This is a genomic window from Colwellia sp. BRX9-1 (assembly GCF_014077195.1).
Lineage (GTDB): Bacteria > Pseudomonadota > Gammaproteobacteria > Enterobacterales > Alteromonadaceae > Colwellia_A.
In genome coordinates, this window is record NZ_JACGVM010000019.1 from 1 (window position 1) to 83,623 (window position 83,623).

69 protein-coding genes, 1 tRNA gene and 1 pseudogene are annotated in these 83,623 nt (G+C 38.4%); 32 read left to right on the forward strand and 39 right to left on the reverse strand.

Features of this window, described 5'->3' with window-relative positions; all coding sequences use genetic code 11:
* Positions 1-25: 25 nt before the first annotated feature.
* Positions 26-116: transfer RNA gene (locus H4J76_RS15555), tRNA-Ser, on the reverse strand.
* A gap of 148 nt (positions 117-264) precedes the next feature.
* Here H4J76_RS15555 and H4J76_RS15560 point away from each other — a divergent pair.
* From H4J76_RS15560 to H4J76_RS15585, 6 genes are all read left to right on the forward strand, one after another.
* The gene (locus tag H4J76_RS15560; protein ID WP_070373647.1) at positions 265-843 is read left to right on the forward strand and encodes a DNA-3-methyladenine glycosylase I; all 579 of its coding nucleotides are present in this window, start codon (positions 265-267) and stop codon (positions 841-843) included.
* Positions 844-1,097: 254 nt separating this feature from the next.
* Positions 1,098-1,763, forward strand: a complete 666-nt coding sequence (locus tag H4J76_RS15565; protein WP_070373648.1) for a Bax inhibitor-1/YccA family protein — start codon at positions 1,098-1,100, stop codon at positions 1,761-1,763.
* 126 nt (positions 1,764-1,889) lie between these two features.
* Positions 1,890-2,264 (forward strand): sulfurtransferase complex subunit TusD, encoded by a 375-nt coding sequence (gene tusD, locus H4J76_RS15570; protein ID WP_182215995.1) that lies wholly within the window; start codon positions 1,890-1,892, stop codon positions 2,262-2,264.
* Between the two features lie 10 nt (positions 2,265-2,274).
* Positions 2,275-2,643 (forward strand): sulfurtransferase complex subunit TusC, encoded by a 369-nt coding sequence (tusC, locus tag H4J76_RS15575; protein ID WP_182215997.1) that lies wholly within the window; start codon positions 2,275-2,277, stop codon positions 2,641-2,643.
* A gap of 5 nt (positions 2,644-2,648) precedes the next feature.
* Positions 2,649-2,945 carry a sulfurtransferase complex subunit TusB gene (gene tusB, locus H4J76_RS15580; protein WP_182171813.1) on the forward strand — a complete coding sequence of 99 codons (297 nt, stop codon included), beginning with the start codon at positions 2,649-2,651 and terminating at the stop codon, positions 2,943-2,945.
* Positions 2,936-3,274, forward strand: a complete 339-nt coding sequence (locus H4J76_RS15585; RefSeq protein ID WP_182216104.1) for a TusE/DsrC/DsvC family sulfur relay protein — start codon at positions 2,936-2,938, stop codon at positions 3,272-3,274. The genes tusB and H4J76_RS15585 overlap by 10 nt, the downstream gene beginning before the upstream one ends.
* A 25-nt stretch (positions 3,275-3,299) precedes the next feature.
* On the opposite strand, the gene H4J76_RS15590 is transcribed toward H4J76_RS15585, so the two are convergent.
* The 3 genes from H4J76_RS15590 to ppsA all read right to left on the reverse strand — a co-directional run bounded on the left by H4J76_RS15590 (position 3,300) and on the right by ppsA (position 9,268).
* Positions 3,300-3,503 carry a hypothetical protein gene (locus H4J76_RS15590; protein WP_070373653.1) on the reverse strand — a complete coding sequence of 68 codons (204 nt, stop codon included), beginning with the start codon at positions 3,501-3,503 and terminating at the stop codon, positions 3,300-3,302.
* 106 nt (positions 3,504-3,609) lie between these two features.
* The gene (locus H4J76_RS15595; RefSeq protein WP_182215998.1) at positions 3,610-6,687 is read right to left on the reverse strand and encodes an FAD-binding and (Fe-S)-binding domain-containing protein; all 3,078 of its coding nucleotides are present in this window, start codon (positions 6,685-6,687) and stop codon (positions 3,610-3,612) included.
* A gap of 202 nt (positions 6,688-6,889) precedes the next feature.
* Positions 6,890-9,268 carry a phosphoenolpyruvate synthase gene (gene ppsA, locus H4J76_RS15600; RefSeq protein ID WP_182216000.1) on the reverse strand — a complete coding sequence of 793 codons (2,379 nt, stop codon included), beginning with the start codon at positions 9,266-9,268 and terminating at the stop codon, positions 6,890-6,892.
* 323 nt (positions 9,269-9,591) lie between these two features.
* Here ppsA and H4J76_RS15605 point away from each other — a divergent pair, with 323 nt between their 5' ends.
* Entirely contained in the window at positions 9,592-10,401 is an 810-nt protein-coding gene (locus tag H4J76_RS15605) for a pyruvate, water dikinase regulatory protein (RefSeq protein ID WP_070373656.1), read from the forward strand.
* Between the two features lie 138 nt (positions 10,402-10,539).
* Complete coding sequence (locus H4J76_RS15610; protein ID WP_182216001.1) at positions 10,540-11,601, forward strand: 3-deoxy-7-phosphoheptulonate synthase; 1,062 nt, start codon at positions 10,540-10,542, stop codon at positions 11,599-11,601.
* 148 nt (positions 11,602-11,749) lie between these two features.
* Here H4J76_RS15610 and clpA read toward each other — a convergent pair whose 3' ends face one another.
* Positions 11,750-13,999, reverse strand: coding sequence for an ATP-dependent Clp protease ATP-binding subunit ClpA (gene clpA / locus H4J76_RS15615; RefSeq protein WP_182216003.1), 2,250 nt, complete (start codon positions 13,997-13,999; stop codon positions 11,750-11,752).
* Positions 14,000-14,027: 28 nt separating this feature from the next.
* On the reverse strand, positions 14,028-14,348 hold the full coding sequence (gene clpS, locus H4J76_RS15620) for an ATP-dependent Clp protease adapter ClpS (RefSeq protein WP_070373659.1): 321 nt from the start codon (positions 14,346-14,348) through the stop codon (positions 14,028-14,030).
* Positions 14,349-14,548: 200 nt separating this feature from the next.
* Between clpS and cspD the strand changes: the two genes are divergently transcribed.
* The gene (gene cspD, locus H4J76_RS15625; RefSeq protein WP_070373660.1) at positions 14,549-14,776 is read left to right on the forward strand and encodes a cold shock domain-containing protein CspD; all 228 of its coding nucleotides are present in this window, start codon (positions 14,549-14,551) and stop codon (positions 14,774-14,776) included.
* An 81-nt stretch (positions 14,777-14,857) separates the two neighbouring features.
* Here cspD and H4J76_RS15630 read toward each other — a convergent pair whose 3' ends face one another.
* A complete protein-coding gene (locus tag H4J76_RS15630) occupies positions 14,858-15,814 on the reverse strand; it encodes a calcium/sodium antiporter (RefSeq protein ID WP_182216004.1) in 957 nt (318 codons plus the stop codon).
* Positions 15,815-15,960: 146 nt separating this feature from the next.
* On the opposite strand from H4J76_RS15630, the gene H4J76_RS15635 reads away from it, so the two are divergent.
* The 9 genes from H4J76_RS15635 to H4J76_RS15675 all read left to right on the forward strand — a co-directional run bounded on the left by H4J76_RS15635 (position 15,961) and on the right by H4J76_RS15675 (position 23,767).
* On the forward strand, positions 15,961-16,485 hold the full coding sequence (locus tag H4J76_RS15635) for a Na+/H+ antiporter subunit E (RefSeq protein WP_182216006.1): 525 nt from the start codon (positions 15,961-15,963) through the stop codon (positions 16,483-16,485).
* Positions 16,485-16,781 (forward strand): monovalent cation/H+ antiporter complex subunit F, encoded by a 297-nt coding sequence (locus H4J76_RS15640; RefSeq protein ID WP_182216008.1) that lies wholly within the window; start codon positions 16,485-16,487, stop codon positions 16,779-16,781. The genes H4J76_RS15635 and H4J76_RS15640 overlap by 1 nt, the downstream gene beginning before the upstream one ends.
* The gene (mnhG, locus tag H4J76_RS15645) at positions 16,771-17,097 is read left to right on the forward strand and encodes a monovalent cation/H(+) antiporter subunit G (RefSeq protein WP_182216009.1); all 327 of its coding nucleotides are present in this window, start codon (positions 16,771-16,773) and stop codon (positions 17,095-17,097) included. The genes H4J76_RS15640 and mnhG overlap by 11 nt, the downstream gene beginning before the upstream one ends.
* Positions 17,094-17,369 carry a DUF4040 domain-containing protein gene (locus tag H4J76_RS15650; protein ID WP_182216011.1) on the forward strand — a complete coding sequence of 92 codons (276 nt, stop codon included), beginning with the start codon at positions 17,094-17,096 and terminating at the stop codon, positions 17,367-17,369. Before mnhG ends, H4J76_RS15650 begins: the two co-directional genes overlap by 4 nt.
* Entirely contained in the window at positions 17,366-18,049 is a 684-nt protein-coding gene (locus tag H4J76_RS15655) for a Na(+)/H(+) antiporter subunit B (protein WP_182216012.1), read from the forward strand. Before H4J76_RS15650 ends, H4J76_RS15655 begins: the two co-directional genes overlap by 4 nt.
* Positions 18,049-18,408, forward strand: coding sequence for an NADH-quinone oxidoreductase subunit K (locus tag H4J76_RS15660; protein ID WP_182216014.1), 360 nt, complete (start codon positions 18,049-18,051; stop codon positions 18,406-18,408). Before H4J76_RS15655 ends, H4J76_RS15660 begins: the two co-directional genes overlap by 1 nt.
* Positions 18,371-19,867: a complex I subunit 5 family protein gene (locus tag H4J76_RS15665; RefSeq protein WP_182216016.1), complete on the forward strand. Its 1,497-nt coding sequence runs from the start codon at positions 18,371-18,373 to the stop codon at positions 19,865-19,867. The genes H4J76_RS15660 and H4J76_RS15665 overlap by 38 nt, the downstream gene beginning before the upstream one ends.
* A gap of 34 nt (positions 19,868-19,901) precedes the next feature.
* Positions 19,902-23,255 (forward strand): complex I subunit 5 family protein, encoded by a 3,354-nt coding sequence (locus H4J76_RS20040; RefSeq protein WP_182216017.1) that lies wholly within the window; start codon positions 19,902-19,904, stop codon positions 23,253-23,255.
* A 131-nt stretch (positions 23,256-23,386) separates the two neighbouring features.
* Positions 23,387-23,767, forward strand: a complete 381-nt coding sequence (locus H4J76_RS15675; RefSeq protein ID WP_182216019.1) for an STAS/SEC14 domain-containing protein — start codon at positions 23,387-23,389, stop codon at positions 23,765-23,767.
* A gap of 498 nt (positions 23,768-24,265) precedes the next feature.
* Here the strand turns inward: H4J76_RS15675 and H4J76_RS15680 are convergent, their stop codons facing one another.
* Both H4J76_RS15680 and H4J76_RS15685 read right to left on the reverse strand, forming a co-directional pair.
* Positions 24,266-24,541 carry a hypothetical protein gene (locus H4J76_RS15680; protein ID WP_182216021.1) on the reverse strand — a complete coding sequence of 92 codons (276 nt, stop codon included), beginning with the start codon at positions 24,539-24,541 and terminating at the stop codon, positions 24,266-24,268.
* 69 nt (positions 24,542-24,610) lie between these two features.
* A complete protein-coding gene (locus tag H4J76_RS15685; protein ID WP_182216022.1) occupies positions 24,611-25,837 on the reverse strand; it encodes an RNA-guided endonuclease TnpB family protein in 1,227 nt (408 codons plus the stop codon).
* 37 nt (positions 25,838-25,874) lie between these two features.
* Here H4J76_RS15685 and tnpA point away from each other — a divergent pair, with 37 nt between their 5' ends.
* Positions 25,875-26,270: an IS200/IS605 family transposase gene (tnpA, locus tag H4J76_RS15690; RefSeq protein WP_182216024.1), complete on the forward strand. Its 396-nt coding sequence runs from the start codon at positions 25,875-25,877 to the stop codon at positions 26,268-26,270.
* 1 nt (position 26,271) lies between these two features.
* On the opposite strand, the gene H4J76_RS15695 is transcribed toward tnpA, so the two are convergent.
* Positions 26,272-27,162, reverse strand: coding sequence for a TonB-dependent siderophore receptor (locus tag H4J76_RS15695; RefSeq protein WP_182230917.1), 891 nt, complete (start codon positions 27,160-27,162; stop codon positions 26,272-26,274).
* 362 nt (positions 27,163-27,524) lie between these two features.
* Between H4J76_RS15695 and H4J76_RS15700 the strand changes: the two genes are divergently transcribed.
* Positions 27,525-27,833: a hypothetical protein gene (locus tag H4J76_RS15700; protein WP_182217222.1), complete on the forward strand. Its 309-nt coding sequence runs from the start codon at positions 27,525-27,527 to the stop codon at positions 27,831-27,833.
* Positions 27,834-28,154: 321 nt separating this feature from the next.
* Positions 28,155-30,221: a S8 family serine peptidase gene (locus H4J76_RS15705; RefSeq protein ID WP_182217220.1), complete on the forward strand. Its 2,067-nt coding sequence runs from the start codon at positions 28,155-28,157 to the stop codon at positions 30,219-30,221.
* A gap of 432 nt (positions 30,222-30,653) precedes the next feature.
* Here the strand turns inward: H4J76_RS15705 and H4J76_RS15710 are convergent, their stop codons facing one another.
* The 3 genes from H4J76_RS15710 to H4J76_RS15720 form a co-directional block, all read right to left on the reverse strand.
* Complete coding sequence (locus tag H4J76_RS15710; RefSeq protein WP_182217218.1) at positions 30,654-31,211, reverse strand: PEP-CTERM sorting domain-containing protein; 558 nt, start codon at positions 31,209-31,211, stop codon at positions 30,654-30,656.
* A gap of 66 nt (positions 31,212-31,277) precedes the next feature.
* Positions 31,278-35,765: an ExeM/NucH family extracellular endonuclease gene (locus H4J76_RS15715; protein ID WP_182230918.1), complete on the reverse strand. Its 4,488-nt coding sequence runs from the start codon at positions 35,763-35,765 to the stop codon at positions 31,278-31,280.
* 769 nt (positions 35,766-36,534) lie between these two features.
* Positions 36,535-40,059 (reverse strand): M36 family metallopeptidase, encoded by a 3,525-nt coding sequence (locus H4J76_RS15720; protein WP_182217214.1) that lies wholly within the window; start codon positions 40,057-40,059, stop codon positions 36,535-36,537.
* Between the two features lie 368 nt (positions 40,060-40,427).
* On the opposite strand from H4J76_RS15720, the gene H4J76_RS15725 reads away from it, so the two are divergent.
* Positions 40,428-41,363, forward strand: a complete 936-nt coding sequence (locus tag H4J76_RS15725; protein ID WP_182217212.1) for a hypothetical protein — start codon at positions 40,428-40,430, stop codon at positions 41,361-41,363.
* Between the two features lie 63 nt (positions 41,364-41,426).
* Positions 41,427-42,344 carry a surface lipoprotein assembly modifier gene (locus tag H4J76_RS15730; protein WP_182217210.1) on the forward strand — a complete coding sequence of 306 codons (918 nt, stop codon included), beginning with the start codon at positions 41,427-41,429 and terminating at the stop codon, positions 42,342-42,344.
* Here the strand turns inward: H4J76_RS15730 and H4J76_RS15735 are convergent.
* A complete protein-coding gene (locus H4J76_RS15735) occupies positions 42,341-43,681 on the reverse strand; it encodes a S8 family serine peptidase (protein WP_182217208.1) in 1,341 nt (446 codons plus the stop codon). The genes H4J76_RS15730 and H4J76_RS15735 overlap by 4 nt on opposite strands.
* Before the next feature lie 119 nt (positions 43,682-43,800).
* Between H4J76_RS15735 and H4J76_RS15740 the strand changes: the two genes are divergently transcribed.
* The 4 genes from H4J76_RS15740 to H4J76_RS15755 all read left to right on the forward strand — a co-directional run bounded on the left by H4J76_RS15740 (position 43,801) and on the right by H4J76_RS15755 (position 46,349).
* Positions 43,801-44,292 (forward strand): RNA polymerase sigma factor, encoded by a 492-nt coding sequence (locus H4J76_RS15740; RefSeq protein ID WP_182217207.1) that lies wholly within the window; start codon positions 43,801-43,803, stop codon positions 44,290-44,292.
* Positions 44,289-45,038, forward strand: coding sequence for a hypothetical protein (locus tag H4J76_RS15745; protein WP_182217205.1), 750 nt, complete (start codon positions 44,289-44,291; stop codon positions 45,036-45,038). The genes H4J76_RS15740 and H4J76_RS15745 overlap by 4 nt, the downstream gene beginning before the upstream one ends.
* 12 nt (positions 45,039-45,050) lie before the next feature.
* A complete protein-coding gene (locus H4J76_RS15750) occupies positions 45,051-45,569 on the forward strand; it encodes a CC0125/CC1285 family lipoprotein (protein ID WP_070373679.1) in 519 nt (172 codons plus the stop codon).
* Positions 45,570-45,878: 309 nt separating this feature from the next.
* The gene (locus H4J76_RS15755; RefSeq protein WP_182217204.1) at positions 45,879-46,349 is read left to right on the forward strand and encodes an FKBP-type peptidyl-prolyl cis-trans isomerase; all 471 of its coding nucleotides are present in this window, start codon (positions 45,879-45,881) and stop codon (positions 46,347-46,349) included.
* A gap of 122 nt (positions 46,350-46,471) precedes the next feature.
* Here the strand turns inward: H4J76_RS15755 and H4J76_RS15760 are convergent, their stop codons facing one another.
* The 8 genes from H4J76_RS15760 to H4J76_RS15795 all read right to left on the reverse strand — a co-directional run bounded on the left by H4J76_RS15760 (position 46,472) and on the right by H4J76_RS15795 (position 60,046).
* Entirely contained in the window at positions 46,472-47,134 is a 663-nt protein-coding gene (locus tag H4J76_RS15760) for a YoaK family protein (RefSeq protein WP_182217202.1), read from the reverse strand.
* Positions 47,135-47,738: 604 nt separating this feature from the next.
* Complete coding sequence (locus H4J76_RS15765; protein ID WP_197517634.1) at positions 47,739-48,428, reverse strand: glycerophosphodiester phosphodiesterase family protein; 690 nt, start codon at positions 48,426-48,428, stop codon at positions 47,739-47,741.
* A 116-nt stretch (positions 48,429-48,544) separates the two neighbouring features.
* Positions 48,545-50,518 carry a tetratricopeptide repeat-containing sulfotransferase family protein gene (locus H4J76_RS15770; protein ID WP_182217201.1) on the reverse strand — a complete coding sequence of 658 codons (1,974 nt, stop codon included), beginning with the start codon at positions 50,516-50,518 and terminating at the stop codon, positions 48,545-48,547.
* Positions 50,519-50,643: 125 nt separating this feature from the next.
* A complete protein-coding gene (locus H4J76_RS15775; protein WP_070373683.1) occupies positions 50,644-53,043 on the reverse strand; it encodes a TonB-dependent receptor in 2,400 nt (799 codons plus the stop codon).
* A 367-nt stretch (positions 53,044-53,410) separates the two neighbouring features.
* The gene (locus tag H4J76_RS15780; protein ID WP_070373684.1) at positions 53,411-54,757 is read right to left on the reverse strand and encodes an MFS transporter; all 1,347 of its coding nucleotides are present in this window, start codon (positions 54,755-54,757) and stop codon (positions 53,411-53,413) included.
* Positions 54,758-55,853: 1,096 nt separating this feature from the next.
* Positions 55,854-58,226 (reverse strand): heavy metal translocating P-type ATPase, encoded by a 2,373-nt coding sequence (locus tag H4J76_RS15785; protein WP_182217197.1) that lies wholly within the window; start codon positions 58,224-58,226, stop codon positions 55,854-55,856.
* A complete protein-coding gene (gene nhaA / locus H4J76_RS15790) occupies positions 58,223-59,548 on the reverse strand; it encodes a Na+/H+ antiporter NhaA (protein WP_259364778.1) in 1,326 nt (441 codons plus the stop codon). The genes H4J76_RS15785 and nhaA overlap by 4 nt, the downstream gene beginning before the upstream one ends.
* A 102-nt stretch (positions 59,549-59,650) precedes the next feature.
* Positions 59,651-60,046, reverse strand: coding sequence for a DUF302 domain-containing protein (locus tag H4J76_RS15795; RefSeq protein ID WP_182217195.1), 396 nt, complete (start codon positions 60,044-60,046; stop codon positions 59,651-59,653).
* Positions 60,047-60,413: 367 nt separating this feature from the next.
* Here H4J76_RS15795 and H4J76_RS20310 point away from each other — a divergent pair, with 367 nt between their 5' ends.
* Entirely contained in the window at positions 60,414-60,563 is a 150-nt protein-coding gene (locus H4J76_RS20310; protein WP_182217194.1) for a redoxin domain-containing protein, read from the forward strand.
* A gap of 351 nt (positions 60,564-60,914) precedes the next feature.
* On the opposite strand, the gene H4J76_RS15805 is transcribed toward H4J76_RS20310, so the two are convergent.
* The 3 genes from H4J76_RS15805 to H4J76_RS15815 all read right to left on the reverse strand — a co-directional run bounded on the left by H4J76_RS15805 (position 60,915) and on the right by H4J76_RS15815 (position 64,407).
* Complete coding sequence (locus H4J76_RS15805) at positions 60,915-63,464, reverse strand: RND family transporter (protein WP_182217192.1); 2,550 nt, start codon at positions 63,462-63,464, stop codon at positions 60,915-60,917.
* Positions 63,448-64,056 (reverse strand): phospholipid-binding protein MlaC, encoded by a 609-nt coding sequence (locus H4J76_RS15810; RefSeq protein ID WP_182217190.1) that lies wholly within the window; start codon positions 64,054-64,056, stop codon positions 63,448-63,450. Before H4J76_RS15810 ends, H4J76_RS15805 begins: the two co-directional genes overlap by 17 nt.
* A gap of 63 nt (positions 64,057-64,119) precedes the next feature.
* Complete coding sequence (locus H4J76_RS15815; RefSeq protein ID WP_182217188.1) at positions 64,120-64,407, reverse strand: coiled coil domain-containing protein; 288 nt, start codon at positions 64,405-64,407, stop codon at positions 64,120-64,122.
* A gap of 420 nt (positions 64,408-64,827) precedes the next feature.
* On the opposite strand from H4J76_RS15815, the gene H4J76_RS15820 reads away from it, so the two are divergent.
* Positions 64,828-64,986: a hypothetical protein gene (locus H4J76_RS15820; RefSeq protein WP_182217186.1), complete on the forward strand. Its 159-nt coding sequence runs from the start codon at positions 64,828-64,830 to the stop codon at positions 64,984-64,986.
* Positions 64,987-65,136: 150 nt separating this feature from the next.
* On the opposite strand, the gene H4J76_RS15825 is transcribed toward H4J76_RS15820, so the two are convergent.
* The 9 genes from H4J76_RS15825 to H4J76_RS15865 form a co-directional block, all read right to left on the reverse strand.
* The gene (locus tag H4J76_RS15825) at positions 65,137-66,102 is read right to left on the reverse strand and encodes a PstS family phosphate ABC transporter substrate-binding protein (protein WP_182217185.1); all 966 of its coding nucleotides are present in this window, start codon (positions 66,100-66,102) and stop codon (positions 65,137-65,139) included.
* 153 nt (positions 66,103-66,255) lie between these two features.
* On the reverse strand, positions 66,256-66,711 hold the full coding sequence (locus H4J76_RS15830; protein WP_182217183.1) for a hypothetical protein: 456 nt from the start codon (positions 66,709-66,711) through the stop codon (positions 66,256-66,258).
* Between the two features lie 201 nt (positions 66,712-66,912).
* Entirely contained in the window at positions 66,913-67,113 is a 201-nt protein-coding gene (locus tag H4J76_RS15835) for a hypothetical protein (RefSeq protein ID WP_259364777.1), read from the reverse strand.
* Between the two features lie 27 nt (positions 67,114-67,140).
* The gene (locus H4J76_RS20315) at positions 67,141-67,311 is read right to left on the reverse strand and encodes a thiamine pyrophosphate-binding protein (RefSeq protein WP_220466039.1); all 171 of its coding nucleotides are present in this window, start codon (positions 67,309-67,311) and stop codon (positions 67,141-67,143) included.
* A gap of 213 nt (positions 67,312-67,524) precedes the next feature.
* On the reverse strand, positions 67,525-68,742 hold the full coding sequence (locus tag H4J76_RS15845) for an APC family permease (protein ID WP_182217181.1): 1,218 nt from the start codon (positions 68,740-68,742) through the stop codon (positions 67,525-67,527).
* The gene (locus H4J76_RS15850) at positions 68,743-69,801 is read right to left on the reverse strand and encodes a sodium:calcium antiporter (protein WP_182217179.1); all 1,059 of its coding nucleotides are present in this window, start codon (positions 69,799-69,801) and stop codon (positions 68,743-68,745) included.
* Between the two features lie 177 nt (positions 69,802-69,978).
* On the reverse strand, positions 69,979-71,676 hold the full coding sequence (locus tag H4J76_RS15855; protein ID WP_259364776.1) for an FAD-dependent oxidoreductase: 1,698 nt from the start codon (positions 71,674-71,676) through the stop codon (positions 69,979-69,981).
* Positions 71,677-71,733: 57 nt separating this feature from the next.
* On the reverse strand, positions 71,734-72,558 hold the full coding sequence (locus tag H4J76_RS15860; protein WP_182217176.1) for a PRC-barrel domain-containing protein: 825 nt from the start codon (positions 72,556-72,558) through the stop codon (positions 71,734-71,736).
* Between the two features lie 313 nt (positions 72,559-72,871).
* A complete protein-coding gene (locus tag H4J76_RS15865; protein ID WP_182217174.1) occupies positions 72,872-73,102 on the reverse strand; it encodes a ferritin in 231 nt (76 codons plus the stop codon).
* Positions 73,103-73,391: 289 nt separating this feature from the next.
* On the opposite strand from H4J76_RS15865, the pseudogene H4J76_RS15870 reads away from it, so the two are divergent.
* Positions 73,392-73,595: pseudogene (locus H4J76_RS15870) on the forward strand (IS3 family transposase); the annotation flags it as partial.
* Between the two features lie 1,042 nt (positions 73,596-74,637).
* Here the strand turns inward: H4J76_RS15870 and ptuB are convergent.
* The 4 genes from ptuB to H4J76_RS15890 all read right to left on the reverse strand — a co-directional run bounded on the left by ptuB (position 74,638) and on the right by H4J76_RS15890 (position 79,447).
* Positions 74,638-75,303: a retron Ec78 anti-phage system effector HNH endonuclease PtuB gene (ptuB, locus tag H4J76_RS15875; RefSeq protein ID WP_182217172.1), complete on the reverse strand. Its 666-nt coding sequence runs from the start codon at positions 75,301-75,303 to the stop codon at positions 74,638-74,640.
* Positions 75,303-77,015, reverse strand: coding sequence for a retron Ec78 anti-phage system effector ATPase PtuA (gene ptuA, locus H4J76_RS15880; RefSeq protein ID WP_182230919.1), 1,713 nt, complete (start codon positions 77,013-77,015; stop codon positions 75,303-75,305). The genes ptuB and ptuA overlap by 1 nt, the downstream gene beginning before the upstream one ends.
* Complete coding sequence (locus H4J76_RS15885; RefSeq protein ID WP_182230920.1) at positions 77,008-77,940, reverse strand: retron St85 family RNA-directed DNA polymerase; 933 nt, start codon at positions 77,938-77,940, stop codon at positions 77,008-77,010. Before H4J76_RS15885 ends, ptuA begins: the two co-directional genes overlap by 8 nt.
* A 355-nt stretch (positions 77,941-78,295) precedes the next feature.
* A complete protein-coding gene (locus H4J76_RS15890) occupies positions 78,296-79,447 on the reverse strand; it encodes a DUF6035 family protein (RefSeq protein WP_182218669.1) in 1,152 nt (383 codons plus the stop codon).
* A gap of 117 nt (positions 79,448-79,564) precedes the next feature.
* Here H4J76_RS15890 and H4J76_RS15895 point away from each other — a divergent pair, with 117 nt between their 5' ends.
* Positions 79,565-80,401 carry a YafY family protein gene (locus H4J76_RS15895; protein ID WP_182218670.1) on the forward strand — a complete coding sequence of 279 codons (837 nt, stop codon included), beginning with the start codon at positions 79,565-79,567 and terminating at the stop codon, positions 80,399-80,401.
* A 175-nt stretch (positions 80,402-80,576) separates the two neighbouring features.
* Here H4J76_RS15895 and H4J76_RS15900 read toward each other — a convergent pair whose 3' ends face one another.
* Positions 80,577-82,271: a hypothetical protein gene (locus tag H4J76_RS15900; protein ID WP_182218672.1), complete on the reverse strand. Its 1,695-nt coding sequence runs from the start codon at positions 82,269-82,271 to the stop codon at positions 80,577-80,579.
* Positions 82,272-82,372: 101 nt separating this feature from the next.
* Here H4J76_RS15900 and H4J76_RS15905 point away from each other — a divergent pair, with 101 nt between their 5' ends.
* Complete coding sequence (locus tag H4J76_RS15905) at positions 82,373-83,503, forward strand: site-specific integrase (RefSeq protein ID WP_182218674.1); 1,131 nt, start codon at positions 82,373-82,375, stop codon at positions 83,501-83,503.
* The last annotated feature ends 120 nt before the right edge of the window (positions 83,504-83,623 follow it).

The following is an 83,623-nucleotide window of genomic DNA, read 5'->3' on the forward strand; positions in this document are numbered from 1 at the left end:
TTTCGATTAGCGGTTTTTCTTTGTTTGGCGGTGAGATAGAGATTTGAACTCTAGAAGGGCTATAAACCCTTGCTGGTTTTCAAGACCAGTGCTTTCGACCACTCAGCCATCTCACCTGAATGTCTCAAAACAATTGCTTGCTTGAAGACGAGGCGAATATTAAAGTGTAGAAAAAGACTTGTAAAGCATTTATTTAACAAAAATGTTTGTTTGCTAAAAAAAACAACAAATCGCTAGCTATTTAAACAATCTTCAAGGGTGTGTATGGGTAATAACAATTTTTCTGTAAACAAGTGCCGCTGTTCTTGGCTTGATACCTCAAAACCTGATTATGTAAAATACCACGATGAAGAATGGGGAGTGCCGGTTCATGACGATAAAGTGATGTTTGAATCCCTTGTTTTAGAATCAGCACAAGCTGGCTTAAGTTGGTACACTATTCTTAAGAAACGTGAAGGTTACCGTACGTTATTTTTAGACTTTGATGTAAATAAAGTTGCAAGGTTTACTAACGACGATGTAGAACGTTTAATGCAAGATGCCTCAATAGTACGCAACAGGCTAAAAATAGTAGCGGCTATTAATAATGCACAACGATTTATTGAAATACAGCAAGAGTACGGAAGTTTTTGTCAGTTCATCTGGTCTTATGTTGATAATAAAACCCAAGTTAACAGTATAAATGATACAGAGAAATCAGTTGCTACGTCGCCTATTAGTGATAGATTAGCCAAAGACATGAAGAAGATTGGCTTTAAATTTCTAGGCTCAACAACCTTATATTCACATTTACAAGCAACCGGATTGATAAATGACCACTCAAATAGCTGTTTTAGAAAATAAGTGAGTAATACCTTGGAAAAATAACAATCACCAACAAGCCACCAATGCTAGTTAATGCGGCTAAATTTTTTAGTTACAAATATTCACAAATTATTAGTAAATATCAACAAATTTAAGCAACTAAATAATAGTATTTTAAAAAACGCCATGTCATAATATGTCAAGATGTCATAAAGAAAGTTTAAGAGTACTCTTGAATTTGACTTAAATGGCCTTATCTAAAAAGTATAACTAAAGTTATCAGAGGAAGTTTTATGCAATCAAATATTGGTTTACAAGCGAGTAAAAGCTCAGCTATAGAAATTAACAAGGTACTTAAAAATACCTATATGTTGTTATCAATGACATTAGCTTTTAGTGCCGTTACTGCCGCTATTTCTATGTCGTTGAACTTGCCACACGGCGCAGCTCTTATAATGACATTAGTCGCTTTTGGCTTAATGTTTGTTGTAAACAAAAAAGCTGATTCAGCGAGTGGTATTTTTTGGATTTTTGCATTCACTGGTTTAATGGGAGCCTCTCTAGGCCCTATGCTTAACCATTACGCTGCAATGCCTGCAGGTCCTGGAATGATAATGCAAGCCTTAGGTGGTACTGCATTAATATTTTTCGCCTTATCGGGTTATGCATTAACTAGCAAAAAAGACTTCTCGTTTATGGGTGGTTTTTTGATGGTCGGTTTAATTGTGGTAATAGTTGCAAGTATTGCAAATATTTTCTTTCAAATACCGGCTCTTTCATTAGCAGTTAGCGCAGCTATTATCATGATTATGTCTGGTTTAATCTTGTTTGATACTAGTCGTATAATTAATGGTGGTGAAACCAACTACATTCGAGCAACTATTTCTTTATACTTGAATATTTACAACATCTTCGTGCATTTATTACACCTTTTAGGTGTAATGGGCGGCGATGATTAATATCGTAAGATAATAGAATGTAAGTGAGTTATTGCTTATAATATAAAACCTCGTTGATCTTACGGTCACCGAGGTTTTTTTATATTCATTTATAATCACTATTTACTTGTGTATGTAGGACATTTTGTGAAAAAACTCGCCTTTGTTATTACCACCCCGCCCAACAGTAACTTAACGGCTACTGCTATTAATATGGTTACCGCTGCGTTAAAGAGTGATATTAACGTTGTTGGCGTATTTTTTTATCAAGACGGTGTTTTAAATGGTAGCCAGCATCTTGCACTCCCTAATGACGAATACCAAGCCCATCGACAATGGCAACAATTACATCACGACTATGATATTCCTTTACACTTATGTGCTACTGCAGCAGAAAAACGTGGACTAAGTGATGATATTAATGATGGTCAAGCCGTTACTATTCATCAGGCATTTACCTTATCGGGCCTAGGTGAGTTAGTAGAATTGAATGTCAACGCTGATCGTCTAATTCAACTGTAAGGTATTTATCATGTCTGAAGCCAAAAAATCACTTGCTATCGTTAATGCCAGCGCACCCTTTTCAGCAGCAAATGCTAAAGATTCTCTTGATGTTGCCCTTATTTTTGGCTCTTATGAACAAGCCATTAGTTTGTATTTTCAAGGCGATGGCGTTTATCAATTAATACCCAAACAACAACCTGAATTTATCCAACAAAAAGACTTTTTAAAAACGTTAGCGGCATTAGAGTTTTATGATATTGAAAACATTTATGTTTGCCAACATTCACTGACTCAACGTGGCTTGGCTAACGATTTTTCTATTGAAAACGTAGCAGTACTTGACCGTGCAGAGTTCTCGATATCATTACACCAACATCAATCAATATTAAGGTTTTAACCCACATGAGTATGCTTCACTTAGTGCGCACATCCGCTTTTCAAACAAGCGACTTTGAACAATGTCTTGACGTAATACAAGCAAATGACACTATCGTGCTACTTGATGATGGTTGCTACAACCTTAGTCATGATTTATGGCAACAAGCCTTAAGTAAAATAGCGCTGCCCGCGCTTTATATTGTTGAAGCGCACGCACAAGCAAGAGCTATAACGATTGATAAAGAAAAAATAAACACTTTATCACTCGATGCATTAATGACATTGATTTGTGCAACAGAAAAATCGGTAACTTGGCAGTGAGTTTATTTTTTAATGAGCAAGAAATAGCCACCGACAAGCAAGGTTATTTAATTAACTTTAAAGACTGGCATACAGATTTAGCGCAGATAATTGCTGATAAAGACCAATTGGTATTAACGGAGCAACACTTTGAAGTTATACGCTTCGTTAGAGAGTTCTACCTGACTTACAATACGTCTCCGGCAATAAGAGCGTTAACAAAAGCGATGAAAGCAGAATTTGGTGAAGAAAAATCAAGTAGTCGGTACTTATATCGATTATTCAAAGAAGGGCCAGCAAAACAAGCAACAAAGTATGCTGGTTTACCAAAACCAGCACGCTGTATTTAAACGTTTTACTCTCCGACTATCAATATTAAACTTTAATATTGATAGTGAAACCACTGCTACCTGATGTTGGTAATGCCACGGAGTCAACACTGCCAGCCGAGGCGATAAGCTTTAGCGCCATTTCACCTTCAAGCTCTTGCTGACCTTTAGATAAGGCTGCGGTTTTTAATGCATAACCTGTAGTTATATCTGTTTGCACACTTTCAATATTATTCAATGATAACGACATAAAGCCTCTCACGTTTTAGCTATGCACATAGCAAGTTAGAACAAGTACAACATTTGTCACAAACTATATCGACTCTCTTTATCATAACTTTAGTCAATGATAACATTTAATCAAAAGCTGATAATAACGCTTCCACAGGATGACGAGTCTGCATGTTTCCTAAACGCTTTGTTTGGCTTCTACAGGAGTAGCCAGTCACTAAGACTTGTTTAGCCTCTAATTTAGCTAACTTATCTTGCCAACTCATTTCAAATAACATTTTTGAGTTTTCAAAATTTACTTGCTCATGTCCGTAAGTACCAGCCATACCACAACAGCCCACAGAGACGTTTTCAAGTGTCAAACCAAATAACTTGAATATCTCACGCCATTGCCCTTCACTACCGGCTAATGCCGTTTTCTCAGTACAATGCGCAAATAATTTATAAGGCGCTACTGGTTTATCACCCGTTAGTGATGAAAGTGCTGTTTTAGTATTCTGATGTTCTATAACCGTTAATAACCATTCATGGGCTAACAGCACGTGAAAATCGCCACGCTTATCACCGAGCGTTTGTTTATATTCGTCGCGATAGCAAAGCGTTAATGAAGCATCTAAACCGACCATAGGTATATTTAACTGATGAAGTTCATTTAAAAATTCAGCGGTATTTTTAGCTGTCTTTGCAAATTTAGCTAAAAATCCTTTTACGTGCTGCGGTTTACCATTAGGTTTAAACGGTAATAATATTGGGGTAAAACCTAACTTTTCAATTAATGCCATCATAGCTTCAACGACGTTAGCATCATAAAAAGAAGTAAACGGGTCTTGAACGATCAGCACATGACTCGCTTGTTGCTCTTTATTGAGCCCTTGTAAATAAGCAAGATCAAAGGATTGATAATTTTTTTCTCTGACTTGCTTTGCTAAGGTAGGTACAGAAAGTATCGGTGTATCAATATAACCAATCGTTGCTCGTGAAAATTTGTCGTACCATTTATGGGATAATACCGAATTAATTAATTTCGGAGATTTGGCCATTAATGGCGTTAATGTTTCTACATTAGCGACTAAGTGATCTTTTAACGGACGGAAGTATCTTGAATGATATAAGTTAACAAAGCGCGCTCTAAAATCTGGAACATCTACTTTTACAGGGCATTGACTCGCACAAGCTTTACAGGCTAAACAGCCTTGCATCGCTTCCATCACTTCGTGAGAAAAATCTTCTTTTTGATGTGCTGAAAAACGATTTTTTATCTTATCTAATAAACGTTTTACAGACCAATGCTGAATGTTTTCTTCTAAACTAAGAATGTCGACACCCTTAGCTTCTAAAAGACGTAACCACTCACGCATCAAGCCTGCTCTACCTTTCGGTGAATGTCTTCGGTCACGCGTTACCTTGCTTGAAGGACACATTGGGCTGTCTACATCATAATTGAAACACAAGCCATTGCCATTACAGTCGAGCGCTGAACTAAATGAATCTTTTACCGTTATAGGTATTTGCCGGTCATAGAAACCCCGTTTAGTGTCATCAACCGAGACTAGTTTTTCACTCGATTCAAGTGGCGTACAAATTTTACCTGGATTCATTTTATTATGCGGGTCGAAAGCACTTTTAATTTTTCTTAGTTCAGTAAATAAATGCTCACCGAAAAATTTTGGACTGTATTCGCTGCGATAACCTTTGCCATGTTCACCCCACATTAAACCACCATATTTAGCGGTTAACGTTACCACTTTATCAGAGATTTCGCGGAGCAACTTTTCTTGTTCAGGATCGCACATATCGAGTGCTGGACGAACATGTAAAACACCCGCATCAACATGACCAAACATGCCGTAGTGCAAACCATAACTATCGAGTAATGCGCGAAACTCAACAATGTAATCCGCTAAATTTTCGGGTGGCACGGCAGTATCTTCGGCAAAAGCTAATGGTTTTTGACTACCTGCTGTGTTGCCTAACAAGCCAACGGCTTTTTTTCGCATACCATAAAGTTTATTGATACTGCTTAAATCAGTGGTCACTTGATAACCAATAACACCGGTATTATTGCTAATGTCGCTATCTAAACGTGCTGTTAATTGTGCGACCTGATCGGCTAACGCTTCAATACTGGTGCCGTTGTACTCAACAATATTAATACCGTCCATGACTTTACTGTCAACATCGGTGATTAGATCACGCACCGAATGCCAGACAATATCTTGTTTGGCTAAATTTAAGACTTTTGAATCGATGGTTTCAACTGAAGTCGATTTAGCTTCAACGAGTGCCGGTGAATGGCGCAGCGCAGAATCAAAACTGTCATATTTAATTACAATCAGTGTTTTAGCTTTTAAAATTGGCGTTAAGTTGAGTTTTGCCTCACAAACAAAGGCTAACGAACCTTCTGAACCGGTGATCAAACGAGAAATATCAACTTGGCTTAAATCATCATTAAAAACATTTTCTAGATCATAACCCGTTAAAAAACGATTTAAACGCGGAAATTTTTCTAAAATCAAGGCTCGGTTGTCACGACATGAGGCCAGTACTTGTTTAACAATATGGCCGTAACTGCTATTTTGTTGCGCGAGTTCTTCCGCTTCCTCAATGGACATCGGAGATGTTGACAGAAAGTCACCGTTGGCTAAAACCGATTCTAGGGCTAAAACATGATTAGAGGTTTTGCCATAGACCAGAGAGCCTTGTCCGGAAGCATCAGTATTAATCATGCCACCAATGGTTGCACGACTACTGGTTGATAAATCTGGAGAAAAGAAAAAACCGTGTGGACGTAAATAATCATTTAATTGATCTTTGATGACGCCCGCTTCAACACGTATCCAGTTTTCTTCAATATTAATTTCTAAAATACGGTTCATATATTTTGACAAGTCAACGACAATGCCTGGCGTTAAGCTTTGTCCATTGGTGCCAGTTCCACCGCCACGCGCACTAAACTTAATACTTTGATACTTTGGCGTTGAAGACAATTGACTGATCAATTGTACGTCTTGCTTACTTCGAGGATGTAAAACCAATTGTGGTAATTGTTGATAAATGCTGTTGTCGGTAGCAACCGCTAGCCGAGCACTATATTGGCAATTAATTTCACCGCTATATTGACTGTTACCAAGCTCCTGAGAAAACTTTTGATACAGTGGAGCGATAAGTTCTTGGTGTTCTAATGAAGGTAAGCTCTGAGACATAGACGAAAAACATATTAACGATTTAAGGTTAAGCTAAGTATATCACGTCAGTTTTGAATTATGACTCAAGTTTTGTTGAAGAGTGCAAAAAGGCTAAGAACTTTTTAACTAAACTTATAGTAAAAAGAACCTAGCCTTTGTTTATTATATTGCCAGTGAGGCTATGACCTCACATTATTCACCGATAAACCACACTATACGATTATTTATTCTTGTGGTTTTCAGCAATATACAACCAAGTCGCTAATACCGTATCTGGATTAAGCGAAACACTGTCGATACCTTCTTCAACCAACCATGCGGCAAAATCAGGGTGATCTGACGGGCCTTGGCCACAAATACCCACATATTTACCACGCGCTTTACAAGCTTTAATCGCCATCGACAATAAGGCTTTAATCGCAGGATTACGTTCATCAAATAAATGAGCGATTAAACCAGAGTCACGGTCTAAACCTAGTGTTAATTGCGTTAAATCGTTTGAACCGATAGAAAATCCGTCAAAATGATCTAGGAATTGATCAGCTAACAAACAGTTCGACGGTAATTCACACATCATAATAACGCGCAAACCATTTTCACCACGTTTCAGACCATTCTCAGCGAGTATTTCAATAACTTGCTCGGCTTCTTCTACCGTACGAACAAATGGGATCATGACTTCAACGTTGGTAAAATCCATGTCGTTTCGCACGCGTTTAATCGCTTCACACTCAAGTGCAAAACATTCACGGAAATCTTTAGAGATATAACGTGCTGCACCGCGATAGCCAATCATTGGATTTTCTTCTTCCGGTTCAAACACGTCGCCGCCAACTAAGTTAGCATATTCGTTTGATTTGAAATCAGACATTCTAACGATTACTTTCTCAGGCGAATAAGCTGACGCTAAGGTTGCAATACCTTCAGTTAGCTTAGCAATATAAAATTCAACTGGGCTAGCATAACCAACGATAATGTCGTTAATTTCATCTTTTAAATCGTCAGATTGCTCGTCAAAATTTAACAACGCTTTTGGATGAATACCAATCATCTTATTAATAATGAATTCTAAACGCGCTAAACCAATACCCGCATGAGGTAAACGAGCAAAACCAAAGGCTCTGTCTGGGTTACCAACATTCATCATTATTTTTAATGGAACTTCTGGCATCGAATCAACTTGTGAAGTTGTTACAGTAAAATCAAGTTTACCTTTGTAGATAAAACCGGTATCACCTTCAGCACAAGAAACGGTAATATCATCACCATTAGCAATACGTTTTGTCGCATCACCACAACCAACAACCGCAGGAATACCCATTTCACGAGCAATAATTGCAGCATGACAAGTTCTACCACCACGATTAGTAACAATCGCAGAAGCACGCTTCATAATAGGCTCCCAATCAGGGTCGGTCATATCGGTGACTAAAACATCACCGGGCTTAATTTTATCCATTTCAGCCAGTGAAGCTAAAACCTTTGCTTCACCACTACCAATTTTGTGACCTATTGAGCGACCTTCACAAATAACATCAGCGGTTGTTTGTAATTGAAACTGTTCCATGACATTAGCGCTTTCACGGCTTCGAACTGTTTCAGGGCGCGCCTGAACGATGTAAAGCTTACCGTCTAAGCCATCTTTAGCCCATTCAATATCCATTGGACGTTGATAATGCTTTTCAATAATAACGGCTTGTTTGGCAAGTTCTTGAACTTCATCATCGGTTAATGAAAATTGATTAGACAACTTTTCTTCAATATCAACAATTTCAACTTGTTTGCCATGACTTTGATCTGTGGTGTAAATCATTTTTATGGCTTTACTACCGATATTACGACGAACAACCGACGGTCTACCTTTAGCAAGTGTAGGTTTATGAACATAAAATTCATCAGGGTTAACTGCGCCCTGCACCACCATTTCACCTAAACCGTAACTTGAGGTAATAAAGACTACGTCTTCAAAACCAGACTCAGTATCAATAGAGAACATCACACCGCTTGAAGCAATATCACTACGTACCATACGCTGAATGCCAGCAGATAAAGCAACACCACGATGGTCATAACCTTGATGAACACGGTAAGAAATAGCACGGTCGTTAAATAAAGAAGCGTAAACATGTTTGATCGCTATCATCACAGCGTCAAAACCACGTACGTTTAAGAAAGTTTCTTGTTGTCCCGCAAAAGAAGCATCGGGCATATCTTCTGCCGTTGCTGAAGAACGAACAGCAAATGAAGCATCGTCAGCAAAACCATCGGCTAAGGTGGTGTAGGCTTTTGCTATATCTTGCTGCATTTCAGGTAGAAATGGTGTTTCTATGATCCAATTACGGATTGTTTCACCTGATTTTGATAATGCGGCTAGGTCATCAACATCTAAATTATCAAGTAACTGATATATTTTGTCGTTGATGCCACTTTGTTCTAAGAATTCATTAAATGCATAGGAAGTCGTAGCAAAACCACCTGGGACTTGCACGCCTACGTTTGAAAGGTTTGAGATCATTTCACCAAGTGATGCATTTTTTCCGCCAACGCGGTCAACATCATTCATTCCTAAAACTTCATACCAAAGTACATTTTCTTGCACGACATCTTCTCCAAAAAAAAAGAAACAAAAATAAATAGATTTATGAGTTATATCAGTATATTTATAGCTTAAGACATTTTACACTGCGAACTTTATAAACTGAAATGTTATTTGAAACATTTCAGTATAAGTTACAGTTATACCCATTTGATTAATTGAATGGCCTAGTTTTCATCAGAAAAATGGGTAAATGTCCTGCATAAAATTTATTAAGTCATTAACCTACTTATTAATTTTATCTGGCAGTAGTCATTTATTTTAACTATAAAAAAACTCAGCTAATTTTATTGGTTGAGTATTAAAAATAATAAAGAGGTTTTTAAATGCGCGCTGCTTTTTATATTTCTGATGGCACAGCCATTACATCAGAGGTTTTTGGTCATGCTTTGCTTTCACTTTTTCCTATGGAATTTGATCACGACACTATTTCATTTGTTGAAACTGTTGAAAAAGCAGAAGCGGCAAAAATAAAAATTAATAAGGCCGCTAAACGTACCGGTATGCCACCGTTAGTTTTTCATACCTTTGTTAATAACGACATTAGAAAAATTATTGATAGTTGTGATGGCGTTATTTATAACTTCCTAGAGCATTTTGTCGCGCCACTTGAGAAAGAACTGCAACTAGACGCTAAGCCTACCGCTCATCGCACGCACAGTATTCACGAAAATAGTTATGATTATCGTATTGATGCGGTTAATTATTCACTGGCCAATGATGATGGTTCAAATGTTACCAATTATGAGCATGCCGACGTTATTCTCGTGGGTGTATCGCGCTCGGGTAAAACACCAACCTCGTTATACCTCGCACTACAATATGGTATCAAAGCAGCGAACTATCCTTTTACTGATGATGATATGGACGACCTGACTTTACCTGACTTTTTAAAACCTCATAAAAAGAAACTGTTTGGCTTAACTATCGACGCACAACGCTTAATTGATATTCGCGGTGAAAGATTAGCGAACAGTAAATATTCATCAGCACGACAGTGTCGAATGGAAGTTAGAGAAGTGGAAAAACTGTATAAAAAAGAAAAAATTCCCTTCCTTAACAGCACAAAGTTTTCAGTAGAAGAAATATCAGCAAAAATCCTCAATGAAACAGGGTTACAACGCTATAAATATTAACTTAGTTCAAATTAATCTTTGAAAATACAGAAAGCATTTCACATAAGCCGCTAATTTGGTTATGTTAGCGCGATAAATTATATTGCGCTGGCTTTTTTATTGCGCATTAACGCCTTCAAATAAAAAAATTAGATTACCATGACTATTAAAACGGATGAATTTAGAACCACGCTAATTGAAAACCTTGTTTCTCCTGAAGAATTAGCACAGCAAATCCCACTAGATGATGAAACAGCGAGTTTTATCATCCAAAGCAGAAAAGACATTGAAGCGATTATCACCGGTGACGACGACCGTTTACTGGTCATTATTGGCCCGTGTTCAATTCACGACACCACTGCTGCTGTTGATTACGCAGAGAAACTTAAAGTATTACATGATAAGTACCGAGATGATTTATTGATTGTCATGCGTGTTTATTTTGAAAAGCCTCGTACAACGGTTGGCTGGAAAGGTTTGATCAGTGACCCTGATTTAGATAAATCTTTTCATGTAGCCAAAGGCTTAAACCTGGCTCGATCGTTATTAATGGATATTAATAAGCTCGGTTTACCTGCAGGTACTGAATTTTTAGATATGGTGACCGGCCAATATATTTCAGATTTAATAAGCTGGGGAGCTATTGGTGCTAGAACAACTGAAAGCCAAGTTCACCGAGAATTAGCTTCAGCACTTTCATGTCCGGTAGGTTTTAAAAATGGCACTGACGGTAATGTACAGATCGCTGTTGACGCCATCAACGCCTCAAGTGTGCCTCATGTTTTATACTCACCCAATAAAAGTGGTCAAATGTGTATTTATCAAACGCATGGTAACCCATTTGCTCATGTTATTTTACGTGGCGGTAAAGAGCCGAACTATCACGCAGAAAACATTAGTAAGACCGGTGAAGTATTGGCTAAAGCTGGCTTAGAAAATCGTATTATGATCGATTGTAGCCATGGTAATAGTTTTAAAGACCATAGCAAACAAATTGACGTTGCTCGCTCTTTAAGAGCTCAAATGGAGCAAGGCGACAAGGCTATATTTGGTGTAATGGTTGAAAGCTTCTTAGTTGAGGGTAACCAAAAAGTGGTTGATGTTAACAAACTCACCTACGGACAAAGTATCACTGATGCCTGTATTAACTTAGACACCAGTGTCAGTTTGTTAGATGAGTTATCGGCGGCTGTTCAAGCTAAACGTTCAACTCAACGTTAAATTTATCTATAAGGTATATTTCAACGCTTAAATAAAAAAAGCCGCTGAGGATAACTCCCCTGCGGCTTTTTTATATTCAGCAAAATTTATCTAAATGAAACGAAACCAAACACCGTGACGTAAAGTGTTTGGTTAGCTCCGTTTGCTGCTAATGCTCAACCAATTCTTTCTTTTGAATATAACTGAGTACTAATTTATCTTTTTTGACACCAACTTTCGCCACGCCACCGTGTGTTAGATCACCAAACAATAATTCATTAGCTAATGGTTTCTTTAAGTGCTCTTGTATTAGACGTGACATAGGTCGAGCGCCCATCGATTTATCATAACCGTTAACAGCCAACCATTTTCTAGCGTCTTTCGTTAATTCTAATGAAACGCCTTTTTGATCAAGTAGTGCCTGTAGTTCAACAATAAATTTATCAACCACTTGTTGAATAACAACTTCATCTAAATGGTTGAACCAGACAATATTGTCTAAACGATTTCTAAATTCAGGTGAGAAGGTTTTATTAATTTCACCCATTGCATCAATTGACTGATCTTGTTGTTTAAAACCAATAGATTGGCGAGTTATTTCATGAGCTCCCGCATTGGTTGTTAACACTAAAACAATATTTCTAAAATCAGCTTTACGACCGTTATTATCGGTTAATGTTCCGTGGTCCATGACCTGCAATAAAATGTTATAAACATCTTCATGCGCTTTTTCAATTTCATCTAACAAAACCACAGAATGAGGATGCTTGATTACTGCATCCGTTAATAAACCGCCTTGCTCATAACCAACATAACCTGGAGGAGCACCTATTAAGCGGCTTACCGCATGTTTCTCCATGTACTCTGACATGTCGTAGCGTAATAGTTCGACACCTAAAGATTTAGCTAATTGTTGTGTTACTTCTGTTTTACCCACCCCAGTTGGCCCAGCAAATAAGAACGAACCAACAGGTTTGTGTTCATTACCTAAACCAGCACGAGATAAGCGAATTACTGACGTCAGTTCATCAATAGCGTGGTCTTGTCCAAAAACAACCATTTTCAAGTTACGGTCTAATGTCTTAAGGCTGTCTTTTTCTGATGATGAAACTGACTTTTCAGGGATCCTCGCCATTTTGGCAACAATAGATTCTATATCACTGTCGTTAATTACTTTTTTACGCTTCGAAGCAGCAACTAATTGTTGTTTTGCACCCGCTTCATCAATAACATCAATGGCTTTATCGGGAAGAAAACGCTCATTGATATATTTAGCCGACAATTGTGCAGCTGCACGCAAGGCTTTATTGGTATAACGAATACCGTGATGTGATTCGTATTTTTCTTTTAAACCATGCAATATTTTAGTGGTGTCATCAACACTTGGCTCAACAACATCTATTTTTTGAAAACGGCGCGCTAATGCACGATCTTTTTCAAAAACACTTTGGTATTCTTGGTAGGTCGTTGAACCCATGCAACGAAGTTTTCCTGATGATAATAATGGTTTTATTAAATTAGAAGCATCCATCATGCCACCGGAAGCAGCACCAGCACCAATTATCGTATGAATTTCATCGATAAATAGAATGGCATTGCCCTCTTCTTCCAACTCTTTTAATAAGCCTTTAAAACGTTTTTCAAAATCACCACGGTATTTGGTGCCCGCTAATAAAGCGCCCATATCAAGCGAGTAAATAGTGGTTTCAGCTAAGAATTCAGGTACATCGTCAGAAATAACTAAATTGGCAAGTCCTTCGGCAATAGCCGTTTTACCCACCCCTGCTTCACCAACAAATAAAGGGTTATTCTTACGGCGACGACTTAGCACCTGTAAAGTTCGTTCTAATTCGCTATCGCGACCAATTAGCGGGTCAATATTCCCTTTTCTCGCTTCTTCGTTAAGATTGGTAGCAAAGTTTTCAATAGTACGGGGTTCTTCAACGTGAGCTTCTTCGGTAGATTGCGGAGAATCCGTATGTTCTATTTTAGAAATTCCATGAGAAATGAAATTTACAATGTCTAAACGACTAATGTCTGATTTTTTCAGAAAGTAAGCCGCTTGAGATTCTTGTTCACTGAAAATAGCAACCAGGACATTGGAACCGTTAACTTCACTTTTTCCAGAAGATTGCACATGAAAAACAGCTCGTTGTAATACACGCTGAAAACCTAACGTTGGTTGAGTTTCACGTTCAATTTCCCCTTCTGGGATCACTGGCGTTGTTTCTGCTATAAAATCTAATAACTCTTTACGTATTTTTCCCATATCGGCAGCACAAGCTTTAAGCGCTTCGATTGATGAAGGGTTATCTAATAAGGCTAATAATAAATGCTCAACCGTCATAAATTCATGACGGGAGTCCTTGGCTTGACGGAAAGCCATATTTAATGATATTTCTAAATCTTTGTTCAGCATAGACTACTCCACTTTAAACCATGCGAATTCACGCTTTTTCCATTGTACATTGCAATGGGTGCTCATTTTCTAATGCGTATTGATTAACTTGTTCAACTTTTGTTTCTGCTATTTCAGCAGTAAAAGTACCGCATCGCCCCTTTCCTTTATAATGAATCTCTAACATTACGTCGGTCGCCTTATCTGAGTTCATATTAAAAAATCGACACAGCACATCTATGACAAAATCCATCGGCGTATAATCATCGTTAAGTAACACAACAGTATACATAGGGGGCTTTTCAAATTGCTCTACAAGTTCGTCTTCAAGGACTTCTTGATTATCTAGTAACTCTTTCCACTTGCTCATAATTTTATATTAGTCTGTACCTAGTGATTTTGCTTTAACATTTAAAAAAATAAATATTCAATTAACTGATAAAATTAACTTGATTATTTATATAACTTGTCTACTGTTTACTTTAGTGATTATTTTTTAATCATTAATACATTTATGTTAATGCTTTTATGCAAGCATACCTAATTACCGATGTAGAAGGAAGTTGAAGTATGGCTCACGGGACAGTGAAGTGGTTTAATAATGCAAAAGGGTTTGGTTTTATTCGTCCAGAGGATGGTGGTGAAGATATTTTCGCGCATTATTCAACAATCCAAATGGAAGGATACCGTACATTAAAAGCTGGTCAAGACGTTGATTATGAACTAAATGCAGGCCCCAAAGGCCATCATGCTGCTAGTATTACACCTGATGAAATTGAAGCTATGGGTGAAGAATAATTTTCTATTGCGCTGCAATAATACAATAAAATACCTGTTTGCTCATCTAGCAACCAGGTATTTTTTTATCAGTGCTTGTAACTAATTGAAATAGAGATACCCAAGCGAAACATAAGCAACATAAAACAAGAGTAAAAAGATTGCTTTTAGTTTGCCTATTGAATGACCAAACAATAAGAACACGGTCAATACCAACGTAATAAATAATAAAGCCCACTGATCAAACTCGGCAAATCTTCCTTGGAACGAAATGGGTGAAATTAAAGAAGAAACACCAAGAATACCCAGAATATTAAAAATGTTACTGCCAACAACATTTGCAACAGCTACATCCATGTGTTTTCTTAATACCGCCATTACCGAAATAGTAAATTCGGGCAGTGATGTCCCTATAGCAACTAAAGTGAGCCCTATAAGCGCGTCAGATACTCCTAAGGCTTTGGCAATAATCGTTGCTCCAGTAACAAACCATTGTGCTCCTAGCATAAGAAAACCTAAACCGAATGCAATCGATAATATCACCAGCCAAGTTTTGTGAGGTTTAGTGTGTAGCTCTTTTCCTTCAGCTTGGTGGAGTTTGTGCGAAGCCGTATTATGATTTTTCTCTTTGTAAATGGTGAAACCTAAATAAGCCAAAAGCGCACTAATCATCACCACACCAGAAATAATAGAGAAAGAACCGGTTAGCCCTATTAAAATCAATAAAGAAACAGCACCTAGCATCACTATCGCATCACGTTTAAGGGCAGACTGTTTAAACGCCAAAGGGGCTATTAATCCACAAGTACCAATAATAAGACCAATATTACCTATATTACTCCCCATGATGTTCCCTAATGCCACAGCTGAATTGTTATTCATTATGGCATTTACTGAAACGATTAATTCTGGCATGGAGGTGCCAAAACCAACAATGACTAAACCACTTAAAAAGGGAGAAACGTTAAGTTTGTTCGCGGCAGACATGGCTCCACGTATCAAAAGTTCACCGCCAATGATTAACATCAACAGTCCTGCAATCATCATTATATAATTCATTAATTTGCCTGAAGATATCCAACAAAAGTATTTTCTATATTATATCTTTAAAATACCAAAAAGATGACAGTTTTTTGTAGGCTTTGTTGACGTTAACTTCTATAATTGTGAATATTATGATCAATAAAAATATTAAGCCTTAAATCTTGTTTTACTTCATATCCAGCCTGTTATTATCCGGCTTTTGGTTTTTACTTACTGATGGTGATCTTGCTTCATTGCTTGTTGGTGTTGTTTTCATCCCCATGAGCATTTTTGTATCTGCCAAATTGTCAGAAAAAACCGACAGTGCTAATCGCACTTTTTACATCAACATTGCTAAAGTACCTAAATTCATTTGGTTTTTCATTTATCAATCGATAAAGGGAGGAACCGACACAGCAGTGCGAGTATTCTCTGTTGACATGAAATTACAGCCTGAATTTATTCACTATTCAATTAAGCATTTACCGGCTGGTTCACCAATGAACTTATTTATGAACGTGGTTAGCTTATTGCCAGGTTCGGTAAGTGTTATTAGAGAGCCTACCCGTGTACTGGTTCATGTGCTAACAGTTACCAGCAGTTCATTAGAAGATATATATCAATGTGAACTCGCTATTTGTGAGCTTTATCATTTAGATATTTCTCCACAAGAAAATTATTCATCGACGAAAATAGCGAGTAAGTAATGACTTTTTTTTACACTATCGTGGTTATCATTTTGTTAATCTGCTTAATCGTTGGGCTGCTCAGAGTATTAATTGGCCCTGATAACGCCAACCGTATGTTAGCGGCACAATTATTTGGCACCATAGGCACAACAATCGTTCTTGTTTTTTCGGTATTACAAAATAACGAAGTTATCACTAACGTTGCTTTAGTCTTTACCTTATTAGCATCGATTACCGTCATTGCCTTTTTAAAGTTAGCAGAGCAGCCGATCGACAACGTTAGCCCATCAGAGAATCATAAACATGATAGCTAATATATTTACCATCATAATGTTGTCATTAGGATGCCTATTTTTTATCGCTGGGACGATAGGACTATTACGCTTTCCTGACGTATTTTGTCGCCTACATGCTTTGACTAAATCTGATAATTTAGGCGTAGGTTTAATCACCTTAGGGTTACTACCACAAGTTAATAGTGTTTCTATGGCAATAAAAGTCATCTTGGTATGGGCATTATTATTACTGACAAGTGCGACGAGCTGTCATTTAGTGGCCCGCCATGAACGCAGAAGACAAATGGTGGAACATGATGGTAATCAGCACAACAACGGGAACAATAACAAATGAATAGTGAATTATGGATTGATATCTTATTGTGTCTTTGCGTTTTAGTTATTGCCGGTTCAATGTTTTTAGTCAAACAGTCGTTCACCGCCATTGTATTATTTATTAGTCTTGGACTGGTGATCACCCTTTGCTGGATCCAGTTGAATGCCATTGATGTTGCGATCGCTGAAGCGGCCATTGGCGCAGGTTTAACGGGAGCAATGTTGCTAGCGTCATGGCGCAAACTATCAATAGATAAGCCCACAGATAAGAAGGGTCGAGGTGATCTTTGATAAAATTTTTAGCAAAAAATAGTGATGTTATTGAAAAAACGCTCATTATTATTTTAGTCACCCTGTTTACTGCATTTTTCATTTTTGCTTTATTTAACCAGGCACCACATGGCAATGAACTACAAGCGTTAGTGTTAAATTCGCTTGATAAAACGGGTGTAACGAATATCGTTACCGCTGTGCTGTTAAATTATCGTGCTTACGATACTTTTATTGAATTTGCTGTTTTTTTAGTGGTGGCGATAGCTGTGTTACCCTACATATTAGATACCCCTGTTTTGACCTTTACCCTTCAGGAAGAGTCGCAAGTCTTACTGATCGCCAAGGTCTTTATCCCCTTAACCATTATTATGGCCGGTTATTTACTGTGGATTGGTTCAACAAAGCCCGGTGGCGCTTTTCAAGCTTCGGCTTTGCTAGCTGGCTGTATAGTTTTATTATCATTAGCAAACGTACAAGTTATCGATTTTACTAAACTACGCTATCGCTTGTTAATGTCGTTAGGGCTAATCGCTTTTATTGCTGTGATACTACTTCTTTATTTGCAGTCCCATGCTTTTCTCACGTTTCCTGTTGAGTTAGCCGGTGCCAGTATTTTAGTGATCGAATTTTTTGCAACTTTCGCGATTGCCTTAATATTATTTCTTTGTTTTGAATCGATTAACAAAGGGCATGCGTAATGGAATTATCCCAAACTAATTTATACACCCTTTGCTCAATTTTATTGTTCGCTATTGGCTTGCTAGGATTTTTATTGAATAGCGACTTTATTCGTAAATTATTGGGCCTAAATGTCATTGGAATTGCTATTTTTATGTTGCTACTTGCTATTGCGCATACCTACCCTAATGCTATTGACCCTGTTCCTCATGCCATGGTGTTAACAGGAATAATAGTTGCTGCAGCTGGTACCGCTTTAGGTCTTAACTTAGCCTCTAAAATAGCCAAGTTCGCGCGATTAGTACAAAAAGAAGAAGCGGCTACACAATCAGAGTCGGTCTATGAAAATAGTAGCAATGATACTCAAGGTCGAGGTTAATTTGATTAATAATTTCATTACAACTTTTTCATTACCGGCATTAATGATACTCCCTATGGTTATTGCTATTATTTGCTTTGTGGCAGGTAATACGAAATTAAGCCGACTAATCAGTGCTATTAGCTCGATAACGTTAGTGGTTATCTGTGCTCTACAAGCGGGTTATGTTTTACAACAAGCCGTAGCCATTGAGTTAATTATTGGTGGCTGGCAGCCGCCACTAGGCATAAGATTATCGATTAACGAATTTAGCGCCATTATGCTGTTAATGACCTCGACAATAGGTTTAGCTATCACATTTTACAGCACACAATATTTTGATGATAACGAAAAAGAAGTCCGCTTCTGGCCTTTATGGTGGTTTTTAATCACCGCCTTAAATGGTATTTTTATCTCGTCTGATATTTTTAATACTTATATTATGCTCGAGCTCTTGGGGCTTTCTGCAGTAAGTTTAATTGCTATTCAAGGCACGCAACAAGCACTACAAGCATCATTTCAATACCTATTAGTTGGCCTGTTTGGTTCGTTAATGTATTTATTGGGTGTGGCTATTATTTATCGTACTTATGGCGTTCTCGACAATCAACTGGTTGCTAATTTAGTTGAAAGTAATAGCAGTATGCAGTTAGCGTTAGCCCTTATTACCTTGGGTATGATGATGAAATGCGCTTTATTTCCATTACACTTTTGGCTACCTTCAGCCCATTCCAATGCTTCTGCGCCAGTAAGTGCAATGTTGTCTGCTTTAGTGGTTAAAGCCGCATTTTTTATCCTTTTTACCTTTTGGTTTAAAATTCTCGCGCCAGTGGTTACATTTACGGCGGTGACTATAATGGGTATATTTGGCGCCATGGCGGTCATTTATGGCTCATATCGGGCTTTTACTTCACCCAGATTAAAGCAATTAATTGCCTACTCTACTGTTGCACAAATTGGTTATTTATTTCTCGCATTTCCGTTAATGTTTACCACGCCTGATTTAGCACGAACTGCAGTCATTTACTTTATTGTTGCCCATGGCTGTGCAAAAGCCGCGATGTTTTTAGCCGCCGGCGTTATTCAGAAAGCGATGGGGCATGATCAATTATCACAACTACAAGGCATAGCATCACAGCTCCCCATTAGTATTTTTGTTTTTGCGGTAACCAGTGCTAGTTTAATTGGGCTGCCGCCAAGCGGAGGTTTTATTGCTAAATGGTTATTATTGAATAATGCCGTAGAAGCTCAACAATGGTGGTGGGTATTAACCCTCTTTATTGGCGGCCTATTAGCGAGTGCTTATCTATTTAGAGTACTCAATTTGGCGTTTACCACACCGACTCAGGAAAACTCACTTACCGTTTTAGCTATCAGTGAAAGTAAGCTTTTAGGTGCAGTTGGACTCTCTGTTATTACCATCATTATTGGTTTAAATGCGATGTGGTTAACTAACCTAATTACGGGTAGTTACTCATGATTAATGTTGTAAATGAGCTTCAAGGACAATTAGCATGTTAAACGACTGGCTACCGCTTATTATTTTAATCGTTGCCTTTAGTACCGGCATTTTGATGATGGTCATCGATGAGAAAAATGAAAAACTCAGAACATCTGTTAATTTAACGAGTGCGGCAATTAATATTATCTTAATTGGCATAATGCTCTTGGGCGTTTCTCAAGGCGCTGTATTTGAAACAAGATTACCGCTATTACCTGATATTAACTTAGTACTCAAAGCTGATGCTCTGTCTTTAGCCTTTGTGACACTATCGGGCGTGTTATGGTTTTTTACCACTATTTATGCCGTGGGTTACTTTAAGAAAGGGAAACACAAAAGTCGATTCTTTGGCTTTTTCAGTCTCTGTGTTTTTTCAACATTAGGGGTCGCTTTAGCGGGTAATTTAATTACTTTTCTAATTTTTTATGAACTCCTTACCTTAGCGACATACCCATTAATTGTTCATAAAGGTAATGACGATTCGTTGAAATCTGGTAAAACCTATTTACGTTATACGATGATCGGTGGCGCTATCTTAATGGTTGCGGTTGTCTGGTTAAAGTCTATCGCGGGTGCTTTAGATTTTTCAACGCCAGATATCTTACTTAATACCCCTAATATTGACCCAACCACCATCACTATTATTTTTGTTATGCTGATGATAGGTTTAGGCGTTAAAGCGGCTTTATTTCCTCTGCATGGTTGGTTACCTCGTGCAATGGCAGCACCCGCACCGGTTAGCTCATTACTGCATGCTGTAGCGGTAGTAAAAGCTGGAGCTTTTGGCATTATACGTGTGGTTTATGATGTGTATGGCGTCGACCTAGCAAGTTCTTTAGGTGTTTTACAAGTCCTGTTGGTCTTTGCATGTTTTACCATTATTTATGGTTCGGTTAGGGCTATTTATCAAGATGATATAAAAAAGCGTCTTGCTTATTCAACGGTTAGTCAGGTGTCATATATAACGCTAGGCATAGCACTCGCCGGCCCTATTGCGGCCGTTGGTGCTATTATGCATTTAGTGCATCAAGGGCTAATGAAAATCACTATGTTCTTTTGTGCTGGTCTGCTCGCTGAAACACATCACATTTATAAAGTTAGCCAGTTAAATGGCATTGCTAAAAAAATGCCGATCACCATGACTGCCTTTACTATCGCAATTTTAGGCATGATTGGTATACCGCCAATCGCGGGCTTTGTTTCTAAGTGGTACCTTGGTGTTGGCGCTATTGAAACAGGTAATGCTTGGGTAATAGCAGTGCTAGCGGGTAGTAGTTTATTAAACGCAATTTATTTCTTACCTTTGGTTTATCGCGCATGGTTCCTTGCTCCATCACAAGAGAATCAAGATACCGAGCACGCCAGTTTACCAAGACAATTATCCACACCGGTACATGCTACCCAACACGCAGAATTACCTGCAGAGCCACATACTGAGCATCAAAACCATGTAGAGAACAAACCAACGCTAGAAGCACATTGGATGATGCTTTTACCACCGGTTGTTACCATAACTTTTGCTATTTTGGCGGGATTATTCGCTAATAGTCAATACAGTGCATTAAGCTGGTCAAAGCTGATCGCAACCTCTGAATCTATTGGATTTAATCAAACAACAACTCTTTTGCAATCGTCGATTTTACCTCAGCAAATGTCAAGCTGGTTAGTTTGGTCTATTATATTACCCTTGATATTAGCCGCATTAATTATCATACGTCCCAAAGCTATCAAACTTACCTATTTAATGCCACTTTGCGCCATTCCTGCTATTTATTTAGGCTTACAACCTGAATATTATTTTCAAAGCATACCGTTCTTATTTTTTGGTAGTGAACTTTCACTTGATAAGCTCAGCCAAGGTTTTCTATTGCTGGCGGGGCTATTATGGTTACTAAGCTCAACGTATGCTTTATTTTATCCTCATTTGGGTGATAATAAATCTAACTTTATGGCGTTATTTTGTGTCGCCATGGCCAGTAGTTTTGGTTTAGTCCTGAGCACAGACATGTTTGGATTTTTGACCTTTTTTACTTTTATGAGTTTGTCGTCTTATGTGCTCATTATTAGAGATAAAACAGCCGCCGCAATATCAGCCGCTAATGTCTATATAAAGTGGGTCATTATCGGTGAAGTTGCTATTTTTAGTGCTTTTTGTATTCTCAATTATATGGACTTAACCCAACACACTGTTAGCCCAACGTTATTACAATTTATGGGACTGATGCTGATTGTTGGTTTTGGTATAAAAATTGGCTTATTTGGTTTCCATTCTTGGTTACCTCTTGCACACCCTGTTGCTGCGGTGCCCGCTAGTGCCTTATTAAGTGGTTTTATGGTAAAAGCCGGTATGATTGGTTGGCTTAAGTTTTTCCCTTTTCAAGCAGATGATTTGGCCACATTCTCTCAGTTAGGTTTACTGACTATTGCCATTGGTGCCCTTGGCGCCTTTTATGCGGCAATAAAGGGCATGAGTCAAAAGGATCCTAAAGCGGTACTTGCCTATTCTACGGTAAGCCAAATGGGCATATTATCTGCTTGTTTTGGTGTGATATTAGTCTTTCCAGCACTTAGAGATGCAATGACCACGGCTATTATTTTTTATGCTATTCATCACGGGTTAGCTAAGTCGGCTTTATTTTTATCTGTGGGAATTACGCCACTATTAAATAAACAAAGTAATACGCCAGTCTATTTACGTGGTATGACTTATATCACCATGATATTACCTGCGTTATCCTTGGTTGGGGCAGCCTTTACCAGTGGTTTTTTCGCTAAAAATGAAGTCAAAAATTTGTTGAGTGACTTACCTTATTTAAAATATGCAATTATTGTCAGTGCATTATTTACTGGACTATTAATGTGCCGTTTTATCCATATGGCTTACTATAAAGGTCAGAAAAATAGCGCTCATGACAGTAAACCTCAATACCCATTACTGGTTGTTTGCCTAGTTAACACCCTACTAGTGCTGTTAGCGCCTTGGTATTTACTTAATGAAAAGTACACCTTAACCAGTTTATTATCACTGGTGACCCTAAACAGCTTTATATCATCGTTAATCCCGATATTTCTTGCCGTTGTTGTCTATAAATTACTGGTGACCTTTAAACTAGACGGACGCGTAATTTTCAGCCTCGATGCATTCAAGCTAATAGCGATAAATAAGCCTTTCTCAACAAACGAAAAGCTAATAGCAAATATTGAGCAAGAGAAAGCTATTGATCTAGGCTTAATGGCTCAACTGAAATCTTTTATTAATAAAAAGCTCTCACCTCAGGAAGTCATGCCACTGAATATGCAGTCAACCTATGTGTCAGTCGTTTTAATCGGTGTTTGTATTTTATTATTAGTAGCGTTTAGCGTTTAGCGTTTAAATGTAATGTGCCATCGTCTAATGAAAGATAAACAGAGATATTTACAATAATTCAGTTACAATGCAGGACTTTAGTCTATTAACTAAACACGACTAATAAATGGTTATGTTATTGGAGTACCAAATTGACGATAGAGCATGGTGATAACACAATAATTTTAAAAGAAAATATTATACATATAACGTTGAAAGGATCTTTTAATGAGTATGGTGCTGAAGAAGTCTCGCAAAAGACATCAGCAATAATTAAGTCGCTCAATCAAAATAAGTTTCTGATACTTGTTGATCTTTCAAACTTGGATGGTGCTACGCCAGACGCATTTAATATCTCTAATAAGTTTAATGAGTGGCTCAATGGTCAAAATATGGTAGCAAAAGCTATCGTTATTACTTCGCAGGTAATAAAAAGTATTGACCAACAATGGGTGCCCTCCAAAGCGGTTCAAAATATAGAGTATTTTGATAATGAAGACGATGCATTAGTTTGGTTAAACAAACAGATTTAATACAAAGTGTTTGTTTAGTTTTTATTTGAAATTCAAGATAAGTTGTAACTGAGTTGTCGTACACTAAAATAAATATTTTAGTGATAACGACAGATTTATATTATTATCACCTTCAATTAAGTGTTCTGCTACAAAATCTTGAGTATCTGGATAAACAATCTTTTCCCCCAGTAAGTTTTTTACTGTAAAGAACAACGAATATCGCTCGGTTTTATAATTATAATTCGCATTAAGTAAATATGAGGCTTGCGCTTTATTTCGCTTGCTGATCGTGCGTAATGAAAATCCCAAAGTTTGTCGCGTATCCCAAGGATATGATAGACCAAAAGCTGTGATAAACCTGGGGACAATTGCAGCTAATTTATCATCAGATATTTCCCTGTTTCCTTAGTGGCTATAAGCAAAATTAGCAAATACCGTGTAGTTTTTTAAAACACGTTGATAATCCAATTCAATTCAATACCACTTCGATCAAAACTGCCTGAATTAAAAAACTGACTAGATTGTTACTGAAACCTCTTTGAATAAATTGTAATTTTCAATGCGACGCTTTTCAAACTCCATACCGCTATTTAGCGTTAAATGATTATTCCAATGATAATCAAAAGTGACTCCAGTTCGCCAACGGGTATTGTTGTCACCATTATTATCAAAGCGAAATCCTCCGTCATTGCCCAAACTAAGTACATTTCGTGAGACGAATTGTAAATAAAATTGATTATATTCACTGTAAACTTGCATATTGGCGTGTTCAAACTGCCAACTTTTATCCATATGCAGTGAACTACCCCGCGACTTCGCTTCGCTCTGATCACGGGGCTTCTGCAATCTAGCTTTTGATAACTAGGCTGCTTCTTTTTTCTCAGATCCCACACCAAACTTTGATAGCTCAAAGACTTTCATTTTAGAAGGTGATTTCTGCTGAAATTTGGGCAACGCCCTAGCTAATATCCCATTAGCTATTAACTCTTTTTCGCCTGTGTCTGCAACAGATTTAGCTGCTGCTAAATCTCTGCACTGTACTAATCCACAGCTCACACAGGAAAATTCTCGCACACTCAAATCGAATTTATGCTCATACTTACATCCATAGCAAATGCCGGAAGATTTCACAAACCGACCAATTTCATGGTAAACAACTCCATTTAATTCAGCCTTATACCTGGTTAATTCAGTGATCATTCCCATCACATTATCATTCACCATCTGGCCATTAAATTGCTGCATTCCTTTCACGTTTAAATCCTCAAACACGATAATATCGCTACTCTTGGCTATCGAGCATGATACTTCGTGAGCGAACGCTAGGCGTTGGCTAGAGATTTTCCCGTGAATTTTGTTTAAACGTGATTTTGTTTTGTGCCAGCGATTCGAACCTTTCTTACGACGGCTCAACTGGACTTGAATTTGTTTTAATTTCGTTGATGACTTCTTAAAAACTTTCGGGTTTTCAACGTACAGACCATTTGAGCCGACAACCGTATATTGGCTGTTGATGTCATAGCCCACAAGTGTTGATAGCACTTGCTTTTTACTCTTGCACTCGACTTTTTGAGTCAGTGAAACGTACCACTTCCCGTGCCTCATCTTGAAGGTTGCTGACTTGATTTTACTTTTAAGTTTACGATGAAGTGCAATTTTAACCGTACCAATTTTTGGAATAGTGATGCCGTTATTTTCCAGTCTTATATTTTCATTCGTATTGACCGAGCGGTAGCTATCATCGTGAAGTTTCTTCTGCTTAAAGCTGACCTTGAAAGTCGGAAACTTTTGAACCCTGCCTTTATTGAATGAATTCTTTAGTGCTGTTTCAAGGTCACGAGCCACTTGTTGTGAAGCCGCAGAGTCAAAATCTTTGAGCCATGAGAATTCATCGAACATTTTTAAATCTTTTATCAGCGATGCCATTTCATTGTAAAAAAGAAATGTTTTATCGTACCGATATCGACGCATATTTTCAGATAGCAACAAGTTCCATACGCCACGGGCGTATGCTCCAAATTCAACGAGTTTGACTTCTTGTTCTGCCGTCGGCTTGAGCCGATAATTGTATCTGAGCGTCTTTTTCATATACTGTATAGACTACTGTACAAGCCGAGATTGTCAAGTGGAATGTCAAACGAATTCACATTGTAAGCACCTAATTGCTCTGCATTTAATTCTCGTGGTTAAATATCGAAAGCAACTACTTTTTGGCGATATGGGAGAGTTTGTAAAGCAGGCTGTTTTAGACATATCAGATAGTTCTGACTTTTCAGTTGAGGAGATTGGAGTAGACAAGGATCACATCCATATACTTCTGATGATTTCTCCAAGATATGCCATTGGGCAACATGTTAGAAGGATTAAGCAGCAGACAAATAAGTTGATTTGGAAGAGGTATCCAGGCCTGAAAAAGCAGTTTTGGATTGAGAATACTTTCTGGTCTGATGGATGTTTTGTTTGTTCTGTCGGCAATGCTTCCGCTGATACAATTCGCAAATACATTAAAGAACAAGGATAGTTTATCGATTCATCCCCGCGACTTTCGCTTCGCTCGGATCACGGGGTTTTCTCGACAGGTTCGATAAATATCCCTTATGCTCTCTTTGTGTCGCGATGCTTAAAGGGGTTGGTTCGTCAGTATCATTGGTCATTGAGTCGAACGTTTGAAAGTTGATATTAAAACTATAATAGCGAAAGCGTGCTAGCACAGAGGTCATTTCTTCTGTTATAACAATATGATCAAAATCTGGTGTACCCTTTGGAAATGAAGGGGGTTGCGGCGTACCCTCGAAGTAACTGGTAAAACCGTTATCTTTTTGAGACTCAACCCCTAGTGAAAAATGAGAGTCATCATCAAAAGCGTGAAAGTAATAACCGCCAACATTGAGTTTTTGATTAGAGTCATAATTTACGGCTAGGCTGTTGCCCGCTTTTTGTTTAGTGACAATTTTAATAACACCTGCAGAAGCATTGGTACCATAATAAATAGCACCAGGTCCCCTTATAACTTCGACATGGCTAATAGCCTCGATGGGAATACCTAAGAGCGGTATTTCAGAATGTGATGGCATCCAATAAGGAACATCATCGACTATGAAGAGAATTTTTTGGTTAAAGGCTTCGACTATACCTCTGATCATTACGGGCGTGCCCCCTGCTCGGTTTTCTTGGAGAACAAAGCCAGGGATAAACGACAACATATCTTTTAGGCTTTTAATACCCATCAAGGTTAAATCATTTTGATCATAGCGGGAAACTATTGCAGGAGTTTGAATAATCCGTTCAGAAGTATAAGAAGCAACATCAACCCTCACGTTTAACAGCTCTGCTAGTGATAATTCAAAAATAGATTGTTGTTCCAAACTTGTTTCAGCAGAGCTTATGCCAGTAAATATAAATAATGATATCAAGCCAACTCGTTGACAAAAATTAATGACTAAAGCCGGACCGCTTAACCGTATTACCATCTAAAGTATCTCTACGTTTACTTTAAAGTTTAGAGGGTTTCCCTAAAAAAACCAAACTGATTAGGGTATATATCACCCAAATAAAGCGGTTCACCCTAGTGAAAAGCATAAAGTGAAACCAATGATTTAATTGAAAATTACCACGCTAGCTTATGGTATGCCCCATGTAGGATATTAGCACCAGGTTAATAAAAATATGGCTAAGTGATTTTATCAATCTCAGCTAGGGGTTCTTCCGGATTATAGCGTCAAACTAAATAGTACACAGTAGATTGGTGGTATAAAACGTTAAAAGAAATAAAGTCATGAGAAATAAAATTGCTGTTATGATTATTAGTGTATTGATTATAAAAATAATTAATACCAATACAGGTGTATTTATTAGTTCAACATCACAATTTTCGTTACTCCCTTTAATTCAACAGGCTAAAGCATTTAACTCTGGAATTTATCAAATAGATGACGGGCCAACTATTGATTTTATAGCGAAACGTAAAAAACCCTATAAGAATAGGAAAAATAAATATACCAAGCGATGTCCAAATAAAAAAAGTAGCTGTGTTCATTTATCAACTAAGAAATCAAATCGACAACAAGGTAATAAAACAGCTTAACGATTAAACTCATAGTTTTTGAACATTTCCATAAGTAGTCTCCTGCATTTATTCATTCGACAAACCTCACTATTAACTCAATGAATTATTATGACTTTCATTAAGTTACGGGTATTAATTTTATCAAGCCTGACTGATATATAAGTCAGCATTATTATTTCATCACTCCCCTTTAAGCCAGTTAAAATAATTGCTAAGTAGTTTTATCACATTGTCCTAGGGGTTCTTCCCGATTATAACGCTCAAAAAAATTATGCACAGTAGCTAAGTTAATGAAAGAAAACTCATTCAAAATTATAATCATTCAAAAGGTATAAGAAAATGAAAAAGACACTTTTGGCACTATCGGTTAGTGTACTTGCAGCGACCACATTTAATGTTAATGCTGATGCGCTTATTGGCTCGAAATTACAAACGTTGTTACCCACTTTAGTTCAAAGTACTAAAGTGATTGTTTCAACTCACCATTACAATGAACTCGACAATGTTATGACCGCTTTAAACGTTCCTTATTTAGCGTTAAAAGTATTACCTATGGCAGGCACTTCTTTAACTCGGAGCCAAATCAATAGCTTAGCTAAAGATTCACGGGTTAAGAGTATTTATTTTGATGCGCCTTTAGAATATTACAACTATAACTCTGGCGAAATTACCAGTGGTCATCTAGTACATGACGATTATGGTGTTTATGGTGAAGGTTCAACGATTGCAGTACTAGATTCAGGTGTTGATGCAACACACCCTGATTTATTACTCGGTGAAAAAACTATCCAAAATGTTAAAATTGCTGGTGATCTTGATTTTGCTGGTGGTAAAAACTTATTTTTAGAAGGTGTGCCAAATTCGGATACGAGTTCAGGACACGGTACACATGTTGGCGGCACTGTTGCCGGTAGCGGTGAAGCATCAAGAGATGATGAACGTAGAAGTTTTTACCAGGCAGGCATCGCCCCTAAAGCAACTTTGGTGGGTCTAGGCGCTGGTGAAGCAATTTCAATTCTTTATGCTATTGCTGGCTTTGATTATGCAATCGCTAATAGCGAACGTTATAGCATAGATGTAATAACTAACAGTTGGGGTGGAGGTGACGGCGCAAGCTTTGATCCAAATAATCCAACCAATCAAGCTTCTTATCAAGCTTACAAAAAAGGCATCGTAGTGACTTTTGCCGCTTCTAATAGTGGTCCAGATGACAACACCCTTAATCAATATGCAATTGCCCCATGGGTTATTAACGTTGCTGCTGGCACAACAGACCGTCAATTAGCTGATTTTTCAAGCCGAGGCGTTGAAGGTGACTGGATTAAAACACCTGATATTACTGCGCCAGGTAGCGCGATTGTATCAACACGAGCACTTAACACGCCATTGGGCGCTGCAGGTCCTATTATCGACCCTGCACATCCAGAATATCACCTGTACTACGCAAGTATGAGTGGTACGTCAATGGCGACACCATTTGTTGCGGGTGTGGTCGGTTTATTGTTGGAAGTGAATCCACTTTTATCACCGGATCAAGTTGAACAAATTTTAAAAGACAGCGCAGATGAAATGCCGGGTTATAAAGTTCATCAAGTGGGTGCGGGTCATATTAACGTAAAAGCGGCTGTAGATTTGGCCAGAGTTACTATCGGTGAAAGAGCAGACTTTATCAACGGACAAACTGGCTGGTCAAGCCAAGGCGTTTGGTCTGAAGTTTCTGAAACTGATAACAATATTAATTATAAAAAACGCTGGGCTGTAAAAAATAGTACCTTATCGTCAGATGGCACCTTTAAGCAAACACGACGTAGAAACGCGCAAATTAGCTTTGATTTCATTGGTGATAGTGTTCAATTAAAATATATAACTAATAATAGAAAAGGTCATGCCGAATTATTTCTTGATGGTAAAAGCCAAGGTTTATTAGATTATTATTCACCTCAACGTCAAGTTAAAACCGTTGCATTTAGAGATTTATCTACCGATAGCGTTCATAGCATAAGTCTTAAACGCGTTAACGGTACAGTTTCATTTGACGGTATTTTACTCGACGGTCAATTAGTCGACTCAGCTGCAGTCATTATAAAAACAGACAGTAACTTTGCCGGTTCAGTTGGCCCATCATATGAAAATATGGAAGTGTCAGACCATGATATACAGCTGACAGACAACGTTTCTATGCTTAATGCTGTGTTAACTTGGTCAGGTGTTGCAGATTTAGACTTTGACTTGCTTAACGAAGCCGGTGAAGTTGTCGCTAACAGCGCCTCTTTAGATAACCCAGAAGAAATTAACTTTCGCCCAACTAGCGGCGGAATTTATACGCTTCGCGTTAATGGTTATATTTCAGTAGCTACTGACTATACGATTGCAGTAACAACATCAAAACTTGAAACTAATGATTAATTATTTAGTTTAAGTATTAAGCCGCTAGATAAACCTAGCGGCTTTTTTTATGGCTAATTTTTATTTATTTTCTCTATTTTGTTCAACCTAATCAGTAATCATCAATACTACTTTCTGGTTTAGCGTTTCTTGCGCAAATAAGACAGTAGAGTCACTACCTTTAACGATCACTAAAGCCAAAAAAACGATACTTTATAATGCACTAGATGAGTATCAAAAAGGTTTATTAACACCAACGTAAAGATGAATGTTAACAATTAATAGCGTAATACCATCGGTGTCCAATAAAGCGATCGTTAATACTTATAATTTTATCATAATATCAACTGACAAAAATTTCCGGATTTTTATCACTAACACTAATTAAATAACGGATAAAAAAAGCGCTAATCATGACGATTAGCGCTTTTATAATCAAAGATTAAACCTAAATTAAGATTTTTTCTTTAAAGACCTCGTCATTAATCCCATCAGCCCTAACGCAAATATTGCTAATGTAGACGGCTCAGGAACATCGGTTACTGATGCTGATACTCGACCCAATACATCAGCGTTAACAGGCGTTGCTACAGCGAAAAAATCTAATGGGTCACTCAAGGTAAATTCATTTACCACTAGAGAAAAATCGGTCGTCCCTGCTCCTATTGCCTGCAATGTGAACTTTCCTAATAAAAAATCACCACTTGATGGAGTAAAATTAACAAATCCAATAGCTACGCCACTTCCAACTTGATTAAACTCCATTATAAAAGGACGTGAAAGTTCGGTTGTAAACGTAGAGGGTAAAAAACTAAAGACACTTGTATCAAAATCAACATTTAAAGAAAATACATCAAATTCATCAAAACCCGTGGCATTTAAGGTAATTTCCATCATTTCGCCAACCAAAACATCACTTTGGTCTGCTGAAAGAGTAATTAGTCCGGCGTTAGCGTTTCCACCAAACGTTGCACACAAGATTAACGTTGCTACTATTAATAACTTCTTCATTTTACTACCTTTTAATTTAATTTAATTTTGTTTGTTTTATTGTTTGTCTGTTTTAAGCAATTTAGTCTAATTAGCCGCACAGCGAGTGCGAGTACATAAACTCATCATAACGCGAACATCCATCATAGATACGGCCCCATCATTATTGAGGTCAAACGCTAAATCGATCGTTTGTCCAAACTGTATTGCACGCATCAAACCGCGTAAATCATTGATATCAATATCGCCATCTCCATCAAAATCGCCTTGGATTGCTGCAGGTGTAAAATCGAATGCAACGATAACAGGGTCATGGTCAGACATTCTGTAAGCATTATTGTCATATACGCTAACTAACTGATCAGCCGTCTTATCCGGATGGCTAAAACCAGAGCCACAAAGTTCAGTGTTGTAATCAAGAACACAAGGTTCATCTGCATTAATATGCCATTCTGTTGTATCAACCACTTTGGTTAATAGACTACTGCTCGCTAGGGCATGATCTAGGTAACCCACTTCACCACCAAAGAGGTACGAATAGGCTTGTTCGCCTGCAAATTGATTAATGAGGTTAGTGTAACCGTTACTTGTAAATGCTCTGATTGGATCTTCCATTGCATAAGCGTTCAAATCACCCATCACTAGCACATCTTCCTGCAGACTCAATGTCGCATCAGTCGCTAACCAATTCATCAGTTCGTTGGCCTGTGCTACCCTTTTTGCATTGAAACAGGCTTGTCCATCGTTCTGATCTTGGTCTGCACCTGAAGCACTGCTACAACCCCCTTTAGATTTAAAGTGGTTAACAACAACAGTTATAGCTGAACCGTTATTGTTTAGCGTAAATATTTGAGCTAACGGAGGACGATTAAATATGCCGTTGTTATTTAACATGGCATTACCCGACGCTGAAACACTGCTAGGTTTATAAAGAAGCGCAACTGCAATCGCATCGGTGCCAATGGTTCCGCCCGTGTTAATAAATGCATAGGTCTCTGCACCCAAAACGGCATTAATACGCGCAACTAATTGAGCTAATGTACTGTTGGCGTCTACTCCGTCATTTTCGATTTCCATTAAACCAATAACGTCGGCATCAATAGCGACAATTGCAGCCACTGTTTTAGCAAATTGACGCTCTAACTCTTCAGCGGTATCTGCGCCCCTTGCTGTTGGGAAACCTCCACCTTGACCATCACCATTAAATAGATTTAAAACGTTCAAGCTAGCTATTTTAAGGTTAGATGGCGACAGTTCCGGTTGGGCGAGTCTGATGTTGTCATTTACAAACGTAGGAGCTACTACTGGAATTATTCTGTAATTACTGAAACTATAATCAATTATTCCAGTTAACTCAGTAACTAAGTCGCCAATGCGTAAGCTGTTGTCAGCCGATAAGCCTCCAGTAGGGAAGATTATTTGCTCAGGATATGAGCCATTAACACCATCGTCTAAAGTAATTCGGTTCAAGGAGTTTTCATTCGCAAGTGCTACAGCTTCAGCCGAACCAGGCAAATGTATGTTAGTTGGCACAAACAATCTACTGCTGGATAACGTAACTTCGCCAAATTTGGCTAGGTTATAATTATCGCTAACGGTAAGTGAATCGGCGTTACTAACCAACATTCCTTCTAATGCTTCAGGTTGTTCAACAGAAGTAAAAGGCAAGGATAAGGTCGTAGTAGATACACTACCCGTTCCACAAATAATAAGATCTTGTGCTGGCGATAATTGCGTTCGCCCGAAAAATTCTGAAACATTACCAGCAACACGGACTAGATCACCATTTGATGGTGTAATTGTATTGGCCGTATTAAAGACAAACAGTCCTTCTGAAGTTAACGGATCCGCATCAACATCTGTATCGCTTTCTTGTATAAAGAACCCGTCAAGTGCTGGTAACACTGATGTTACGATAGCTTCAACGACAAGGTTTTGGCCTACTAAAGGTGAAACATCAGCATTGCCTTGGATATCATGGATAAACGTCGATGGGTCTGAACACTGACCTATTAGCATTGGTGTACCATCACCATCGCCGCCGCCAGTATCACCACCAGAACCAAAAGTTTGATTTGTATTTACATTATTGAATGTATTAGCATTGGCATCTTCCCAAGTAAAATCAACTGAACTGTAACCCGTTCCGCCAAGCTGTAAAGAAAGACCAGCAAGAGTATTACTTGTTTCTGAAACGCCTATGTCCGTGCTAATCATTCCGCTTGCGGGACCATTAGTAGCGGTAAGTGAGCCTTCATAACTTAAAAATTCAATGACAGTTCCGTCGTTATCAATCAGAGCAATGCCGTCAGGAGAACCATTCTGGATGCCGCTGATGTCAAATGACATGGTTCCAAATCCAGCTTGTTGATTAGTAAACACACCAGACAAATCAACTGTTTTGTATGTAGTTCCGTTTGAACCGTTGTAAAGCACTAAACTCAAACCTGATAAGTCGGTTCCTGCAGGACCGGCAACTTCAATCGCTTCTCCAGTATCACCGCCGACGTTGTCATAGTGAATTTCATTAATAAAGACACTACCCGCCAAAAACGTTTGATTGGTATTTACATTGTTAAATGTATTTTCAGCTGCGGCTTGCCAAGTAAAGTCTGCGGAAGTAAAACCTATACCCGCTAACTGAAGAGAAAAACCAACCACTGTGCTACTTACTTCTGAAACACCAATATCTGTACTAGTCATGCCAGTAGCAGGACCATTGGTAGCAGTTAACGAACCTTCATAACTTATGAATTCTAGAACACTGCCATCACTATCAATAAGCGCTATACCATCTGGTGCGCCATTCTGCATACCTGCAATGTCAAATGACAAGGTACCAAAACCATTCTGTTGGTCTGCCAATACGCCAGCTAATACTTCTGTTTTGTACGTTGTTCCGTTTGAACCATTGTACAGAACCAAACTCATACCGGTTAAATCAGTTCCAGCAGGACCTGCTATTTCAATCGATTCACCAATATCACCGCCGGCGTTGTCATAGTGAATTTCATTAATAAATATATTTGATGTACTGCCGCCAGTATTTCCACCGCCAGTATCGCCACCGCCAGTATCACCGCCGCCAGTATCGCCGCCGCCAGTATCGCCACCGCCGTTAGAGTTACAGGCTTCGCTACCATATAAAGTTGATACCCATTCAGGGTGATCAATAAAGGGATTACGATTTCCTTGATATTCGTAAATGGTATTGTTTCGTTTTTGCTCAAAGGCATCAATTGGATCTGCATTATGCCACTCAATTAAACGACATAACCTGCCAAGTTCAGGCCCACTGGTATTTGTACTTTCCACAACGCGCAAATCTGGCATGTTAGCGTCGGCTACTTCATATCGCGCATCCATATAAAAGACCATTCGTGCGACATCACCTTTTACTGTATCTCTAGGTTCGAATGAATTGCTGTCAACCTTATTACCAGGCGCCTCTCCAATTTCAGACCCACCACTATCAAAATCTAAATTGCCTCTTGTGCTGTTAACTGAAATATCAGTAGGCCTTAAGTGATGAATATCTGTATAGCCAGACTGACTTTCACTACTAAAACCACCATGACTTTTCGCCCATACATGTTCCCTGTTCCAGTTTTCTGGATCACTAGAAGCTGGGCCACTGCCGTTTGAAAGTTTAGCTTTGGAAATACCACGATAGAATAAGATTACGTTATCTGAATTTGACGGGTCTTCATCAGTTTCAGTCAATGCGGTCCAAACCTCTGCATAACTTAAGTCTTTATGATTTTGACTTATTGCGGTAGTTATTTCTGCTTTTATTGCTGTGGTACCATGTCCGCCATTAATCGCCAAAATTACATCTTCATAATAAGTGGCATCGTCAAAATTGGTCGAATTAGTAACTTTTTCTAGATCTGGGCAGTTAACACAGACGCTGCCACTGGCACCATCGTCAACATTGCCGCCACCACTATTATCACCGTTGTTACTATCACCACTGTCATCAAATGTTTGGCCTGTATTTACTGCGCCGAATGTATTTGCATTAGCTCCTTGCCAAGTTGAACCATCAAACTGTAGTGAATAACCCGTAGGTGTACTACTGGTTTCAGCAACACCAATATCAATACTTGTTAAGCCATTTGCTGGACCATTTGTGGCTGTTAACGTTCCTTCATAACTTAAGAATTCAACGACAACACCAAGATTATCTACTAATGCAAATGCATCAGGTGCGCCGTTTTGTATACCCGACTTTGTAAAAAATTGCGTACCAAAGCCTCCTTGTTGATCAGGAATAATGCCAGACAGGCTTACAGAGCTATAGCTAGTTCCATTACTACCATTATATAAAATAATTGACCAACCTGTTAAATCTGTTCCTGCAACACCAGCGATTTCAACTGCTTCACCTACGTCTGATCCTGCATTGTCGTAGTGTATTTCGTTAATAAAAACATCTGCTGCAAACGCTGTTTGTGTCATAGAAAAGCATAATGCAGACATAAGCATTACTTTTTTTAAGCAACGTTTGGGGTTGTGATTGGTAAGGGGAACAGCCATGATTTTGGGTCGTAAGGCTAATCGATTTTTTTTCATTTTATTTTTCCATATTATGTTTATTATTATTATTATTAAAGTGCAATATATTTGCACTTAGCCACTTGATTCAATACTTTTTGTAAACCACTCATTCACACCGTAATTAATTTATTTTTGGACGTATTGTCTATAATTTAGAATGATAAAGGTTTTATAATTACTGCCGTAATTAATATTTTTTCTTTGGATAAAAATTTTAAGAAATAATCGCAGATAGATTTCACCAAAAATTGGTGGTGCAAATAATAAATTGAAACGATTATTTTCAATGATAGAGAGCAATATAGGGTGGATAAAGAAAGTGGATAAAACTTTCCAGTATTAGAGAGAAGAGAAAATATAAAAAAAGATAAGTCCGTGTATCTAAACTCCATTTTACATCCTTATATTGTTGTTTTATATATGCCTATTATTTCCCTGTAATATGACATTTTAATGAATAACTTAATAAAATATTTATATTAAAAATCACATTAAAGTAAAATATGCCATAAACTGACTAAGTGGTCAAATAACAAACAATGAAATAGAAGCCTGTTTAACTTAACAATTCTGCTTAAAAGTAGTAGCCACTTGACCATCAGGATGGATAATTAAATAATGGATGAACTATTTATTCCAAATAGTATATTTGTATCTTCTCTTCTCGTTGATTGCTAATTAATAAGATATTTTTTTGGTGGGTGGCAAAACACTTTCAGCAAAAAAAAGGCAAAAAAAAGCCCACTTATATCACTAAGTGGGCTATTACTTTTTTAGTAAATGATTAAAGTGTCGCTGTTGTACCCATCATTGGCGCAGCAGTTACTGACTTCGCATCTTCAGGTTCGACGACCATAATCGTGCCATTAGCTGGGTTTACTACAAACTCAACTAGCTCCACAGAACCTACAGCAGACTCAGCAGTACTTGCTTCGGTACTCGCATCTGATTCATTTAGTACCATTTGGTCTAACACAATAGTAAATTGAGTTGGACCATTGGCATAACCTTTAACACGTAGAGTGTAGCTTTCACCACCAACAACCGTACTACCTACCTGCTCTGAAGGACCTAAGTTACCAGATGTAACCATGACATTGCCGTCACTGTCGAGCATTGAGAAATCCAAATCTGGAATGGCTCCCCCCACTTCAGTATCTGCTGTTAAGGTTGCAACAATACTTTGTGCACTTGTCTCTGCAGTAAATACCACATCAACATAATCAACACCGTCAGCAACTTCTACGTCTGTAGTGCCAATAGCAACTAAGCCCTTATGCTCAGAGATATTATGATAAACCACGGTACGATCTGCACCCGCAGATGAATCCATCGGTTCTTGGCTACCATTAGCCGCAACTGAAGGTTTCTCTATCTGAGCAAACACTTTAGCTTTAAAGGTAAACATCTCAGCCATCGGGTTGTTAAAGATAAAGTTAATCGCTGAAGAGTCCATTTGTGATGATAAAGATTCGTCATAAATAAACGTCGCAGTATCGCCATTTTGACCTGTGCCACTTTTAGCGTTAGCTACAGTTACATCAGGGCTACTAATTGAGACAATATTAAACTTTAACGGCCCAAACAAATCATGCGAAGCATTATTTGTTAAGATATTATCAAAAGAAAATGAACCTTCACTAAAAGAAACATTATCGATCCGTGTGGTAACTTTCTTAGTGACATTTCTTTGTTTCAAGTTAGTTTTCGCCGTACCTGACAAATCAGAAAAACCAACTTGACCCGAAGCATTAACTTCAATAGCACGAACAACATATTGATAATCATAAGCATCAATACCTTGACCAGCGCCACGACCAAAACCTTGTCCTTTATCGCTGTAACTGGCACCCGTTACAAATTCAACATGGGTATAGCCATTATTTTCTATATCACCGTCGACATATTCACGACCCGGGACACCAGCGAATAAACGAGCTGGGCTGCCACCTTTACGCTTTAATATTTGATAGCCAATGGCATTATCTACTTCATTCCAAGTGACATCTATTGTGTCTGGGTTGGTAATACTCGCTACAATATTTTGTGGTGCAGCTGGTGCTTTTTGACCCGCAGTAAAGTCACTTACCGCTGTTGAAATCATCTGCACACCACCTAATGGAGCTGAAGCGTTTAATCCTAATTCACGAGCGGCAAATACACGTTCAATAATAGCATGATGTTGACCTAGAGATTTAGCATCAACAGAGGCAGTTGGATATAGCATAGCGTCAGCTGTTAATGCCGCATCTCGCGCTTTAACAAAGGTATCTGGCGCAGTAACCCCTAAAATATACATAGAGCCAAGGAAAATACGTTCCCACGTTTCTTTACCTAAACTGGTTAACTGTGTTGCATCACCCGTTGTTGGATCTGGGCGAGCAAAGTCGTTAGCTGGATACATCTCTAACATAATTTCTCGTAAGTCCCACATCGCGCCGGCATATATTTCGCCATCTCTGTGTACTTCAAAGTCGTCACCGCGTGTTCCTAATTGTGAATAACGTAATTGGCTTTGGCCACTACGAATATATTCAAAAGAATCAGGATCTGTACCATTTTCGCGTAATAAGTCTCTTAACCCACAACCTGCAACCGGGTAACTACCTAAATCAGGTGTTTCACCTATGGTATAAGCCCATAAATCGGCTTGCCCTTCGTTCAAGGCGCCACCTTCAGGGCTACCTTCAAAGCCAGCAATAGGTGTGATAGTCGCATGCGTACCTTCGTGCATTGGTACACTAAAATCTATTGCTAAGTTGTTAAAGTAATAACCATGACCATAAAATGTTGGGTTAACAACCACTTCCTGACCACCAATTTCTTGTGTAAGGGGTATAGCAAAAGCATTATCTAAGTTTACTATTTTATTTAAAAGCTCAGGATCACTAAAGTCTATATCTTGAGCTTCTAGTGCCATAAACACGTTAGGTATATGAACGACACCTACTAAAGGCGTTGACTCATTAGGGTATTGATCAGGAAAACTACCACTGCCAAACCCTCTATTATGAACATCGTCACCATCTTTGTGCAAATAGTCTAAATATTCCATTAAGTTAGTGATATATATAAATTGACTGATACCGTCGAATTGCTGTGCAGGCTCAGCAAAATGATCTTGTTCATTAACGCGGCCATAAAGAGGTGCAGCGTCTTGGTCAAAATAATAAGTGCCTAAAGCCGCTTGAGCGAATGGCAATTTGCTCGATGAAGCATTAAGAATAAGTGCATTAGTCCCCGTTAATACACTACCAACACCTGTTACTCGGTTAGTTTCATCAAATTTTCTTAATTTAATGCGCAATAACCCTTCAGGTGTGCCCGTTAAACCGCCATCTGCATCAACAATTTCACAAGAGTCTTGTAATTCTTTGGTGATCGGTGGGAAAGTCGGAAAATAATCAGCAAATTGATCGGTGGGTTGTGGCTCTTCGGCCGTGCGCACTTGATCTTCACGGTAAACTATCTCACCCGTTTGTGCATCAACCATGTATTTAAATACGCCAAAAGGATTCGTTGAGTAGTAATAAAACTGCCAAACTAAACTATGGCTATCAGCCGTTTGCACTATGCGTAGCTCTGGTATTGGTGTTTTAAACACACCTAGCTCTGCTGCTATTAATTCATAGGCCGGGGTTAGTATTGACATAGCCTCTGCGGGGATATTTTTTTGGAATTGTACAAGATTACGCGTTGCCATTAACACCGCATCATCAGCAGACAATCCTGGTTGACCCGCTACTGTAAGGGCTTTTTGATAAGGACCCATAATGGCGCGAACGTTGTTGTTACCATCAATAACAACACCTAAACCATTGCCATCAACAAGAATACCATCGACAACTTGATCGAAACGAACAACTTGTCCACCTAATGCCGCTTTAGAGCGATTACGATTATATTTCAGTTGGTCATTGCTTAAACCTTCAAAAATTTGCTGATTGTCGGTAATGAAATTACGCGCCATATTCTCAACAGAGTTACCCGCCGTTTTAACGGTCATGCCGGTAATAGCATCAACAGTCCCTGTTGCTTGATTGATATTTACCTGTGCGTTTGGATTAGCTGCTTGAAAGTGACTGATGGCTTGAGCCTGCTCAGCGCTTAAACTCATTAAAGTATTTAGGCCCGTATCTTGAATTTGATTAACGTTTGGTACACCAGCAACGTCAAAATTTAAGATTTTATTAGCAGCATTACTTCCAGTAATGATATCGCTTGTTGATGCATGAACTTGACTAGATATAACGCTTAGCGGAACAGTCAGTGCAAAAGCAATGGCACTTGATATTAATGTATTCTTCATTGTAATCACCTTTTATTATTTGTGACCATGAGCATGATAATTAAACATATAAGTCAACATCATTCGCTTTCATGGACACTTTATGGGTAAGAAAATTATTTACTTAGCTAGGGTGCCCATTTCTCAAACAAAAAATAATCAGGTATTCCCCTCTTTTACGCTAGGTATTAACCCCCAGTGTTATTACTGCTTATCTATGTAGAGGAAAAAAAGTAAAACAAAAAGCCAGCCTAAAATATTGATATACAGACTTAAAAAAAACAAAGGCTTTAAATTTGTGTTTTTATTTAAATAAACTTGGAATAAATATCTCACTTCATCCGTTATCTAAGTGTCATTAACATAAACAACCCTTAGAGGAAGCAAACATGACTTCATTAAATAAAATTGCAAAAGTATTGGTAGTAAGCGGATTAAGTTGTTGGGTAAGTGCTGCACAAGCAAACACGATTCAAATTAATCAAGACGCCCAAGTTAATCAGAATACTCAATTATCTCAAGGAATTGATAGCACTGATAATTCAGCACAAATGTCGGTAAATTCAGACAGTTCCGCAACGAGTAATACACAAGTTACGGCTAATAACGCAGACAACAATCCGCAAGCCTCTGCTCCAAGTGAACCAGCGCAAAGCGAACCAACAGAGCAGCAAGTCAGTCATGGCATTAATGCAACAAGCGCTAAAGCTTTTGATAGCAATAATCAGATGGTTGCGACCCTAACAAATAATATGGGAAGCACTGTCAATATAACCGCTGGTGTTGCGGCCACGTTGAGCCAATCACTGACCCAATCACTTACCCAAGTAAGCACAACAGAGCTACCAGAAGATGATATTCCCCAAGAGAGTGAAGCGACACCTGGTGAAGACTTAGCTGAATCTGAAGAGGTTGCTAGGGCGTCCAACCTTGATAGCCAAACGTCTTTTGCTAATACGTCGCAGCTGTCACAGAGTTTATCGCAAGGCATGTTTGAAAATATGTCGGGAGGCTTACAAAATGCCAGTGCGTTAGATAGCGCCACTTCTTTAACTGGTTCCTCGCAACTGTCGCAGAGTTTGTCAGGAGATTTGCAAAACATTGCCGCTGCAGATGCAGCAGCACAAACCACACAGGTCTTGGAGCAAAGTATTAATGCCAATATTGTTAATTCAATTACCAGCGATACGCAAAGTGTTATTACTCAAGACGTGAATAGCCAAATTAGTCGTGTAGTTACTGAGCAGGTTAACGCTGAAATTGCTGCAGCAACTGCCGCTGAAGTGGTAAGCACTTTGGCAAGCGACTTAGCTATTGGCTTGTAATCTTACTGACTAACTTGTTAAATGCGCCAGTTACCCTGGCGCATCCTATTTAAGGAAATTAAGATGAAATATATGTTGAGCAGTTTAGGGTGCATCCTTAGTATGCAAGTGATGGCAGCAACGCCAGAGACATTTACTTTTAGTGGTGAGGCTTCTTTGGCTTTAATAAACAACTCAGCGCTTAGTGTCGATGAGCTTGATGAAGTTTCCTCACAGGGTGACAGTGGCATTCAAAAAACGGCTGCGGTTACTGGCTTGTGGACGTTCAATAATAAAGCAAAGTTAACATCATCATATCGATATAATGACCAAGATTATCATCAGTTAGATTCTTTTGATCTTGCCTTACATCAAGTCAGTATTGATGGGACCTATAAATGGCAGGAAAAAGATTTAGGGCTACGTTATGATGGTGCTAAAGCTAAGTTAGCTGGCGAGACATATTTAACCTTTCAACAAGCCAGTATTTACTTGGGAACTTTTCTTCAACCCCAAACATTTTTACGCACTAGCCTTAAAATAAAGCGTAAAGACTTTGCCGTAATAACTCGCCGAAATGCCAACACTTTTGGTGTAAGTACTGAATTATTTCACTTTATCAATGACGGTCGCACTATGCTGATGCTAGGGCTTAGCGCAGATAAAGAAACGGCAACAGACTCACAGTTTAATTATGGTGGCTATGGGGTTAACACTAAGTTATCTCAAAAATTTGAATTATTTGGCTTAGCTCACAAAGCAACTATCGGTTGGCGTTTTCAATCGAAAGATTTTCAAGCAGTCAGCAATAATGATATCCCTAGTCAGCGTGAATCAAAAGCAGATGAACATAGGCATATATTTCACGGACAGTGGCAGTTAAACGTTAACGAACATTTAGTGGTTATTGGCAACGTTGAATATGGCGACTACAGTTCAGAGCTTGATAGCCAAACATACACTCAAACCCTTTCGACTTTAGCGATTAAAGCGCAATTTTAACGGCTTACTATCGCGCCGACACCATAAATAGGGTCCTTACCGCGAGGACCCAAATCTATTGTTGATTCATTGAGCTTTTCTAATAATTGATTTCTGTTGACGCCAATTTTTGCAATTAAACAGGCTAAAGCTGCGGTTACGTAAGGTGCGGCAATCGATGTGCCTGACTCCCGCCCCACCCGCTGACCACTTTGTGCCGTTAAGACATTAACCCCTAAGGCAGAGTAATCGACATAATCACCGCGATTTGACCAACGGTAAGGTTGTTGAAATTGGTCAATAGCACTCACCGCAATAACATCTTTATAAGCCGCTGGAAACATCGGAGGAGCCGCCGGACCTTCATTACCGGCTGCAGCAATAATTAAAGCGCCCTTTGCCATGGCCGAAGTAAGCACAGCCTGCAAAATTTTATTATCTGGGCCCGCTAAACTCATATTGATCACTTTTACTTCTTGTTCTATTAGCCAATTTATTCCCGCTATCATCGCTGACAAAGTTGCACCCTGAACATAATCTGACTGCTGGTAAAATACTTCTGCCGAGTAAATTTGACCCTGTGGTAAAAGCGGTACCAACTGCTCTGTCTTACCAACCAATAAACTTGCGATCACGGTACCGTGTTGAACTGAGGCATCTAATTCAGCAGGCAAAAAAGACTTTGCGGTAATACTTGCCTGCTTAAAAGCATCATGGTTTGTGTCTATTGCACTATCAACTAGACCAACTTTTACCTTTAGCTGACAAGCATTAAATAGGCTTTTAGTTTTTAGCTTTTCACCGACTACTTTTTTATCGGTAAGCTGACGGGCTTGACTTTGTGTTTGATAAATATGATTTCTAGCTAAACTCAGTGACGCTTTGGCAGAAAGTATATTTATTAAGGCTTTCTTTGAGTCGAGAGCTTGTGGCACATTAAAACGTAACAATGTCATGCCCAAACCAGAATAACGAGATTCATTGATTATCACCGCACCCTGACCAATTAAGCGTGCCTTATTAAGGTCGTCGGCTAAGAGTATCCATTGTCCCTTCACGGCTCGCCATCCCTGTTCTACCTCAACATCAAACCAAAGGTTTTTTCCTGTTACTGTTTCTATTGATAATGAATCAGGTAAAGCCGTAAGTGGCTCAGTCGTCAATTTATCAACATTGGGTAAGCGACTTAACGCAAATGGGGCTAGTTTACGTGGTACTTTTATTTGCTGGCTAATATCGTCTAAATTGCGATCTACTAGGGTTATATTTCCTAGAACATCACCGCTAGTGAGTTGTTGTGCCGGTAGAGATGTACTAAGAATTGAAATAAATATGGCGGTAAGTGGTAAGGTTTTCATGTTAGTCTTCAGCCTAAAAAATAAGTGTGTCGTTAATAAAACGTTTCAACTAAAAATAAATTTCCTTTTATGGAATAAATATTTTTTAGATACGTCTACTTAGTAGAGAGGAGTAAAAAATGAATAAACCTATAGAAAATATACTACCAATGCTAAGACGCTTTGCCTACTCTTTAACGGGTAATCCTGCTGATGCAGATGATTTAGTACAAACCACGCTAGAGAAAATACTCAATAAAGGTGTGCCTAGTGGAGTAGACGAAACTAGGTGGGCATTTAAGGTTTGTCGCAATGTTTGGATTGACGAATATCGGTCACGAAAAGTTAGGCAGAATGCGGTACTCAAACCAGAGCTTCAAGAGCCACAAACTGCTAATGAACACCAACAATTTGACAACAAAGAAACGCTGGCACACGTTAATAAAGCGATGAGTACCTTGCCTGACGATCAACGGGCAATTTTATCTTTAGTGGCCGTTCAAGGCATGTCATATAAAGAAGTGGCTTCTTCTATGGAGATCCCTGTTGGTACGGTGATGAGTCGGCTATCTCGAGCACGTGTTGCACTAATGGATATGATGAAACCCTATCAAATAGGAGCAGGCTTATGAAAATAGACAATGAAATATTGAGTGCATTTTTAGACGCCGAACTGAGCGAAGAAGCAATGGAAGAGGTCCGTTGTGCGCTAGAGACTGACGACGATTTAGTGATGCGTTTGGCTGACTTATCACAAGTTGATCACTGGGTTGACGAAAATGCTGCCATTATTGATAGCACTACAATGCCTGATGGTATCTTACTCTTAGCACAAACCTTAGATAAAAAAATAGCAGAAAATAAAGAAGACCAGACGCCTGAAAATGTTGTTAGCTTGTCACGCTGGAAAAGTGTTAACCAACGCATTAAAAAACATTACGCCTTAGCGGCAGGTATTTCGATGATATTTGGCGTAGGAACAATAACCCTAATGCAGTCAGAGCAAACAACTGCGATTACTGCAGAGATATCACAGGTGTTAGATAAGGCAAAAAGTGGTGAAATGTCGTCAACAGACCAAGGTGATAAGGTCATGGCTAATTTAAGTTTCACTAATCATGCGGGTAATTTTTGTCGACAGTTTCAGCACATTAATTTACAAGCGGCCAGTATCAACATTGCCTGTAAAGAAAATCAGCAGTGGCAGCTTAAAATCACCAAAAACGTAGCGTTTTCCCAAGATATTGAAAATTACCGTGTTGCCAGTAACAAGGCACAACTAGACAGCGCTATAGATGAGATGATCAAAGGACAAGCAATGGATAGCGCTCAAGAACAACGAGCAATAAACAATAACTGGCAAACAAATAAACAATAACCGAGGTACATTATGAAATCATTTATTCCCTTTTTATTCGTCACTTTATTAATATCAGCTTGTGCTTCTCAACCTGACTACCGCCCTGCAACTAAAGGGTCATCAGGTTATAGTGAGCAAAAAATTACCAGTGATAGGTATCGTGTACAATTTAAAATCATCTCTAACAGTGTCGCTGATGCAGCTGATTATGCGCTATTAAGATCCGCGGAGCTCACTCAAAAGCAAGGTTTTGATTGGTTTGTCGTGACCAATAAAGAAACTTTTGTTGAGTCTCAAAAAGTAGAGGTTGCCTCTGCATTTGGTTTATCGCATCAACAGCGCATTGAACGCCGTTGTGGCCTATTCAACTGTGAAACTTACCAACGCCCACATAGTGAAATAGGAATTGCCTTTAATAGCGGCAATAACCGTAAAGAAGTGCATAGTATTTTAGAGATTCGAATGGGCAAAGGCATTATGCCTAATGAATCGACTTATAGCGCCGTTGATGTGATTGAAAACTTGTCACAAAAACTGGATAAGCATTAGAAATAAACATGTGATAATAGCTAATGTAAACGCAAGTAATAATCACATAACTTGAGGTAGCTGTTAATCTACTTAGTAAACCCGGTAACATGCATGTTACCGGGTTTTTCTATAACTAAAGGGTAAATATTCAAGGTCCCATCACTGTAAATAGCATAAGACACCTCTTTTGAATGAATTAATACCCCTGCAAATCATCCGCTTACCTAACAATGAAAAACATAGCACTCATATTAATTTTAAATTAATGTGACCTGCAAAAGAATCGAATGCTAGAATACACAATAATTCAAATTAATCGGATCAGTTATGAAATATGTTGTATTGGTTATAATTATTGCCTTGGTAATTTTCTTTATTTCAAAAAGTTCAAATGATAAAAAAGCCGCGGTTGAAAATATAGCTATAGCTAACCAGTTCTTAGCTACAAATAAAACCCTTGAAAATGTTGTTGAAACAGCTTCAGGTTTGCAATATCTAGTATTGGAAAAAGGTGATGGATTAAAGCACCCAAGTGCCAGTTCAAAAGTGAAAGTGCATTATCATGGCTCTTTACTCGATGGCAGTGTATTTGACAGCTCAGTTGATCGCGGTGAACCCATTAGTTTTGGCTTAAACCAAGTGATACCTGGCTGGACTGAAGGTCTTCAATTAATGGTTGTTGGTGATAAATTTAAGTTTTTTATTCCATCAAGCTTAGGCTATGGCAATAAATCTGCAGGAAAAATAACCCCCGGTTCGTTACTTGTTTTTGAAGTGACACTACTCGACATTCAGTAAATAAAATATCTAAAACAGCAATAATAGAAATATCATTGCTGTTTTATTTAGTCAGATGATGAGCTATTGCCAGCATATAATAGCCACTATATTTTGTATTGATAACAGCGAACATACGGCTGTTAACTACTCACCTTTGCACTGTAAACTGAATAGAACAATGCTAATAGCAAGCAAATAACAGCAGGAATTAATAAAGCATTAAACTTAAACATACTGAAAAAATAAGCACCCAATCCCCCACCAACAATAAATCCCGTTATTATCAGTAGAAACAATACCGCCTTTCTTTTATCAAAGAGTTCGCCTCGAAGTCTTGAACCTAACATAAGACCAAGATCGGTAAATAACCCAGTTACATGTGTTGTTCGAACAACAGCGCCACTATAGGTTGTCACTAGTGCATTTTGAAGCCCACATGCAGCTGAAGCTAAATAATGGCCAAATAGTGATCCCTTGGATAAGAAATACATTGATGCGAAAATAATGATTGCCTCCAAGATAAGCAGTCGACTGTAATTACGACCCAACTTTAACGAACCACTATTTAGGAAATAGCCTGATATGGCAGAGCCTACTAAGAAGCTAAGCAGAATTAAAACCAAATGAAGCGTATCAGAAAAACTTGAGTTTAAAACACCTACGCCAAGCAGTGTTGCTGTTCCAGATAAGTGTGAAATAGATTGGTGATTAAATCCTAAAAGTCCAACAGCGTTAATAAAGCCCGCAACCAGTGCTAAAACAAACGAGCCATACTCTACCCACCGAGGTAATTTTGATATCACGATAATCCTTTAATCACAAATGCCACGTTAAGCGCCGATTTGAGTGACTTATAGTTCTTGTGTAAGTGCGGCACTTATAGCGATAGTAAATAACAATATTAAAGCGGCAAGTCCTTTAATTACACCTTTTATACGTTTATATGAGAATTCATTATTCCTTTTATCGTAATGATCGATAATTTCAATCAAAAGATATAAAGCACCTAACAAAAGAGCAGCAAAAGAAAAATATACTGCATTACCTTGAAAGGTAACTTCACCTCTTCCTAGGGGGAGATAAAGAGTACCGCTATAGACGCCATAAGTGCCATAGCAAAGTAAAAAAATAATAAGTACTTTTTTAGCTACCGCTGTGGTAAAGGAATATTATTTGGAAGATAGTTTTCACTATTTTCTGACTGCTTTTCCCCACGACGCATACATTAGATTATTGATAAGTTCGCATATAAACTAAATATATATTTTATCGCAAAATAAATAATACTCATGTGCGTTAACATTAAAATCTAGTTCATCTTTAAATCACAGGGATTTTCAAATCAAAACTACCCATACAAAATCCCACGCTATTTCTCGTTTAGTAACGCAGGCAATCGTGTCTTAATTATAATCTTTCTGGAAAATTACAAAAAATACCATCGATATTTAATTCTTTTACTTTGGCAATGTCATCATAGTCATTAACCGTATAAACATAAACTTGTAACCCTTTTTGATGTGCGTCATCAACAAAGTCCTGATTGATAAAATCTAGACTTAAGTTGATGGATTGAGCATTAAGTTCAACGGCACAATCAGCATAAGAAAGAGGAACGCCTTCAAGCAAAACACCGATGGGTATTTGAGGATACAAATGTTTAAATTTATTTAATTCATGATGATCAAATGAAGAAACCATAAAATCAAGCTCAGACCAGCCCTTTTCTTTTATGTATTTATCTATTACCTGATACGTTGCAATTGCGGTACTTCTTCCCTTTAATTCTATATTTACTATCACGCTTTTATCAACAAGATCCAAGACTTCTTCAAGTGTTGGTATAAGTTCACCTTTTCCCGCGTCTAGTTGTCTTAGCTCAACAAAGGTTTTATCTTCAGTATAGCCTATACCATTAGTTGTTCTGTCTACTTTATCGTCATGTATAACAACAAGTTCACCTGTTTTACATACATATACATCTAATTCGATCGCATCAACATTTAACGCTAATGCTTTTTTAAAAGACCTTAGCGTGTTTTCAGGTTCATGACCCATTGCGCCACGATGTCCTATTTTTAGTATCTTTTTATCCAAAATTTATTTCTCTTTATTTTCTATAGTAAAATAATTAACACGACAATATCAATACGCATAGCGCTCATTAACAGCCAACGGCTATAAAAACAGTTCTAGCACTTTAGAAAGCCGACCTAGCTTTTTAGTGCTTTTTTTAATGGTGTTAAATGAGACTCATAATTGCGCCATTGTTCAAGACCACTTTGATAAATAGGTTGTCGAACTTGCTCAGAGCTAGGCGTGCGAACAGCGCGTTTATTTGTATGAAAATCAATACAAGCCTGCTCAAAAGGCAGTCCACAATAGTCTAATATGCGCCTAACTTGGCTTTCAAGATCGGCAACCACATCTTCATACTGCACACGTAAAATCTTACCGGGTAATTCTTTGTCCCAATGGTCCATCAACTCAACATAACTACGATAATAATGTCCAATGTCTTCAAGATCATAGGAAAATTGCTGCCCCTCACCAAACAATTGTTTAAAACCACTAAAACAACAGGACAAAGCATCGCGTCTCGCATCGATAATTTTCGCATTAGGCAAGATCAGATTGATAAGTGCAATATGCCGGAAATTGTTTGGCATTTTATCGATAAAGAACATTGCTCCTTGGCGATGATGCCGAGTCTCTTCAATATACAGCTCGCCCATTTTAGTGAGGTCATCAGCAGTAAGATTGCTTAGAATACTTGGGTATTTGGGGGTGTCACGCGTGGCTTGTCGACCATTTAAGCGATGCGCTAGACCGATAATGTTGGCCAATTCCATTGTCCCATCGACCTGTGAGTGTGAAGAGAGGATTTGTTCTAAAAGTGTCGACCCCGCTCTGGGTAGTCCAACAATAAATATAGGATCTGCAGCAGAGCAACCGGTTTGTTTATGGCGATTGAAAAACGCAGCGTCAAAATTATTTTTCTGAAATTCAAACGATAACTCGAGAGATTTGCTGTCAAATTTGTCTTGCTCGCTCTTGAGTTTGTTGCCGCGATGGTAAAAAGAGAAGGCTTCGTCAAAGAGCTCACTGTCTTCTAAATCTTTGCCAAGAGCAAAGCAAAAATGAATTTTATCATTTATCGATGTTGTCGCGCTTGCTTCTTTAACCCGCATTTGCTGACGTTCATCAGAGGTAAATCGGTAAGTTTTTAAATTGGCCAAACTCCAGAAAGCATCACCAAAGTCAGGTTTGAGATCGTAGCTTTTACGGTAAGCTTGGATCGCGTCTTCAACACGCCCCATCGTTTTTAATGCATGCCCAAGAGTTAAATAGATAGAATAATTAGCTGCGTTGCTATCCAATACACTTTCAAAGGTGCTTATAGCTGCTTCAAAATCTCCAGTGGCTTGTTGCGCATTGCCGAGACCAATTTTAAACGTTGCATTTTCCGGGTCTGAATCTAATAGAATTTTTGCTTGCTCAAGTGCCTTATTAAATTTTTGTCGTTTATGCAGAACATGAACATAGTCAAGGCGTGCTCTTTTGTAATTTGGTTCAAATTCAAGGCAGCTGGCTAATAAGAACTCCGCGTCATCAAGAATTTGAAACTTTGTTCCTAACTCAGCCAATAAGCGCATAGCTTCTGGTTGATGGGGATTGTCTTTGAGAAAATGACGACAGAGCCATTCAGCGCGATGTAATTGCTTTTGATATATTAAGCTAGAAACAGAAACTAATGCTGGCGGCAAACTGGAGAGCCAATCAGCACGTTTTTTTGCTTCCTGATGCATCGGATAACCAGGTTGGTCTGCTAAAGCGCGCCAACTTCCAAACAAAGCTGGATTTAAGGCGACTGCTTTTTCAAAGGATGCTATCGCTTGGCTAGTGTTCGCCATTGCTTTGTGAGTATAACCTTGCTCTTGATGCGCCCGGCCATGGTCCGGTTGTTTTATAAGAATTTGATCAAGACTTGCCATAGCCAGATTATATTTTTGTTGTTTACGCTGACAGACTGCAAGACAATAAACACCTTCAATATGTCCTGGATTTTCCGCAAGCATATCTTCTAGGTTCTTAGCTGCTTGGCTTAAGTGGCCTTTTTGAATCAAAAGTTGACACTGTTTAATAACTTGGTCTGGTTGGAGGTTTTTCAACTGATTTGGCAACATAATGTCTCGGTAAATATCAAGAGATGGTTGATATTGTCTATAAATATACAAAAAAATGGGTCGACGTTATTAAACGCCGACCCTATCTTATCTTATCTTAAAATACTTTAAAATAATGTAAAATGCTAATAATCATAGCTTATTCTAAAGCCAACTGTGCGAGGTCTCGTTGGTGAAACCCTAAAGACATTATCAGCTGAACCCGCAGCAACTTGTCCAAGAGAATCGGTAGCATTGTCAATAAAGAGTGTTGCTTTCCAGTCATCTTTTCCAATAGAGGCAGATAGGTTAACTTGATTATAAGACGGTAACTCGACACGATCAGCAGCAACTAAGCTATTAAAACGTGAGTCTGTCCATTTAAATACGCCTTGAAAAACAGCAGCAAAGTCGCCGATATTTTGATAGTAACGCGCGCCAACCACACCTTCATTTTCTGGTGCGTAAGGGAGATTAGACCCTACTGGTGTGATATTAACTAAGGTGTTTGGAATATCAGTCAACTCTGAATCAATGTAACTAAATGAGCCAAAAAGGTCGACATTATCGGTCGCAGCCCAGTTAAGTTCAAATTCAACACCATTGATATCAGCAGAACCAACATTATCAAAGAATGAGCTATTAGCGATACTAAGATCAAGAACGCCTTGCTGCATGTCACTGAAATCAACATTGTATATCGCGCCATTAAAACGCAAAGTATTATTAAGCCAAGTTGTTTTCCAGCCTAATTCAACACTAACAACATCATCGGTATCAAAAGTAGCCGGAATGCCACCAGTGCCAACTGCACGATTGAATCCACCGCCTCTAAAGCCTTCAGAATACGTAGCATAAAACATCGCGTCAGCATTCATTTCCCAGCGTATATTGGCTTTGTAAATCGTTCCCGATATCGTTGCAGGCGATAAACCAGCCAGTCTTGAATCGACATTGGTTCCGGCATCTGCCTCTGGTCCAGATGCTCTTTGACCGAAAGGAGATTGTCCCATCAAGCCCATTTCAATATTATAGTGACGTGCACCAACTGTTACGGTTACCTCTTCAGTAACGTCGTAAGCAAGCTCACCAAATACAGACATTTCTTCACGGTCTGATTGATAATCATTGAAATAAGTTACGCCCGGCGGTCGAGCACTGCCATCGGTGTTAGTGAAAGCACCCGGTATCGGAAAGTTTGGTGAAAATCCAGCGGCGATAGAACCCGCATAAGTAAAGTCAGTTAACGTATTAAGTTGCTGATCATCATAGAAAACACCACCAATCGCTCTAAAACGGTCTTCCGCATTGGTTGCAACACGAATTTCGTGCACAACGCGTTCTGTTTCAAACTGCTCAGAAGTAGTCATCACAGGACTAAAGCATTCATCATAACCTGGGTAACTACAAATGTAGTAAGGAACATATGGTCCTATTTCTATATAAGCAGTATAGTCAGTATTACCTTGGAACGTGCGGTTGGTGAACGAGCCGTTATAAATAACTTCAAGGCCGCCAAGCATACCATTCAATGTCCACTGTGTTAGGTCAACTTTATCATCACCAGCCGTCGGCGAAAAAGTGGCTGTATTTAAGTCGTCTTCAGTGCTGATAGACGGATCATATTCAAAAGAACCTTCAGTATCTAACTGTTGGTTTGTGTGCTGTACTAACAAATCCCATTCGTCGTTGATTTGCCATAAGCCACTAATTCTGACGCCACGGTGTGTCGCTTCATTGTAATCATCTTTTGCAAGTGTAGAGTTACTGACTACTTGTCGAGATGAAGGAACGCTGCCACCCAGTGCTGGATTAGTTAATGGTAATTGCGTTGTAGACAGCGCATTATCAATAAACCCACCATCAGTAGAATTATAAGCTGCAATTCGTATAGCAAACTCATCTTCTATAATAGGAAGATTGACATAACCTTCAGTTTTATTACTGATGCCACCACTCTTGGTAGATGACATACCTACCTCGCCACCGGCTCTAAATTCGTTCAATTCCGGTTTGTTGGTAATAAGGCGAACGGTACCTGCTTGTGAACTAGCGCCAAACAATGTGCCTTGAGGACCTTTTAACACTTCGATACGTTGCAAATCAACCGCATATAAATCTATATTACGACCTGGAGTAGTGATTGGAGTTTCATCAAGGTAAAAAGCAACGCTTGGCTCGCCCCCTATGCCTGCAAGTCTAACATCAGCACGACCGGCGGATACACCACGGATATAGGTTTCTTGCTTACCAGGACCTTGACCTTCAGAGCTAACACCCGGTAGTAATGCAATATAATCTTCAAAGCTGTCAATACCCAGTTGCTGAAGTTGTGCTCCACTAATGGCTTGAACAGCAAGCGGCACTGCTTGTTGGTTTTCTGAACGGCGAGTTGAAGTAACCGTTATAGTTTCGATCTGGCGCTCAGTCTCAACTTTTTTGTCTTCTGCTTTACTCTTTTCCTGAGCTTGAACGGCACTACTACTCAATGCAAGAGCGATTGCCATGGTCAATACGGTTTTAACTGGTCGGTTTTTATGATACATAAGTACCCTCGTTGATTATTTTCTGTGACTTAGCAGATACTAAGTAAATTAATAGATCAATATCGAAGCAAAACGCTTATCAAGTGACAGCCTTTTGCTTCTTTGTGACAAACCGTCAAAAGTTTTCGCAAACAGCTGTGTCGTTAAAATAGCCTGTAATATAACTTAATGATTAATATCACAGAAATTTTTGAGTTGTAGCATACTACAATATCGGAAAGATTACTGAATATAGCTAAAATAAACAGCAAACTTCGGTGAAAAGATGGTATTTTGAAGAAGTAACGTTTAGAACGACTCACGGGGTTTATTTAAGCTTGTGGCGATAAACTCTTAAAGGGTTAAAGAGTTTATCGCATTAAATACCTTACTTGACGACACTTTCCCCTGACTTTGCCGCTTTATATTCCGCATGCATAAATGCCCAAACAGATATAATACCCACAGCTGAAATCAATATAAGCATATTCATAAAGCTAGACCAACCACCCGCACTATCAGCTAACCTGCCGCCGATAAAAGCAAATGTTGCACTGGCCGCAAAACCAAAAGCATCAATAAAACTCACCAACTTTGCACTGTGGGGTCCACCATATTCGATAGAGAATATTGACATAGGTAGGTAATAAGCGGGAGAAATTGAAAAGGCGAATAAGAAAATTGCGCTCAAAGCGACAATGTAATTCACTTCAACACTCAAATCAAACCAAGATAAATACTTCAGGGTCAGGATACTCAATAAACTCAGAGTCATCGCTATCGTTAATACGGTGCGAATACCTTTCTTTGAAAATCGGTCGTAAAATGCTATCGAAGCTAACAATCCAGCCAAAGAACCTACGGGGAAGATAGTAGAAGCCATTGCTGCTTGTGAAGGAGATAATTGATAGGTTTCCATAAGATAAACGGCAACAAAGTCTAAAAAGGCCATCATACAAGTAAGCATCATTAGCATTAGCACCACGAGCCAAACTCTTGGACTTTTAATAAATGCCAACATACCTGCACCCATACTCGTATCTTGAAGTGGGTGGTTATATTTGTTATCAACTGCCTGCTTTGCTGCTTTGGCTAGCGCTATACCTTCGGCACTGGTATCAGTATGATCACTTTCAATTTCTCTAAAAAAGTTGGGGTTTTCTGGTTTTTCTTGTAGAAAAAAATAACAACCAATAAAAACAACCAGTCCAAAAGCCGCAGCGATGAAAGCGACTGAACGCCAATCCATAAAGCTTAATAACCAACCAAAGAATAAAGTCGCTAACACAACACTGAATCTAGAACTGGTAGAAATAATACTCCAAACTCGCCCGTAATGATGAGGGTGATACCATTCTCCAACCAGTTTGGTCATCGCTGGCCAACCTGAAGATTTTGTACAGTACAATAGGAATGAAAAAACAGTAAAAGCCATTACATTAGGAGAGAGTCCAAAAGCAATAACAAAGAGCGCCGTTAGAAATATGCCAATCAAAAAAGTAAAGCGCCCACCTATAATATCAGCAAGGGGCCCCCAAATGAGCTTGCCAACCAATGCACCTAAAGTACCATAAGCAGCAAAATCACCCAGATTAGTTTTTGTTAAGGCTAAGGTTTCATCGGCAAGCAAGGCAGGACTAAGAATAGTGACCATTTGACGACAAATCATCATGGCGGCATAACCAAGATACATGGCGATAATAATATTTAATTGCTGTGGGGGTCGGTTAGACATAATTTCTCTATGAACAGTTGTAATATAGTTAATGGTACTCCTATAAAACAATGGCTCTGTTGGGTTAATGATTATGGATTCGATGATACTATGTTATTCAGTAGTTTACGTCAAACACGCCAAAAAAATTAGCCTTATATCAAACTGACAATAATTACAGATGCACTACTTTCAAGTAAAGTGACGATATTTTATTCAAGAATATTTTGAGTTTAGATTAAAAGATAATTGTTATAGCCTCTATCGTTTATAACAACAGAGTTATTAGCCATGATCGATATTCTCTCGTTAAGCAGAAAATACAATCAAATTTAGCTGTGAATCTTTGAACGTTTTTACGAAGTTATTAATGCAATATAATTCAAGGGAAAACTATATAAACGATGTGAATAATGACTTGTAGTAATGAGAGATATTTTAATTAACTGAATACGAAGTTTAGAAAAAGGGTGCCCGGTGTACTGAACGCCATTGAACGTCAGCCAATTCTTCTTGCCGGTCTATCAGCTTACCAAAAACATCGAACATCCGCGATAAAATACTTTTTACCAACCGGCGCTAACAAAGGTTTCCACTGTCGACACTTGCATACCGCGTGACAAGCATTAGGTAGGTGTTAAGACTATACATGTACCTGCTTAGCATTTCGTTGTTCTAATACTTCAATAACCACTTTGTCTATATCAGCTGATTCACTTTTACTTAAATCAATACTAAGTATTAAGTAGACCCGCGGTAATTTCCCATCAAAAACATCCGTAAATTACACTGCTGCGTATTGCCGTTATATTGCCAATATTTATTTCATTCTCAGATGGTTTCATGAAAAGGTGCACATATTGTTGGTGTCCACCGCCAACCAACAATTTCAAGCATATCTTGACCATGTTTGATGATATAGTTTTTTGCTCAAATAACTTTTCATTTGATAACCTGTTACTTAACTTTACCGCTAGTTCAACATCATGGCCATCAATAGTAATGATGTATGCACATAAATAATTATAACTATAAGGCCAGAAACATTAATACTCTGTTCTATAACGTCCCCATAACCAAAATGATTAGGGAATATCATGCTCAACGATATTGAGCGCTAAAGCGTTTGAGTTTTTAACCTAAGGGCATTGACGATGACGGATACTGAGCTAAGGCTCATTGCTGCACTGGCTATCATTGGGCTGAGTAATAAACCAAACCAAGGATATAAAATACCAGCAGCAACTGACACACCGAGAAAATTATAAATAAAGGCGAAAAATAAATTCTGACGGATATTCTTCATGGTGTTTTGGCTAAGTAAACGGGCCTTGGTGATACCACGCAAATCGCCTTTAACCAGTACTATTCTTGCGCTATTCATGGCAACATCGGTACCTGTTCCCATTGCAATGCCCACGTCAGCCTTGGCAAGTGCTGGTGCATCATTAATACCGTCACCTGCCATTGCGACAATATGTCCTTGTTTTTGCAATTTTTTAAGATAATTAAGTTTGTCTTCTGGGGTAGCATCCGCCTCCACGTCATCAAGTCCTAGGGTTTTAGCGACAACCTTAGCTGTGGTCGCGTTATCGCCAGTTAATACCACTATTTTCAAGCCAGCTTGATGGAGTTGTTCTATTGCTTCAACTGTGGTTTTTTTGATAGCGTCACCAATACCTAGAACACCTCCCAACAGGCCGTCTATGGTAACAAAGATAACGGTCTGTCCATTTTCTCTCATTGACATTGTCTGAGAACGCAACGAAGAAACGTCTATTCTTTGTTCTTCTATTAAGCGGTTATTCCCAATTAATATAGATTTACCGTCGATTGTCGCGCTGACGCCTTGTCCGGTAATTGATTTAAAATCATTGATCGGTTTGAGCTCTAATTTCTCCTGTTTTGCATGTGCTACGATAGCCGTAGCCAATGGATGTTCACTTGACGTTTCTAAACTTGCTGCAAATAGCAATACATCGTTTTCCGTCAAACCTTCTTTTTCGGCTTCATCGCTTACCAATATGTATTGCACTGTTGGCCGCCCTTCTGTCAGCGTACCGGTTTTGTCGACAACTAAGGTATCCACTTTCTCCATCAGTTCTAATGCTTCGGCGTCTTTAATCAATATGCCTTCTTGTGCCCCTCGGCCAATGCCAACCATAATCGACATCGGCGTTGCCAATCCCAAGGCACAGGGACAAGCGATAATGAGCACAGATACCCCAACAATTAAAGCATTTGACAATGCAGGTGCAGGTCCAACTATCGCCCAAACAGTAAAAGCAGCGACGGCAACCAAGATAACTGCAGGGACAAACCATTTAGACACTTTATCTGCTAGTTTTTGGATGGGAGCGCGCGAGCGACCGGCCTCATTCACTAACTCAATCATTCTTGCCAGTAAGGTATTACTGCCTACTTTTTCGGCTTTAAGTAGGAATGAACCTGTGGTATTTAGCGTTCCTGCCGTCACTTTACTCGCTGTTGTTTTGTTTACCGGTGCAGGTTCGCCAGTGATCATAGATTCGTCAACATGAGAGTGACCTTCGATAATTTCACCATCTACTGGGATCTTCCCCCCCGGTTTCACCCGTAATTGGTCATCTTCTTTAACCTCATCAAGCGCGACTTGTTCTTCACTGCCATCTGAATTAACACGCAAAGCCTTATTGGGCGCCAATTGCAATAAAGATTTAATAGCACTGTTCGTTTTTGAACGAGCACGCAGCTCAAGCACCTGCCCCATTAATACCAAGGTAATAATCACCGCTGCTGCTTCAAAGTAAAGCGGTGCTCTACCTGCTATTTTAAAGGCTTCAGGCAGTTGTGAGGAAAATAATAAAGTAAACCAACTAAATACAAAAGCGGTAGAGGTACCTAACCCAATTAGGCTGAACATATTGAGCTGCCAACTTTTGAATGACTCAAATGCACGCACAAAGAACGGCCATCCCCCCCACAATACAACAGGCGTTGCTAAAGTTGCCTGTAGCCAGTTAAAAGCACTTTCGCCCAGCCAGTTACCCACATTTACACCCGGAATAAGGTCTCCCATAGTGATGATAAGCAAAGGTAAACTCAAGCTCAAACTCCACCAGAAGCGTCGTGTCATATCTTTGAGTTCTGTATCGTCATCATTGTCAACAGGGGTTATCGTTTCTAGCGCCATGCCACATTTGGGGCACAAGCCAGGGTTGTTTTGACTGATTTCTGGATGCATTGGACAGGTAAAAAATACATTTTTATTTTCGCTACTTTTATTATTACTTGCGGCATTTGTCTCTTTCTGTATTTTGGCTGTGCCGCACACCGGATAATTACGATCGCTCTTACCTGTATGGGCATAATGCTCAGGATCGGCATTGAATTTATCAGCACAAGACGAACTACAAAAATAGTAAACAGTTCCTTCCCACTCGACTGTCTTTTCACTATTACTTGTAGCATCATTCGCAACTTTCATTCCACAAACCGGATCATGATTCATTTTTTCTCCTTTATCGATATCGCTGTAATTCGAAAATACAATATCCCTAATAATGCTGATAAACCCGAGGCAACTAAAATCGATGTTTTTGCATTATGTAGATGTTCTGGTTGGCCATCAAAACCAAGCGCAGCAATGAAAGTAGACATAGTGAAGCCTATTCCTGCGATCAGTGATGCCCCAATAACATGTTTAAAGGTGATGTCATTGGGTAAACAACCTATGCGGTAACGCAGGCCAAGCCAACATGCACCAGAAATCCCGAGGACTTTACCAACTACTAACCCTAAGATAATGCCCAGCCCTACAGGTTGTGTCAGGCTATCTATAAAAGAATTTTCACTAAAGACAACCCCTGCATTTATTAACGCAAATAGTGGTAAGATAAATATCGCCACAGGTAAATGAAGGGTATTTTCCCAACGACGCAAAGGTGTATTAGCGTGCTCCGATAACTCACTTATTGCTAACACTTTTTTGTGATCGTTCTTACTGGCCAGAACATCGATATCCTCAGTATTTTTTTGTATCGAACTAATAATTGATTTGGCATTACCCAGCAACTTTTCCGTTGCTAATTTGGGTTTTGCTGGCACTGTAAATGCAATGACAACACCAGCTACCGTCGCATGCACACCAGACTGCAGCATAGCCCACCAAGTCGCAATGCCGGCAATAATATAGAATAACGGCTGACGAACGCCTGCGTAGTTAGCTAAAATCAACATGACAGTCAGTGCGATGGTCACTAACAAGTAAACCATTGATATTTGTTGAGTATAAAACAAGGCAATAACAACTATCGCTCCCACATCATCAACAATGGCAAAGCCAACGATAAAAACGATCAAACTTATAGGAATATACTTTCTGACAAGGCTCAGTACACCCAAGGCAAATGCTGTATCGGTTGCCATGGGAATGGCCCAACCAATTTGTGAGTCGAGCGACCAATTAAAAATAGAATAAATGACCGCAGGTGCTATCATGCCCCCCATCGCACATAAAATCAGCATGCGCCTGTGTTCAGGGCTTGCAAGTTCTCCAGCCAAAACTTCCCGTTTTATCTCAAGCCCCAGCAAAAGGAAAAAAATCACCATCAATCCATCATTAATAATGTGCTTGAACGAAGCTCGCAGCTCAAAATCACCAATAAAAAAACCTATAGGCGTATTTACCAGTTGCTGATAAGCCAAGGCGTAAGCTGAATTTGCCCACCAAAGTGCAGTGATTGTGGCTATTAATAAAAAGACACCGGCGGTGGCCTGGGCGCGCATAAAATTAGAAAAAGGCTCGTGAAATAATTCAAGGCATCGTTGCAATGGGTTTCTATTATCTTGAGAAGATTTGATATGTTTAACCCCTTATTAATAAGTGTTATTTAATGCTAACGAAAGACATTGCTTATCCTGAGTTAAGGTTTATTAGTATTCACTACTAAGGCTGCTTGATACACGTTGTAATAACCCTTTTACCTCTTTAGCTAATTCGTGTATTTCTGGCTTATCCGACACTTTTAATAAGGCTTCTGGATCAATAAAAGCAACCGTTATACTGCTATCTATTTCTTCTCGTACCACCACGTTACAGGGCAGCAATAACCCTATATCAGCATCGGCTTCAATGGCACGAAGTGCCAATGGTGGATTACATGCACCAAGAATACGATAAGGTCTGTGATCAACCTTTAACTTCTCTTTTAGCGTTACTTTGATGTCTATATCACTAAGTACACCAAAACCCTCTTTTTTGAGTGATTCAACAACATGATTAAGCGCTATATCAAAAGGTATTTGTAATTGCACACTGAATCCATACATGGGTAACTCCTAAATATTGGCTGAACCAATATCGATAATAAAAAACAGCCTTATTGGTAAAGGCTAAGTAATAGTTACTTTATCCTTGTATTTATAATTATTCTGTACGTTAACGTACTTAATGAAAAGTTTTTGGCGACTATGTAGTCGTTAGAATAAAGTAGTAGTAAAACAAAATAAGCGCTCTATTCTCAATATCACTCACAGTATCAACCGATAGATTTCATGTAAATAACCGGAAGAATATTCGACAGTGCATAGGTGAACGGTAGGTGGAGTGAGATATTTATCTCATTAAGCAATATCATCAAAAAGTCTTACTATGTAAGATAATTTAACAGGAGCCACCCCCGCAAAACACTTTGACATGCTGTTGTTTTACAGCGGCATACACTGCCCCATTTACGCAAAGTATTTAAAAGAGCTTGAAAAGCATTCAAGCGAATTCGCTAGTCGCGGCGTAAATATTATTGCTGTAAGTACAGACACCAAAGAGCGCGTGATAAAAATGGCATAAAAAATAAATGCCAGTGGCGTAAAGGTGGCTTATGGAATGAGCTTGCAAAATGCGCGAGACTGGGTCTTTATCTTAGTGAATCACTGGGAGAAATATCTGTTGGTATTAATGAGCCCAAGATATTCAGTGAGCCAGCTTTGTATTTAATAAAGCCGGATTCAACGCTCTATTATGAAACTATTCAATCCATGCCATTTGCCCGACCCTCGACATCAGAGATGTTAGCGGCAATTGATTATGCAATTAAAGAGGATTATCCGGCGAGTACTGAGGTTCAGTTGCTTTAGCTCAGCTTGAACGTTATCTCATGCCACTGATATGTTATACCAAATCTATTAAGTTCTTCCCCACTCAGTTAGAATTGAATGGCTTGAGCCAAATTAATAGCACTGGAAGCAACAGAAGATCGGCAAACAAAGCGATTATCATCGCTGAAGCGATCAGTAAAGAAAAATAGATAGTAGGTACAAAGTTAGAAAACATTAATAATGAAAAACCAATCACAATGGTCATAGAAGTATAAAAAATAGCGTAGCCAATACTGTTATGAGTTAAGTGTATTGCCTTTAAATAATCATGCTCTAGTTCGAATTCTTTTTTATAGCGGTGAATATAATGAACGGTATCATCAACAGCAATACCCATGGCTATAGCAGCGATAGTAATCGTCATCATATCAAGCGGGATACCTACCCAACCCATTATGCCAAAAATAAATGATACACTCACAATATTTGTCAACATGGCAATCAAAGCGAGTTTAATCGATCTAAATAATATCAAAAACATGATACTCAAAACAAACACAACCAAACCTAATGTTTTTATTTGAGAATCAAAGAGTGTTTGTAACATATTGTTATAAAGCAACATCATGCCAGAAAGGTGTACGTTGTCAGGTTCAATATCAGCCTCTACCGCTAACTCCTGACTAATTTTCTTGAGTAAAGCATCTCGCCGTAAGTCTTTATTAGAATCCATAATTCGAGTGGTCAATCGAACTTGACTGTTTTCTAAATCGAGATAAGGCGTAATGGTAACATCACGAAATTCCTTTGGCATTTTAGTATAAAGCAGCGCAAGCTCTAAATTATCAAGCGATTCCCCCTCATTTATATTTCGGCCAAGCTTTAATATACTGGCAAAAGAAAGCACTTTTCCGGTGTGTTCTAGTGAATTCAAGTAGTTATGAGCCGCTTCTATTCGCTTCATCTTAAACTCCGTAAACCAATAGGCGTGATCGTCTTCTTCGCTTTTGAATTCATTTTCGAACTCATCAAAAAGCGTACCTGGTTCAGATTGGGCGTCTGATGGTTCGTTTTCTACCTCTTTATCACTCTTTTCATTCTCAGGGAAATCAATGATGATGTCCAACGGTGTCGTGCCGCCTAACGATGTGTCAATCACTTTCATGCCCTGATATATTTCAGAGTCGCTTTTAAAATAATTAATGAAGCTATTCTCTACAATCAACCGATTTGCGCCAGTAGCGTTGAACACAAGCAATGCAATACTAGATACAATAATGGTAACTCGATATTTTTCAGCCATATTGCCAAGTTGACCGATCAACTTAATGTGCTTTTCAAAGCCCAAGTAAACGGGTTCTTTTTTTAATAAAGACATTGTTGCAGGGAATACTAGAAAGACAATGACGAAAGAAACAATCATGCCCGCACTAATCATCCAACCAAAATTCATGATGGGTAAGATATTGCTAATCGCCAGCGAACTAAATCCAGTAATCGTTGTGCATACTACAAAAAGACATGGTAAAAACATCGACAAGGTTGCCTCAAGCACTATTTCTTTGTGGGTAGAACTTTCCTTTTTTCTGATTAATTCACGATAGCGAACACAAAGGTGGATAGCTAGAGACATAGTCATTATGAGCTGTATAGATATGAAATTTGAAGAAATAACAGTGACTTCCCAGCCGAAGTAACCCAGTAGTCCTGCTGTAACGACGATTGACAGGGCAGAAATTAATATTGGAATAACGACATATCTCATTTGGCGGAAAACAATAAACAAAACAAGAATCAATAGTCCGATCAGGGTGCTGCCGTATAGCTTTAAATCATCGCGAATAAAACTAATCATGTCATCCGCGACCATATTAATTCCACCAAGAAAAACAACCGCTTTTTCTTGGTGTTTGCTTAGAGTTTTTCGTATTTGGCTAATCGTTTGATGGTTCTTTTCACGAAAGTTTTCTCGGTGATTTACAAGCTCAATTTCTAAACGATCGAGTGTCGCTTGGTTAACTTCACTCATTTCAGTTAAGCCATGAGATAATTTTTGCTCTAATAGCTGGTTACGTTGTTTAAGTAGCTCGAAATAGGATTCATCTTGCTTATAAAATATTTGTATGGCTGTCGTCTTGAAATCATCACTGACTAAGTTCTGCTGATAGATAGGACTTGATAAGAACTCATTCTTAACCTTAGTCCTATTTTTTTCGATATTGATTGATTTTAATGTTTGAACATTTTTTAGCAGCTCAGAAAATGGTTGGCTGAACGTCTGTAGTAATGGAACATTGAGTATTGACGTAACGCTTTCAACTAAATCAAGTTGTTTGATTTCACTGGTAAGTTGCTCAATATCTTTCAGTACTATTTTATCCAGTAATTGACCTTCCTTGGGAGTATAGGTAACGATTAAAAAGTCTGGATTATAGTAGTTTCTTGTAATTTTTCGGCTATAGGCCAGATCTTTATCATCTTTGAGCAGCAAGGTTTCAGCTGAAGCATCTATCTTAATATTAAATGCTTGGCTGCCTATAATTACAGCAATGAGTAAAACAACGAACAAGACTAGATAGGGGTACTCTATAACCATACGGCTATAAAATTTATTAATCATGGTGACTAATTTTACACTATCGTTTTGATTCATTATTTTTCTTTAGTTTTTCCAGGAATTCATCGATTGAGTAAGCATTTAATATCTCTTTAAATTGAGAACGTTGAGTCTGAACAATGCTTACACCATCCACCTTGATATCATAGGCTAGCCATAGATTGTCTTTTTTAAGGTAAAATTTATACAACAACTTGATTCTATCTTTAGAATCAAGAATATAAGTTGTGACAGCAATTCGTGTTGTTTTATAATGCTCTGCTTTTTCGACAATAATTTCTTGTTGAGAAAAAGCAAACATTGTCTTTAAATACAAGGAACTAATACGCTCGATAAATAGGCCGAGATACTCTTTTTTCTGTTTGGGATTGAGTTCTTTCCATGCGCTCCCGCCGATACTCAATTTAGCCATAAGCTCAAAGTCAATTAAGCCATTGGCGATTGAAAATATTTTGTTTGACTTAACACTTTTTAATTGTGTAGGATCAACCAAAATGGCGACTATGTTGTCGGTTGCGGACTTTACTTGCTCAAATACTTGTCGTTCATCATGAACTCCAGCGTTGGCTACTGAAAGACTAATAAATATCAAAATGGTTCGTGAAACTATTGCCTTTACTAACTTCATCGAGACCTCTGTTATTAATATATCCTACGGTTTATTTCATTATGGCTGCAATGAGCATACTGTTTATTTGAATCTGGAGTTAGCCGATTTCAGCGCATTATTGAGTGAGTTCCACGCACTATCCATGCCTGCTTTTAGATCCTCCCATGCATCGTCTCCGGCTTCCTGAAGTTCGGCAAGCTTGCTGTTGGCCGCTTCTTGCATCATTCGCAATTCCTCGATTTGCTTGTAGTACTCAAGTTGTGCATCAGCTTCAGCTTTATCTGCTTTTGCCTTGAGCTTATCTATCTCTGCTACCAACTCGTCCAATTGTGCTTGCAGTTTTTTTTGGTAAGCTACTTTCATGTTCATTGCTTATCTCCTTGGTTGCTTAATATTGTGAATGAATAATTAGTGCCAAGTACATGCATACCGCCAACTAATACCGTCATTTTTGGAGCGGTCAGCCCCATTTATTGTGTACGATCTAACATTAACTCTTCTTGCCTAACGACATACTCTTGTTTTTAATCAGAGTCTCATCACAAACAGATGGGGGATTGAGTTTATAACTTCCCTAAAAATAATGCAGTTATAATAGATTAGGCCAAAATACCATTGCTTTCTGTACGTTGGCGCACATTATGCCATTTTAAGTGGGTTTAATATGCTAAGCACTCCATACGAGATGGGCTGATTTCCTATGCTATTTTTTATGTGATTTATAATTATCAGCAAGCTTAATTTATAGCCGGGTACATCTTATATTCCCCCCCACAAAAGGAAACTGACATGGCCAATACAATTTTAAAATCAGAAGCTTCTGAAACAAAAAATTATTTAGGCGGTAACAAACCTTCAGAGTTTTATCACTACCTAGCAGATATAAAATATCTTTTTAAAGCAACCAACACACTAACTGGTGATAAGTTATTGAAAATCATAAACTAGCAGCGTGAGAAAAAAACCACTTCCTACTCTTTTAAAGTCGATTGATAAGCCATTTTTTTGCTTTACCTCTTCTATTGATTTTTAGTCTAGCCGTACAGCACTATCATGCTTTATGGCTAGACGAGTTGCTTCTGGTACAACTTAGCCACTCTAATGTAATGGCAGTGGAACATAACCAGCCTTCTTTGCGACCGCTTGACCTGCTTTCGAACGGGCATAATCAAGAAAGGCCTGTATCGCTGGTTTGGCATTGCGGCCAGGAGGGATATTGATAATAATACTGAGCCTGCGTGCAAGTGGATAACGTCCACTTTGAATCGCTCTAATCGAGGGAGAAACTGCTTCATCATCCCTATGTGTAGCTATTGCCAATGCACGGATACCAGTTGAGTGACGCGCACTGCTGGCGAAACCAATAGCGGCCGGGTTGTCGGTCAGAGCCCACTCCACGGCTGCGGGACCAGCCAAAGCTTGGAAGTTGGCACGGAAGTCGCCGTCACACAATGCGACGTGTTTGAATAAGAGGTAGGCACCACTGCTTGCTGTCAAACCCAGTGCTGTAATCGGATCCTTACTGTATTCTCCTTTCACACCCAACTGGCCCCAGTTTTCAAAGGGCTGATCGGCACCACAGCGCAAGCTAGCAGAGTAGATAGCGTCAAGCTGTGGGATAGATATTTGCCGTAACGAGTTGAGTGAATTGACATATAAAACCACCCCGTCCATGGCCACAGGAAATAGCGTGGGCGCATAACCGAAGCGATCCATAAATCGCTCCTCCTCTTGCCGGCTCATAGGCATATCGATGAGCACAGAATCGGCGCTACCGTTGATTAACGCTTCAACACCCACCGAACTGCCTCCATCGGCGACGGTGATGGCAACACGGGGGTTGCGGTAGCTGAAGTCGTCTGCCCACAGGCTGATTAAATTCGCTAAGGGGACAGAGCCGGTGACCACGACACGCCCGCCTAGCGGTAGCTTAGATTCCGATGCTGGATCGGCATAACTCGGTGTTAGGGAAGTCCAGAGCAGCACAGGAAGTAGCAATGACCGAAACAGACGCGCGGTCGAACGGCAATGAAAACTAGATGACAAAACAATGTTGTTGAACATGGTGATTCTTCCTATTAGGGGCTGTGAATATCTTCGCCAAATATTGCACTAGACATCCAAGTCTTTTATATTTCATTTTAAATAATGAAATTTCATTATTGTTCGAAAATACAACGCAGAGATTTTTACTTTCCGAGTTGAGCGTTAGGTAGTTTACCTATTTGAACCGATCTCATTTTCTGATTTCTCCCAGGCATCATTGAGAGCCATATAAGCATCTAAAAAACCTTTTTTCATATGCTTCCAGGCTTTATCAGTACTACTTTTCAGGCTGCCATACCATTGGGCTACCTGATTCCGCTGCTTGCGTAGCGCCTTGAGACTATCACGAGCTTTTTTGCGCGTATCCTTATCCATTTTGTCCCAACGTTCATCAACATCTGCCTCCAACGCGTCAATGCGCTTATCCAGTTTATCCAATGCCGCTTTTGTTTTGTAAATCGCCTCGCTCTTTCGCTCAGCGGTATACGCGTCAAGCGTCTGAAGTAAATATTGTGCTTCTTGCTTAACCTCTTCTATTGACGTTTTGTCAGTCGACGTTATCGCATAGCACTGCGATGTGATTCCGAGGATGCTAATCAACACCATTGAACGGATAGTAAATTTCATTTGTTATCTCCTTTCGTTATACTTGCTATAATCATGTTGTTTACTTAAGATTTGATCCTGTTGACTTAAGCGTTGCCAAGCGTAGTAAGGGAAGTAAAAGCCCCTACTCGACAGACAAAGAAGATGAAGAAAAATCATTGAGATCTATCAATTCAGCCAGCGGTTAGGTTAAATTTAATGGCTCTATTCATAATTTTTTTATCATAATTCGCGTAAGTATTTTAGATCGTTCTTGGTCGTATCTACTATTTCTGCAAACTTTCCATTGACCATTAATTTTGCCATAGATTGTGCAAAGCTTTTCACTTGTTGAAAGTTAAGTGAAGGCGGCATTGCTAGGGCATTGGGATCAGTAAAAATATTGATTATCGCAGGACCCTTATGTTTGAAACCGTTTGACAATGCACTAATTCCACCTCTTTAGATTCCTTAGCCTCCCATGCAGCAACCGATACCATTCAACTCTGCTTCCATAGAAGCAGCATAGGCTCCAGCTTCCTCGTGCCTGACGTGGCTCCATTGTAATCTACCATCCCTTCGCACAGCATCATTGACTGGGTTAAGACTGTCACCAGTCACCGCGTAAATTTTTCTTAACACCAGCTTCTACCAGCATTTCTACAAAATGTTCTGATACGTTTTTTGACATAATTCCTCCTGTTTTTGATTTTACCTAGGCCATCGTAAACAGCTATTTTTTAATTGTTTTTGTATAGCTGTGACCGAATTCTATCTTCGACTGTATTCATAAACCATTTTCATACGAGTAAAAAAGCAAGCAGTTTTCAACTTTAATACTTAGCAAAAGACGAGTTAAAATAACCTCTGCCACACCTGAAATGCGATGACAACAATAGAGGTCATAAAACCAAAGAGTGAGATCCAACGAGGAAAATATATTTTCTGTTTACTATCACGGTTTTCTCTCCCTTTAATACGCCAAAGAGAGAGATTAACGATGGCAAAAATGATCAAGATAATAAAACTGGTAGATTCTGCTAAGGTTTTTAGCGGGAAAAAAACGGATAAAACAAGTACAATGAGGGTTATGAGAGCGGTTGCACGAAGCGGTGTCTGGGTTTTAGCGTTGATCTTTCCTAAAAAAGTTGGTGCTTTATCTTTTTTAGATAAACCGTAAATAACACGTGAAGCCATAATAATCTGTGCTAATGCGCCATTGATAATTAAAATGCTGACAATTCCCAGTATTTTCATAGAAAAATCGCCGTGACCACGCAAAATTTCTGCAACAGGGGTGTTGCTACTTGAGATCATCTGAGGCGATACGGTTAATACGGCAATGGTAGATACCACTATGTATATAAGAGTTGTTAAGACAATACTCACTAAGATGGCAATAGGCAGGTTTTTTCTGACATCTTTGACCTCTTCAGCCATATTGACCATATCTTCAAAACCGATAAAAGCATAAAAGCCTAAAAAGGCGCCTGAAAATACACCCAACCAAACGGTACTACTTGTTGGGATAAAGAGCTCTGTCCATCTACTTGGTAAGGCTTGTAAACTGTCTCCACCAACAAAGACAATATAGACTAATGCGCCTATTTGTATGACACTTATAACGGCAACAAAAGCGACGGACTTTCCAATCCCCCATCCTGCAATAATTCCCATACCAAGCACTAAAAAAAGTATCGTAAGTGTTTGCGATACAGCGATAAAGTCTTGTATAAAACCAGCCGTAGCAACGGTTATAGTGGCAGCTGAAACAATCCCTGTTAAGATAACCAGCCAACCAACAAGCGTTGAGAAATTTTTACTTGAAAATCCTTCCTGAGTGTAGCGCGCTTCTCCTGCACTAAAAGGAAACCGTGATGATAACTCAGCAAAAGAGGTGGCACTAATAAATGCCAATCCCCCTGAAAGTAAAAAAGCCAACGGCATAAAGAGTCCAGCTTCATCAGCGATCTCTCCAAGCAAGGCAAAAAAACCTCCACCGATCATAGTGCCTAGTCCATAAAGGATCAGCATGGGCAGTGATATGGAACGATTGAGTTTTGTTTCTGACATTTATACGCCTCTTAGTGTGTAAAGTATGTAGAGCGTGATGAGATAAATAATCAAAACGGCTATGGAGTCCATGCCCATTCGGAGAAAGGTTTGAGATTTTCTTACAATAAGTCCAATAACATAAATAGCCGTGACAACGATGCCTGAGACAAGCGCAAATTTTGCAGAGTCGTTCACGCTATTGAGTATGGCGCCATTGAGGTAAAACATATCTGCAGGTAAAAGTAAAAATATCATAATAAGATTACTGCCAAAGATATTGGATATGGCCATGCTCTGAGCACCCAGACGTACTGCAGCAATACTCGCACTAAGTTCAGGTAAAGAGGTACTGCTTGCGAGTAAGGTTACACCGATAAAGCTTGAGCCTAACCCTGATTGTGTGGCGATAGCTTCCGCTATTTGCACGAGTACGACACCTGAAACAAGAATCGCTAAACTGGCAAAACCACTATATAAATAGAGTTTTTTTGTAGCATGTGAGTTTTTAGCTCGTTTATCCTTTGGGTTTGCTTTTTGTTTTATATCTTCATGGAAATTTGCAACATTCCAACTATTATTCTTGCCGTAGTCTAAAAATATAAAGATTGCTAGTATGTATAAAATAGCTAATAAAATAGGGCTTGCTCCTATATGCCCAAACACAACAGTATCACCCAGCATCGTTGCTACTAAAACCAAAGATAGCAGCAAGATCAATACGACCCCCTGAAGTAAGTTGATGGACTTTTGAGCCGCAACACTCAACGTTGCCGTGCCAATAATGAATATATCGGCGATAGCAAGTACAGCAGTCTGCATCGTCATACCGCCAAACATAGCATTTAAAACAAGTTCCCCGTTACCATGCAAAGCACCTGCAGTGTTAGTGACTATTTCTGGGAGTTGTGTTGCAAGGGCTAGAAATATAAATCCCATACTCGCTTTATCCCAATTTTTACGATCAGAGATGATGTCTGCATACGCAGTTAAGCGTGTTCCAGAAATCCATACTGTTACTCCGGCTAATAAAAATAATATTATGTTTAGCCAGATAGGAAATGTTTGAAAATTCAGCATAGAATCAATACTGTTAGTAGCTGCTTGGGCGTCGTTTTTTCAGCACCTTTTTTAGGTTTTGTAAATGCCAAAATACCAAGCGCGGTTGCACTAACTAATGTCAGACTATAATGGGATGTTTTATATACATGGTCATTCATAGGCCTTCCGATATTTATTCTTTGCAGACGTAACTCTTTATTTGGCAATCTCAAAGGCGATTGCGCTAACCGATAACATTACAATTAATATCAAACCAACATCCAACACGTTAGGAAGTTTGCAGTAATAAAGAAAGTCATCAATTTTCCCAAGGACTTTTAGCACGAGTAGGTTCGACTGTGATGTGACTTTTACTTGTGGCTCAAAAACCTTTACCGCTAGCTTTCCACTCTCGACCGCTGCCTCGATGCTCCAAACATCTGCCGTCGTTTTGGTGTGAGCACCAGCAAGAACAAGGTTAGATATTGTGGTCTTTTGCTTCGGCATATATTGCTGGGTATTTGTCGAGTTCACCCATTTTGGTTGAGACGATTTTATTCCTTCAGAAGAAAATTCCCACTCATGCCAAACTTTGATCTTTACAATGGAAAAATCTGTCCAACTTTTACCGCCGTTTGCTTTTTTCACCAAATCTTCCAAGGCATGACTCTGTTTTAATTGAAATAACACTTCATCAAGGAATTGTTCTTCAGTGCATTGTTCCAAACAAAGACCATGTACTGGACCTGGAACCTTTGATACGCAAGCCGTGACTGTCCACAGTGATTTAATATCTTCCCCTAGAGCACTAAGCTGTCCCCAAGCTTGTTCCTGAGAAAAAAGAGTCAGGTTAAAGGCGGAATCTGAAATAACAAGTGCGCATCTTTTTCGAGGCCAAAGCATTTTTTCTTTGAAGCCGATTCTAAATGATACCTGAGTGTGAGGCCCCTGCTTTACTAAGGATTGAAAAAGATTAAGTTCCGGTTTATCTTCAAGTAGAGGGGTTCGCGCCAATATATCTGCCGCACTAAAGGGATTCAGTGCAAGCACATAGATATCGGCCTGAACGGTTTCACCATTGACTAATTCTGCTGCTGTAATCTTGTCTTCTTCAAAACTCAAACGATGAAGTGGAGTCTGCCAGAAGAACTCAACCTGGTTTTGCATTAGGTGATTGATCCACTTATCAAACCAAACCTCACTGCTGGGCCCGTTCAAAAGTAACCATCCTGTGCGCGCCGTGTGATCCCACGGTCCACCTTCACTATCTCCTGAATGACGATACGAATATTTAGTGACCAATTGCTTACGGAAAAAATGAGCGACATGATGGAAAGAAACATTACACCAATCAGAGCCCACCCAAGGGCCAAAGGTGGAGCTCCACGTGTTAAGTGTCGAAGCAGATAAATAGGGCCGCCAAGCTTCTTTAGCATTGATAGTACTGTATTTATGGCTACTGCGGTTATTTGAGCACCAGGCCTTTAGTATAAGCCAACCCCACAGCCATTTTTCTTTGGTCGTCATACTAAAAAGGTTTTCCACATCGACATTGTTGGGATTAGAATCGCCAAAATGAGCCGTTCCTGAGTTTGGCGCCAATCCGAATACTACTGGCCGTGAAAGGATATTTTCATAGAGACTGGAGCACTCATCAAAGGGGATTTCCTTGATGAGTTCGAAAAAATTGTTATACCAAGGACCCATTCCATGCCAAGAGTATTCAGAAGGCATGCCTTCATCTTCTTTCCTTCTGGCACTTCTAAAAAAGCCACCAGCATCAGAATTCGCCTCAAACACCTTGACATTATAGCCAAGCTTTGAAAATTCATGCGCTACCGTCAGTCCAGAAATTCCGCCACCAAAAACAGCAACACTTTTCGTTTTTGTGGCTGATTCTGTGGATTTAGACATAGATTCTGATACCATTTAACACCTCTAATATTATTGTCAGTCGCTTCTACCGCGCTACTATAACTGTGGTTTTTGGGTGTCATTTCTCTCATCATCCACCCAATAACCGAGACGGCCATAATGATTGTAGATATACATTTCCGCCTTACGATCCACTTGCATTGCTTCGTTATACGCCGGAGCATCCTTCACATCCTGTCGTGTCAGATTGACAGACGCCTTAGCATCCACCCAGCTAACATCCTCAATCCAATGTGGAGGAATGAGCACTTGATGACCTAGCCACCAGTTACTTGTATTCACTATCATGTATCGAATGGCCCAAGTATCTTCATCGATAAGCAGGCCCTCTATGTGGCCGATGTCACCATCGGTAGCATGAATGTGGTAGTTGATTATCGCTTGACAACTACGAAGATGAATATCATCATCTTGGTGCTGTTCAGCTCTAGAAGCCTTCGTCGCTTCTGGATCTTCGTCATGGGGTGGCAAAATAAAGCCATCGTGTCTAGTTAACATCATACTCGGATACATACCCTCGCCCCACATCCCATAACCTCCCCAATAATATGGATAGCCGTAGTACTCAAATAACTGGATCTCTTGCTGTCGAGAGACTGGCTTTTGGGTATTGATGTCAGGGCTGTTCTCTACTTGGTCTTTTGTGATCGAAACCGGTAGGAGCTTGTCCGCCCAGTTCGCTATGCCTATCGAGATAGGTGATATAAGGACTTCTCTACTCGAAAGCCAAGTGCCTGTGTCAACAACCAGATAGCGAGCGCACCAAGTTTTGTCATCGAAATAAAAATCTGTGACATGACCAATGTTGCCATCTGTCGCTTGGATAGTGTAGCCTTCTAGATTTTTAATAGTTCGTAACATGAGGTATTTCTCCTTCAAATAAAATAGTTAAACAGGGTTAGATATGAAGATATTAATATGCCGATCTGACAACTCAGCTGATAGGCTTGCGAACATTAACATTAGAACAATTGATATTTAGATTTACTTTAACGACTAGTTCTCCAATGTTTTTTCGGAGATAGCCTAACCGATTACAATACTAGAATTGGTCACTATTAGAAGAACTCAATGGGTAGTTGTTTGAGTGCTGATAGCACTTGAAGAGAACCGTATATATTTTAAATACTAGGTTAATCACCTATTTTTAATTATCAGTCTCTTTTTTAAACATCTACGCGCTGCCAATCTCCCTGTTATTCTGAGTTATTGTCTTATCTGTAAAGAGGTAATCTTTTAATTTTTTATCAAAGGTTGGATCTTGCCTTCTGATCAATTCTTGGAGCATTGCGGCATGCTCTTTTTCTTCATCTCGATTATGTACAAGAATTACTTTTAATTTTTCATTGTTAAAAGCATCAACTGTTAGTTCACTTGTTGGTTCGTGATAGCCTTCGTTTAACATTATTATCTACTCCATGAATTGTGGTTGTTGTTATAAACATCCAACGATCACATTCAAATACACATTACTGAAATATTACTTCACTGCGTCTATATTCTTTGATGATAGTGAATTAGGTGCATCGTCCAATGTCTAATTATCAATGAATATATATGCAATGTCTGTTCGCTGTCGAACTTAGTAAGTTTTGGCATTCCATAACAAGACGCTGTTTAATACCAAACGGATTAATTACTCCAATTAACTAAGCCCAGTCAAAATGCCTTGTCCGTTAGCAGTTTGCAGTTTGCAGTTTGCAGTGCAAGAAAGCATTAACATCTCAACCCTGTATAGTTGGCAAAAGCAATTTAATACCTCGGGTTTAAATGTGTCAAAAGTGAGTTCATCAGATAAGTGGTCAAGTGAGGAAAAGTTTTCAATTGTATTGGAAAAAGCCACACTATTGGAAGTTGAGTTAAGTGAGTATTGTCGAGTGAAAGGTTGGTATCCGGAGACAGACTTGAGGTGTCACACTCTATGTTCAAGTAAAGTGACGAGATTTTTATTCAAGAGAAAAAATCTAAACCATATAGATGATGACTTATAATAATGGGGAGGATTTTAACTAACTAGGAAGTACAGAAAAAAAGGTGGTACCCGGAGACGGACTTGAACCGTCACACTCTATGTTCAAGTAAAGTGACGAGATTTTTATTCAAGAGAAAAAATCTAAACGATGTAGATGATGACTTGCAATAATGGGGAGGATTTTAACTAACTAGGAAGTTCAGAAAAAAGGTGGTACCCGGAGACGGACTTGAACCGTCACACTCTATGTTCAAGTAAAGTGACGAGATTTTTATTCAAGAGAAAAAATCTAAACGATGTAGATAATGACTTGCAATAATGGAGAGGATTTTAACTAACTAGGAAGTACAGAAAAAAAGGTGGTACCCGGAGACGGACTTGAACCGTCACACTCTATGAGCGAGGGATTTTAAATTCTTCGTGTTAATTTAATCATGAAAAGTTTACTTACTGATTTTACTTGATTTAATAATTACATCTCGATTTGATGTACCGAATACCAGCCTAAAATAGCATTAATCAACGTGTAAAGTCGGTATAAAGTTGTTTTCCTTTAGTCTGCCTAATTACTTTTATGATATTCATACTTTTCTATTAGCCTGATAACCTTTTTTTCAATCGACCACTTCGACATTTCATTTTGTTGATTATCAAAATTATCCACATGCCCCCAATAGAATTTCCAGTGTGCTTTATTAGGAGACTTAATAATATCTTCAACTATATTACTTAAATTATCAAAAGCAGCTTTGTATTTATATAAATCAATTACGGTTAACTGATCTATTTTATTGTAGTGACATAGTTAATTTGGCCAGACAATATGAGGTGATGTCATTTACTTAATCTTTTCGCTGACAGGTTGTAAATCCTTCGACTTAGGTTATCCCCAAAACCGTTACTTACTGATTTTATTTACTTTTACCTTTAGTTACAAATACTATTTATGAAGACTAAAAGAGCAGAGATTAGAAAATAGCTTGTCTAATAGCAGTCCTATGGGCTTCTGATTGAGATTCGATTTCAATCTCTAGAAATTGAGCTTCAAACTCTTCTTGAGTCAAACCGAGCTGATCAACTAGTTCAAAAAGAGCAAGCACTCTATTTTCAAAAAGTTTTATCTGACTTCGTCTTGAAGTAACAAGTTTTACAGCTTTTAAATTTAAAGCAGTAATAGTTTCAGTTGCCCTAGCTTTCTGTTCACAATTCAACCCACTTTTCTCTTCAATAGTTCCTGTAGATAGAAACTTAAGATAGTCGTCTGGTTCATCTTCATCTGGTTTTAATACCAAGCTAGGATCGTAATCTCTTGGAATACCACCAGGCAAATCTTGATCTTTATAATGCCCACAATGTTCATTCGAATCACAGCAACCAAATAAATTTGGCCATGAAAATGTTAAGTGGGAATAAGCTGCACATCCTTTATGAAAAAAATGCTCTATATGTCCTTTTCCTGCACCTTGTTCTGCTGGTGACTCACAATATACACAGAAACGATCTTGAATTTTATATAGTTCACTCCAAATACCCCATTTATCGCGCAATACCACATTATCCCAAGTATCAGGAGGGGATGTAAAATTGGATAGACACGCTGGTTGTTGCGCTATATTCCTATCTAACTTTTTCATTACCCTTTTGATCCTTTTGAAACAGTTAAACGTTCTTTCATTTCAGCTATTTTAATTTGATTAAGACAATCATTTACAACAGGATGATCTTTGCCGAAATGTTCGAGTATAAGTTCTAAAACCTTATTAGCTTCAGTTTTCTTTTTATCCATCAAAAGACTTGAGAAATCATTTACCCAGTCGGCTTCTACAACATTAGGTATGGCGCTTGTATTCATTATTTGGGATAGAATATCTAAGCTATTAACTCCTTTAGTTTGAAACTTCGGTGTAGTTATAACGTCTTCACCATGTTCGCTTATATCGAATTTACGGATTTGACTTTTATCTACCGTTGATAGTACTTGAGGACTATGAGTAGTGATAATAAATTGAATATTAGGAAATGTATCTAACAAGCTTTGGATGATCGTTTGCTGCCATTGTGGGTGTAGATGTAATTCTATCTCATCGATAACTACGATTCCTTGTCCTGATAAAGGTGTTTCACTATCAGGATTCAGCATTACAAGCCTACGAGATAAATCGGCCGCCAGTGCTACTAAAATTTGTTGCCCTTGAGAAGCTTGATAGATATTTATTGGTACTTTATCATTATTTACTTTTAGCTCAGCACGGCCTGAACTCCTATCTACGAATATATCAGATACGCTAGGAGTAATGTCGACAATAGCTTTTTTAACAATAGCTAATTGCTTTTCAAAAAACTGGCTATTATCACTTAATTCGATAATTGATTTATGCTCTTTTTTCTTATCGTCTAGCATTTTCTTGAGAACTGGGTCGTCTGTATTTACGTTTTTTTCAAATGAGGCAATTTGCTCTTCTAATTCTTTTAGTTCTTTGCTTTTAGCCGGGTTTGCTAAATTGTTTAATATTAAAAACCATTCTAAAAAGTCACCAAAATTACCAGCCCCATCAAGTGCTCCTTCATAAGCATCAAAACGTGAGTTTGAATCTATATTCGATAGTTTTTCAATATTAAAAGATTTATTAGATTTTAAATGCGAGCGTTCTACGGAATAAAAAGCAAATAATGGTAAATTAATTTCTTCTTTTTTTAACTTCTTTTGAGAATCATTTATTACTCTATATAAATCTGATAGTTCCCTTAACTCTTCTAAATAGCTCGTCTCTACGCCGTCAGAAACTCCTTTTACATAACGGAATAAGGAAGTATCTCTTATAATAGATTTACCCAAAGATATTTTAGAGTGAACCTCTGCTCGATGGTCACAATTTATATTTGGATCGTATTTTGTTAAAGGTTTACCATGTTTACCTTCTTTTTCTAATCCAGCACTTAACCAACTTAAAGTTTTTGCAATACTATATGCTATTGACGTTTTTCCTGCGCCATTACTACCAATATAGACTGTCAATTGTTCATCAAAAGTCATTTTCAAATTAGAAAACTTGCGAAAATCAATTAGATTCAAAGACTTTATGTGTAATTTATTAACAGGGGTTTCAATTCCGTTAATATTCTTAACGCTAGAGAGGTATTCGACACAATTTTGAAAATACTTTTCAATTAAAACAGCTTCGAGTCCAGTATCTTCACCTTTTCTATCGGATTGATAAAGCTGGAACTTTGACGTGATATCGCCACTATGAGCATTAGCTGCCAATTTTTTGAAAAATTTGCGTCTAATAGCTTCTAATTTTTCTTTATTATCGCTTAACGTATCATTGTTATTGGTATCACTCATTATGTGCCTCGATAATTCTTTGTATTAGAGTCTCTGAATATTTTTTTGTAAGTGACGATATAAACATAGGTTCGATATGTCTTGCGAAAGCTATCAATCCTTGTAGATGCCTAATATCCTTTTGATCTAGCTTATTAAGTTGGAATTGATGAACTAGGTGTTTTATATAACGTTTACGCTCTCTTCCTAATGAAAGTTTTTCATCATTAGAAATAGTGATACCCGTAACATGCCTGTTATGTGCCTTGGACGAGAACTTTGTTTTACGTTGATTAATAACTAATCTATGATCGAAACACTCTTTTAATTTAGTTTTGATTACTGAAGGTATCGAAGATAAAATATCTTTTTTGTTTGTAGAAAAAGTTAAATCGTCTGCATATCTAGTATAATAAACAGACTCTTTCTGGCAATGTTCAGTAACTACCTCATCAAAAAGGTACATACAAAAATTTGATATCGAAGGTGAACTGGGAGCACCCACACTTAGTTTTAGGTCATTACTTCTTGTGGATCTTGGCTGCCAAAAGAGTAGCCTTTCAATCCACTCTTTATCGTTATCATCAGGCAAAGCTTTAAACTTACCCCATGCGTTCCAAAATACTTCTGGTGTAATAGAGTTGAAAAAATTTTCCAAATCCATTTTTAACAGATAACGCTGCTTCCGATGGACCTCTGCATTGTCTTTTATGCTCTTTCCTGACGAATACGCCATTGAGTTAGCATGATGAGGAAATTGATATAATTCTAGAAAAGTACGCTGGTATTCCTTTAACTCTTTTGAAGGTTGAGCAATAACACGATGCCCGAAACTGCGTTTGGGTATATTATAAACTTTGTATTTTTTAGGCGCGTCAAATAAGAAAAATGCTACATCTTTTTTAGTAAAATTTAATTTATTTGCTAGTTTATCTATAACACCCATTATTTTCCTTAGTTAAAAAAAGCCCAAGAGTTACCCTCTTGGGCTTTCACTCTTTACTTAAAGAATGCGGTATGCATGCATCCTAAAGGAGGTACGAGTTTAGGATGCATGTATATCGCATATAAACCCGTTCAATAAATTAGAGTCTGGCTAATCACCCGACTAGACAAATTTTGTCCGAAGCTAAAGAGTTTCCCTATATTACTCTAAGCCTTTGCTTTTAACAATAATAGTGTCTCGACTTACTAAAGATAAGGTAATTTTAATGAGTACTATAATTATTGATTAACAGTGTTTGGAATTGTTATTAAAATCATGAAAATAAGAGTATTCTTCTTTGTTCGTGATTATAAGATTATACATCAACAATTTGACTACATTTTTTACAAACTAAAAGATTTCCTATCTTATTCAGATTGGTGTATTCATGACAATTAGGGCAAAGCACTGTTGTTTTTTTAATATTAACTTGGGTTTGGTTAATAATTCTATCTGTAGCTTTCCGTTTATATTTTGAATAAGTACCTGTTAACCCATTTGATGATGGTTGACTTCTTTTATAACCAAATAAAGGCTTATTCCTCTCTTCCTCAGCCTTTCTTTTTCGCTCTTCTTGTTCTTGATGAATTATTTCTTTTTTTCGACCAATTTCATCTAACAATTCAAGTTCAGCTTTATCTGTATCGAAATAAAAAAGCTTGAGGTTCACATCATCAAAAGTAAGTTCTTTAATTGATACTAGTGTGCTTTCCCACTCGTGTTCAATAATCAAAGCCCCGTCCACAATATAAGGTTTCCTGTAATAACATCTAAAATACAACTCATTGTGCTGCTGACATAGAGCTTTACATTCATCATCTAGAACCAGAGCATTGCTTTTATTTGCATATGCTATATCTAATTCCGTAAAACGCTTTCCTTCAAAATTTAAGAATACCCATGCAATATAGGCATCCCTTTCTTTATAAAATTTTTCTCTATCAATGATGACATCAATAAATGTCGTTGAAACTTGCAGTTCAAATACTATTTTGACTTTATTAGTAGTATAAAAGGCGCTTACATCTGGTCTACGCCACTCTTTAGCTACCCCCTTAGTATTTTCTTCCCTAAATGTTTTTTCCATTTTGACATCTTCAAATGAGATGTCTTTCTTTAAGGTGTCATGAATGAAAATTTTATTAGTTTTGTGAGCCAGCCCTTCTTTTTGACCATTAAACTTCATTGCTAAAATTTGCTCAGCGGTAAGTTTACAGCCTGTTTTTATTGGACATATTTCAGAATCTTGAAAATGTCTAAAATGTATTTTTTGCTTTTTAGTCCCTGCAATAATTAATGGTTGAAAACAAATAGGACACAAGAGTGTTCTTTCTGCTGTCTTTGGTCTTAACTGACGTCTCAACTCAAACAGTGGTTTTTCATCCCAACTTAGAAACTCCTCAGCATCACAGACCCTATCTTCTTCAGGTATAAATACTTGATCCATGTTTCTTTTATTAACTATCACTTCAATTCCTTACTAAATTTCAATAATAAAATGATACAGTACTAATCAATTGATTAGTACTTGTTAATTAATACATGATAAAGTTATTAGGTTAATCAATTATGGAATGGTATTATTTTGAAATTAGAAAGTATGGTATTTATCGACTTACTGTTAATGTACCGAGGTTACTTAGGTAGAAATGATCTCACTAATATACTTGGTATTGCGCCAGCTTCAGCTACTAGAGCTTTTGCTAGTTATCGAAGTAAATATCCTGACAATATTGCCTATGATGTAAGTAAAACAAGGTATTCAATTACACCTGACTTTTCACCTGCATTTGAACATAACATAGCTGATGCCTTAGACTTAGTACTCAAGGGTAATGTTGTATTAAGAAAAGTATTAAATATAGATCAGAGTCATGTTTATGTGAAAGGTGCTACTTTTCCAACAGCTGATGTTGTAGCTGAATTAACCAGAGCATTTCACTTAAAGCACTGTGTTGATGTCGATTACGCCTCTTCATCTACCGAAGGAAGTCAGAGAATATTTTCACCTAATTCATTTTTTGAGGCTGGTGGTGTTTGGTATGTGCGTGGCGTTAACATTGTGAAAAAAGAGTACCGCACTTATAAGCTATGCCGATTTACTCGCGCAGAATCAATTGATGCTACATACGTTTCCAATGATAAAGATGAGGAATGGAATAGTAATATTACTTTAACAATTGCTCCCCATACAAAGCACCCACATCCTGATGCACTACGATTAGACTTAGGATTAGTTGATAAGCCAGTAATCAATATAACAACTAATAAAGTTTTGGCTGGGTTCACATTATCTAAGATGCGAGTGGATAGCTCAAAAGATGCGTTACTCGATTGTAAAATGTTTAACCTTCAGCTTATGAATCGTCATGAACTAACCGACATTAAATCCATGGATTTTGCTCCTGGGTACAAATTATAGCTAACAAAAAGATAGTTAAAATGTGCGTTTTAAAAAGTAAACTTTAGTCACTTTATCCATAGCATGTGACAGATAGCTACGAAGATACCCCCTACTGTTTGCTTATTCATTTAAAAAACCATCGCAAGGGTATATGGGTATACACATATGACAGTGTTTTTTTATTTGTTCATACTTAACGTTCTTTTAGATCCCAAACGATTCTATTGCTTGGTTGATAAATAAAACCATTACCATCCATTTTTAATGCGCCTTTGAAGCCGCCATTTTTATCTGATGTACCAGAGCCATACAAGTGAAAATATAAATACGGACATTTATGTTTAATTAATTTCATCCCCGCCTTCATGGTATTCCACATACCGTTTGTTAGTTCTTTATTTTCATTGTTATCATCACTACTAGCGCTTCCGACCAAATCAGATGGGAAGATCGTATTTAATAAATCGTCTTTTGAATATTCAGCCGATTCTTCAGCATTTAGAATATGCTTAATATTATCTGCGTAGTTACTGTCTTGTGTCAGAGCACTAATATTAAACGCATTACGAGTAATGTCTTTCTCTAGCCCATTTAATTGCGCTATATCTAAATATTCAGAATCCCAGTACTTTTTAATCTGTTTTCTAATTGTGCTAATACTAATCCGAATATCTTTCTTTGCATTTTTACTGTTTTTTATTACTGGGGCTGACTGATCATCATAATTAGGTTCGTCATTTACAAACCTAGAAAGTTCGCCTTCATCCTCTTCTTTTGACAGCAGAGATTGTAGTAAAATAGATGGTACAGCTGTTTGATTTTGTGGATTTGAATTTGTATGACGTATTAGCATTCTTAGCAAATTTAGACCTTTGCTTTGTTTTACTTCAACATTTTTATCTTCACCAAAGTTAATAATATATTTATTACCTGTTCTATTTAACCCTGCTGTTTTAGGAAGTGGAAACTGACGGTAAATCAAAGGCATAATGAATTCGTCAAAGCTTTCAGCTTCAATTTGAACATTAGCTAACCAGAACTGATGATAAGGTGATATTTCATCTTCGCCTGTAAAACCTTCGGACATGACATGTCTTGAAAAATATAATTTATGTGAATCACCAAAATGAATGGCATTGTAATCGTAGTGCGGCAACAGATTTCTTTGCCAATGCGCTTTGCTAATAACTTGTGGAAGTTGAGTTGGTTTATCTTTTAACTTTAATTCATCTTTAAATTTGATAATCGCAGGGTAATAGTAAGCTGAGAATTTTCCTGACTGTAATAAATCTAATAACTTATAGTGGGTTTTAGCCACTAATTTATCATGTGGCGACACAATTATATTCGGAATACCCCCTTGCTGCATCTTAGCTTGTCGAAGTTGTTCCATTTCTGCGAGTTTTTTACTAGCTTCTGGTGACGATAAGTATTTAAGAAGCTCTAGATCTTCTTTTGATATTTCATCTGCTGATGATGCTGATTTCGTTATTTTCTCTGGTTTGAATGTCTCATCTTTTGGATAGATATCCGTGTGAGCTAACCGAGATATTTGGCTTTCAACTTCGTAACTAAACCAAGCTTCTACGCCTTCGCCTAATGACTCACTTTTACTTTGACATACAAGCTGATTATCAGGTGTTAAAAGCATTCCTCCATCGACGGCATTTGTTAAGTTAATTGACTCAGATATACCTTGGTATAGAGAGCCGTCAAAATAATCATGCCCTAACGTATTTACCAACGCTGAGTAGTTAATTGGCTTTAGTGGCGCTTTATGATCATAAAAATTCCAACCACCAATCATTTCATTTTCTGGAATTGATTGCTCTTTTTCTATCACCCATAACATTGCACTAAAAGCTTTACCGATAGGAATTGTTTTCATTAATAAGCTAACTCATAACCACTTGATGAAACACAACTTATCATTTTTTTCACTGAATTTCATGCATGACCTTTAGGTATCCACTAAAGGTAGTATAAAATATGTACGAGGTTGTTAAGTTTTCAAATACGCTGATCAATAAGCGAGAGTTTATTGATAAAGAAGTTTTATTAAAAGATACGGAAGTTCCAGGATTGCTTTGTCGTATAGGTAAACGAAGTAAAACCTATTACTTACGCTATTCACAAAAGAATACAGGCAAGGTTAAAACTAAAAAAATGGGTAATGCTTTATTGCACTTAGTTAGTGATATTCGAAAAAAAGCATTGAAGCAACTGCTTCGTAATGAAGACGGTTTTGGCGCTGATTTTGAAACAATTAATGATATTATTGATGGTCCATTCTTAACTGATGCACGCATTAACAAGAAGAACATTAAGCCTGAGCTATCAAAGTTAGAGAAGCATATAAGACCTTATTTTGGGCACTTAGAATTCGACCGAATAACACAGCCGCTAATAAATCAGTTTATTGAAGAAAAACTTGAGAGATTAAGTCACTCTTCAGTTGATAGATTAAGCGCTATAGCACGTAAAATAGGTCGCTTTGCTGTTGATTCTGGTGCTCACCCTGTTAATGTTTTTAGAAATTGGAAGCAATTTAATAGAGATAATACACGCACTCAAACCATGAGACCTGAGCAATTAAAACCTTTTATTGCTTGTTGTTTGCAAGATAAAAATAAAGTTCAGCAAGACGTTCTTATGCTGTGCGCTACTGCTGGTGGCCGTATTGGTGAGATAAAACGTATACGAGTATCAGAGGTTAATATTGAAAATGGCACCATTATCTTACCTCATACCAAATCTGGTAAAAAGCAAACGTTAATACTCAATTCGTTTGCAATAGAGATAGTTAATCGCCGTATAGCAGAAACCACAAACGAGTGGCTTTTCCCATCTAATCGTAAGTTTGGCTCACCTATCCATTACCCACGCGGCTGTTGGGCACGAGTACAGGCGCGGATGCTTGAGCTAGGACATGACATCAGTGACCTAAGAAACCATGACCTGAGGCGGGTTTTCGGATCTGTTGCAGCAAAAAATAGCGACGTACTAACAACCTCCAAGTTACTTCACCATGGCTCTGTAGGTGTCACAATGCGATATATTTCATACCAAGATGATGACTTACGCGATACATCCGAAGCTGTAGCTAACGCTTACAGATAACTTACAGATAACTTACAGATATAGCTTACAAGCGGTTATTTACTTCGGTAGATAACCGCTTTTTTATTGGTCGTCTGCGCAGCAGACGACCTTCCCTTAGCTTTGCTGAGGGCAGCAATG

What these genes read in the sequence shown, in the direction of transcription:
- H4J76_RS15860 (WP_182217176.1), bottom strand. Translation starts at nt 72,558, where the DNA reads ATGTTACGAACTATTAAAAATCTAGAAGGCTACACTATCCAAGCGACA.
- H4J76_RS15780 (WP_070373684.1), bottom strand. Translation starts at nt 54,757, where the DNA reads ATGTCTAACCGACCCCCACAGCAATTAAATATTATTATCGCCATGTAT.
- H4J76_RS15710 (WP_182217218.1), bottom strand. Translation starts at nt 31,211, where the DNA reads ATGAAGAAGTTATTAATAGTAGCAACGTTAATCTTGTGTGCAACGTTT.
- H4J76_RS15680 (WP_182216021.1), bottom strand. Translation starts at nt 24,541, where the DNA reads ATGGATAAAAGTTGGCAGTTTGAACACGCCAATATGCAAGTTTACAGT.
- H4J76_RS15745 (WP_182217205.1), top strand. Translation starts at nt 44,289, where the DNA reads ATGAAAATAGACAATGAAATATTGAGTGCATTTTTAGACGCCGAACTG.
- H4J76_RS15805 (WP_182217192.1), bottom strand. Translation starts at nt 63,464, where the DNA reads ATGAATCAAAACGATAGTGTAAAATTAGTCACCATGATTAATAAATTT.
- H4J76_RS20040 (WP_182216017.1), top strand. Translation starts at nt 19,902, where the DNA reads ATGTTAAACGACTGGCTACCGCTTATTATTTTAATCGTTGCCTTTAGT.
- H4J76_RS15725 (WP_182217212.1), top strand. Translation starts at nt 40,428, where the DNA reads ATGACTTCATTAAATAAAATTGCAAAAGTATTGGTAGTAAGCGGATTA.
- H4J76_RS15665 (WP_182216016.1), top strand. Translation starts at nt 18,371, where the DNA reads ATGAAAATAGTAGCAATGATACTCAAGGTCGAGGTTAATTTGATTAAT.
- tusC (WP_182215997.1), top strand. Translation starts at nt 2,275, where the DNA reads ATGTCTGAAGCCAAAAAATCACTTGCTATCGTTAATGCCAGCGCACCC.
- ptuA (WP_182230919.1), bottom strand. Translation starts at nt 77,015, where the DNA reads ATGAGTGATACCAATAACAATGATACGTTAAGCGATAATAAAGAAAAA.
- H4J76_RS15660 (WP_182216014.1), top strand. Translation starts at nt 18,049, where the DNA reads ATGGAATTATCCCAAACTAATTTATACACCCTTTGCTCAATTTTATTG.
- H4J76_RS15815 (WP_182217188.1), bottom strand. Translation starts at nt 64,407, where the DNA reads ATGAACATGAAAGTAGCTTACCAAAAAAAACTGCAAGCACAATTGGAC.
- H4J76_RS15885 (WP_182230920.1), bottom strand. Translation starts at nt 77,940, where the DNA reads ATGGGTGTTATAGATAAACTAGCAAATAAATTAAATTTTACTAAAAAA.
- H4J76_RS15905 (WP_182218674.1), top strand. Translation starts at nt 82,373, where the DNA reads ATGTACGAGGTTGTTAAGTTTTCAAATACGCTGATCAATAAGCGAGAG.
- H4J76_RS15900 (WP_182218672.1), bottom strand. Translation starts at nt 82,271, where the DNA reads ATGAAAACAATTCCTATCGGTAAAGCTTTTAGTGCAATGTTATGGGTG.
- H4J76_RS15705 (WP_182217220.1), top strand. Translation starts at nt 28,155, where the DNA reads ATGAAAAAGACACTTTTGGCACTATCGGTTAGTGTACTTGCAGCGACC.
- H4J76_RS15590 (WP_070373653.1), bottom strand. Translation starts at nt 3,503, where the DNA reads ATGTCGTTATCATTGAATAATATTGAAAGTGTGCAAACAGATATAACT.
- H4J76_RS15755 (WP_182217204.1), top strand. Translation starts at nt 45,879, where the DNA reads ATGAAATATGTTGTATTGGTTATAATTATTGCCTTGGTAATTTTCTTT.
- H4J76_RS15795 (WP_182217195.1), bottom strand. Translation starts at nt 60,046, where the DNA reads ATGTATGGATTCAGTGTGCAATTACAAATACCTTTTGATATAGCGCTT.
- H4J76_RS15605 (WP_070373656.1), top strand. Translation starts at nt 9,592, where the DNA reads ATGCGCGCTGCTTTTTATATTTCTGATGGCACAGCCATTACATCAGAG.
- H4J76_RS20310 (WP_182217194.1), top strand. Translation starts at nt 60,414, where the DNA reads ATGCTGTTGTTTTACAGCGGCATACACTGCCCCATTTACGCAAAGTAT.
- H4J76_RS15775 (WP_070373683.1), bottom strand. Translation starts at nt 53,043, where the DNA reads ATGTATCATAAAAACCGACCAGTTAAAACCGTATTGACCATGGCAATC.
- H4J76_RS15750 (WP_070373679.1), top strand. Translation starts at nt 45,051, where the DNA reads ATGAAATCATTTATTCCCTTTTTATTCGTCACTTTATTAATATCAGCT.
- H4J76_RS15630 (WP_182216004.1), bottom strand. Translation starts at nt 15,814, where the DNA reads ATGAATTATATAATGATGATTGCAGGACTGTTGATGTTAATCATTGGC.
- H4J76_RS15720 (WP_182217214.1), bottom strand. Translation starts at nt 40,059, where the DNA reads ATGAAGAATACATTAATATCAAGTGCCATTGCTTTTGCACTGACTGTT.
- H4J76_RS15865 (WP_182217174.1), bottom strand. Translation starts at nt 73,102, where the DNA reads ATGTTAAACGAAGGCTATCACGAACCAACAAGTGAACTAACAGTTGAT.
- cspD (WP_070373660.1), top strand. Translation starts at nt 14,549, where the DNA reads ATGGCTCACGGGACAGTGAAGTGGTTTAATAATGCAAAAGGGTTTGGT.
- H4J76_RS15640 (WP_182216008.1), top strand. Translation starts at nt 16,485, where the DNA reads ATGACTTTTTTTTACACTATCGTGGTTATCATTTTGTTAATCTGCTTA.
- H4J76_RS15595 (WP_182215998.1), bottom strand. Translation starts at nt 6,687, where the DNA reads ATGTCTCAGAGCTTACCTTCATTAGAACACCAAGAACTTATCGCTCCA.
- H4J76_RS15650 (WP_182216011.1), top strand. Translation starts at nt 17,094, where the DNA reads ATGAATAGTGAATTATGGATTGATATCTTATTGTGTCTTTGCGTTTTA.
- H4J76_RS15820 (WP_182217186.1), top strand. Translation starts at nt 64,828, where the DNA reads ATGGCCAATACAATTTTAAAATCAGAAGCTTCTGAAACAAAAAATTAT.
- H4J76_RS15685 (WP_182216022.1), bottom strand. Translation starts at nt 25,837, where the DNA reads ATGAAAAAGACGCTCAGATACAATTATCGGCTCAAGCCGACGGCAGAA.
- H4J76_RS15810 (WP_182217190.1), bottom strand. Translation starts at nt 64,056, where the DNA reads ATGAAGTTAGTAAAGGCAATAGTTTCACGAACCATTTTGATATTTATT.
- H4J76_RS15830 (WP_182217183.1), bottom strand. Translation starts at nt 66,711, where the DNA reads ATGAAATTTACTATCCGTTCAATGGTGTTGATTAGCATCCTCGGAATC.
- H4J76_RS15740 (WP_182217207.1), top strand. Translation starts at nt 43,801, where the DNA reads ATGAATAAACCTATAGAAAATATACTACCAATGCTAAGACGCTTTGCC.
- tusB (WP_182171813.1), top strand. Translation starts at nt 2,649, where the DNA reads ATGAGTATGCTTCACTTAGTGCGCACATCCGCTTTTCAAACAAGCGAC.
- H4J76_RS15610 (WP_182216001.1), top strand. Translation starts at nt 10,540, where the DNA reads ATGACTATTAAAACGGATGAATTTAGAACCACGCTAATTGAAAACCTT.
- H4J76_RS15770 (WP_182217201.1), bottom strand. Translation starts at nt 50,518, where the DNA reads ATGTTGCCAAATCAGTTGAAAAACCTCCAACCAGACCAAGTTATTAAA.
- H4J76_RS15845 (WP_182217181.1), bottom strand. Translation starts at nt 68,742, where the DNA reads ATGTCAGAAACAAAACTCAATCGTTCCATATCACTGCCCATGCTGATC.
- clpA (WP_182216003.1), bottom strand. Translation starts at nt 13,999, where the DNA reads ATGCTGAACAAAGATTTAGAAATATCATTAAATATGGCTTTCCGTCAA.
- H4J76_RS15785 (WP_182217197.1), bottom strand. Translation starts at nt 58,226, where the DNA reads ATGAATCATGATCCGGTTTGTGGAATGAAAGTTGCGAATGATGCTACA.
- H4J76_RS15715 (WP_182230918.1), bottom strand. Translation starts at nt 35,765, where the DNA reads ATGAAAAAAAATCGATTAGCCTTACGACCCAAAATCATGGCTGTTCCC.
- H4J76_RS15560 (WP_070373647.1), top strand. Translation starts at nt 265, where the DNA reads ATGGGTAATAACAATTTTTCTGTAAACAAGTGCCGCTGTTCTTGGCTT.
- H4J76_RS15730 (WP_182217210.1), top strand. Translation starts at nt 41,427, where the DNA reads ATGAAATATATGTTGAGCAGTTTAGGGTGCATCCTTAGTATGCAAGTG.
- H4J76_RS15565 (WP_070373648.1), top strand. Translation starts at nt 1,098, where the DNA reads ATGCAATCAAATATTGGTTTACAAGCGAGTAAAAGCTCAGCTATAGAA.
- clpS (WP_070373659.1), bottom strand. Translation starts at nt 14,348, where the DNA reads ATGAGCAAGTGGAAAGAGTTACTAGATAATCAAGAAGTCCTTGAAGAC.
- H4J76_RS15855 (WP_259364776.1), bottom strand. Translation starts at nt 71,676, where the DNA reads ATGTCTAAATCCACAGAATCAGCCACAAAAACGAAAAGTGTTGCTGTT.
- H4J76_RS15700 (WP_182217222.1), top strand. Translation starts at nt 27,525, where the DNA reads ATGAGAAATAAAATTGCTGTTATGATTATTAGTGTATTGATTATAAAA.
- H4J76_RS15825 (WP_182217185.1), bottom strand. Translation starts at nt 66,102, where the DNA reads ATGTTCAACAACATTGTTTTGTCATCTAGTTTTCATTGCCGTTCGACC.
- ptuB (WP_182217172.1), bottom strand. Translation starts at nt 75,303, where the DNA reads ATGAAAAAGTTAGATAGGAATATAGCGCAACAACCAGCGTGTCTATCC.
- mnhG (WP_182216009.1), top strand. Translation starts at nt 16,771, where the DNA reads ATGATAGCTAATATATTTACCATCATAATGTTGTCATTAGGATGCCTA.
- H4J76_RS15735 (WP_182217208.1), bottom strand. Translation starts at nt 43,681, where the DNA reads ATGAAAACCTTACCACTTACCGCCATATTTATTTCAATTCTTAGTACA.
- H4J76_RS15850 (WP_182217179.1), bottom strand. Translation starts at nt 69,801, where the DNA reads ATGCTGAATTTTCAAACATTTCCTATCTGGCTAAACATAATATTATTT.